This window comes from Micromonospora sp. NPDC002717 (genome assembly GCF_040295705.1).
Classification (GTDB): domain Bacteria; phylum Actinomycetota; class Actinomycetes; order Mycobacteriales; family Micromonosporaceae; genus Micromonospora.
The window spans coordinates 1-100,710 of sequence record NZ_JBEOVW010000024.1 but is presented as its reverse complement, the minus strand read 5'-3'; the positions used below and the strand labels follow the sequence as shown (position 1 = coordinate 100,710).

Annotated in this window: 95 protein-coding genes; 34 read left to right on the top strand and 61 right to left on the bottom strand. The window is 74.7% G+C overall.

The window, feature by feature from the left end; all coding sequences use genetic code 11:
- Positions 1-124: 124 nt before the first annotated feature.
- The 4 genes from ABT006_RS27680 to ABT006_RS27665 form a co-directional block, all read right to left on the bottom strand.
- Positions 125-943 carry an ABC transporter ATP-binding protein gene (locus ABT006_RS27680; protein WP_350711068.1) on the bottom strand — a complete coding sequence of 273 codons (819 nt, stop codon included), beginning with the start codon at positions 941-943 and terminating at the stop codon, positions 125-127.
- A 70-nt stretch (positions 944-1,013) separates the two neighbouring features.
- A complete protein-coding gene (locus ABT006_RS27675) occupies positions 1,014-2,012 on the bottom strand; it encodes an ABC transporter ATP-binding protein (protein WP_350711066.1) in 999 nt (332 codons plus the stop codon).
- 1 nt (position 2,013) lies between these two features.
- Entirely contained in the window at positions 2,014-4,764 is a 2,751-nt protein-coding gene (locus tag ABT006_RS27670; RefSeq protein WP_350711064.1) for an ABC transporter permease, read from the bottom strand.
- Positions 4,765-4,768: 4 nt separating this feature from the next.
- Positions 4,769-7,963 carry an FtsX-like permease family protein gene (locus ABT006_RS27665; protein WP_350711062.1) on the bottom strand — a complete coding sequence of 1,065 codons (3,195 nt, stop codon included), beginning with the start codon at positions 7,961-7,963 and terminating at the stop codon, positions 4,769-4,771.
- Between the two features lie 123 nt (positions 7,964-8,086).
- On the opposite strand from ABT006_RS27665, the gene ABT006_RS27660 reads away from it, so the two are divergent.
- Positions 8,087-8,218, top strand: coding sequence for a hypothetical protein (locus tag ABT006_RS27660; protein ID WP_350711060.1), 132 nt, complete (start codon positions 8,087-8,089; stop codon positions 8,216-8,218).
- 45 nt (positions 8,219-8,263) lie between these two features.
- Here the strand turns inward: ABT006_RS27660 and ligD are convergent, their stop codons facing one another.
- The gene (gene ligD / locus ABT006_RS27655) at positions 8,264-9,289 is read right to left on the bottom strand and encodes a non-homologous end-joining DNA ligase (protein WP_350711058.1); all 1,026 of its coding nucleotides are present in this window, start codon (positions 9,287-9,289) and stop codon (positions 8,264-8,266) included.
- A gap of 47 nt (positions 9,290-9,336) precedes the next feature.
- On the opposite strand from ligD, the gene msrB reads away from it, so the two are divergent.
- Positions 9,337-9,750 (top strand): peptide-methionine (R)-S-oxide reductase MsrB, encoded by a 414-nt coding sequence (msrB, locus tag ABT006_RS27650; RefSeq protein WP_350711057.1) that lies wholly within the window; start codon positions 9,337-9,339, stop codon positions 9,748-9,750.
- Positions 9,751-9,805: 55 nt separating this feature from the next.
- On the opposite strand, the gene ABT006_RS27645 is transcribed toward msrB, so the two are convergent.
- The 3 genes from ABT006_RS27645 to ABT006_RS27635 form a co-directional block, all read right to left on the bottom strand.
- Positions 9,806-10,369, bottom strand: a complete 564-nt coding sequence (locus tag ABT006_RS27645; RefSeq protein WP_350711055.1) for a DUF305 domain-containing protein — start codon at positions 10,367-10,369, stop codon at positions 9,806-9,808.
- A gap of 66 nt (positions 10,370-10,435) precedes the next feature.
- Positions 10,436-11,182 (bottom strand): lytic polysaccharide monooxygenase, encoded by a 747-nt coding sequence (locus ABT006_RS27640; protein WP_350711053.1) that lies wholly within the window; start codon positions 11,180-11,182, stop codon positions 10,436-10,438.
- Between the two features lie 102 nt (positions 11,183-11,284).
- Positions 11,285-11,461 (bottom strand): early set domain-containing protein, encoded by a 177-nt coding sequence (locus ABT006_RS27635; protein WP_350711051.1) that lies wholly within the window; start codon positions 11,459-11,461, stop codon positions 11,285-11,287.
- 109 nt (positions 11,462-11,570) lie between these two features.
- Here ABT006_RS27635 and ABT006_RS27630 point away from each other — a divergent pair, with 109 nt between their 5' ends.
- A complete protein-coding gene (locus ABT006_RS27630) occupies positions 11,571-11,831 on the top strand; it encodes a metallothionein (protein WP_350685194.1) in 261 nt (86 codons plus the stop codon).
- Between the two features lie 7 nt (positions 11,832-11,838).
- Here ABT006_RS27630 and ABT006_RS27625 read toward each other — a convergent pair whose 3' ends face one another.
- Positions 11,839-12,741 carry an EamA family transporter gene (locus tag ABT006_RS27625; RefSeq protein ID WP_350711050.1) on the bottom strand — a complete coding sequence of 301 codons (903 nt, stop codon included), beginning with the start codon at positions 12,739-12,741 and terminating at the stop codon, positions 11,839-11,841.
- Positions 12,742-12,830: 89 nt separating this feature from the next.
- On the opposite strand from ABT006_RS27625, the gene ABT006_RS27620 reads away from it, so the two are divergent.
- Together ABT006_RS27620 and ABT006_RS27615 are read left to right on the top strand one after the other, a co-directional pair.
- On the top strand, positions 12,831-13,331 hold the full coding sequence (locus ABT006_RS27620) for a MarR family winged helix-turn-helix transcriptional regulator (protein ID WP_350711048.1): 501 nt from the start codon (positions 12,831-12,833) through the stop codon (positions 13,329-13,331).
- Positions 13,332-13,350: 19 nt separating this feature from the next.
- Complete coding sequence (locus ABT006_RS27615) at positions 13,351-13,818, top strand: GNAT family N-acetyltransferase (RefSeq protein ID WP_350711046.1); 468 nt, start codon at positions 13,351-13,353, stop codon at positions 13,816-13,818.
- A 158-nt stretch (positions 13,819-13,976) separates the two neighbouring features.
- Here ABT006_RS27615 and hemQ read toward each other — a convergent pair whose 3' ends face one another.
- Genes hemQ through hemE form a run of 3 tightly spaced genes read right to left on the bottom strand, consistent with a single transcriptional unit; the run spans position 13,977 to position 17,187 of the window.
- Complete coding sequence (hemQ, locus tag ABT006_RS27610; protein ID WP_350711044.1) at positions 13,977-14,678, bottom strand: hydrogen peroxide-dependent heme synthase; 702 nt, start codon at positions 14,676-14,678, stop codon at positions 13,977-13,979.
- On the bottom strand, positions 14,675-16,084 hold the full coding sequence (gene hemG / locus ABT006_RS27605) for a protoporphyrinogen oxidase (protein WP_350711042.1): 1,410 nt from the start codon (positions 16,082-16,084) through the stop codon (positions 14,675-14,677). Before hemG ends, hemQ begins: the two co-directional genes overlap by 4 nt.
- 5 nt (positions 16,085-16,089) lie before the next feature.
- On the bottom strand, positions 16,090-17,187 hold the full coding sequence (gene hemE, locus ABT006_RS27600; RefSeq protein WP_350711040.1) for a uroporphyrinogen decarboxylase: 1,098 nt from the start codon (positions 17,185-17,187) through the stop codon (positions 16,090-16,092).
- A gap of 196 nt (positions 17,188-17,383) precedes the next feature.
- Here hemE and ABT006_RS27595 point away from each other — a divergent pair, with 196 nt between their 5' ends.
- The gene (locus ABT006_RS27595) at positions 17,384-17,956 is read left to right on the top strand and encodes a DUF3000 domain-containing protein (RefSeq protein WP_350711038.1); all 573 of its coding nucleotides are present in this window, start codon (positions 17,384-17,386) and stop codon (positions 17,954-17,956) included.
- Between the two features lie 17 nt (positions 17,957-17,973).
- On the opposite strand, the gene ABT006_RS27590 is transcribed toward ABT006_RS27595, so the two are convergent.
- Positions 17,974-18,858: a hypothetical protein gene (locus tag ABT006_RS27590; RefSeq protein WP_350711036.1), complete on the bottom strand. Its 885-nt coding sequence runs from the start codon at positions 18,856-18,858 to the stop codon at positions 17,974-17,976.
- Between the two features lie 78 nt (positions 18,859-18,936).
- Positions 18,937-20,139, bottom strand: coding sequence for a trypsin-like peptidase domain-containing protein (locus ABT006_RS27585; RefSeq protein ID WP_350711034.1), 1,203 nt, complete (start codon positions 20,137-20,139; stop codon positions 18,937-18,939).
- 208 nt (positions 20,140-20,347) lie between these two features.
- Between ABT006_RS27585 and ABT006_RS27580 the strand changes: the two genes are divergently transcribed.
- From ABT006_RS27580 to ABT006_RS27565, 4 genes are all read left to right on the top strand, one after another.
- A complete protein-coding gene (locus ABT006_RS27580; RefSeq protein WP_350711032.1) occupies positions 20,348-21,676 on the top strand; it encodes a ribonuclease D in 1,329 nt (442 codons plus the stop codon).
- 270 nt (positions 21,677-21,946) lie between these two features.
- Entirely contained in the window at positions 21,947-23,143 is a 1,197-nt protein-coding gene (locus ABT006_RS27575; protein WP_350711030.1) for a thiolase family protein, read from the top strand.
- Positions 23,140-25,206, top strand: coding sequence for a 3-hydroxyacyl-CoA dehydrogenase NAD-binding domain-containing protein (locus ABT006_RS27570; RefSeq protein ID WP_350711028.1), 2,067 nt, complete (start codon positions 23,140-23,142; stop codon positions 25,204-25,206). The genes ABT006_RS27575 and ABT006_RS27570 overlap by 4 nt, the downstream gene beginning before the upstream one ends.
- Positions 25,207-25,368: 162 nt before the next feature.
- Entirely contained in the window at positions 25,369-26,340 is a 972-nt protein-coding gene (locus ABT006_RS27565) for a RodZ family helix-turn-helix domain-containing protein (protein ID WP_350711026.1), read from the top strand.
- A gap of 62 nt (positions 26,341-26,402) precedes the next feature.
- Here the strand turns inward: ABT006_RS27565 and ABT006_RS27560 are convergent, their stop codons facing one another.
- The 4 genes from ABT006_RS27560 to ABT006_RS27545 all read right to left on the bottom strand — a co-directional run bounded on the left by ABT006_RS27560 (position 26,403) and on the right by ABT006_RS27545 (position 29,270).
- The gene (locus ABT006_RS27560; RefSeq protein ID WP_350711024.1) at positions 26,403-26,789 is read right to left on the bottom strand and encodes a VOC family protein; all 387 of its coding nucleotides are present in this window, start codon (positions 26,787-26,789) and stop codon (positions 26,403-26,405) included.
- On the bottom strand, positions 26,786-27,196 hold the full coding sequence (locus ABT006_RS27555) for a VOC family protein (protein ID WP_350711022.1): 411 nt from the start codon (positions 27,194-27,196) through the stop codon (positions 26,786-26,788). The genes ABT006_RS27560 and ABT006_RS27555 overlap by 4 nt, the downstream gene beginning before the upstream one ends.
- A 167-nt stretch (positions 27,197-27,363) precedes the next feature.
- Positions 27,364-28,545 (bottom strand): sensor histidine kinase, encoded by a 1,182-nt coding sequence (locus tag ABT006_RS27550; protein WP_350711021.1) that lies wholly within the window; start codon positions 28,543-28,545, stop codon positions 27,364-27,366.
- A gap of 56 nt (positions 28,546-28,601) precedes the next feature.
- The gene (locus ABT006_RS27545; RefSeq protein WP_350711019.1) at positions 28,602-29,270 is read right to left on the bottom strand and encodes a response regulator transcription factor; all 669 of its coding nucleotides are present in this window, start codon (positions 29,268-29,270) and stop codon (positions 28,602-28,604) included.
- A gap of 149 nt (positions 29,271-29,419) precedes the next feature.
- Here ABT006_RS27545 and ABT006_RS27540 point away from each other — a divergent pair, with 149 nt between their 5' ends.
- Positions 29,420-30,715, top strand: coding sequence for a C39 family peptidase (locus tag ABT006_RS27540; RefSeq protein ID WP_350711017.1), 1,296 nt, complete (start codon positions 29,420-29,422; stop codon positions 30,713-30,715).
- A gap of 70 nt (positions 30,716-30,785) precedes the next feature.
- On the opposite strand, the gene ABT006_RS27535 is transcribed toward ABT006_RS27540, so the two are convergent.
- A complete protein-coding gene (locus tag ABT006_RS27535; protein WP_350711015.1) occupies positions 30,786-32,063 on the bottom strand; it encodes an outer membrane protein assembly factor BamB family protein in 1,278 nt (425 codons plus the stop codon).
- A 19-nt stretch (positions 32,064-32,082) separates the two neighbouring features.
- Positions 32,083-33,369 (bottom strand): outer membrane protein assembly factor BamB family protein, encoded by a 1,287-nt coding sequence (locus tag ABT006_RS27530; protein WP_350711013.1) that lies wholly within the window; start codon positions 33,367-33,369, stop codon positions 32,083-32,085.
- 107 nt (positions 33,370-33,476) lie between these two features.
- Between ABT006_RS27530 and ABT006_RS27525 the strand changes: the two genes are divergently transcribed.
- On the top strand, positions 33,477-35,324 hold the full coding sequence (locus ABT006_RS27525; protein WP_502891030.1) for a DUF6311 domain-containing protein: 1,848 nt from the start codon (positions 33,477-33,479) through the stop codon (positions 35,322-35,324).
- Between the two features lie 4 nt (positions 35,325-35,328).
- Here ABT006_RS27525 and ABT006_RS27520 read toward each other — a convergent pair whose 3' ends face one another.
- Together ABT006_RS27520 and ABT006_RS27515 are read right to left on the bottom strand one after the other, a co-directional pair.
- Entirely contained in the window at positions 35,329-37,119 is a 1,791-nt protein-coding gene (locus tag ABT006_RS27520; RefSeq protein ID WP_350711011.1) for a DUF6311 domain-containing protein, read from the bottom strand.
- Positions 37,119-39,155 (bottom strand): DUF6311 domain-containing protein, encoded by a 2,037-nt coding sequence (locus ABT006_RS27515; RefSeq protein ID WP_350711009.1) that lies wholly within the window; start codon positions 39,153-39,155, stop codon positions 37,119-37,121. The genes ABT006_RS27520 and ABT006_RS27515 overlap by 1 nt, the downstream gene beginning before the upstream one ends.
- 187 nt (positions 39,156-39,342) lie before the next feature.
- Between ABT006_RS27515 and ABT006_RS27510 the strand changes: the two genes are divergently transcribed.
- Positions 39,343-40,536: a hypothetical protein gene (locus tag ABT006_RS27510; RefSeq protein ID WP_350711007.1), complete on the top strand. Its 1,194-nt coding sequence runs from the start codon at positions 39,343-39,345 to the stop codon at positions 40,534-40,536.
- Between the two features lie 99 nt (positions 40,537-40,635).
- Here the strand turns inward: ABT006_RS27510 and dxs are convergent, their stop codons facing one another.
- The 4 genes from dxs to ABT006_RS27490 all read right to left on the bottom strand — a co-directional run bounded on the left by dxs (position 40,636) and on the right by ABT006_RS27490 (position 47,239).
- Positions 40,636-42,588, bottom strand: coding sequence for a 1-deoxy-D-xylulose-5-phosphate synthase (dxs, locus tag ABT006_RS27505; protein WP_350711005.1), 1,953 nt, complete (start codon positions 42,586-42,588; stop codon positions 40,636-40,638).
- A gap of 146 nt (positions 42,589-42,734) precedes the next feature.
- Complete coding sequence (locus ABT006_RS27500) at positions 42,735-43,904, bottom strand: anhydro-N-acetylmuramic acid kinase (protein WP_350711003.1); 1,170 nt, start codon at positions 43,902-43,904, stop codon at positions 42,735-42,737.
- A gap of 21 nt (positions 43,905-43,925) precedes the next feature.
- Complete coding sequence (locus ABT006_RS27495) at positions 43,926-45,167, bottom strand: class I SAM-dependent RNA methyltransferase (RefSeq protein WP_350711001.1); 1,242 nt, start codon at positions 45,165-45,167, stop codon at positions 43,926-43,928.
- On the bottom strand, positions 45,164-47,239 hold the full coding sequence (locus ABT006_RS27490; RefSeq protein WP_350710999.1) for an APC family permease: 2,076 nt from the start codon (positions 47,237-47,239) through the stop codon (positions 45,164-45,166). Before ABT006_RS27490 ends, ABT006_RS27495 begins: the two co-directional genes overlap by 4 nt.
- 163 nt (positions 47,240-47,402) lie before the next feature.
- Here ABT006_RS27490 and ABT006_RS27485 point away from each other — a divergent pair, with 163 nt between their 5' ends.
- Both ABT006_RS27485 and ABT006_RS27480 read left to right on the top strand, forming a co-directional pair.
- Positions 47,403-48,068, top strand: a complete 666-nt coding sequence (locus ABT006_RS27485; RefSeq protein ID WP_350710997.1) for a potassium channel family protein — start codon at positions 47,403-47,405, stop codon at positions 48,066-48,068.
- 3 nt (positions 48,069-48,071) lie between these two features.
- Complete coding sequence (locus ABT006_RS27480; RefSeq protein WP_350681297.1) at positions 48,072-48,761, top strand: potassium channel family protein; 690 nt, start codon at positions 48,072-48,074, stop codon at positions 48,759-48,761.
- Positions 48,762-48,911: 150 nt separating this feature from the next.
- On the opposite strand, the gene ABT006_RS27475 is transcribed toward ABT006_RS27480, so the two are convergent.
- From ABT006_RS27475 to dut, 4 genes are all read right to left on the bottom strand, one after another.
- Entirely contained in the window at positions 48,912-49,634 is a 723-nt protein-coding gene (locus ABT006_RS27475) for a DUF3159 domain-containing protein (protein ID WP_350710995.1), read from the bottom strand.
- 31 nt (positions 49,635-49,665) lie between these two features.
- Positions 49,666-50,046: an OB-fold nucleic acid binding domain-containing protein gene (locus ABT006_RS27470; protein WP_350710993.1), complete on the bottom strand. Its 381-nt coding sequence runs from the start codon at positions 50,044-50,046 to the stop codon at positions 49,666-49,668.
- 126 nt (positions 50,047-50,172) lie between these two features.
- Positions 50,173-50,847 (bottom strand): DUF3710 domain-containing protein, encoded by a 675-nt coding sequence (locus ABT006_RS27465; RefSeq protein WP_350710991.1) that lies wholly within the window; start codon positions 50,845-50,847, stop codon positions 50,173-50,175.
- 25 nt (positions 50,848-50,872) lie between these two features.
- Positions 50,873-51,424: a dUTP diphosphatase gene (gene dut, locus ABT006_RS27460; RefSeq protein WP_350710989.1), complete on the bottom strand. Its 552-nt coding sequence runs from the start codon at positions 51,422-51,424 to the stop codon at positions 50,873-50,875.
- Positions 51,425-51,514: 90 nt separating this feature from the next.
- Between dut and ABT006_RS27455 the strand changes: the two genes are divergently transcribed.
- Positions 51,515-52,015, top strand: a complete 501-nt coding sequence (locus tag ABT006_RS27455) for a DUF3093 domain-containing protein (protein ID WP_350711075.1) — start codon at positions 51,515-51,517, stop codon at positions 52,013-52,015.
- A 97-nt stretch (positions 52,016-52,112) separates the two neighbouring features.
- Here the strand turns inward: ABT006_RS27455 and ABT006_RS27450 are convergent, their stop codons facing one another.
- Both ABT006_RS27450 and ABT006_RS27445 read right to left on the bottom strand, forming a co-directional pair.
- Positions 52,113-52,997, bottom strand: a complete 885-nt coding sequence (locus ABT006_RS27450; protein ID WP_350710987.1) for a hypothetical protein — start codon at positions 52,995-52,997, stop codon at positions 52,113-52,115.
- A gap of 137 nt (positions 52,998-53,134) precedes the next feature.
- The gene (locus ABT006_RS27445) at positions 53,135-53,431 is read right to left on the bottom strand and encodes a DUF4193 domain-containing protein (protein WP_007075406.1); all 297 of its coding nucleotides are present in this window, start codon (positions 53,429-53,431) and stop codon (positions 53,135-53,137) included.
- Between the two features lie 433 nt (positions 53,432-53,864).
- Here ABT006_RS27445 and ABT006_RS27440 point away from each other — a divergent pair, with 433 nt between their 5' ends.
- Positions 53,865-54,380, top strand: coding sequence for a LytR C-terminal domain-containing protein (locus tag ABT006_RS27440; protein ID WP_350711073.1), 516 nt, complete (start codon positions 53,865-53,867; stop codon positions 54,378-54,380).
- Between the two features lie 135 nt (positions 54,381-54,515).
- Here the strand turns inward: ABT006_RS27440 and ABT006_RS27435 are convergent, their stop codons facing one another.
- Positions 54,516-55,331, bottom strand: a complete 816-nt coding sequence (locus ABT006_RS27435; RefSeq protein WP_350710985.1) for an inositol monophosphatase family protein — start codon at positions 55,329-55,331, stop codon at positions 54,516-54,518.
- Positions 55,332-55,619: 288 nt separating this feature from the next.
- Between ABT006_RS27435 and ABT006_RS27430 the strand changes: the two genes are divergently transcribed.
- Together ABT006_RS27430 and ABT006_RS27425 are read left to right on the top strand one after the other, a co-directional pair.
- Positions 55,620-57,233 (top strand): RNA polymerase sigma factor, encoded by a 1,614-nt coding sequence (locus ABT006_RS27430; RefSeq protein WP_350710983.1) that lies wholly within the window; start codon positions 55,620-55,622, stop codon positions 57,231-57,233.
- A gap of 244 nt (positions 57,234-57,477) precedes the next feature.
- Positions 57,478-57,711 carry a DUF7455 domain-containing protein gene (locus ABT006_RS27425; RefSeq protein WP_036374862.1) on the top strand — a complete coding sequence of 78 codons (234 nt, stop codon included), beginning with the start codon at positions 57,478-57,480 and terminating at the stop codon, positions 57,709-57,711.
- 388 nt (positions 57,712-58,099) lie between these two features.
- On the opposite strand, the gene ABT006_RS27420 is transcribed toward ABT006_RS27425, so the two are convergent.
- The 3 genes from ABT006_RS27420 to ABT006_RS27410 all read right to left on the bottom strand — a co-directional run bounded on the left by ABT006_RS27420 (position 58,100) and on the right by ABT006_RS27410 (position 61,048).
- Entirely contained in the window at positions 58,100-59,830 is a 1,731-nt protein-coding gene (locus tag ABT006_RS27420; protein ID WP_350710981.1) for a DEAD/DEAH box helicase, read from the bottom strand.
- A gap of 308 nt (positions 59,831-60,138) precedes the next feature.
- Entirely contained in the window at positions 60,139-60,789 is a 651-nt protein-coding gene (locus ABT006_RS27415) for a trimeric intracellular cation channel family protein (RefSeq protein ID WP_350710979.1), read from the bottom strand.
- Positions 60,790-60,829: 40 nt separating this feature from the next.
- Entirely contained in the window at positions 60,830-61,048 is a 219-nt protein-coding gene (locus tag ABT006_RS27410; protein ID WP_091096469.1) for a DUF3039 domain-containing protein, read from the bottom strand.
- Positions 61,049-61,135: 87 nt separating this feature from the next.
- On the opposite strand from ABT006_RS27410, the gene ABT006_RS27405 reads away from it, so the two are divergent.
- Positions 61,136-62,065, top strand: a complete 930-nt coding sequence (locus ABT006_RS27405) for a pseudouridine-5'-phosphate glycosidase (protein ID WP_350710977.1) — start codon at positions 61,136-61,138, stop codon at positions 62,063-62,065.
- Positions 62,062-62,958, top strand: a complete 897-nt coding sequence (locus tag ABT006_RS27400; RefSeq protein WP_350710976.1) for a carbohydrate kinase family protein — start codon at positions 62,062-62,064, stop codon at positions 62,956-62,958. The genes ABT006_RS27405 and ABT006_RS27400 overlap by 4 nt, the downstream gene beginning before the upstream one ends.
- 46 nt (positions 62,959-63,004) lie before the next feature.
- Here ABT006_RS27400 and ABT006_RS27395 read toward each other — a convergent pair whose 3' ends face one another.
- Entirely contained in the window at positions 63,005-63,361 is a 357-nt protein-coding gene (locus tag ABT006_RS27395; RefSeq protein WP_350711071.1) for a DUF3099 domain-containing protein, read from the bottom strand.
- Positions 63,362-63,467: 106 nt separating this feature from the next.
- Between ABT006_RS27395 and ABT006_RS27390 the strand changes: the two genes are divergently transcribed.
- Positions 63,468-63,755 (top strand): hypothetical protein, encoded by a 288-nt coding sequence (locus ABT006_RS27390; RefSeq protein ID WP_350710974.1) that lies wholly within the window; start codon positions 63,468-63,470, stop codon positions 63,753-63,755.
- 13 nt (positions 63,756-63,768) lie between these two features.
- Positions 63,769-64,080 (top strand): YlcI/YnfO family protein, encoded by a 312-nt coding sequence (locus ABT006_RS27385; protein ID WP_350710973.1) that lies wholly within the window; start codon positions 63,769-63,771, stop codon positions 64,078-64,080.
- A 146-nt stretch (positions 64,081-64,226) separates the two neighbouring features.
- Here ABT006_RS27385 and ABT006_RS27380 read toward each other — a convergent pair whose 3' ends face one another.
- From ABT006_RS27380 to ABT006_RS27370, 3 genes are all read right to left on the bottom strand, one after another.
- Positions 64,227-64,808 (bottom strand): HhH-GPD-type base excision DNA repair protein, encoded by a 582-nt coding sequence (locus ABT006_RS27380; RefSeq protein ID WP_350710971.1) that lies wholly within the window; start codon positions 64,806-64,808, stop codon positions 64,227-64,229.
- Positions 64,809-64,939: 131 nt separating this feature from the next.
- A complete protein-coding gene (locus tag ABT006_RS27375) occupies positions 64,940-65,611 on the bottom strand; it encodes a response regulator (RefSeq protein WP_350710969.1) in 672 nt (223 codons plus the stop codon).
- Positions 65,608-67,983 (bottom strand): sensor histidine kinase, encoded by a 2,376-nt coding sequence (locus ABT006_RS27370; protein WP_350710967.1) that lies wholly within the window; start codon positions 67,981-67,983, stop codon positions 65,608-65,610. Before ABT006_RS27370 ends, ABT006_RS27375 begins: the two co-directional genes overlap by 4 nt.
- A 135-nt stretch (positions 67,984-68,118) precedes the next feature.
- Here ABT006_RS27370 and ABT006_RS27365 point away from each other — a divergent pair, with 135 nt between their 5' ends.
- From ABT006_RS27365 to dtd, 3 genes are read left to right on the top strand one after another with little or no spacing between them, the layout of a single operon-like run.
- Positions 68,119-69,138 (top strand): CPBP family intramembrane glutamic endopeptidase, encoded by a 1,020-nt coding sequence (locus ABT006_RS27365; protein ID WP_350710965.1) that lies wholly within the window; start codon positions 68,119-68,121, stop codon positions 69,136-69,138.
- Complete coding sequence (locus ABT006_RS27360) at positions 69,078-70,562, top strand: DUF7782 domain-containing protein (protein WP_350710963.1); 1,485 nt, start codon at positions 69,078-69,080, stop codon at positions 70,560-70,562. The genes ABT006_RS27365 and ABT006_RS27360 overlap by 61 nt, the downstream gene beginning before the upstream one ends.
- Complete coding sequence (gene dtd / locus ABT006_RS27355; RefSeq protein ID WP_350710962.1) at positions 70,562-70,984, top strand: D-aminoacyl-tRNA deacylase; 423 nt, start codon at positions 70,562-70,564, stop codon at positions 70,982-70,984. Before ABT006_RS27360 ends, dtd begins: the two co-directional genes overlap by 1 nt.
- A 158-nt stretch (positions 70,985-71,142) precedes the next feature.
- On the opposite strand, the gene ABT006_RS27350 is transcribed toward dtd, so the two are convergent.
- Positions 71,143-71,931, bottom strand: coding sequence for a sporulation protein (locus tag ABT006_RS27350; RefSeq protein WP_350710961.1), 789 nt, complete (start codon positions 71,929-71,931; stop codon positions 71,143-71,145).
- Between the two features lie 260 nt (positions 71,932-72,191).
- On the opposite strand from ABT006_RS27350, the gene sigB reads away from it, so the two are divergent.
- Both sigB and ABT006_RS27340 read left to right on the top strand, forming a co-directional pair.
- Positions 72,192-73,208, top strand: a complete 1,017-nt coding sequence (gene sigB / locus ABT006_RS27345) for an RNA polymerase sigma factor SigB (RefSeq protein WP_466021636.1) — start codon at positions 72,192-72,194, stop codon at positions 73,206-73,208.
- A 100-nt stretch (positions 73,209-73,308) separates the two neighbouring features.
- Positions 73,309-73,716 carry a VOC family protein gene (locus ABT006_RS27340; protein WP_350710959.1) on the top strand — a complete coding sequence of 136 codons (408 nt, stop codon included), beginning with the start codon at positions 73,309-73,311 and terminating at the stop codon, positions 73,714-73,716.
- Positions 73,717-73,720: 4 nt separating this feature from the next.
- On the opposite strand, the gene ABT006_RS27335 is transcribed toward ABT006_RS27340, so the two are convergent.
- The 3 genes from ABT006_RS27335 to ABT006_RS27325 form a co-directional block, all read right to left on the bottom strand.
- The gene (locus tag ABT006_RS27335) at positions 73,721-76,276 is read right to left on the bottom strand and encodes a bifunctional acetate--CoA ligase family protein/GNAT family N-acetyltransferase (RefSeq protein ID WP_350710957.1); all 2,556 of its coding nucleotides are present in this window, start codon (positions 76,274-76,276) and stop codon (positions 73,721-73,723) included.
- A 24-nt stretch (positions 76,277-76,300) separates the two neighbouring features.
- Positions 76,301-77,482 carry an acetoin utilization protein AcuC gene (locus ABT006_RS27330; RefSeq protein ID WP_350710956.1) on the bottom strand — a complete coding sequence of 394 codons (1,182 nt, stop codon included), beginning with the start codon at positions 77,480-77,482 and terminating at the stop codon, positions 76,301-76,303.
- Positions 77,483-77,675: 193 nt separating this feature from the next.
- Complete coding sequence (locus ABT006_RS27325; RefSeq protein WP_350710954.1) at positions 77,676-78,524, bottom strand: sulfurtransferase; 849 nt, start codon at positions 78,522-78,524, stop codon at positions 77,676-77,678.
- A 160-nt stretch (positions 78,525-78,684) separates the two neighbouring features.
- On the opposite strand from ABT006_RS27325, the gene ABT006_RS27320 reads away from it, so the two are divergent.
- Positions 78,685-79,374 (top strand): iron-dependent transcriptional repressor DtxR, encoded by a 690-nt coding sequence (locus tag ABT006_RS27320; RefSeq protein ID WP_350710953.1) that lies wholly within the window; start codon positions 78,685-78,687, stop codon positions 79,372-79,374.
- A 144-nt stretch (positions 79,375-79,518) separates the two neighbouring features.
- Here ABT006_RS27320 and ABT006_RS27315 read toward each other — a convergent pair whose 3' ends face one another.
- The 3 genes from ABT006_RS27315 to ABT006_RS27305 form a co-directional block, all read right to left on the bottom strand.
- A complete protein-coding gene (locus tag ABT006_RS27315) occupies positions 79,519-80,070 on the bottom strand; it encodes a hypothetical protein (protein WP_350710951.1) in 552 nt (183 codons plus the stop codon).
- 92 nt (positions 80,071-80,162) lie between these two features.
- Positions 80,163-80,405 (bottom strand): DUF5522 domain-containing protein, encoded by a 243-nt coding sequence (locus tag ABT006_RS27310; protein WP_350710949.1) that lies wholly within the window; start codon positions 80,403-80,405, stop codon positions 80,163-80,165.
- A 20-nt stretch (positions 80,406-80,425) separates the two neighbouring features.
- Entirely contained in the window at positions 80,426-81,415 is a 990-nt protein-coding gene (locus tag ABT006_RS27305; RefSeq protein ID WP_350710947.1) for an asparaginase, read from the bottom strand.
- Positions 81,416-81,927: 512 nt separating this feature from the next.
- Between ABT006_RS27305 and ABT006_RS27300 the strand changes: the two genes are divergently transcribed.
- Entirely contained in the window at positions 81,928-82,242 is a 315-nt protein-coding gene (locus tag ABT006_RS27300; protein ID WP_350710945.1) for a TraR/DksA family transcriptional regulator, read from the top strand.
- A gap of 104 nt (positions 82,243-82,346) precedes the next feature.
- Here the strand turns inward: ABT006_RS27300 and ABT006_RS27295 are convergent, their stop codons facing one another.
- From ABT006_RS27295 to ABT006_RS27270, 6 genes are all read right to left on the bottom strand, one after another.
- Positions 82,347-83,282: a DUF2332 domain-containing protein gene (locus tag ABT006_RS27295; RefSeq protein WP_350710944.1), complete on the bottom strand. Its 936-nt coding sequence runs from the start codon at positions 83,280-83,282 to the stop codon at positions 82,347-82,349.
- Positions 83,283-83,299: 17 nt separating this feature from the next.
- A complete protein-coding gene (locus ABT006_RS27290) occupies positions 83,300-84,880 on the bottom strand; it encodes a serine/threonine-protein kinase (RefSeq protein WP_350710942.1) in 1,581 nt (526 codons plus the stop codon).
- Between the two features lie 107 nt (positions 84,881-84,987).
- Entirely contained in the window at positions 84,988-85,179 is a 192-nt protein-coding gene (locus ABT006_RS27285) for a hypothetical protein (protein ID WP_502891028.1), read from the bottom strand.
- Positions 85,167-85,385 carry a hypothetical protein gene (locus ABT006_RS27280; RefSeq protein ID WP_350710938.1) on the bottom strand — a complete coding sequence of 73 codons (219 nt, stop codon included), beginning with the start codon at positions 85,383-85,385 and terminating at the stop codon, positions 85,167-85,169. Before ABT006_RS27280 ends, ABT006_RS27285 begins: the two co-directional genes overlap by 13 nt.
- Positions 85,382-85,558, bottom strand: coding sequence for a hypothetical protein (locus tag ABT006_RS27275; RefSeq protein ID WP_350710936.1), 177 nt, complete (start codon positions 85,556-85,558; stop codon positions 85,382-85,384). The genes ABT006_RS27280 and ABT006_RS27275 overlap by 4 nt, the downstream gene beginning before the upstream one ends.
- A complete protein-coding gene (locus tag ABT006_RS27270) occupies positions 85,555-85,743 on the bottom strand; it encodes a hypothetical protein (RefSeq protein ID WP_350710935.1) in 189 nt (62 codons plus the stop codon). The genes ABT006_RS27275 and ABT006_RS27270 overlap by 4 nt, the downstream gene beginning before the upstream one ends.
- 126 nt (positions 85,744-85,869) lie before the next feature.
- On the opposite strand from ABT006_RS27270, the gene ABT006_RS27265 reads away from it, so the two are divergent.
- Complete coding sequence (locus ABT006_RS27265; RefSeq protein WP_350710933.1) at positions 85,870-86,079, top strand: helix-turn-helix transcriptional regulator; 210 nt, start codon at positions 85,870-85,872, stop codon at positions 86,077-86,079.
- 159 nt (positions 86,080-86,238) lie between these two features.
- Here ABT006_RS27265 and ABT006_RS27260 read toward each other — a convergent pair whose 3' ends face one another.
- From ABT006_RS27260 to nrdR, 3 genes are all read right to left on the bottom strand, one after another.
- Positions 86,239-86,745: an NUDIX hydrolase gene (locus ABT006_RS27260; protein ID WP_350710931.1), complete on the bottom strand. Its 507-nt coding sequence runs from the start codon at positions 86,743-86,745 to the stop codon at positions 86,239-86,241.
- A 115-nt stretch (positions 86,746-86,860) separates the two neighbouring features.
- Positions 86,861-89,734: a vitamin B12-dependent ribonucleotide reductase gene (locus tag ABT006_RS27255; protein WP_350710929.1), complete on the bottom strand. Its 2,874-nt coding sequence runs from the start codon at positions 89,732-89,734 to the stop codon at positions 86,861-86,863.
- A gap of 68 nt (positions 89,735-89,802) precedes the next feature.
- Positions 89,803-90,303, bottom strand: a complete 501-nt coding sequence (gene nrdR / locus ABT006_RS27250; protein ID WP_121395973.1) for a transcriptional regulator NrdR — start codon at positions 90,301-90,303, stop codon at positions 89,803-89,805.
- A gap of 568 nt (positions 90,304-90,871) precedes the next feature.
- Here nrdR and lexA point away from each other — a divergent pair.
- Positions 90,872-91,654, top strand: a complete 783-nt coding sequence (gene lexA / locus ABT006_RS27245) for a transcriptional repressor LexA (protein ID WP_350710927.1) — start codon at positions 90,872-90,874, stop codon at positions 91,652-91,654.
- A 55-nt stretch (positions 91,655-91,709) separates the two neighbouring features.
- On the opposite strand, the gene ABT006_RS27240 is transcribed toward lexA, so the two are convergent.
- Positions 91,710-93,440, bottom strand: a complete 1,731-nt coding sequence (locus ABT006_RS27240) for a hypothetical protein (protein WP_350710925.1) — start codon at positions 93,438-93,440, stop codon at positions 91,710-91,712.
- A gap of 51 nt (positions 93,441-93,491) precedes the next feature.
- Positions 93,492-94,946, bottom strand: coding sequence for a GTPase HflX (gene hflX / locus ABT006_RS27235; RefSeq protein ID WP_350710923.1), 1,455 nt, complete (start codon positions 94,944-94,946; stop codon positions 93,492-93,494).
- A 174-nt stretch (positions 94,947-95,120) separates the two neighbouring features.
- Here hflX and ABT006_RS27230 point away from each other — a divergent pair, with 174 nt between their 5' ends.
- Positions 95,121-96,587, top strand: a complete 1,467-nt coding sequence (locus ABT006_RS27230) for an NAD-dependent malic enzyme (protein WP_350710922.1) — start codon at positions 95,121-95,123, stop codon at positions 96,585-96,587.
- 78 nt (positions 96,588-96,665) lie between these two features.
- On the opposite strand, the gene dapF is transcribed toward ABT006_RS27230, so the two are convergent.
- The 3 genes from dapF to ABT006_RS27215 are packed head-to-tail and all read right to left on the bottom strand — an operon-like array spanning position 96,666 to position 99,239.
- A complete protein-coding gene (gene dapF / locus ABT006_RS27225; protein ID WP_350710920.1) occupies positions 96,666-97,517 on the bottom strand; it encodes a diaminopimelate epimerase in 852 nt (283 codons plus the stop codon).
- 7 nt (positions 97,518-97,524) lie between these two features.
- On the bottom strand, positions 97,525-98,484 hold the full coding sequence (gene miaA / locus ABT006_RS27220) for a tRNA (adenosine(37)-N6)-dimethylallyltransferase MiaA (RefSeq protein WP_502891029.1): 960 nt from the start codon (positions 98,482-98,484) through the stop codon (positions 97,525-97,527).
- Complete coding sequence (locus ABT006_RS27215) at positions 98,469-99,239, bottom strand: class III extradiol dioxygenase subunit B-like domain-containing protein (protein WP_350710916.1); 771 nt, start codon at positions 99,237-99,239, stop codon at positions 98,469-98,471. Before ABT006_RS27215 ends, miaA begins: the two co-directional genes overlap by 16 nt.
- 150 nt (positions 99,240-99,389) lie before the next feature.
- Between ABT006_RS27215 and ABT006_RS27210 the strand changes: the two genes are divergently transcribed.
- Positions 99,390-100,598, top strand: coding sequence for a DUF349 domain-containing protein (locus tag ABT006_RS27210; protein WP_350710914.1), 1,209 nt, complete (start codon positions 99,390-99,392; stop codon positions 100,596-100,598).
- Positions 100,599-100,710: the final 112 nt, after the last annotated feature.

Below are 100,710 nucleotides of genomic sequence, written 5' to 3'. Positions count from 1 at the left end.
CGGGCGCCGGGGGCGCGCTCTGGGCGGGCCCCGCCCCCCCGCGGGGGGGGGGCCCCCCCGGCGGGGGGGGGGGGGCCCCGGGGGGGGGGGCCCCCCCCCGCCCGGGGGGGGCCCCCCGCCCCGGTCAGCCGTCGACCAGGCGGCCGTCGCGGAGGGTGAGGACGCGGTCGGCGAGGTCGATCAGGGCCGGGTCGTGGGTGGCGACCAGCGCGGTCATGCCCCGCGCGTGCACGACCGCCCGGATCAGGTCCATGATCGCGCGGCCGGTCTCCGAGTCGAGCTGGCCGGTGGGCTCGTCGGCGATCAGCAGGTCGGGCTCGTTGGCCAGTGCCCGGGCCACCGCCACCCGCTGCTGCTGCCCGCCCGACAGCTCGTACGGCCGCTGCGCGGCGTGCCCGCCCAGGCCGACCAGCTCCAGCAGCACCGCCACCCGCTCCTCCCGCTCGGCCGCCGGCACCCGCGCCAGCCGCAGCGGCACGCCGACGTTCTCGGCGGCGGAGAGGATCGGCACCAGCCCGAAGGTCTGGAACACGAAGCCGACGGTGCCCCGGCGCAGCTCCAGCAGCTCCCGCTCGCCGACCCCGGTCACGTCGTGCCCCGCCACCACCACCCGGCCCGAGTCGGGCCGGTCCAGCCCGCCGACCAGGTTCAGCAGGGTGGTCTTGCCCGCCCCGGAGCGGCCCCGTACGGCGACCAGCTCGCCCCGCCCGGCGGAGAAGGACACCTCCCGCACGGCGTGCACCGCGTGCTCGCCGCGGCCGAACGTGCGGCTGACCTCCGTCACCCGGACCACCTCGTCGGTGACCGCGACGCCCGCCACGCTTCCGCCGGGCCGCCCGTCCGCGACGTCCCCGGAGCGCCCGTCCGTCACCGTCCCGCCGGAGCGCCCGTCGACCGTCGCCCCGTCGTACCGGCCGTCCGCCATCACGTCCCGCTCGCTCATGATCCCGCCCCGCTGCGCTCGGCGCGGCCGACCGGCCCGGCCACGCGGTACCGACTGATTCCTGGCCCGCTCACTGCGTCGCCTCCCGCTCGTCCCGCGCCCGGTCGCCCGGCCGCACCTCCACGTGGTCCGGCTCCAGGTTGAGCCGCACCCGGTCCCGCAGCGACAGGGCGTCGACGAAGGACGCCGGCAGCTGCATCCGGCCGGTGCGGTCGAGCACGGCGTACTCCTCGCTGACCAGCTCGGTGCTGCCGTCCGCGCCGATCCGCGCCGTCCGGCGTACCTCGGAGGCGGTCCGGCCGTCGCGGATCGCGACGGTCCGGCGGACCTGGGTGGCCACGGCGTGGTCGTGGGTGACCACCACGATGGTGACGCCGAGTTCGGCGTTGATGGTGCGCAGCGCCCCGAACACCTCGGCGCCGGTCGCCTCGTCCAGCTCACCGGTCGGCTCGTCGGCGAAGAGCACCTCGGGGTCGTTGGCGACCGCCACCGCCACCGCGCAGCGCTGCTGCTCGCCGCCGCTGAGCTGCCCCGGCCGCCGGTCGGCGCAGTGGCCCACGCCGACCAGGTCGAGCAGTTCCCGCGCCCGCTCGCGGTTGGCCCGCCGGCCGCCCCGCCGACCGGCCAGCCGCATCGGCAGCTCGACGTTCTCCAGCGCGGTCAGGTACGGCAGCAGGTTGCGGCCGGTCTGCTGCCAGACGAACCCCACCATGTCACGCCGGTAGCTCAGTCTCCGCCGTGCGGAGAGGTTGAGCAGGTCGTAGTCGCCCACGCGGGCGATGCCGGCGGTGGGGGTGTCCAGCCCGGAGAGGATGTTCAGCAGGGTCGACTTGCCGGAACCGGAGGCGCCCACGATCGCCACCAGCTCGCCCCGGTCGATGACCAGGTCGAGCCCCTGCAGCGCGACCACCTCCACCCCCTCGGTCTTGAAGATCCGGACCAGCCCGTCGCAGACGATGTGCCCACGCAACAGGTCCCGGCCACCGGCCCGCTCCGCCGCACGCTCGGCGGCCCGCTGTTGCAGGGCGGCCAGGTCCGGCACGGCGGTGGTCTCCGCGGTAGCGGTCATGTCAGCTCTCCTCTCCGAGCCGGAGCACCTCGCCGAGGCGCATCCGGCGGTTGTTCAGGGCCTCGACGGCGACCGCGAAGCCGAGTGCGACCGCCCCCAACGCGACGACCCCCGCCGCCAGGCCGGGCTCGAACGCCACCCGGACCTCCACGCCGTCGGTGAAGGCGGACAGGCCGAGCACCGGCGTGAGCAGCAGCGGCAACACCGTGCCGACCAGCGCGCCGGTCACCACCGAGACGCCCACCAGCGGGGCCAGTTCCACCACCAGCAGCCCGCGCCACTGGCGCCGGGACAGGCCGAGGGTGCGCAGCCGGGACAGCACCTGGCCGCGCTCCCGGGCGCCGGCGAGCACCGTGAAGGCGATCGCGAGCAGGCCGAGCGCCGTCCCGCCGGCCGCGCCGGCGGCGAACCCGAAGGCGAGCACCCCGTTCGCACCGCCCTCGCCCACCTGCCGGCGGGTGTCCGCGAAGGTGAGCACCTCGACGCTGCGCAGGCGCTCCCGGCCGACGACCGTCCCGCCCGTCTGGAAGCGGGACTGCCCCGCGTCGCCGACCCGGCGCAGCGCCTCGACGTCCAGCCCGTCGCCGACGACCAGGAAGCCGGTCGGCACGGCGGCGTAGTCCCGGCGGGGCAACGACTGCCAGGGCAGGATGACGAACCGGCCGCCGCCCGCGCGCAGCAGCGGGAAGCTCTCCGTCCGCTCGGCGACCCGGAACTCGTACCGTTGGCCCTGGGCGCTGACGAAGGCGGAGTCGTCCAGGCCGGCGTCGGCCAGCTCGGCGGCGACCGCCGGGGAGACCACCGCGGGCAGCGGCCCGGCTCCCCCGGCGGGGGTGCGCAGCGCCGCGGGCACCGTCACGTCGACGCCGGCCTGGCTGACCATCCGGGCCAGGGCGGGGCCGTCGACCATGAGCACGGTGACGCTGCCGAGCCTCGTGTCGGTGCCGACCGCGTCCTTCGTCAGGCGCTGGCCCGCCTCGTGCAGCACGGGGCTCGCGGCGCGCACCCCCGGCAGCCGCTCCAACTCGGCGCCCGTGTCCGGGGCGATCCGCTCCCCCACGATCAGGGCGTCGGCGGGGACCGCCCGGCTGGCGGCCCGGTCCCGGCTCGCCTCGATCCCGGCGGCCGTCACCGCGCAGAACGCCGCCGTCGCGATGGCCAGCACGACGACCACCAGCGGTACGGCGACGACCGAACGGCCGGCCCGGGCGGTACCGAGGAAGGCGACGCTGCCCCGGGCTCGGGCCGCGAGCCGACTGACCAGCCGCAGCGGCCACGGGTACAACCGCATCGCGACCACCGCCGCGGCGACGGCCAGCAGCACCGGGACCGAGACCAGCAGCGGATCGACCTCGCCGGGAGTGAGGCCACGGCGGCGCAGCAGCACGACCGCGAGACCCGCGAGGACCAGCAGCGCCGCCTCCACCGTGAGCCGACGCACGGAGGGGCGCGCCCGGACCAGGTCACGCCGCCCGGTGCCGCCGGTGGAGACGGCGAGGGTGGCCACCGGCAGCGCCGACGCCACCAGGACGGTCGCGACGACGGCGAGCCACCAGGTCTCCCCGGGCGCCCCGGGAGCGAGGCCGCCGAGCAGCCAGCCGAGCGCGGCGGCGGGCGGCACCACCAGCAGCGCCTCGGCCAGGCTGCGGCCCGCGTTCGTGGTGGCCGCCCCGCCCCGGGCACGCAGCAGGACGAACTCCGCCCGACGCCGGCGCACCAGCAGCCCGGCGGCCAGCGCCACGAGGCCGGCCAGCGTGGCCAACACTCCCGCGGCGATCACCCCGAGCACCGTCCGGGCGCTGTCCACCTCGGCGGCGAACTCCCGCAGCGGGATGTCCAGCCCCTGGATGATGTCCCGGCCGGCCGACTGCCGGGTCGTCTGCTGGAGGCCGTCGATCACCTGGTCCAGCTCGCGGACGTCGATGCCGTCGGCGCCCAACCGGTAGCGCCAGCTGAACGACATCGGCCAGCCGGCGACGGCCTGGCGGTCCAGCGCCGCGCCGTCGACGACGCCGACGATGATGAAGGGTTCGCCGTCCCCCTCCGGCTCGACGATCCGCAACAGCGGCGGCAGGCCGTCCCAGAACCCGTCGGTGCCGGCGCGGGGCTGGAAGAGACCGACCACGGCGACCTGGACGGGGGGCATGGATTCGAAGGGTGAGCCGGCAGTCGGCGCGGCGAGGGTGAGCCGGCTGCCGAGCCGCAGGTTCAGCTTGCGGGCGACGTCCTCGGCCAGCGCCACCTGCACCGGCTGGCCCTTCGGCGCGTCGGCCGGCCAGCGCCCCTCGACCAGGGTGCCGGCCTCCTCGACCCCGGGCACCGCCCGCAGGCCGAGGTCGACCAGGAGGTTCTTCGCCGCCAGGTCCGGGCCTCGCACCCGGCTGGCCGCGGTCTCCGCGGTGAACCACCGCTGGTCGACCATCCGGCGTACGACCGGCGGCAGTCCGGCCTCCAGCTTCGCCAGGTCGCCCTGGTGCGTGCCCACCAGGGAGGCATCCCTGTTCGTGTCGACGAGCGGCCCGGTCGAGTACGTCACGTCGCGCTGCTGCGGTGGCACGGCGCCCAGGTGGGACCGCAGGCCCTGCTGGGCGTGATCGTTGACGATCCTCGGCACGCCGCTGATCACCAGCATGGCGACCAGCGTCAGCGCCGCGAGCAGCAGGAACTGTCCGCCGTACGCCCGTACCCGGCGGGTGACCGCCCCGATGCTCACCACGCCCCGTCTCCGCTCCTGGTCGTCCCTACGCTCCACCCGGTCACCGGTCTCCCCCGATCCGCAGCTGCGCCACGGCCACCCGCTGCCGGATGCCGAGGGCGATGAACGCGCTGAAGGCGAGTGCCGCCAGCAGCAGGCCGAGCGCGGTCAGGCCGATGGGCAGCCAGGGCACCACGAAGGCGGCCTCCGGCACCGGCCGACCGGCGGACGGCGTGAGGATGACCAGCGGGGCCATGGTCGCGCCGACCGCGGCGCCCAGTAGCAGGCCGACGCCGACGCCGATGCCGGCCAGGAAGGTCTGCTCGGCCAGCAGCGCCCGGGCCAGCAGCCGGGGGCTGGCGCCGAGCGTGTGCAGCACGGCGAACTCCCCCAGCCGGTGCCGGGCGGTCGCCCAGACGTCGACGACCAGGCCGACCAGCGCCAGCAGCACCGAGCCGAGCGCGGCGGCGAGCAGCCCGGTGCGGGCCCCCTGCCAGTACGGGTCGCCGGCGGCCCGCTCGGCCACCTCCCGCCGGTCGAGCAGCGTGGTGCCGGCCAGCTCGGCCGCCCCGCGGGCCGCCTCGGCGTGGCCGTCGCCGTCGGTGCCCAGCCACCACTCCGCGACCGGCCGGACGGCGCCCCGGTCCCGGATCAGCCAGTCCGTCGCCGCCGGCAGGTCCAGCAGCACACCCGCGCCGGCCGAGGAGGGCACCTCGTCCAGTTCGCCCACCAGCGTGACCGGCAGCGTCGCGCCGGACAGCACGAGGTTGACCGTGTCACCGGTGCGCAGACTCAGCGCGTCGCGCACCGCCGGGGTCATCAGCGCGGGTACCGGCCGGTTCTCGGCGGCCGGCACCAGGGCGAAGCGGCTCGGCGGCTGGAACGCGAACCGGCCCCCCGCCAGGTACTCGATCTTCCGCTCGGCGCTCAGGCCGGTGGCCGTGACGTTCGCGCTGACCGGTTTCCCCTGGCCGTCGGCGGCCACCCACCCGCCGGCCAGCGACGCCGGCTGGGCCGCGCCGTCCGCGCCGACCAGCCGCAGGTCCGACACCTCCAGGCGGTACGCCCGCCCGCGCGCGTCCCCGCCGTCGATCTCGAAGCCGGACAGCCGCACGGCGCCCGCCCCGTCGGGGACGGCGACGGTGAACGGCACCGGCCGGCCGTCGCTGCCACTGCTGCCCGCCGGAATCCGGAAGGCCAGCCCGTCCGCCCGGGTCAGCAGCACCCAGAGACCGATCTGGTGCGGCGTGACGGCGTCCCGCACGGGCGTACGCACGGTGCCGGTGAGGGAGCGGGTGCCCGCGGGCAGGTCCATGCCGGCGGGCGCGCCGCGCGCCCGGGTCAGCCGGTCCAGCAGCGCCGGCACCGGCTCGTCGGCCAGTCGCTCGTTGAGCCGCAGCACGCCGGCCGCGCCCGCGGCGTCCAGGCTCACCACCGTCGTCGGCAGGTCGTCGCGGCCGAGGCGGATCTCGTCCCGCCAGGCGGGCAGCACCCCGTCGACGCCGGGCAGCACGCCGAGCTGACCGGCCCGGTCGTCGGGCGCCGCGCCGGTGCGCTCGACGACCCGCAGGTCGGCGCCGACGGTGTGCTCGGCCTGGTCGCCCTGCGACCGCTCCCCCGTCGTCACCAGCGACCAGGCCAGGGTGCTGCCGCCGACGGCGAGGGCGAGCAGCAGCACCGGGCCGGCGTGCGGGCGCCGGCCGGCCTGCCACATGCCGAACATCGTCGCCGTCCACGGCCGGCGGTCGACGAACCGCTCGGCGAACCGGGTCGCGGGCGGCAGCAGCCGCAGCGCCACGACCGCGCCGGCGAGCACGCCCAGCGTCGGCGCGGCGACGAGCAGCGGGTCGACCCCGAGCCGCCCGCCGGCCCCGGTGACCGGCGAGGAGTACTGGCGCAGCTGCGTCCAGGCCAGCACCGCGAAGCCGACCAGCACCAGGTCGAGGCTGGCCCGCTGGACGGTCGCGGCACGGGTGGGACGGGACCGGGCCGCCATGTCGGCGACGTACGTGCCGGCCCCCCGCAGCGTCGGGACGACCATCGCGACCAGGCAGCCGGCGGCGGTGGCGGCCGCGGCGGCCCAGACCAGCGTGGTGTTCCCCGAGGAGAGCGCCAGCGGGGCGGCACCGTCGGTGCCCACGTGCCGCAGCGCCTCGCCGGCGATCAGGGGCCCCAGCACGCCGGCGGGCAGGACGACCAGCGCCGCCTCCCGGGCCGCCAGGCCGGCCAGTTGCCGCCGGGCGGCGCCGCGGGCCCGGAGCAGGGCGGTCTGGCCCCGCCGGTCCTCGTGCAGCAGTGCGGCGACCAGCACCAGCGCGTACCCGCCGAGGACCACGATCAGCAGCAGCGGGGTGGCCAGCGAGGAGCGCCCGACCAGGTCGGCCCGGGCGACGCGGTCGAGCAGCCGGTCGATCGCCGTGACGGTCTGGGCCGAGGAGCCCAGCCCGGCCGCCTCGGGCACCTCGGCGACGGCGGCGCTCAGCGCCGCCCGCACGTCGAGCAGCCGGCCGGCGCGGGCCACGGCCGCGAGGTCCGGCTCGACCACCCAGGACGCCGACACCGCGCCCGGGTAGGTCGCGACGAAGTCGGCCCGGTCCAGCACGAAGGGCCCGTACGAGGTGCCGGAGTCCGCCGCGCTGCCGGCGCCCACCCCGGGGGCCAGCAGCCAGTACGGGTCGGCCGCGTCGCGCGGGCGCCACGTCCCGACGAGCACCACCTCGCTGGTCTTCTCGGACCTGCGGTCCAGCATCGGCACCCGGTCGCCGGTGGCTATCCCGAGCGCGCCGGCGACCTTCTCCGGCAACGTCACCTGCATGGGGGACGCCCCGGGGGTGGGCCACGCGCCGCTGCTCAGCTCCGCGTGGCGGGGCAGGTCGTCGAGGGTCGCGAGGCTGGCGAAGACCGGGTCGTCGTCCTCCCGGACCACCGGGCCGAGGTCGCCGGTCAGCTCGCGGCCACCGCCGTAGCGGGCGGCGTCGACGGTGATCGGCGCACCGCCGAGACCGGCGGCGAAGCCGTCGCGGACCGCCCGGTCCCGGGTGGCGAACTCGGTCGCGTCCCGGCCGGCCGCACCGCTGACCAGGACGCTGCGCTCCTCGAAGGACGCCCCGGTGAGCAGGGCGCGTTGGCCGGCCTCGACGGCCCGGCGGTTGTAGTCGGAGAGGCCGGTGACCAACGCGACCGCCACCAGGGCCGCGACCACCGCGGCGAGCAACAGCCCGCGCGCCTCGTGGGCCCGCCTCCACACCAGCTTCATCCGATGCCCTCCCCTGGCCCGCTGTCGGGCCGACGATCAGGGAGAGGGGCGACGGTCCGGGAAAGGTTCGCGCCCGTTACTTGATCGTTACCAGATCGGCGGCGGTCCATCGTCGGGGCGCCCGTGCCGCCGGGGGTCCGGGAACACCTGGCCCGGGGCGACAAGATCAAGGCCATCGCCGCGTACCGGAAGGCGACCGGCGCGGACCTGCGCTCGGCCAAGGAGGCCGTGGAGGCGTACGCCGACCGGCGGTGACGGCCACGCCGCCGGGCGGCAGCACGAGAGCCCGGCGCGGGCCGGTCAGCGGGGGCGGTCGCGGTCCTTGGAGGGCTGCACCCGCTTCGGCTCGCCGGGCATCTTCGGGTGGTCCGGCGGGTACGGCATGTCGCCCTGGCCGGCGGCGGCGTCCCGGTCGGCCCACTCCAGCAGCGGGGTGATGTCCCACGCCGCGTCGTCGATGCCGGCGTGCGGGTCGCCGCGTTCGGCCAGCCGGGCCGGGACGCTGCGCAGGTCGAAGTCGTCCGGGTCGACGTCGGGCAGCTCGTCCCAGGTGACCGGGGTGGAGACGGTGGCCCGGGCGTTGGCCCGCAGCGAGTACGCGCAGGCGATCGTGCGGTCCCGGGCCATCTGGTTGTAGTCGACGAAGACGCGGGTGCCCCGCTGCTCCTTCCACCAGGCGGTGGTCACCAGCTCCGGCCGGCGCCGTTCCAGCTCGCGGGCGAGCGCGATGGTGGCCCGGCGCACCTCGGTGAACGTCCAACGTGGCGCGATCCGCAGGTAGACGTGCACGCCGCGACCCCCCGAGGTCTTCGGCCAGCCGGGGACGCCCAGCTCGTCGAGGAGCCCGCGCAGCTCGCCGGCGGCGGCGACCGCGTCGGCGAAGTCGGTGCCCGGCTGCGGGTCGAGGTCGATGCGCAGCTCGTCGGGGCGGTCGACGTCGGCGGCGCGCACCGGCCACGGGTGGAACACGATGGTGCCCATCTGGGCGGCCCACGCCACGTGGGCCAGGTCGGCCGGGCAGAGCTCGGCGGCGCTGCGACCGCTCGGGAAGCTGATGGTGGCCGTCTCCACCCACGGCGGCACGCCCCGCGCGGGCACCCGCTTCTGGAAGAACGCCTCCCCCTCGACGCCCTCGGGGAAGCGCTGCAACGTGGTGGGACGCCCGCGCAGCGCGCGCATGATGCCGTCGCCCACGGCGAGGTAGTAGTGGAAGACGTCGGCCTTGGTGAAGCCGCGCTGCGGGAAGATGACCCGCTCCGGACTGGTCAGCCGTACGGTGTGCCCGGCCACCTCGATCTCTTCGGCCGCGGCCTTCGTGCCACCCATTGCGCGACCATATGCCACACCCCCGACGTCCGACGTACCGTTGGCGGGTGAGTCTTGACGAGAGCGAACTGCCCCGCACCGAGGAAGAGTGGCGGGTCCGGCTCAGCCCCGAGGAGTTCCGGGTGCTGCGGGAGGCCGGCACCGAGCGCCCGTGGACCGGCGAGTACGTCGACACGAAGACGCCGGGGATCTACCGCTGCCGGGCCTGCGGCGCGGAACTCTTTCCGAGCGACACGAAGTTCGACTCGCACTGCGGGTGGCCCAGCTTCGACGACGCCATCCCGGGCGCGGTCAAGGAGATCGAGGACCGCAGCCTGGGGATGAGCCGCACCGAGATCCGCTGTGCCCGGTGCGACAGCCACCTCGGTCACGTGTTCCGGGGCGAGGGCTTCACCCCCAGGGACACCCGGCACTGCGTCAACTCGGTCTCCATCCGACTGGAGCCGCGCGCCGACGCCTGACGCGAGGGCGCCGCTGGGTCGGGCGGCCGGGCGACCCCGACCACGGGCCGCCGGGTCAGCGCCGGGCCGCCGCCAGCCCGGCCAGGAGCGAGACCTCGGCCGTACGCGAGCGCTCGACGCGTCCGGCGAGGTCACGCACCCTCGGGTCGCTGCCGACCGCCAGGTGCGCCCGGGCCAGGTCGGCCGCCGCGCCCTGGTGGGCGCCGAGCACGTCGAGCAGGACGCGGTCGACCTCGCCGTCCGGGGCGGCCCGCAGGCGGGCCAGGTCCCCGGCGGCGGTCCCGTGGTCGTGGTCGTGCCGCTGGGCTGCCCCGGCGGGCCCGGCGTCCCGCAGCCAGCCGTGCATCGTGGCAAGCTCGTCGGACTCGGTGACCTCGATGGCGGCGACCAGGGTACGCAGCTTCCGGTCGGTCACCCGGTCCCGGCCGAGCCGCACCATCTCCAGCGTCTGCTCGGTGTGCGCCGCCATGGTGGTCAGGAAGACCACGTCCAGCCCGCTCAGCGCGCCCCCGGTGGCCGTGGCGGGCGCGGGCGCGGGGGGCGCCGGGGGTGTCCCCGCGCCGCAGCCGGACGCCAGCAGCAGGGCGGCGAGCAGGGCGACCGTGCGCAGCCGTCGCATGACGTACTCCGATCCGGGGGTGGTGACGGGTGCGGCGGGCGCCGGGGGCGGGCCGCACCCGTACGGTCAGACCTGGGTCCAGAGCGCCGGCACGTAGGGCGGTTCCCAGCCGGGGATCGCGGTGTGCGCCTGCCGGCAGCGGTACGTCAGCCCGCCGTAGGTGACCTGGTCGCCGGCCTGGTACGCCCGGCCCGCCGTCCAGCTGCCGCCCGGGGCGGGAGGGGTGGTCGGGGAGGCGGTGGGGGTCGGGGTGGGCGACGGGGCCGGCGGCGTCGGGCTCGGCGTGGGCGACGGGCCGCCGCCCCCGCCGACCTCGAGGTCGACGCAGGAGTAGAACGCGTTGGCGGTGTCCGCGATGTTCCACACGGCGAGCACCTTCTGCCGTCCGGACCAGCCGCTCAGGTTGACGGTGTGCGAGACGGTGGCCCCGGGCTGCCGCCCACCGCCGTCGAAGACCGCCACCCGGGTGCCACCGACGAAGTACTCCCAGTTGCTGGTGGCGTGCCGGGCGGTGTTGGTCCAGGTGAAGGTCACCGAGGAGCCGACCGCGGTGGCGGGCCAGCCCCGGCTGTCGTCGTTCAGGACGGCGAAGTGGGCGATCCCGGCGTGGCAGTTGCGCAGCCCCTTCGGGCCCTCCACGCTCTGCGGCTCGTACTTGATCTGCCCGCAGTCCGGGACCCGGCCCTGGGCGCAGAGCGCCTGGCGGCTCGGCGGCCCCGACACGTAGCCGTGGGCCTGGGCGGGCGCCGCGACGGCCAGGGTGGAGACGACGGCGCCCGTCGCCACGAGCGGGATGGTGATTCTTCGGCGCATGGTGGCAGCTCCTTCGGAACTTCGGGCCGGTGAGGTGCCACCCAACATAAATTAAACCTTCTTAACAGTAAAGACTCCTGTCGATAAAAACATCGGCGACCCTCAGCGCGCCGCCCCACAGAGCAACAGCAGGCCGCCCCGCTCGTCGATCCGGTCGGCGGAGTCGTCGCCCAGCCACACGCCACCGCTGGCGAGGTAGCGGAAGCGGTACTCACCAGGGCCGAGCCGCACGGTGACCGTACGGGCGCCGTCGCGGCGCGGGAACACAACAGCCGACACGCCGGGGGCGACACGCCGCCGAATCCGACCGGCTCGACCGTTTCGACCGCCAGAGCCGCGCGCGTACCGCAGGCTTGGGAAAACGTGTCCTGTTTCGGGGGGTTATGTCGTGGCAACCTGCGAGGTCTGCGGAAACGACTACTGGATGGCGTTCGAGGTGCGAACCGTCAGCGGCGACGTGCACACCTTCGACTGCTTCGAGTGCGCCGTGCACAAGATGGCACCGATCTGCGAGCACTGCCAGATCAAGATCGTCGGGCACGGGGTAGAGGTGTCCGGCCGGTTCTTCTGCTGCGCGCACTGCGCCCGGTCGGAGGAGGGCGCCCAGGGCGCCGAGATCCGCGACGCGGTGGGCGCCCGCCCCGCCTGACGCGGGTTCACCGGGGGGCCGCCGTCGACGGGGTGATGCGGCGCGGCGATCGGGCCGGGCGGGACGCCCGGGACTGCACGACGATGGCGGCGAGGACGACCAGCCCGCCCGACAGCTGCGCCGGGGTGAGTTCCTGGGCGAGCACGAGCCAGCCCAACGCCGTCGCCACCAGCGGGCTGAGCAGGCCGAGGAAGGTGACGGTGGTGGGTGTGAGGGCGCGGATGCCACGGAACCAGAGGGCGTACGCGAGGGCGGAGCCGACGAGCGTGAGGTAGCCGTACCCGATCAGGTTCCCGGCTGTCAGCACCGCCGGCGGGGGACCCTCGACCAGCACGGCGACCGGAAGGAGCAGCAGGCCGCCGGCGGCGAGCTGCCAACCCGTGGTGGCCAGCAGCGGCGCGGGCGACGACCACCGCTTGCTGAGCACCACGCCGCCGGCCATCACCACCGCGCCGCCGAGCGCGGCGGCGACGCCGACGCCGTCGAGGCGGGCGTCCGCCCGCAGCACCAGCAGCCCGACCCCGGCCACCCCCGCCGCGCCGGCGAGGACGGTACGCGGGGTCAGCCGGTCGCCGAGCACGCCGGCGGAGAGCGCGGCGACCAGGAGCGGCTGCACCGCGCCGACGGTCGCGGCGACCCCGCCCGGAAGCCGGTACGCGGCGACGAACAACAGCGCGAAGAAGAAGCCGATGTTCAGGGCGCCGAGCACCGCCGCCCGCCACCACCACGCGCCCCTGGGCAGTTGCCGGGTGACCGCGACCAGGAGGAGGCCGGCGGGAAGGGCACGCACCACCGCGGCCAGCAGCGGGCGCTGCGGGGGCAGCAGCTCGGTGGTGACGAGATAGGTGGTGCCCCAGATCGCCGGGGCCAGCGCGGTCACGCCGAGGACGAGCGTTCGGTTCTTTAGCACTGAGATAATTTAGCTCAGCGCTAAGGTAAGTCCCGAGGTGTCCGCCGTGAACTACCTCACCACTAAGGCACCGCTGCTAGGGTGATCGGATGGCCGATCACGTCGACCGGGTGCTGGAGCAATGGGCCGCCCAACGACCGGATCTGGACGCCTCCCCGATGGGGGTGTTCGGTCGCCTGTCCCGGCTCTACCGGCTCACCGGGGCGGAACTGCACCGCACGTTCAGCGCGCACGGCCTCGACTCCGCGTCCTTCGACGTGCTCGCCACGCTGCGCCGCAGCGACCCGCCCCACCGGCTGACCCCGACCCAGCTGATGCACTCGTCGATGGTCACCTCCGGCGCCGTCACCCAGCGACTCGACCGGCTCGAGGCACGCAACCTGGTGACCCGCACCCGCAGCGACACCGACGGCCGCGCGGTGCAGGTCGGCCTCACCGACGAGGGACTGGCGCTCATCGACCGGGTCCTGCCCGACCACGTCGCCACCGAGAACCGGCTGCTCGCCGCGCTCACCCCGGCGCAGCGCGACACCCTCGCGGACACCCTGCGGACCCTGCTGGAGTCACTCGGCGACACGCGCAGCCCCTGAGTCGATCTACCATCGCCGCATGCCGCCGCAGAACCTTCCGGTCCGGGTCGCCTCGTTCGCCGACCTGGACGCCCGCACCTTCCACGACCTGCTCCGGCTCCGGATCGACGTGTTCGTGGTCGAGCAGGCGTGCCCGTACCCGGAACTCGACGGGCGGGACGTCGAGCCCGGCACCCGGCACCTGTGGCTCGACGACGGCGGCGCGCCGACGGCGTACCTGCGGATCCTCGCCGACCCGGGCGGCGTGGCGCGGATCGGGCGGGTGGTGGTCACGCCGCGGGCACGCGGCGGCGGGCACGCCGGTCGGCTGATGGCGGCGGCGCTGGAGGTGGTCGGCGACCGCCCGTGCGTGCTGGAGGCCCAGTCCCACCTGGTCGACTTCTACGCCCGGCACGGCTTCGCCGTCAGCGGCCCCGACTACGTCGAGGACGGCATCCCGCACACCCCGATGCGCCGGGAAGGCATCGCCCAACGCCAACAGACATGACTGCCTCCGGGCAGAGCGGAGCGCCGGGCCGCCCGGCGGGCCAGCCCTCCTCCGGGCGCTGTCGAGCTGCCCCACCGGTGAGACCAGCGCCGGAAGGGCCGCCGCCCCACCGGACGGGGCAGCTCGACAGCGCGGTGCGGGCCGGTCTCGGGCCTACGTCAGACGAGGCCGTTGACGATGTCGGCGACCGAGCGGCGGCGGCCGGTGTAGAACGGGATCTCCTCCCGGACGTGCCGGCGGGCGCCGGAGCCCCGCAGGTCGCGCATCAGGTCGACGATCCGGTGCAGCTCGTCGGCCTCGAACGCCAGCATCCACTCGTAGTCGCCGAGCGCGAACGAGGCGACCGTGTTGGCCCGCACGTCGGGGTAGCCGCGGGCCATCTTGCCGTGCTCCGCGAGCAGCTCGCGCCGCTCGGCGTCCGGCAGCAGGTACCACTCGTAGGAGCGGACGAACGGGTAGACACACAGGTACGGGCGCGCCTCCTCGCCGGCCAGGAACGCCGGGATGTGGCTCTTGTTGAACTCCGCCGGCCGGTGCAGCGCCATCTGGGACCAGACCGGGGTGAGCGCCCGCCCCAGGGTGGTGCGACGGAACCGCAGGTACGCGTCCTGGAGGTCGTCGCTGGAGGCGGCGTGCCACCAGATCAGCAGGTCCGCGTCGGCGCGCAGGCCCGAGACGTCGTACGTGCCGCGGACGACCACGTCCTTGCCGGCCAGTTCCTCGAAGAGGGTCTCGACCTCGCCGGTGACGTTCTCACGCAGCGACGGAAGTGGGCTGCTGGCCCGGTACACCGACCACATGGTGTAGCGGATGCTGGCGTTGAGCTCCCGCAGCCGGGCCGCGTTGGTCTGCTCGGTCATGTCCCCGATCCTCCCAGTGCTGTGATGATCTCTTCGGCCGCCGTCTCGCCGGAGCGGACGCAGACCGGGATGCCGACGCCGTCGTACCCGGCGCCGGCCAGGACGAGCGTCGGGTGGTGCGCCCGCAGGACCGCCCGCGCGGCGGCCACCCGGTCGGCGTGACCCGGGGTGTACTGCGGCAGCGACCCGCCCCAGCGCTGCACGTGCCCGGCGACCGGGGTGGGCAGCGGCACACCGAGCACCGCCGACAGTTCCCGGTGCACGGTGGCGACCAGGTCCTCGTCGGTGCGCTGCACCTGCCGCTCCTCGCCGTACCGGCCGACGGAGGCGCGGACCAGCGCCAGCCCGTCCGCCCGGCGCAGGTGCCCCCACTTCGTGGTGAAGAAGGTCGACGCCTTGATCAGCAGCCCCTCGGTGCCGGGCACCAGGAAGCCGGACAGCTCGGGCAGCTCCGGCGCGGGCAGCGCGAGGGTGACCAGCGCGACGCTGGCGTAGTCCAGTTCGCCGACGCGCTCGGCCGCCGCCGGCGCCGGACCGCCGAGCAGCCGCGCCGCCGGCCGGGCCGGCACGGCCAGCACCACGGCGTCGACGTCGACCAGCTCCGGGGCGCGGGTCGGGCCGACGGTCAGCCGCCACCCGGCCCCGGTCGGGGTCAGCTCGCGCACGGCCGCGTCCCGCCGGATCGTCGCCCCGCTCGCCGCCGCCGCGGCCTGGACCAGCGTGCTGAGCCCACCGGCCAGGGTGCCGAAGACCGGCGTACCCGGCGACCGGGGAGCGGCGGCCTGCGCGGCGCGCACCGCCCCCACCAGAGTGTGCTCCACCCGGGCGGCCCGGGCCAGCGCCGGCATGGTGGTCGCCAGGGACAGGTCGTCGGCCCGGCCCGCGTAGACGCCGCCGAGCATCGGGTCGACCAGCCGGTCGACCACCTCGTCGCCGAACCGGGCCCGGACCAGCGCGCCGACCGAGACGTCGTCGTCCGCGCCGAGCAGCGGCCGGCCGGCGTCGGTGTCGGCGTCCGCCGCCGGGCGCGCGACCGTGGTCACCCGCTCCAGATCCCCCGGTACGCCCACCAGCGTGCCGCCCGGGATCGGGCGCAGCGCGCCGTCGACCACCAGCGCGGCCTGCCCGACGGTGGGGTGCACGATGCGTTCGCCCAGGCCGAGCCGGCGGACCAGGGCCACGGCGGCGGACTCGCCCCCGGCCGGGTCGCGCATCAGGAACGACTCCGCCCCGAACTCCACCGCCGAGCCAGCCAGCTCGCCGGTGCGCAGCTTGCCGCCGAGCGCGCCGGACTGCTCGTACACGGTGATCTCGGTGTCGGCGGGGGCGCGGTCGCGCAACCGGACCGCGGCGGCCAGCCCGGCGATCCCGCCGCCGACCACCGCCACCCGCCACGGCGCCCGCATGCCGCTCAGCCCCTGCCCGCCGGCTCGGCGGACAGCTCGTGCACCAGGGCCACCACCCGGGTCAGCACGTCGGGGTCGGTCTCCGGCAGCACGCCGTGCCCCAGGTTGAACACGTGCCCGGGCGCGGCCCGGCCCTGCTCCAGGATCCGGCGCACCTCGCCCTCGACGACCGGCCACGGCGCGAGCAGCACGCACGGGTCGAGGTTGCCCTGCACGGCCTTGTCCGGGCCGATCCGGCGGGTCGCCACGTCCAGCGGCGTACGCCAGTCGACGCCGACCACGTCGGCGCCGGCCTCGCCCATCGCGCCGAGCAGCTCGCCGGTGCCCACCCCGAAGTGGATCCGGGGCACGCCCGCGTCGGCCAGCTCCGCGAGCACCGCGGCGGAGTGCGGCAGCACGAAGCGGCGGTAGTCGGCCTCGGACAGCGCGCCGGCCCACGAGTCGAAGAGCTGCACCGCGGAGACCCCGGCGGCCACCTGGACCCGCAGGAACTCCAGCGTCACCTCGGCCAGCCGGCGGCAGAGCGCGTGCCACAGCTCCGGCTGGCCGTACATGAGGGCCTTGGTCTTCGCGTGGGTGCGCGACGGGCCGCCCTCGACCAGGTAGCTGGCCAGGGTGAACGGCGCGCCGGCGAAGCCGATCAGCGGGGTGTCGCCCAGCTCGGCGACGAGCAGCCGGACCGCCTCGTCCACGTAGGAGACGTCGTCGCGGGTGATCGGCCGGATCCGTTCCACGTCGGGCAGGGTGCGCACCGGCTCGGCCACCACGGGGCCGGTGCCGGGCACGATGTCCAGGTCCACCCCGGCGGCGGCGACCGGCACGACGATGTCGCTGAACAGGATCGCGGCGTCCACCCCGTGCCGGCGTACCGGCTGGAGGGTGATCTCGGTAACCAGCTCGGGGCGGCGGCAGGACTCCAGCATCGCCACGTTGGCCCGGATCTCGCGGTACTCCGGCAGCGACCGGCCGGCCTGCCGCATGAACCAGACCGGGGTGTGCGGGACGGGCCGACGCCGGCAGGCCCGGACGAAGGGCGAGCCGGCCGGTCCGCCGGAGCGGAGGTCTTCGTCTCGGGCGTCGTCGCCCGTCGTGGTGGTGGTCATCGCGGCCATCGTGCCACGCGGCATGCGCGCGGCAGCGGGCAGCGCCGCCTTTTGTGACCCCCGTCAGCCCGCCGGGACGAAGGCGCCTCCGGCGGGGCTTCCCCGGCCGCCGGGCCGTCGCACGCGGGCCGCGGGAGGGCCGGCTCCCGGCGTGCCGTTTCCGGCGGCGGCGGGTCGCCGGGCATAGGCTGCCGGCATGGCCCCCCCGATCGCGCTCCCGGAGACCTTCGCCCGCGCGGTCGCCGGGCTGCGGTCCGCGGCACCCCGGTCGGAGATCGTGCTGGAGGAGATCGGCGCGCCGCAGCGCCTCGCCCCGTACGCCTTCGCGCTCTCCGCCACCGTCGTGCGCGACGACGACGAGGTGGCCTCCGGGCGACTGATCCTGCTGCACGACCCGGCCGGGCACGAGGCGTGGCGGGGCGACCTGCGGCTGGTCACCTACGTGACGGCGGAGCTGGAGGTCGACCTGGCCGCCGACCCGCTGCTGCCCGGAGTGGGCTGGACGTGGCTGACCGACGCCCTGGACGCGCAGGACGCCGGTCACACCGCGATCGGCGGCACGATCACCCAGACCATGTCGACCCGGTTCGGCGACCTGGCCGGGCCGCCCGCGGCCGGCGACATCGAGATCCGCGCCTCCTGGACACCGGTCGACGACGACCTCGCCCCGCATCTGCTCGCCTGGTGTGCGCTGCTGGCCTCGACCGCCGGGCTGCCCCCGCCCGGGGTGACCGCGCTGCCGGAGCGTCGCCCCGCCGGCGCGGCCTGACCCCGCGACGGGTCACCTCACAGATACTTCTCGGCCTCGTTGCAGACCTTGTCCATGCCCTGGACGGCCTTGTCGTAGGCCGCCTTGTTGCCGGCCGCCGCCGCGCCGAGCGCGGTGGTGAGCTTGTCGAGGCAGTTGGCGATGACCTTCTTCTGCCGGGCCTGCTCGTCCCGGTCGTTGCGGGTGCCGGTGAGGTCCTGCTCGGTGTCGCCGAGCTTGTCCTTCACCGTCTGGAGGTCGACCTTGAGCTTCTCGATCTCCTTGCCGTTGGCCGCGATGGTGCCGTCGCGCTGGCTGACCTCGCTGGCCATCTTCTTCTCGGTGCGGTCCAGCTCGCTGCTCGTGCTGACGAACAGGCCGGTCATCACCCCGCCGAGGACGAAGAGCAGCCCGGCCACCACGGCCAGGACCAGCACCTTGCGGCTCTTGCCGGCACCCGGCGCGGGGGCGCCGAAGGGCGGGGCGGAGCCGGGCGGGACGGACATCGGCTGCCCGTACGCCGGCCCGGACGCCGGGGGCACGGACATCGGCTGCCCGAAGGCGGGCGGTACGGAGACCTGGCCGGCCTGGGGCGCGGCGGCCGGCGTGCCGGCCGGGGCGTAGCCGGACCCGGCCGGCGGCGCGGACTGCGGATAACCGGCGGAGCCGGCGGGCGGCGCGGACTGCGGATAACCGGCGGACCCGGCGGGCGGCACGGACTGCGGGTAGCCGGCGGACCCGGCGGGCTGGGCGCCGTACTGCTGCGGTACGGCCGGCTCGGGGGTGTGCTGGCGGGGAGTGCCGTAGGTGGTGCCGTAGGTGGTGCCGTGCGGGGCGCCGCCCGACGGCGGCTGACCGGGCGCGGCCGGCGGCTGCGGCGGGTACGGCGGGTAGCCGCCCGGCCCGGTCGGTGGCTGGGACATGTCGTTCTTCCTCCACGTGAGCTGGTCCGGGTGGCATGGTCGCCGGACCGGGTGGGTACGGATCGGGTGCTGACCGGGTCAGCAGATCTTGAAACCGTCGCAGGCGACCTTGATCGGCACGGCGAGGCCGATCCCCTCGGCGTCGCGGGCCTTGGCGGTGGCGATGCCGACCACCTGCTTGCTGCCGTTGATCACCGGGCCGCCGGAGTTGCCGGGGTTGATCGGGGCGTCGAACTGGATGACGGGACCCTGGCCGCCGCCCGCCTCGCGGAAGGCGCTCACCACGCCGGTGGTGACGCTGTCCTCCAGGCCGAGCGGCGCGCCGACGACGACGATCTGCTGCCCGGACTTCACGGCGGCCGGCGCGGCGACCAGGCCGGTGAACTTGCCGGTGGTCCGCAGGTGGGCGACGTCGTTCGCCTCGTCGACCCTGACGATGGTCGCCGGGAAACGCTGGTCGGTGCGCTCCAGGAAGACCTCCCGCTCGCCGGCCTCCCAGACCGACTCCACCACGTGGTAGTTCGTGAACAGGTTGGTGCCCCCGCCGGCGGCCGGCTTGCCGATGGCGAACGCCGTGCCGGTGGAGTTGCCGGCCCGGACCCGGAACACGCTGGGCAGCACCGCGCTGGCGACGGCCTCCGGGTTGAACGCGGCGCCCGCCTGCTTCTCCAGCGCCTCGGCCCGGCTCTCCAGCCCGTCGAGCCGGGTCCCGTCGCCCGCCTGCGCCGCGTCCAGCCGGCGGTCGGTGTCGCCGAGCCGGTCCGAGAGCCGGTGGATCTGGTACGCCTGCACGCCCGTCACCACGGCCAGCAGGCCGGCGAGCACGAGCGCGGTGACGGTCAGCCAGCGGCCCCGGGAGGCCGGCGCGGCGCCCGCCTGGACGGGGCCGGCGGGGTACGGCTGGGCCGGCCCGGCGGCCGGCGGCTGGCCGGGCACGGGCGGCTGCCCGGGGGCGCCCGGGGACGCCTGCCCGGCGGCGGGAGGCCAGCCGGCGCCCGGGGCGACTCCGGCGGACGTCGGGCCGCCGGGGGCTGTCGGGGCGGCGGACGGCGCGCCACCCTGCCCCCAGCCGGCGGGGGCGACCGGGGCGGCGCCCCACTGGCCCTGTTGCTGCGGCGGTGACCAGGTCGTCCGCGGCGGCGCGGCGGGGGCCTGCCCCGGGACGTTCGGCGGGTACGCCGGCGCGGGCGGCTCGATCCGGGGCGGCAGCGGCCCCGGCCGGTAGCTCCCGTCGCCCGGCCCCGCCGGACCCGTGTCCGCCGACCCGTAGCCAGCAGTCATGATCGCCTTGCCCTCCCCGTAGCCGCCCCGCGGTGTCCCGGGGCCTGATGATGCCGTACCGGCGCAAACGGCTCGATGGACCGTACCTGCGCGAAAGGGGTTTGTCTTCCCCGATGTCCGGCTGGGGTAAGGACCCGGCCGACCGTCCGATCGACACGCACCGGACCGGCTGCACCCGCCGGATCGCGTCGCGCACTAGGGTTGTCAGGTGACCGACGAACCACCCCTGCGCCGTCGGGCCGCCGAAAGCCGCACGGGAAACGAAGCGCACCACCCGCCGTCGGCCCGGCCGGAGCCGGAGGACGCGGGGACCGAACCGCACGCCGACGGGCCCGTTCCGCTGACCGCCCCGCGCGAGGGCACACCCCAGCCGGCGGCCACGCCGGACGAGCTCGCCGAGGTCGTGGCCCGCTTCGCCGCCGGCACCGGCCCGGTCGCCCTGGACGCCGAGCGGGCCTCGGGCTACCGCTACAGCCAGCGGGCATACCTGGTGCAGCTGCGCCGGGCCGGCTCCGGCACGGCGTTGATCGACCCGCTGCCGCTGCCCGACCTGACCGCCCTCGACGAGGTGATCGGCGAGGCCGAGTGGGTGCTCCACGCGGCCAGCCAGGATCTGCCCTGCCTGGCCGAGGTGGGGCTGCGCCCGCGCCGGCTCTTCGACACCGAACTGGCCGCCCGGCTGGCCGGGTTCGAGCGGGTCGGCCTGGCCGCGCTGACCGAGCAGCTACTCGGCTACAGCCTGGAGAAGCACCACTCGGCCGCCGACTGGTCGAGTCGCCCACTCCCGGAGTCCTGGCTCACCTACGCGGCGCTGGACGTGGAGATGCTGGTCGACCTGCGCGACGCGCTCGACGAGGAGCTGACCCGGCAGGGCAAGTCCGCCTGGGCGGCGGAGGAGTTCGCCGCGCTGGTGCGCACCGGCGCCCGGCCGCCCCGGGTCCGCGCCGAGCCGTGGCGCCGCACCTCCGGCATCCACCGGGTGCGCGGGGCGCGCGCGCAGGCGCGCGTGCGCTCCCTCTGGTACGCCCGGGACCAGATCGCGGCCCGACGGGACGCCGCCCCGGGGCGGGTGCTGCCGGACTCGGCCATCGTCGCGGCGGCCGAGCTGGACCCGAAGGACGAGAAGACGCTGCTCACCCTGCCCGGATTCGGCGGCCGCTCGGTGCGGCGGCTGGCCCGCACCTGGCTGGCGGCGCTGGACGACGCCCGGCAACTGCCGGAGGACGCGCTGCCGGTCGCCCCGACGGTCGAGGGTCCCCCGCCGCCGCACCGCTGGGCCGAGCGGGACCCGGTGGCGGCAGCCCGGCTGGCCCGGTGCCGGGAGGTGGTGGTCCGGATCGCCGGGGCGCACCGCCTGCCCCCGGAGAACCTGATCACCCCCGACACGATCCGCCGCCTGGCCTGGGTCCCCCCGGAGGAGATCACCGAGGAGACCGTGACAGAGACGCTGCGCGGCTTCAACGCCCGCGAGTGGCAGATCGCCCTCCTCCTCCCCGACCTCACCGAGGCCCTCACCGACCCACCCCCATCCCCCTGACCCCCGCCCCTCCCTCCCCCGCCACCTCGCCGTTGATCATGAGGTTGTTGTCGCCCCGGTCGGGGCGACAACAACGCGCGCACCGGGTGGGGACGGGGCCAGGGGGGCGGAGGTGGGGTGGGTGTGGGGTTGGCCACATGGGAGTGGGTGCCGACGGTGGTTACTGGCGAGTAGCATCCGGAGGAACACGCCCGTGCCGGCGACCTTCATTCGGTCCGTCGTGCCGCCTGTCGGCGCGGAGGCCGAATCATGGTCGAAAAGGAGGCTCCAGTGCCCCGTGAAGTCCGGGATGTCGTCTTCGTCGACGGCGTCCGCACCCCCTTCGGCAAGGCGGGTGGCATGTACGCCAACACCCGCGCCGACGACCTGGTGATCCGCTGCATCCGCGAACTGCTGCGCCGCAACCCGCAGCTGCCGCCGGAGCGGGTCGAGGAGGTCGCCATCGCCGCCACCACCCAGATCGGCGACCAGGGCCTGACCATCGGCCGGACGGCCGCCCTGCTGGCCGGCCTGCCCAAGACCGTCCCCGGTTTCGCGATCGACCGGATGTGTGCCGGCGCGATGACCGCGGTGACCACCGTCGCCAGCGGCATCGCCATGGGCGCGTACGACGTCGCCATCGCCGGGGGCGTCGAGCACATGGGCCGCCACCCGATGGGCGAGGGCGTCGACCCCAACCCGCGGATCGTCGCCGAGAAGCTGGTCGACCCGTCCGCGCTGGTCATGGGTGCGACCGCGGAGAACCTGCACGACCGCGTCCCGCACGTCACCAAGGAGCGCACCGACGCCTTCGCGCTCGCCTCGCAACAGAAGACCGCGAAGGCGTACGCCAACGGCAAGCTCCAGGACGACCTGGTGCCGATGGCGATCCGCGACGCCGACGGCGGCTGGGGCCTGGCCACGGTGGACGAGGCGCCCCGGGACACCTCGCTGGAGAAGCTCGCCACCCTGAAGACCCCGTTCCGCCCGCACGGCAAGGTCACCGCGGGCAACGCGGCCGGCCTGAACGACGGCGCCACCGCCAGCCTGCTCGCCTCCGAGGACGTCGCCCGCGAGCTGGGCCTGCCGGTCGCCATGCGGCTGGTCTCGTTCGGCTTCGTCGGCGTCGAGCCCGAGGTGATGGGCGTCGGCCCGATCCCGTCGACCGAGAAGGCGCTGCGCCTCGCCGGCCTGACCATCGACGACATCGGCCTGTTCGAGCTGAACGAGGCGTTCGCCGTGCAGGTGCTCGCCTTCCTCGACCACTTCGGCATCGCCGACGACGACCCCCGGGTCAACCCGTGGGGCGGCGCGATCGCCATCGGTCACCCGCTCGCCTCCTCGGGCGTGCGGCTGATGACGCAGCTCGCCCGGCAGTTCGCCGAGCACCCGGAGGTCCGCTACGGCCTCACCGCCATGTGCATCGGCATCGGCATGGGCGGCACCGTGATCTGGGAGAACCCGCACTGGGAGGGTGGAGACAAGTGAGCCTCGCCGCACCGAACGAGGTTGTCACCAAGGCGCTGCTGCGCTCGGTGAACGTACCGGGGCTGGACCGGCCGGCCGCCCTGATCACCCTGGACAACGGCTTCGACCACACCAAGCCGAACAGCTTCGGCCCGGGCGGCCTGACCAGCCTGGACGAGGCGATCACCGCCGCCGTGGCGGCGAACCCGGCGTTCATCGCGGTCACCGGCAAGCCGTACGTCTTCTGCGTGGGCGCGGACCTCACCAGCCTCCCGCAGCTCGCCGACCGCGAGCAGGCCCTGGAGATCGGCCGGCTCGGCCACCGGGTCTTCGCCCGGCTCCGGGACAGCGAGATCCCGACCTTCGCCTTCGTCAACGGCGCGGCGATGGGCGGCGGCCTGGAGCTGGCCCTGCACTGCCACTACCGGACGCTCTCCGGCGGCGCCGCGGCGCTGGCCCTGCCCGAGGTCTCCCTCGGCCTGGTCCCCGGCTGGGGCGGCACCCAGTTGCTGCCGAACCTGATCGGCATCCCGGCGGCGACCCAGGTGGTCATCCAGAACCCGCTGATGCAGAACAGGATGCTCAAGCCGAAGCAGGCCGCCGAGATGGGCATCGCGGACGTGCTGCTGGAGCCGGCGGACTTCCTGGAGCGGTCCCTGGAGTGGGCCGCCGGCGTGGTCCGCGGCGAGGTCACCGTGACCCGCCCCGAGGTCGACAAGGACATGTGGGCGGGCGTGCTCTACTTCGCCCGGTCGACCCTGGACCAGCGGCTGCACGGCGCGGTCCCGGCCGCGTACAAGGCGCTGGACCTGCTGGAGACGGCGAAGGACGCCGACTTCGCGACCGGCACCGCCGCCGAGGACGAGGCCCTGGCGGACCTCGTCTTCTCGGAGGAGCTGCGCAGCGGCCTGTACGCCTTCGACCTGGTGCAGCGGCGGGCCAAGCGGCCGGCCGGCGCGCCGGACAAGGGCCTGGCCCGGCCGGTCACCAAGGTGGGCATCGTCGGCGCCGGCCTGATGGCCAGCCAGCTCGCCCTGCTCTTCGCCCGCCGCCTCCAGGTGCCGGTCGTGCTGACCGACCTGGACCAGGCCCGGGTCGACAAGGGCGTCGGCTACGTGCACACCCAGATCGAGAAGGCCGTGAGCAAGGGCCGGATGGACAAGGGCACCGCCGCCAAGCTGTACGGCCTGGTCAGCGGCTCGGTCGACAAGGGCGTCTTCGCGGACGCCGACTTCGTCATCGAGGCCGTGTTCGAGGACCTGAACGTCAAGAAGCAGGTCTGGGCCGAGCTGGAGAAGATCGTCAAGCCGGAGGCCGTGCTGGCGACGAACACCTCGTCGTTGTCGGTCACCGCGATGGCGGCCGAGCTGGAGCACCCGGAGCGGGTGGTCGGCTTCCACTTCTTCAACCCGGTCGCCATGATGCCGCTGCTGGAGATCGTCCGGGGCGAGCGGACGGACGACGCCACCCTCGCCACCGCCTTCGCCGTCGGCAAGCAGCTCAAGAAGTCCTCGGTGCTGGTGAAGGACGCGCCGGCGTTCGTGGTCAACCGGCTGCTCACCCGCTTCCTGGGCACCGTCTTCGCGGCCGTCGACGCCGGCACCCCGCTGGACGTGGCGAACAGCGCGCTGGACCCGCTGGGCCTGCCGATGCGCCCGCTCGCCCTGCTCCAGCTCGTCGGGCCCGCTGTCGCGTACCACGTGGGCGGCACCCTGCACGCCGCGTTCCCGGACCGGTTCGGGGTCAGCGAGAACCTCAAGCGGATCGCCGACTCCGGTCAGCCGATCGTCGTCGACGACCAGGTCAACGACGAGGTGGCGAAGCTGCTGGTGGTCGGCGACCAGCCGCTCACCGCCGAGCAGGTGCGCCAGAACGCGCTCGACGCGCTGGCCCAGGAGATCCGGCTCATGCTCGACGAGGGCGTCGTCGCCGAGGCGCAGGACATCGACCTGTGCATGATCCTCGGCGCCGGCTGGCCGTTCCACCTGGGCGGCGTCACGCCGTACCTGGACCGGACGGGCACCTCGGAGCAGGTGACGGGCCAGCGGTTCCTGCCGCGCGGAGTCGCCAGCCTGCCCGCCTGAGTCCACCCCGCTCCCCCGCGTTCGCGGTGGTTGCCCCGTCCAGCTTGGATGGTGGCGGCCACCGCGATCGTCGTTGCGGCCCGCCCGGCCGGGAAGCGGATAGCGGGACGCAGTTGTGGCTGGCTACCATCACGCGTTCGCAACGTCGCCTGGAGCTGATCCATGTCCTCACCGCCGGTCGATCCCTGGTCCGGGCAGCATGAGCACGACACCCACTACGACTTCCACCCGCCGCAGCCGGACAGCTATCCCGTGCCGCCAGCGGAGGGCTGGCCGCCGGCGGGCGGGCAGCCGCCGTACCACGGCGGCTGGTCCGCCGCGCCGGCCTCCGGCTCCCCCGCGGCCCCGTACCCCACCCAGCCGTACGGCGGATATCCCGTCACGCCGCAGGAGGGCTTCCCACCCGCCCCGCACGCCGGCTACCCGCCGCAGTACGCCGGCGCGCCCCAGCCGGGTGGCGGGCCCGCACGGTCGCACCTCAACCTGGTCCTGACCCTGGGCATCGTCGGGCTGCTGGTGCTCTGCCTCGGCGGGGGTGCCGTGGGCTACGTCGCCCTCTCCGACAACGACACCCCGGTCGTGAACCCGACGCCGACGGCGACCCCGGCGTCGAGCGCCACGCCGAGCGCCCCGCCGTCGTCGGAGGCCGCCCCGTCCCCGGAGACCAGTTCCACCCCCCGGATCCGGGTCGTCACGCCGGAGACCCTCGCGGGCCGCCCGCAGAGCACCGAGCCGACGCTGAAGAAGCTGGCCGACGACATGGTGCGGGAACTGAAGACCTCGGTGCCGCAGGCGACGGGCGTGGCCGGCGCCTTCTACGGCAGCGCCGACGAGCGCGACATGGTCATGGTGGTCGCCGCCTCCACCTTCGTGCTCAACCCCGAGCGTGAACTCGACGACGCGGTCAAGGGGATCTCCAGCGAGTTGAAGGTCAAGAGGCTGACCAGCATCGCCCCGGGCCCGAACGGCGGCGAGGCCAGGTGCGGCGACGGCGAGTCCGCCGACGTGCCGCTGGGCGTCTGCGCGTGGGCCGACCACGGCAGCGTCGGGATCATCGTGATGTTCTTCTCGTCCTCGGCCGCCGCGGCGGCGGAGTTCGTCGAGATCCGCGGCCAGATCGAGCAGAAGTACTGACCGCCTGGCACGGAGGGGCCCGTCACCACCGGTGACGGGCCCCTCCGTGCCAGCTTGCCGCGTCAGCCCGCCGCGGCCGCCCGCTCGGCGGCGCTGCGCAGCACGCAGAACTCGTTGCCCTCGGGGTCGGCGAGCACCACCCAGCCCGAACCGTCCGGGCGGATGTTGTCGGAGACGTGGGTGGCGCCGATGCCCAGCAGCCGCGCCACCTCCTCGTCCCGGGTCCGGTCCGCCGGCTCCAGGTCGAGGTGCAGGCGGTTCTTCACCTCCTTGCCCTCGGGCACGGCCAGGAAGAGCACCTCCGGGCCCCCCGGGGGCAGCAGCATGGCCTCCGGGTCACCGGGGAAGTCGTCCGGCTGCCGGGGGCAGTCGAAGACCTGCGCCCAGAAGCCGGCCAGGGCGTACGTGTCGCGGCAGTCGATGCCGATGTTGTGGATGGTCGCGCTCACTGGTGTTCCTCCTCTGTCGACGCACCCGCCCGCTCCGCCGCGCCGCGCAGGACGCAGAACTCGTTGCCCTCCGGGTCGGCGAGCACCACCCAGCCCGTGCCGTCGGCACGTCGCTGGTCGTCCACCAGGACCGCGCCGAGCCCGAGCACCCGCTCGACCTCCTGGTCGCGGGTCCGACCGGCCGGTTGCAGGCAGACGTGCACCCGGTTCTTGACCGTCTTGGCCTCGGGCACCTGCTGGAAGAACACGCTCGGGGTGGTGTCGCCACCCGGCGGCAGCAGGACCGCCTCCGGGTCGCCCGGTGCGTCGTCGGCGTGCCGGGCGTAGCCGAGCACCGCCGACCAGAAGCCGGACAGGGCGTAGGTGTCGTGACAATCGAAACTGATGTTGTGGATCCGTGGATACACGGGTTCCTCCGCTGGGGATGGAGGCGCCCCGGATGCGTGAGGGTCAGCCGGCGAGACGGGGCGCGGAGATCATGATGGTGAACATTCGACGCACCCCCCTCCGGATGTCGGGCTGACGGCATGATCCTTTCATCGGGCCGGCCCGCCCCGCAACCCCCGGTGCCGCGTCACCGCCCGGCGGCCGGTTCCTCGGCGGTCACCGCCGGGGCGGCCTCCGCCGCCGGCAGGGTCACCGTGACCTCCAGCCCGCCGCCGGGCTGGGCGATCACCCGGACCGTGCCGCCGTGCGCGTCGCAGACCGCCCGGACGATGGAGAGCCCGAGGCCCGAGCCGCGCGCGCCGGTGCGCTCCCGGCCGCCGCGCCGGAACGGCTCGAACAGGCCCGGCACGTCGGCCTGGTCCACCTCGAAGCCGGTGTTGCCCACCACCAGCCAGGACCGGCACCCGTCCGAGCCCGTACGCACCCAGAGCCGGCCGTGCAGGTGGTTGTAACGCACCGCGTTCTCGATCAGGTTGCCGGCCAGCCGGTCCAGCAGCCCGGGGTCGCCGACCACCGGCGCGGACTCCAGCGAGGTCTGCACCCGCAGCCCGATCCGCTCCACCTCCCGGCGTACGGCCGACAGGGCGTTGGCGGTGCCGGCGGCGAGGTCGCACTCAGTGCGGCGGCCGAGCCGGCGGCCCGCCTGGGCCTCGCTGCGGGCCAGCACCAGCAGGGCGTCGACGAGCCCGTTGGCCCGCTCGGAGGCGTCCCGCACGACGGTGGCCATCCGGCGGTACTCGGCGGCGTCCGCCTCGTCGTCGCTGAGCGTCACGTCGATCTCGGTACGCATCACGGCGAGGGGGGTGCGCAGCTCGTGCGAGGCGTTGGCGACGAAGCGCTTCTGCGCCTCGAACGCGGCGGCGATCCGGTCCAGCATCGCGTCGAACGTCTTCGCCAGCTCGGCCACCTCGTCGTCGGCGCCGGAATAGCCGATCCGCTGGTCCAGGGTGGTCTCGCCGAGCCGCCGGGCGGTGGCGGTGACCTGGTGCAGCGGGCGCAGCGCCCGCCCGGCCACCGCGTACGCCCCGGCCACCCCGACGACGCTGATCGCCAGCAGCGCCACCAGGCCCTTGACCAGCAGCTCCGTGCTGGCGGCGTCGACCAGTTGCCGCTGCCACTGCGCGGCGTCCAGCGACCGCCCGTCGGCCAGCACCACGGTCGTGCCGGGGAGCAACTCGTCGGTCGGGCGCAGCGCGTCGCGGACCAGCAGCCAGGCCAGCAGCACCAGGATCGCCCCGGCGCCGACCAGCAGCACGCCGTTGAGCAGGGTCAGCCGCAGCCGCAGGGTGGGCCGCAGGCGCCTCCGCACGGCCGGGTCCTTCGGTTTGGACCGCGGGGCCCGCGACCCCGGCTCACTCCTCGCGCTCACCGTGCCACCTCCGCCGTGCGGTAGCCGGCGCCGACCACCGTCTCGATCAGTGGGGGGTCGCCCAGCTTCTTGCGCAGCGTCATCACGGTGACCCGGACGATGGTGGTGAACGGGTCGGTGTTGGCGTCCCAGACCCGCTCCAGCAGTTCCTCGCTGGAGACCACCGCGCCGCGCGCCTTGAGCAGCTCGCAGAGCACGCCGAACTCCTTGTTGGTCAGGTCGACCGGCTGCCCGCCCCGGGTGGCGACCCGGCGGGCCGGGTCGAGCACCAGATCGGCGAGTTCCAGCACCGGCGGCGCGGCCGGGGTGGCCCGCCGGCCGAGCGCCTGCACCCGGGCGACCAGCTCGTCGAAGGCGAACGGCTTGGGCAGGTAGTCGTCGGCGCCGAGCTGCAACCCCTCGACGCGGTCGGCGACGGTGCCGCTGGCGGTCAGCATCAACACGCGGGTGAGCGCGCCGGAGGCCGCCAGGTCCGCGCAGATCTGGTCGCCGTGCACGCCGGGCAGGTCCCGGTCCAGCACCACCACGTCGTAGCGGGTGACGAACGCCATCTCGTGGCCGCTGTCACCGTCGTAGGCGACGTCCACCGCCATGCCCCGCTTGCGCAGCCCCCGCACGATCGCGTCGGCGAGGTTGCGCTCGTCCTCGACCACCAGTACCCGCATCCCGGCCTCCTCGCGCCCTGACCACCCGACAACCTAGTGCGGGCCGCCAACCCGGGCCGCACCCGCCGTCCGGGCCGACCACCGTTGCAGAAAACCTTCGTCGTACGCGATGCTTCCGGCATCAACCTTCGTGACGGACGGGGAGACGCATGACCGACGCGGCGCCGACGGCCGGGCGGGACGTCGCCTACCGGGGCTTCCGTCTGCCGGACGACGCGGACCGGGGCGTCCTGGCCGGGCTGCGCGCCGCCCCCGGGGGGCTCGAACTGGCCGACCCGGTCGACCGGCTCGACCACACCGACGCCGACGGCCGCACCCGCCGGTACGCCGCGGGCAGCTGGACCTCGCCGCCCGTGCCGGCCGGCTTCGCCGCCCGCGACGTGGTGCCCTCGTGGACCGGGCAGACCCCGGACGGCTGCTGGCTGCGGGTGGAGCTGCGGGGCTGGCACGACGACGCCCCGGCCACCGGCTGGTACGTCCTCGCCGACTGGGCCGCCGACGACGAGACGTTCCGCCGGACCTCCGTCCCGGGGCAGCGCGACGCCGACGCCCGGGTGGACACGGACACCCTGCTGGTCACGGGCGCGACGGTCACCGGCTGGCAGGCCCGGGTGACCCTGCTCCGGCCGGCGGACGGCGACACCGGCGGCACGCCGGTGCTGCGCACCGTCGGGGCCGTCGCCTCCGCACCGCGCACGGAGGCCGCGGCGACCCGGCCGGCGGCCGAGGGTCCACCGTCCGTGGCAACCCCGCCCGGCGTGGACGCCCGGCCCGCCGGAGTCGCCCCGGCCCCGGCCGCCGCACCCGGTGCCGCCCGGACGACGCCGGCCGCCTGGGGCACCGTGCTGGACGTGCCGCGCTACTCGCAGCGGCTGCACGCCGGCGCGCACCCGCAGTGGGGCGGCGGCGGGGACTCCTGGTGCAGCCCCACCTGCACGTCGATGGTGCTCGCCTTCTGGGACGCCGCCCCCGCCCCGGACCGGTACGCCTGGGTGACCCCGGCCGGCCCCCGCCCGGTGGTGGTGCACGCCGCCCGGCACTGCTACGACCACGCCTACGCCGGGGCCGGCAACTGGCCGTTCAACACCGCGTACGCCGGGCTGCACGGGGTGGACGCCTTCGTCACCCGGCTGCGCTCGCTGGCCGAGGCGGAGGCGTTCGTGGCGGCCGGCATCCCGCTGATCGTCTCCGCCGCGTTCACCGCCGGCCAGGTGCCCGGCCTGGACTACGACACCGCCGGGCACCTGTTGGTGCTGGTGGGCTTCACCGACACCGGCGCCCCGGTGCTCAACGACCCGTACGCCCCGGACGACGACGGGGTGCGCCGGACCGTCGACCGGGACCGGTTCGAGGCCGCCTGGCAGGCCGGCAGCGGCGGGGTGGCGTACGTGCTCCGGCCTCCCGGCGTGCCGCTGCCCCCGGCGCCGGAGCAGCCCAACTGGTGACCCGGCACCCGGGGCAGCCCGACGGGTGACCCGGCGGCGCGGGCCGGACGACCATCCGGCGTGCCCGGGCTCAGCCCTCGAACCGCCAGACGCCGTACTCGCCGGTGCGCAGCCGGCACAGCACGGCCTCCGTGCCGCCCCGGCAGTCCCCGGAGGCGTCCCTGAGCAGGTCGACCACCCGGGACCGGCCGGCCACGACGTCCAGCTCGCCGACCACCAGTCCGCCGCCGGATGCGGCCGGCCGCACGGCGAGGAGCCGGTCGCCGTCCTGCCACGGCATCAGCTGCCACGTGCCCAGGTCGGCGACCTGCCGACCGGTCGCCGCGTCGAGCACACTGAACCGCTCTCCGGTCGCCCCCGGCGCGAGCGCCAGGAGCCGCCCGTCCCGCCCGGACAGCACCCCCAGCCATCCCTCCGCGGTCCAGCGGAGCGCGCCGGTGGCCGGGTCGAGGGCACGGAACCCCCCGGTCTGCCCTGCGGCGCAGAGCAACTCGCCGCAGTCGATGACGTGCTCGACCAGCGGCACGCGGGCCGCCCACCGCGGTCGCAGCCCGTCCAGCCCGTACGCGGTCACCACGCCGGCCCGAGCGACCAGCAACAGGTCGTCGATGACCGTCGGCTGACCGAACGAGGGCTGCCCGTCGAGGCGCACGTCCGCCGCGTGCAGCAGGTCGCCCGAGCGGGGGTCGCGCACCTCCGCCCTCCCGTCGGCCGTGACCAGCACGATCCGCTCGACCAGCCCGTCGCGGAGGCCGAAGCGCACCCCCTCGGGCGGCGTCGGCACCGACCAGAGCGCCCGCCCGGAGGCCGGGTCCACCGACTTCAGGGCGTCGGCGTCCTGCATCAGCAGCGTCCCGGCGACGTCCGCCCAGTGGTAGCCGGCCTGTCGCCAGCGCTCCCGGCCGGTGGCGGGGTCGAGGGCGATCGTCTGGCCGAGGCTCTGGTCCCCGGTGACCGAGAACAGCACCACCCCGGGCCCGGTCTGCACCTGCCAGAACCGGCCCGGCGCGAGGAGGCGGGCGCGCCACAGGGGAGCCGGCGCCCGGCCGTCGGCGGGGGTCCGGGCGGGCAGGGCGTAGGCGCGCACCTCGACGGTCCCCCCGGGCTCCCCCTCGGCCGGTTCGACCACGTAGAACCGGTCGCCGTCGAGGAACGCCTCGGACCCGACGCGGGCCGGCACGACGACCGAGACCCGCTCCGGTGCCGGAGCGGCGCCCGCCAGGGTGGCCACGAGCAGCGCGAGCACCAGCGCGATCCGCAGCGGCCGCCCGACGGCGCGGGGCGGGCGGGGCAGCGGCGCCTCGCCGTCCGGCTCGTCGCGCAGCTCGCCGAGGTCGATCAGGGTCATGCCCGCCCCTCCCCGCCGGTCATCCGGGCAGCTCCCAGACTCCGTACGCGCCGCCCTCCCGGCGGCAGACGACGAGCGACCCGTACGCGCCGCACGCCCCGACCACGCCGTGCAGGGCCGCCAGCACCCGGATGCCGTCCCCCCGCTCGTCGAGCCGGCCGACCAGGACCCGCCCGTCCCGCTGCCGACGGTGCAGGACTGCGCGGTCCTCCCACGGCGCCAGGTCGCCCAACTGCCAGCGGCCCAGCTCCCGCACCGGGCGACCGGTCGCCGCGTCGAGCAGCACGTGTTCCGCCACACCGCCGCGCGGATAGCCAGCCGCCAGCAGCCGATCGCCCACGGGTGTCAGCAGCGGCCAGTCGTCGGCGCGCCAGCGGGCACTGCCGGTGGCGGGGTCGAGCAGCCGCAAGCCGCGCCCGCCGTCCTCGACGCAGATGACGACGCCGCACCCGAAGGCGTACGGCCGGTCGGACGGGCCGCGCGGCGCGCTCCACCGCCGGCGCAGGGCGGCGGTGTCGTAGGCGGAGAGCACACCGGGCCCTTCGGACACCAGGACCAGGTCGTCGGTGACCCCGAGCACCTCGGGCGGCCCGGCCGTGGCGGGCAGGGCCGCCGCGCGCCGGACGTCGCCCGAGTCCGGGTCGCGCAGTTCCAGCCGCCCGCCGTCGAGCACCGTCAGCAGCGTCACCCGGCCGTCCCGGGCCGACCAGTGCAGGGCCTCCGGGGACAGCCGCAGCGTCCGGCGGACCGCACCGGTGGCGGCGTCGACCGACCGCAGCACCGGCACCCCCGGCCGGGTGCCGGCGACCCCCCACACGAGCAGGTTGCCGGCCGGCGTGGCGCCGTACAACTGCCCGTCGACGCGCCAGCGCACCGCGCCGTCGGCGGCGGCGAGCCCGACGACCTGCGGCCCCGCCGGCTCCTCCGGCTTCTGAAGCACCACCACGTCGCCGACGCGCACGACGGGGAAGGGACCCACCGGCCCGGTCAGCGGCAGCTGCCACAGTGGACGGCCCGAGGGCAGTTGATGGGCGGCCACCCGGGGGCCCGGGCCGGGGCCGCTCGCCGCGTCGGGCCCGGTCCGGTCGACCACCAGCAGCAGGTCGCCCGCGACGACGACGTCGGCGTCCGGGCGGGCCGGGATGACGGCGCCGGGCGGCTGCGCGGCCCGGGGCGCGGCAGCGGTCAGCACGGCCGAGCAGAGCAGGGCGACCAGGGCGGGTACCCAGCGGCGGACCGTCCGAGCAGGCCCGGGGTCGACCGGCGGCGGGACGTCCCGCCGCTCGCCGAGGTCGATGACCGTCACGTGCTGTCCTCCCCGTCACACTCCCGCATGGACCGGCAAACCGGCCGGGGAGGCACCGGCCCGGCAAAAGCGACGCATCCGCGCCTGTACGATGGCGCGTCGTGGCTGTGCCGGTGATCGACCCCTCGCTGAACTCCGTCTCCGCGCCCGTCGCGGCCGAGCCGTCGCGGCGGCCCCGGCGGAGGCCGGCCCGCGCCGACGTACTGGCCATCGGAGCCTATGTCCTGCTCGGCGTTCTCGTGTGCCTGAACTACTGGGTGGACGTGCAGAACCGGGTGTCGTCGCACCTGCCCACCGACCACAGTTGGTTCGAGTGGCTCTTCTCGCACGGCGCGTACTCGGTGCGGCACCTGGAGAACCCGCTGTTCACCGACCGCCAGAACGCCCCGGACGGGGTGAACATGATGGCGAACACCTCGCTGCTCGGGGTGACGCTGCCGCTGGCGCCGCTGACCATGCTCCTCGGCCCGCAGGTCATGTACGCGCTCTACCTGGGCGCCGCGCTGGCCGCGACGGCCGGCACGTCGTACTGGGTGCTGTCGCGGCACCTGGTGCGCTCCCGGGCGGCGGCCTTCGTCGGCGGCGCGTTCCTCGGCTTCGCGCCCGGCATCGTGCACCACGCCAACGGTCAGCCCAACTTCGTCTCGAACTTCCTGCTGCCGCTGATCGTGCTGCGGGTGTTCCGGCTGGGCGAGCCCGGCCGGTGGCGGCGCAACGGCGTCGTGCTCGGGCTGCTGGTGGCGTACCAGATCTTCATCAACGAGGAGATGCTGCTGCTGACCGCGCTGGCCTGCCTGGTCGCCGTGGTCGCGTACGCCGTGATGCGGCCGGCGCGGACGCGGGCGGTGGCCGGCACCTTCGCCGCCGCGCTCGGCGTGGGCGGTGGGTTGGCCCTGCTGCTGACGGCCTACCCGATCTGGTTCCAGTTCAACGGCCCGCAGTCCTACCGGGGCCTGCAGGGCGGGGTGTTCCACAACTGGGGCGAGGACCTGGCGGCCTTCGTCACCTTCGCCCGGGACACCGTCGCCGGGGACGAGGCGGTGGAGAAGACCATCGGGCTGACCGAGCAGAACACCTGGTTCGGCTGGCCGCTGGTGCTGCTGTCGCTGGTGGCGCTGGTGCTGCTGGTCCGCCGCTCGCTCGCGGCCCGGATCGTGGCGGTGCTGGTGGTGGTCTTCACCGTGGCCTCGATCGGCCCGAAGGTGCGCCTGAACGGGGTGGAGACCGAGACGGACGGCCCGTGGTCGTACATCCCCGACGACCTGCCGCTGGTCGAGATGATGATGCCGACCCGGCTGGCACTGGTGGTGGGGGCGGCGGTCGGCGTGCTGCTCGCGCTGGCCTGGGACGCGGTGGCCCGCGACGGCCGCCCGCCGGTGCCGGCCCCCCGCGTCGGCGACGACACCACCGGTGGCGTCGGGCCGCGCCGCCGGTGGCTCCGGCCGGTCGGGTACGCGGCCGTCGCGCTCGCCGTCCTGCCGCTCGTCCCCCGCCCGCTGCCGGCGCAGCCCGTCGAGCCCCCGCCGCACTTCATCACCGCCGGCGGTTGGCGCCCGTACGTGCCGGCGGGCCGGACGCTGGTGCCGGTGCCGATCCCGAGCAACGTGCACGGCCTGCCCACACTGCGCTGGAGCGCCCTGACGCAGCACGCGTTCCCCATCCCCGGCGGCTACTTCATCGGGCCGAACGAGCTGGGCGAGGGCGTCTTCGGCGCGCCGAACCGGCCGACCAGCACCCTGGTCTACACCACGATGGACTCCGGCGAGGTGCCCCCGCTCACCGACGAGAACCGCCGCCAGGCGGTCGAGGACCTGCGCTTCTGGAAGGCGTCCGTGGTCGTCCTCGGCGCGCACCCGCGCGAGGCGGTCCTCCGGGAGCTGATGACCGCGCTGATCGGCCCGCCGCAGCGCGTCGACGACGTCTGGCTGTGGGACGTCCGCCCCCTGGTCGGCTGACCCGTCACCCCACCAGCGGGCGCACGTCCCAGACGTAGGCGCCCGCGACCTCGCGGCCGGGGCCGAGGAGCGCCTCGACCGTACGCCGGACCGGGTCGCCGTGGTGCAGTCCACCCTGGACCACCACGGCGGCGCGCCAGTGGCGCAGGTCCTCGACCGCGCGCCGGCGGTCGGCGTCGGTGACCGCCGGCACCTCGCCGGTCTCCGCCGCCCGGCGCAGTAGCACGGCCGTGGGACGATCCGGCGCGCCCCAGCGGGCGGCCGGGTCGTCGGCGGCGCGGGGGCCGATGAAGTAGCCGCCCGGCGCCGGGAAGGCCAGCCCGGTGCGGGCCGACCAGAGCATCGCCGGGCTGACCCCGGCGCCAGTCACCGGCGGCACCGGCACCACGGTCCGACCCGGCGGGACGTACGCGCGCCAGCCGCCCTCGGCCACGAAGGCCGGCACCGGCCAGGCCGGCACGGTCCGGATCGGGGTGGGGAACAGCGGCAGCAGCGCGGCGGCCACCGCCCCGCCCCAGAGCAGCCGCACCGGCACCCCGCCCGGCCGTGGTTCGGCCCCGGTGGCGGCGCGGAGGCGGTCCAGGGAGAGGGCGAGCAGGATGCCCAGCACCGGGATGCAGACCAGCGGGAAGCGCGCCGGCACCGCGAGGTCGAGCAGCGGCAGCTCCGCGACCAGCCGGTACGGGCCGGGGATGCCAGTGGCCGCGCCGTCCAGGCGCACCTGCGCGCCGAGGGAGAGCAGCGCGAAGAGCACCCCGCAGACGGCCAGCGCGCGGACCGACGGCCGGCGCCACAGCCAGATCACGACCACCACGGCGAGCACCAGCAGCCCCGGCCCGAAGAAGGAGTTCTCCTCGGTCGGGTTCGGCGCGAGCAGGCCCGGCAGGTGGTCGTCGCCGAACACGGTCTGCCGGGCGGAGGCGGTGAACGACGCGGCGTCGAGCTGGTAGCCGTACGTGTGGAAGGGCATCCCCCGGTAGTGGCCCGGGCCGAAGAACTGGAACCACAGCGGGTACGCCAGCAGCGGCAGCGAGACCGCCACGCCGATCCCCAGCCGCACGAGCAGCGCGGGCGCCGACCGGCGGGCCGCCGACCGCTCGGCCACCGCGTACGCGAGCGCGAACGTCCCGGCCGCCAGCACCAGGAAGACCAGCACCTCCTCGCCGAGGAAGACCTGGTACGCCACCAGCAGCCCCAGCAGCGCCCCGTGCCGCACCGCCCGGCGCGGGTCGGGGTGGAACACCAGCGCCAGGATCGCCGGCACCAGGAACTGCGCGGCCATGTGCAGGTGCGCCCCGGCCTGCGCGACCATGCCCGGGGCGAAGCCGCAGAACAGGCCGCCGACGGCCGCGGCCACCCGGGAGTCGACCAGCCGGCGGCGCAGCAGGACGTACCAGGCGGTCGCGGTGCCGGCGAGGCAGCCGACCACCGCCACCAGGAACGCCGCCTGCGAGCCGAACAGCAGGGTGACCGGGGTCAGCGGCACACCCAGGCCGAGCACCGACGTGTTGGCCATCAGGTTCACGCCGTCCGGCGCGTTCAGCGCCGAGCTGTACAGCGGGTTCTCCAGGCCCGTCACGGCCCGGGCCGCGCGGGCCAGCATCCACTCGAAGAGGATCTGGTCCCCCGCCTGGTGGAACAGCCGCCCCGGCCGCCCCCACTGGCCGACGGTCAGCAGCACCGCCAGGGCGAGATAACCGGCGACGACCAGCGCGTCGGCGGCGCGGGCCGGCAGCCGGCGCGGGCGCCGGGCTGGTGCCGCGTCGACGGTGCCGGTCGCCGCCGGGGCGGCCATCAGGCCGGCTGGTCGGTCAGCGCCCGGACGTCCCACACCCAGACGTCCAGCTCCCGGCGGCCGGGGCCGACCAGTTGCTCGACGGTGCGCCGCAGCGGCTCGGCGTGGTGCTGGTCGACCGGGAGCACCAGGATGGCCGCCCGCCAGTGCCGCAGCTCGTCGAGCGACCGGCGGCGCTGCCGGTCGTCCAGTTCGGGGGTACGGCCGGTCGACGCGACCTCCTCCAGCAACTGCCCCACCCCGCTGGGCCGGCCACCGAAGCGGCCGGGGTCGCCGGTGTTGCCGTTGCGCGGGGCCAGGAAGTAGCCGCCGGGGATCTTGAAGTCGAGGTTGGTGGACGCGGCCCAGCGCATCCCGTGGGTGTGGCCCATGTTCGGCACCGGGATCGGCACCAGGGTCTGGTCCGGCCCGACGTAGCCGCGCCACCGGTCGGCGGTGATGAAGTCCGGCACCGGCGGGCGCGAGGTGACCTTCAGCGGCATCGGCGCGATCGGCAGCAGCGCGAGGACGAGCCCGGCGACGGTGAGCGTACGCAGCGTCCGCGGCTCGACCGGCAGCGCCCGGGAGCGCTCGACGGCCAGCGCCAGCAGGATGCCGACCACCACGCCGGTGATGAGGCCGAACCGGGTCGGCACCACCGCGTCGAGCAGCGGCAGCCGGACCAGCCACTCCCACGGCCCGGTGACCAGCTCGCGGTCCCACCAGGACACCCGCTCGCCGAGCGAGAGCACGGCGAAGAAGACCCCGGTCACGGCGAGCGCCCGGACCAGCAGCTCCCGCCGCAGCCAGGCCACGATGCCGACGGCGATCAGGGAGAGGCTCCAGCCGAAGAAGGCGTTCTCCTCGGAGTAGTTCGGGGCGAGGTTGATGTTCGCGCGCTCGTTGCCGCCGAGCGTCGGCGAGCCGGGGGCGAAGAACGCGGCGATGTCGTTGCCGTAGTCGCGGACCGCGTCACTCAGCCCGTGGTACGCCATCGGCCCGGCGAACTGGATGTAGAGCGGGTACGCCAGCAGCGCCCCGGCGACGACGGTGCAGGTCGCCAGGGCCTTCGCCAGCGGCCGCCACGCCGCCGACCAGAGCGCCGGACGCTGGGCGAGCACGGCGAGCAGGAACACCCCGCAGGCCAACGCCGTGAAGAGCAGGATCTCCTCGTTGATGAACGCCTGGACGGTGACCAGCAGGGCGAGCACCAGACCGTCGCGCCACGGCCGCCGGGACCGGGTGATGACCAGCACCCGCCAGACGATGAACGGCAGCAGGAACTGGGAGATGATGTTGGGGTGCCAGTTGGCGTGCGACAGCATCGCCGGCGAGAACCCGCAGAACCAGCCGCCGACCGCCGCCGCCAGCGGGCTGCGCACGACGTGCCGGGAGAGCACGAAGTACCAGGCCGAGGCGGTGCCGGCGAGGGCGAGGGTGACCAGCACCACGAACGTCACGGCCGGGCCGAAGAGCAGGGTCACCGGCACCATCGGGATGCCCAGCGCGAGGATGGCCGTGTTGGCCATCAGGTTGACCCCGTCGGGATAGTTGAACTGCTCGGTGAAGAACGGGAACTCGCCGTGCAGCACCACGCGTACCGAGTGGGCGAGGAAGAACTGCACCTGGGCCGGGTCGCTGCTGTAGAGCGAGGCCACCCGGCCGGCCGGGTCCACCCAGATCTGGCTGGTCACCCAGACCGCGGCGAGCAGGAACAGGCCGAAGACCACGAGGTCCTGCCGGCGTCGGGCCCAGCGCCGCGGCCGGGCGGGGGCCGCCCCGTCGTCCGCCGCCGGCGCCCCGGCCCCGCCGTCCGCCGCCGGCGAGGTGCCGGCGACGGTCTTCGACGGCGTTCCGGCGGCGGCGTCGACCTCGGCAGCGGCGACCGACGGCCCGGTGGCCTCGGCCGGGGCCCGGGTGGCGGGGACGGGTGCGCCGCCGTTCGACGTACGGTCACCGGCGTCGCCGCCGTCGGGCCGGGCGGCGGGGTCGGACGCGGAGGCCGCGGCGGCGTCGGATTCCGGCGAGGATTCGGCGCGGGTCTCGGCAGGCGTCACAGTCGGCGGAGTCTACCCGAGCGGGACATTCGCCCTGAAACCACGTCAGCGTCCACTGTGGCGCGTGTCGGCCGGCCGTGCGACCTGCGGCCGGTCGGCGGACGAGGCGCCGCGTCCGGGTGATCGGACATCTCGTACTATGGCGCTTTCCGTAGACCACGGCTGAGGCGATCGAGGGGGCGTACAGGTGGCTCCAGTCCGCCGGCGCGGCATCACGGCCACCGCACTGCTGACTCTGCTGCTCACCGCGACAGCCTGCGGTCCGGTCGCCGACCGGCAGCCGGGCGACCTGCGGGTCGGGTACGACAGCCTCGACGGCGACCTGGCGGTGTGGCCGCCGCGCGGCGCGCTCGCGGGCGACGCCACCGTGACCGCGGCGGTGACCGGGGCGGTCCGCGACTGGCGGTCGCCGGCCGAGGACCGGGTGCACCTGCCCACCTCCGGGATCCTCTGGTCCGGCGAGGTGGACGGCGCGCCGCTGGTGCTGGTGGCCGCCGACGTGCCCGGCGAGAGCGCGTCCTGGCTGCTCCAGGTCACCGCCGACGGCGGCCGGTACGCGGTCACCCGCGCCGCCGAGTACACCGACCCCGGCTACCTCGTCTACTCCGACGTGCTTCCCGTGCACACCGGCGCCGGCCGGCGCTACCTGACGTCGAGCCGGGTCGAGCGGCTGCTCGGGCCGGACGGCCGCGCGCTGCGCAACGTCGACGGCCTCACCGAGCCGGTGGACGTGCCGGCCTGCCGGGCCGTCGGGGTGACCGCCACGCTGAAGGCTACCGAGTCGCTGCCCCGGGGCCGCTCCGCCGACCGGCTGCTCGACCTGGGCACCGGCACCACCGACCCGCGCTATCCGCTCGTGCGGGACGAGAGCGGCTCCGGCAAGCGGGCCCTCAAGGGCCTCGACACCTGCGTGCTCGCCGGCGAGGAGGGGCCGTTCGGCAGCGTCCCCCGCCGCATCGGCGACCGGGACGCCCCGCGCTCCACGCCGTCGTCCTGGCCGATGTCCAAGCTGACGGTCCGCACCCTGGGCGAGGTCGCCCTCGGCGGCGGCGAGCCGGCGGAGCTGGAGCAGCTCAGCTGGGAGACCGCGGACGGGACGATGACCGCCGTGGTCTACCGCCCGTCCGACGGGGGCCCGCCGGTGCTCTCCCCCGCCGACCGGTCCAGCCCGTTGCAGGCGTACGCGCTGCCGGTGCCGGGGCAGCCATTGGCGGTGCTGAGCTGGCGGTCCACCCGGGACAGCTCGCTGTCGACGCCGCCGGAGACCCCGCGCCTGGTGGACCGGCCCGGCCTGGTCGTCGTGCCGATGCCGGCCCGCTCGGAGACGTTCAGCCTGGCCGGCGCCGAGAAGACCCACTACCGCTCCCTCGGCGGGCGCTGACCCACCCTGCCCCTGCCCTGCTGGCACCCCCCGGGGGGGGTGACGACACGGCGGCGGCGGGTGGCCCGGGAGGGCCGCCCGCCGCCTGCGTTCGGTGCGTCAGTTCTGCGCGGTCGCGTCGTCGGCGGTGATGACCGGCTCGACCGGCTCGACGTCCAGCCGGGAGATCCAGCCGGTGACGTCGCGGGCCACGTCCTGGGCGGTCAGGCCGAGGTCGGCGAGGATCTGCGCGCGGGTGCCGTGCGGGTGCCAGTCCGCCGGCACGCCGAGGTCGCGCAGCGGCACCCGGATGTCGGCGTCCCGCATCGCCTGGGCGAGGGCGTCGCCGACGCCGCCGACCCGCACGCCGTCCTCGACGGTGACCACGAGGCGGTGCCCGGCGGCCAGCTCGACCAGCTCGGCCGGGACCGGCCGGACCCAGCGCGGATCGACCACGGTGACGCCGTAGCCCTGCTCGGCGACGCGGGCGGCCACCTCCATGCCGAGGTGCCCGAAGGAGCCGACCGCGACCAGCAGCACGTCCGTACGCGCCGACTCGGCCAGCACGTCGACGGTGCCGATTCGGCGCACAGCCGGCAGGTCGGCGGCGACGGTGCCGGTCGGGAACCGGACGATGGTGGGGCCGTCGTCGACGGCCACCGCCTCGCGCAGCTCCTCGCGGAGGGTGGCGGCGTCGCGGGGCGCGGCGATCCGCAGGCCCGGCACGACCCCGAAGACGGACATGTCCCACATGCCGTAGTGGCTCGGCCCGTCGGGGCCGGTGATCCCGGCCCGGTCCAGCACGAAGGTCACCGGCAGCTTGTGCATCGCCACGTCCAGCAGGACCTGGTCGAAGGCGCGGTTGAGGAAGGTCGCGTAGACCGCCACCACCGGGTGCAGCCCGCCGAGCGCCAGGCCGGCGGCCGAGGTGGCCGCGTGCTGCTCGGCGATGCCCACGTCGTACACCCGGTTCGGGTGCTTGCGGGCCAGCTTGGCGATGCCGGTCGGCTCGGCCATCGCGGCGGTGATGCCCACCACGTCGGGCCGCTCGTCGGCGATCGCGACCAGCTCGTCGGCGAAGACGTGGGTCCACTTCACCGAGGGGGCGGCCACCAGCTTGCCGGTCTCGATGTCGAAGGCGCTACCCGGGCCGTGCAGGCAGTCCGCCTCGTCCTCCTCGGCCGGGCGGTAGCCGTAGCCCTTGCGGGTGACGGCGTGCACGATCACCGGGCCGCCGAAGTGCTTCGCCGCGCGCAGCGCCGACTCGACCGCCACCACGTCGTGGCCGTCGACCGGGCCGACGTACTTGATGCCGAGGTCCTCGAACATCGCCTGCGGGGCGACCGCGTCCTTGATGCCCTTCTTGACCGCGTGCAGCACCTCGTACATCGGCTTGCCGACCAGCGGCGTCGAGCCGAGCGCGTCCTTGACGGTGTCGAGGACCTTCTCGTAGCCGGGGTTGAGCCGCAGCGAGGAGAGGTGGTCGGCGAGCCCGCCGATGGTCGGCGCGTACGACCGGCCGTTGTCGTTGACCACGATGACGAGCGGGTTGCCGGCGGTCGCGATGTTGTTCAGCGCCTCCCAGCACATGCCGCCGGTGAGCGCGCCGTCGCCGACCACCGCGACGACGCTGCGCTGCTCGCCCCGCAGGGCGTACGCCTTGGCCAGCCCGTCGGCGTAGGACAGGGCGGTGGAGGCGTGCGAGTTCTCGACCAGGTCGTGCTCGCTCTCGGCCTGGCTCGGGTAGCCGGAGAGGCCGCCGCGCTGGCGCAGCTTGTCGAAGCCGACCTGCCGCCCGGTGAGGATCTTGTGCACGTACGCCTGGTGGCCGGTGTCGAACAGGAGCCGGTCGCGCGGCGAGTCGAAGACGCGGTGCATGGCCAGCGTCAGCTCGACCACGCCCAGGTTGGGGCCGACGTGCCCGCCGGTGCGGGAGACCTTGGCGATCAGGAAGTCACGGATCTCCGCGGCGAGGATGTCCAGCTCCTCGGCGGACATCCGCTTGACGTCCTGCGGACCCCGGACGGTGGCCAGCAGCCCGGCGTGGTGGACCGTGCCCTCTTCAACACTCATGACGGAAGAGTCTATCGGCCGCCGCACAGTCCGCAGCCTGGCCGGGATCATCGCCGCCCGGTCGGGGTGCTGAGCGCCCGGTCAGCCGCGGATCCGCCCGGCCCGCTCCACCCGGCCGGGCGAGGCCCCCGGCCCGCCCGCCGTCGTCAGGGGCGGATCCGCAGCCGGCGGGGCGCGGCGGCGGCCGGCGCGTGCCGGCCCGCCGGCCCGGACGGGGTCCAGGAGCCGAGCACGGCTGCCCGGGTGGCGCCGGTCACCGAGGGCAGCGCCCCGGGCAGCCCGTGCCAGGAGAGCCAGCCCAGCAGCGCGAAGGCGTACGCCTCCTTGGCCTGCGCCGGGACGCCCAGCTCGTCGGTGGTGCGCAGCCGCCACCGCCCGGCCCCGAGCGCGGCCAGCCGGGCCATCAGGGTGGGGTTGCGCACCCCGCCGCCGGCCGCCACCACCTCCGCGACGCCGTGCCGGTCGCACTCGGCGGCCACCACCCGGGCGGTCAGCTCGGTCAGGGTGGCCAGCACGTCGTCGGCGGGCACCGGCTCGCCGAGGGCGGCCAGCCGCGCGTCCAGGTAGCCGGCGTGGAACAGCTCCTTGCCGGTCGACTTGGGTGGCGGCGCCGCGTAGTACGGCTCGGCGAGCAGCGCGTCGAGCAGGCCGGGGTGCACCCGGCCGGCCGCCGCCCGGGCGCCGTCGAGGTCGCAGGGCCGGCCCAGGAGGCGCCGGGCCGCCGCGTCGAGCAGCGCGTTGGCGGGCCCGACGTCGTACCCGAGCACCGGCGCGCCCGGCGCGACCACGGTGAGGTTGGCGATGCCGCCCAGGTTGAGCGCGGCGCGCGGGGCCGCGCCGTCGGCCGGGTCGAGCAGCAGCGCGTCGAACGCCGGGACCAGCGGCGCGCCCTGCCCGCCGGCCGCGACGTCCGCCGAGCGCAGGTCACTCAGCACGGGTACGCCGACCCGGGCGGCCACCCGCGCCACCGTGCCCAGTTGCAGGGTGCCCCGGGCCCGCCCGCCGTCGACCCAGTGGAAGACCGTCTGCCCGGGCGAGACCACGGCGTCGACCGCGCCGCCGGCCAGCTCGACGCCGACCGCCGCCGCCTCGGCGAAGACCTCGCCGAGGCGGTTGTCCAGCCGGCAGACCGCCTCGATCGTGGTGGCCTGCGGCGGCAGCAGCGCCCCGATCTCGGCGCGCAGCGCGTCGTCGTAGTCGAGGCCGCGATGCCCGAGGGGGCGCAGCCACAGCGTGTCGCCCTCGACGGTGAACTCGGCGGCGGCCACGTCCACCCCGTCGTACGAGGTACCCGACATCAACCCGACGATCTTCATCGGGTCAGGCTAGCGGGCGGCTCAGCCGGGCGGCAGGAGCAGACCCACCAGCTCGACGTGCTGGGTCATCGGGAACAGGTCGAAGCCGCGCAGCGCGGCCAGCCGCCACCCCGCCCCGGCGAAGGTGCGCACGTCCCGGGCGAAGGCGGCCGGGTCGCAGGCCACGTACGCGACCGCGCGCGGGCCCGCGGCGACGACGTCCCGCACCACCCGGGCACCCGCGCCGGAACGCGGCGGGTCCAGCACCACCACGTCGACCGGGCCGGTGATCCGGCGGCGCGCGAGCGCGGCCTCCACCCGGGCCGGCACGATCTCGACCCTGGGCAGGTCGCGCAGGTTCTCCCTCGCCGCGGCGACGCCCTGCTCGGCCGACTCCACGAGGGTGACCCGGCCGGCGTCGCCGACCCGGCCGGCCAGCGCGGCGGCGAAGAGGCCCGCCCCGCCGTAGAGGTCCCAGGCGGTCTCCCCCGGCCGGGGGTCGAGCAGGTCGAGGACCGCGTCGACCAGGGTGTCGGCGGCGGCCGGATGGACCTGCCAGAACGACGACGCGGGCAGGACCCACTCCCGGCCGGCGGCGACCTCGCGGACCCGCTCCGGGCCGCGCACCGGGCGCGGCACCCCCTCGGCGACGGCCGTCACCGCCACGTCCCCGCCGGTGGAGGCCACCGTCTCGACCCCGTCCGCCGCCGGCCAGCGCGCTCCGCTCGGGGCCAGCACGAACAGCTCCTGGATCGCCGGGTGGGCGATCAGGCAGCGGTCGATCGGCACCACCTCGTGCGAGCGGTGCTTGAGCAGCCCGGCCCGGCCCGCGGCGTCGACGGCGTACCGGACCCGGGAGCGCCAGCCGAGCGGCCCGCCGGGCAGCGCCTCCACCCGGACGCCCAGGGCGTCCACCTCCGCGTCGGTCAGCCCGCCCAGGCGGGTGAGCTGCTCGCGCACCACCGTGGCCTTCCAGCCGAGCTGGGCGGCCGGGGCGACGTGCTGCAGGTCGCAGCCGCCGCACCGACCCGGCTTCGCGTACGGGCAGGGCGGCTCGACCCGGTCCGGGGCGGCCTCGAGCACGGTCACCGCGTCGGCCCGGACGAACCCCTTGTGCACCTCGGTGACCTCGGCGACCACCCGCTCGCCGGGCAGCGCGTGCCGGACGAAGACCACCTGGCCGTCCACCCGCGCGACGCAGTGCCCGCCCGGGGCGACCGCGCCGACGGTCAACTCGACCCGCTCGGCCTCCTCCAGCCCCCGGCCGTCCCGCGCCCCGGTCACCGCTCACCCCCACCGCTCGGGCCGCCCTCGCCGGGCGGCGCGGACACGACCGGCGGGACGCTCGGCGGCAGGGTGCCGCGTGGCGCCACCCGGGGCCCGCGGGCCGGTCCCCGGCTCAGCGTGGCGTCCAGCCGGTCCAGGTCCTTGCTCGCCGTCGAGGCGAGCTGCCACGGCACGCTGGTCACCATCACGCCCGGCTCGAACAGCAGCCGGCCCTTGAGGCGCAGCGCGCTCTGGTTGTGCAGCAGGTTCTCCCACCAGCGCCCGACCACGTACTCCGGGATGAAGACCGTGACCACGTCGCGGGGCGACTCGCGGCGGACGCCGGCCACGAAGTCCAGGATCGGGCGGGTGATCTCCCGGTACGGCGAGTCGACCACGGTCAGCGGGACGGGCAGGTCCCGCCGCTCCCACTCCGCCTGCAGTTCCCGGGTGTCCTTGTCGTCGACGTTGACGGTCACCGCCGTCAGCGTGTCCGGCCGGGTGGCCCGGGCGTACGCGATCGCCCGCAGCGTCGGCTTGTGCAGCTTGCTGACCAGCACGACGGCGTGGTTGCGGGCGGGCAGCACGGCGCGGCCCTCGTCCGGCGGGGTCAGCTCCGTGGCGACCCGGTCGTAGTGCCGGCGGATGGCCAGCATCAGCACGTAGATCATCGCCATGGCGGCGATGGCGATCCACGCGCCGAGCAGGAACTTCGTGACCAGCACGATGACCAGCACGGTGCCGGTCATCGCCATGCCGAAGGCGTTGATCGCCCGGGACCGGAGCATCCGCCGGCGCGCCTGCGGGTCCCGCACGGTCCGCAGGTGCCGGTTCCAGTGCCGGATCATGCCGGCCTGGGAGAGGGTGAAGGAGACGAACACGCCGACGATGTAGAGCTGGATGAGCCGGGTCACCTCGGCCTGGAAGCCGACGATCAGCACGATCGCGGCGACGGCCAGGAAGAGGATGCCGTTGGAGAAGGCCAGCCGGTCGCCGCGGGTGTGCAGCTGCCGGGGCAGGTAGCGGTCCTGGGCGAGGATCGAGCCGAGCACCGGGAAGCCGTTGAACGCGGTGTTCGCGGCCAGGAAGAGGATCAGCGCGGTGACCCCGGCGACCACGAAGAGCAGCACCGAGCCGGAGCCGAAGACCGTCTCCCCGAGCTGGGCGGTGACGGTCTTCTGCACGTACCCCTCGGGGCCCGAGACGATCTGCAGCTCCGGATCCTCGACGAACTGCAGGCCGGTGAGCTTGGACAGCCAGATGATGCCGACCAGCATGGCCACCGAGATGGTGCCGAGCAGCAGCAGCGTGGTGGCCGCGTTGCGACTCTTGGGCGCCTTGAACGCCGGCACCCCGTTGGAGATCGCCTCCACGCCGGTCAGCGCCGCGCAGCCCGAGGAGAAGGTGCGCAGCAGCAGGAATACCAGGGCGAAGCCGGTGACGCTGTGCTCGGCCTGGATCTCCAGGCCGGCGCTGGGCGCCCGCAGGTCGTCACCGAGCACGAAGACCCGGACCAGCCCGGTGAGCAGCATCCCGACCATCACGATGATGAAGCCGTAGGTGGGGATCGCGAAGGCCGTGCCGGACTCCCGCAGGCCGCGCAGGTTGACCGCGGTGAGCAGCACCACCGCGGTGACCGCGATGAGCACCTTGTGGGTGGCCACGAACGGCACCACCGAGCCCAGGTTGGCCACCCCGGAGGAGACCGAGACGGCGACCGTGAGCACGTAGTCGACCAGCAGCGCGCTGGCCACCGCGACGCCCGCCCGGGGGCCGAGGTTCACCGTGGCCACCTCGTAGTCGCCGCCGCCGGAGGGGTAGGCGTGCACGTTCTGCCGGTAACTGGCCACGACGGTGAGCATCACCACCACGACGGCCAGGGCGATCCACGGCGAGAAGAGGTACGCCGAGGCACCGGCGATGGAGAGGGTCAGCAGGATCTCGTCCGGCGCGTACGCGACGCTGGAGAGCGCGTCGGACGCGAAGACGGGTAGCGCGATGCGCTTGGGCAGCAGCGTGTGCTTGAGCCGGTCGGACCGGAACGGTCGACCGAGGAGCAACCGCTTCAGCAGCGAGGTGGGTCTGGCCACAACCGCCAAGAGTACGACGACCCGGGCGGTCGGCGCGGGGTGGCCGAGCACGGGGCGGTGAACCGGCGGAGTACCGTCGGTCCCCGCCCCCGCCGGGAACGTGGCAGGCTCGCAGACGACACGCTCACCGGTCGGGCGGTTGCGCACCTTGAGGAGGGACGCGGTGCATGTCGTGATCATGGGTTGTGGCCGGGTCGGCTCGACCCTCGCCCACAGCCTGGAGTCCCGGGGCCACTCGGTCGCGGTCATCGACCAGGACTCCGACGCCTTCCGCCGGCTCGGCCCCGAGTTCGCCGGGATCACCGTCACCGGCGCCGGTTTCGACGGCGAGGTGCTCCGGCAGGCCGGCATCGAGCGCGCGGACGCCTTCGCGGCGGTCTCCAGCGGCGACAACTCCAACATCATCTCGGCCCGGCTGGCCCGCGAGACGTTCGGCGTCTCCCGGGTGGCGGCCCGGATCTACGACCAGCGCCGGGCGCAGGTCTACGAACGGCTCGGCATCCCCACCGTGGCCACGGTCCGGTGGACCGCCGACCGGATGCTGCGGCACCTGGTGCCCGAGGGGAACGTGGAGATCTTCCGCGACCCGACGAGCACGGTGTCGATCGTCGAGGTGCCCGTGCACAAGGACTGGATCGGCCGGTCGGTGCTCGCCCTGGAGGAGGCGACGGGGGCCCGGGTGGCGTACCTGATCCGCTTCGGCATCGGCACGCTGCCGACCGTGTCCACCGTCGTCCAGGAGGGTGACCAGCTCTTCATGCTGGTCACCGACGACATCGCCGGGACGGTCACGTCGGTGGCGGCGGCGCCGCCGGAAGGAGGGCTCTGAGCCATGCGCATCGCCATCGCCGGCGCCGGCAACGTGGGCCGCTCGATCGCCCAGGAGCTGATCGACAACGGCCACCAGGTGATGTTGATCGAGCGCCAGCCCAAGATGCTCCGGCCCGACCGGGTGCCCGCCGCCGAGTGGGTGCTGGCCGACGCGTGCGAGCTGACCAGCCTGGAGGAGGCCAACGTCGCCGGCTGCGACGTGGTGGTCGCGGCCACCGGGGACGACAAGGTCAACCTGGTGGTCTCGCTGCTGGCCAAGACCGAGTTCGCGGTGCCCCGGGTGGTGGCCCGGGTGAACCGGGCCGAGAACGAGTGGCTCTTCACCGAGCAGTGGGGTGTCGACGTCGCGGTGAGCAAGCCGCGGGTGATGGCCGCCCTGGTCGAGGAGGCGGTCACCGTCGGCGACCTGGTCCGGCTGATGACCTTCCGGCAGGGCGAGGCGAACCTCGTCGAGATCACCCTGCCGCCGACCGCGCCGTACGTCGGGCAGCCGCTGCACGCGGTGCCGCTGCCGCGCGACTCCGCGCTGGTGGCGATCCTGCGCGGCAAGCGGGTGCTGGTGCCCAGCCCGGACGACCCGCTGGAGGCCGGCGACGAGCTGATCTTCGTCTGCACCGCCGAGGTCGAGGACGCGGTCCGCGCGGTGGTGCTCGGGCCGGACAGCGTGGAGCGGACCCGCGAGCAGCGCTGACGACGCGGCGGCGAGCATCCGCCCGCGGGGCCCCTCCACCCGGGCCGACGTGCCGCACCGGGCCGTCGGCCGCCGCACTCGGCCACTCGGCCGCGGCACCGCCGTGCCGGCCTGGCCGGGGTGCGGGCGCGGACCGAGTGGGCGCGCCCGTCAGCCGGGCAGCGGGGCGGACCGGGGCTCCCGGGTCACCCGGCGGACCGTCCAGACCGTGATCAGCAGCAGCAACGCGTACGGCGGGTAGCCGAGCGCCAGCCGGGCGACGCCGAGCGCCGTCTCCATGTTGGCCGCGGCGGCCTCGTTGCCGGCGTCGTCGAAGTGGCGGGCGGCGAGGTAGAGCGCCGCCTGCACGCCGACCTTGGCCAGCCAGACGACGCCCCAGAGCACGGTCAGCCCGGTGAACGTCCGCACCAGGCGCGGGTCGTCGCGCCACTCGGAGCGCCCCTTGGCCACCAGCACCGACCAGATCCACCCCACCAGGGGCTGCCGGACGGCCGCCGAGACCAGCAGGGCCAGCCCGTAGCCGATGCCGTAGAGGATGCCGGGGAGGTAGAAGTCGCGTTCGTCGCCGGTACGCCAGGCGATCGCGGCGCCGATGGCGACGCCGAACAAGCCGTTGACCGCGTGCCGGACGGGCCGCCGCTGGGCCAGCCGGAGCCCGGCGATCACCAGCGCCACCGCCACCGAGGCGATCACGGCGGGCCGCAGCTCACCGACGACGTTGGCCACCACGAAGACGACCACCGGGATGCTGGACTCGACCAGGCCCCGCCAGCCGCCGAGTTGGTCGGCCATCTGCTCGGCGAGGGTCGGCAGCTGCTCCTCGTCCTCCGGACCGCTCTCCGGCTGCGCCGCCCGGTGCTGTCCCGTCGTCATCGCACGCCTTCCGTCCGCCGCGCCCACCGGGTCACTTCGGCGGTTCCAGCTCGTAGTACGGGTTGTAGATCACCTTGCGGTCGTCACGCACCGCCACCCGCCCACGGGCGGTCAGGTGCCGGCCCGGCTCGATGCCGGCGATGTGTCGCCGGCCCAGCCACACCAGGGTCACCACGTCGCTGCCGTCGTAGAGGTCCGCCTCCAGGGTGGGCAGGTTGGTCCGCGGGGTGTAGACCACCGTGCGGAGCCGGCCGGCGACCGACACCACCTGCCCGCGCAGGCACTCCCCGACCGGCACACCGCCGTGCTCGGCGCACTCCCGGCGCAGCTCCTGCGCCTCGATCTCCGCCTCGCTCGCGGTGAGTCGTCGCAGCATGCGGCGCAGCGAGCCCCGGTCCTCGTCGGTCGACATGACCTCCGCGTCACCCTCTCCACGCTGGCCGGCGCTGCCGGCACGGGCCCGGCACCCGGCGGCGCCGGGACCGTGCCGCCAGCGTACGCCGACGGGACCGGTCCCGGCGTCGCCGGTGACGGGCGGTCAGGCCTCGCGCGGCCCGGGAGCGGGGTTGCCGCCGGCCGGCGCCCCGGCACCGGCCTGGTCGGCGACGTCGCGGGGCAGCCGCAGCGGCAGTGGCTCGCGCACCGGCTTCGCCTCCTGCCCCCGGTCGACCACCAGGCCGTCGAGGCACTCGGCGAGCGGGCCGGCGGCGGCCGGGTTGGTCGCCGCCTCGCCCTGGTAGACGCCGCGGACCATCCAGCGCGGCCCGTCGATGCCGACGAACCGCAGGTCGGTGATCCCGTCCTGGGTGCGCACCCGGGCGTGCAGCTCGGTGCCGTACTCGCCCTCGACCTCCTGGGCCGCCGCGCCGTCGTTGAACAGCGACTGGCGGATCTCCTCGCGCACCTCGTCCCAGATGCCCTCGGAGCGCGGCGCGGCGAAGACGCCGAGCTGGAGCGCGTTCTGGCCGTGCACCAGCACGACCTGCTGGATCACGCCCTCCGGGTCCGCCTGCACCCGCACCTCGACGTCGCGCACCGCGGGGATCTGCAGGCTGCCCAGGTCGAGCCGCTGCACCCCGGCGGGCGCCTCCGAGACGTCGTACGGGCCGCGTGCCAGGGCCGCCGGGGCCGACTCGGTGGAGTCGAGGACCTCGGTCGTCCGCTCGTCACGGGCGTTCCGTCGGGCATCGTCCCGCTTACGGGAGAAGATCACTGCGCCAACCCTCCGCTGTTCGCACTCACCCTGCCACCTCTTCCGTCCGTCCGCCTGCCCGGTCCCGCTCGTCCGGCCGCCCGGTCGGCGCGTCCGGCGCCCGGAGGGCCGCCGGGGACGGCACCAGGCCGGCGTGTCCGCCGGTGGAGCCGTGCCCGCCGGTCCCACGCCGGGACGTGGGCAGCTCGGCCACCGGCTGGAAATCGGCCCGCGCCACCCGCTGGACAACGAGCTGAGCGATCCGATCGCCACGGGAGATCTTCGCCGGCGCCTCCCGATCATGATTGATCAGGTTGACCAGGATCTCACCCCGATAGCCGGCGTCGACCGTACCGGGCGCGTTGAGCACCGTCACGCCGAGTCTGGCCGCGAGCCCCGATCGGGGGTGGACCAGGCCCACGTACCCCTCGGGCAACGCGATCGCCACCCCGGTCGGGACCAGGGCCCGACCGCCGGGTGGCAGCTCGACGTCCGCGGCCGCCACCAGGTCGGCCCCGGCGTCACCGGGATGGGCGTACGCCGGCAGCGGCAGCTCCGGGTCGAGCTGCCGTACGGGCACGGGTACGACGTCGGTCACGGTTCCCCTCCTCCGTCCGGTTCGTGGGGTGACCCTGACATCCTGCCGGTTCCGCCGGCTGCCGTGCGCCGTACCCTGGCAGGAGTGAGCCTGTCGCCATCCTCGCCGTCCCCGGCGTCGCCCGCTGCGGCGCCCCCGGAGCACACCGAGCGGCTCGGCCTGCCCTGGTGGCTGTGGCTGGGCGGGCTGGCCGCGGCCACGCTGCTGGCCGTGGAGCTGTGGATGGGCGCCCCCGGCGTGCGAGCCTGGCTGCCGTTCGTGGTGCTGCTGCCGGCGACCGCCGCCGGCCTGGCCTGGCTGGGCCGGATCCGGATCGCGGTACGCGACGGCGAGCTGCGGGTGGACGACGCCCGGCTGCCCGTCCGGTTCGTCGCCGACGTCGTCCCGCTGGACGCCGCCGGCCGGCGTGAGGTGCTCGGGGTCGGGGCCGACCCGCTGGCGTTCGTGGTGCAGCGGCCGTGGGTCCCGGGCGCCGTCCAGGTGGTCCTCGACGACCCGGCCGACCCCACCCCGTTCTGGGTGGTCAGCACCCGCCACCCGGTCGAGCTGGCCGAGGCGGTCCTCGCCGCCCGCGACGCCGCTCGTTCCTGAGCCGCCTCCGCGCCCGTCCCGCCGCCCGGCTGTCCGGCGCTCGCCCCCGGCCCCCGGGCCTGGCCCTCCCGCATCCTTCCCCGGCCCTGGCAGGGCGTCAGGCGGGGCCGGGCAGGGCCGGCGGGCCGCCGGGTAGGGCGGGGCTCCTGCGGCGCAGGTCCCTGCGGAGCTCGTCGGCCATCGTCCGGGTGGCCCGGCGGTTGAGGTAGCTCGCCACCGCCGCCCCGGTGAGGAAGGGGCCGAGCGTGGTCAGGTTGCGGCCGAAGCGCTTGAGCAGCATGTCCCGCAACTCCTTGCGGGCGGCGGTGCCGAGCACCGCGCCCACCCCGACGCCGGGCATCATCGGGTTGATCCCGCGCTGGCCGGCCCAGGACTGCACCAGCGTGACCGCCCGCTGGGTGCCGCCGGGCGCCAGCGGCACCCCGTAGACCTCGTGCAGCTCGCCGATCAGCTTGAGCTCGACGGCCACCACGGCGACCGTCTCGGCGGCGAGCAGCACCGGCGCGGAGAGCAGGGTCGGGGCGACGGCCCACTCGACCGCGGCGACTCCCCCGCCGGCGGCGCCGATCCCCGCCGTCGTCCGCGCGGCGTTGCGCACCAGCCGTTCGGCCAGCGCCTCGCCGTCCAGGCCGTCGAAGTGGCGACGCAGGGTGGCCAGGTCCCGCACGGGCACGTGCGGGGCGATCTCGGCGACCGTGTCGACCATCCACCGGACGGCGGTCTTCGGCTTGAACAGGTCGCCCAGCCCGCGCGCCCGCGCCTGCCCGACGAGCCGGCCGAGCAGTTGCCGCCGGCGGGCCGGTGCGACGTCGTCGGCGGTCAGGGCCGCGACGGTCGCGCCCAGCTCGTCGTCCGAGCCGGGCACGGTGTCCGCGCCGGGCACGGCGTCGCCCCGGCTCCCGTCCGGGTCGCCGTCGCGTGCGCCCTCGGCGCGGGTCCGGTCCGCGCCGCGCGTGCCGCGGGGCTCGCTCCGCTCGCTCATGGGTCCGACCTCCCGAATGAACTGTCGCCGGCGTGGCGGCACCCGTCACGAGTGAAGCAGGTCCCCCGCCGCGTCGCACGGCAACTCGGGCAGCGGCGGCCCCACGAGGGAGCCGCCGCTGGTGGAGGCGCGCCGTGTCAGACGCACTCGCGGCAGATCAGCTCGCCGTTGCGCTCGACCGCCAACTGGCTGCGGTGGTGCACGAGGAAGCAGCGGGCGCAGCGGAACTCGTCCTGCTGCATCGGAAGCACCTTGACCGTGAGTTCCTCGTCGGCCAGGTCGGCGCCGGGCAGCTCGAAGCTCTCGGCCACCTCGGCCTCGTCGACGTCCACGGCGCCCGACTGTGAGTCGACGCGTCGGGCCTTGAGCTCTTCCAGGCTGTCCTCGCCGAGGTCGACCTCGTCGCGACGCGGGGCGTCGTAGTCGGTGGCCATCGGTTTCACTCTCCCATATCGATGTTGTCGCTTCCGGTTGTAACGCCGGACGACGCTGTTTCGGTTCCGCTGGCCGGCCACCACTTGTGTCGGTCACCCGACCCGAAGACAGCACGGACGGAGACCTCCGGAGGAACCCCCAGCGAGCGCGGAACCTTACCCCCCCTTTGGGCGAGGCATGTATACCGCCCTCGTGGCTGAGATGTACGCCCCCGCACGCGAAGTTGTTCCCAATGTGACTCAGGCGACACGAAGATAGGGGTAGTAGTACCCGGTTCCCGGATGGCGCGCCGGCATGTCGGACTGTTTCCACGCGACGGCCGGACAACCGTTAACCTCAGCGGCGTACTCGACGGCCGGCGGGGCGGCCCGACCGCCGGCGGCCGCCGCCACCCACCTCTGTCCGGGGAGCACCCTGATGAGCTTTGCGCGAGTGCGAGCACTCGTTGTCGTCGGCCTGCTGGCGGTGCTGGCCCTGGTCTTCGTGGTGGTCGCCATGGTCCGCGACACCCAGGGCGACAGCGGCCTCGCCGGCGGCTGCCCGGAGGGCTGGCCGATGGCCGACGTGACCCTGCGCGAGCCCAAGGACGTCAAGATCAACGTGCTGAACGGCACGGACCGGATCGGCCTGGCCGGCGCCATCGCCGACGACTTCCGCAACCGGAAGTTCCAGGTCAAGAAGACCGGCGACGAGAAGAAGCAGATCGACGACATCGCGGTGCTGCGCTACGGCCCGAAGGGCGTCGGCTCGGCGCACCTGCTGCGGGCGTACTTCCTCGACAACGCCGAGTACGAGTACGACGCCAAGCGCACCGACGACGTCGTCGACGTGGTGCTGGGCAGCGGCTTCCAGCAGCTCGCCACCACCACCGAGGTCAACCAGTCCCTGGGCGACCTCGGCGCGCCGGTCGCCCCGGCGGGCTCCTGCCCGACGCGCGAGGACGACTGACGCACGGTGCCACGCCCCGGCCCGGCCGGGGCGCTCACCACGCCCGTACGACGCGGGAGCCGTACCAGCCACGTCGAGGGCCGTACCCGGTCACGTGAGGGCCACACCGGCCGACGTGGCCGCCGGAGATCTCCGTCACGGGCCGCCGGAGGCGTCCAGGTCGGCGAGACGGTCGTGCAGGGGCTTGAACAGGGCCGACGGGGCGGCGATCACCAGGTCCGGGCCGGCCGGCAGCCCGCCCAGCCCGGCCACCAGCAGCCCCGCCTCGGTGGCCACGAGGGCCCCGGCGGCCTGGTCCCAGGCGGCCAACCCCTTCTCGTAGTAGGCGTCCACCCGCCCCTCCGCCGCCAGGCAGAGGTCCAGCGCGGCGGCGCCGAGCCGGCGGATGTCGCGGACGTGCGGGATCAGCTCGGCGACCACCCGGGCCTGGTGCGCCCGGCGCGCCGGGTCGTAGCCGAACCCCGTGGCGACCAGCGCCTGGCCGAGGTCGGTCTCGGTGGAGCAGCGCAGCCGCTCACCGTCGCGCCAGGCGCCCCCGCCGGCGGTGGCGGTCCACTCCTCGCCGGTGTTGACGTTGCGCACCACCCCGGCCACCACCTCGCCGTCGACCTCGGCGGCGAGCGAGACCGCGCAGTGCGGGATCCCGTACAGGTAGTTGACCGTGCCGTCGATCGGGTCGATGATCCAGCGCACCCCGCCGGGGCCGGTCGGGCCGGTCTCCCCCGCCCCGTACTCCTCGCCGAGCACGGCGTCACCCGGGCGCAGCCGGCGCAGCGCGTCGACCACCTGCCGCTCGACCGCCCGGTCGGCGGCGGTCACCACGTCGGTGACCGTGCTCTTGGTCGCGGCCACCGAGACGCCCTCGACCCGCATCCGGTACGCGGTCGCCGCCGCCTCGCGGGCCACCTCGACCGCGATCTCCAGCAGCTCCGCCGGCGCCGAGCGGTCCATCGTTCGTCCCCTTCCCGCACGGCCGGGGTGTTCCGGGTCACGCGCGGTACCATCCTTACAAAGTCCACATCTACGTCGAATCGGCGGTCCCCGCCGCCGGTCCACCGTGCGGCGACGGATGATCGCCGCAGACGGCGTTACAATTCACCCCTGCCCACGCTGCGACGGACCGCCAACGACCGGCCGGCCCGGGACACGGGGGTCCTTCAACCACATCGCCCGGCAAGGTGCACCGCTCTGCGTCGGACGACCCGGCCGTGCTCGCTCTTCGCCTCCGGAAGGTCATTCGTGACAGAACCCCGCCAGACCGGCGCCGACGTTCGCTCGCTCACCGACACCCTGATCGCCCACGCGCAGAGCGCCGGCGGCCAGCTCACGTCGGCCCAGCTCGCGCGCACCGTCGAGTCCGCCGAGGTGACTCCGGCCCAGGCCAAGAAGATCCTCCGGGCGCTCTCCGAGGCGGGAGTGACCGTGGTGGTGGACGGCTCGGCGAGCACCCGCCGCCGCGTCGCCGCCGCCCGCTCGGCCACCCCGGCGTCCCGGGCCACCACCGCCAAGACGACCAAGAAGGCCGCCGCGCCCGCCCCCAAGCAGGCGCCGGCCGCCGACGAGGCCCCCGCGCCCGCCCCGCGCAAGGTCGCCGCCCGCAAGGCCGCCGGCACCACCGCCGAGGTGGCCGCCAAGGCCGCGGCGCCCGCGAAGGCGACCAGGTCCACCCGGGCCACCAAGGCCACCGTCGCCGCGGCGGCCGGCGCCAAGCCGGCCAAGGCCGGCGGCAAGGCCAAGGGCGAGGGCGCCGAGGGCGACATCGACCCGGAGGAGCTGGCCGCCGAGATCGAGGACGTGGTGGTCGACGAGCCGGCCGAGCTGGCCCAGGCCGCCGAGACCGACGCCGCCAACTCGGCCAGCGACAACGACTTCGAGTGGGACGACGAGGAGTCGGAGGCGCTCAAGCAGGCGCGCCGCGACGCCGAGCTGACCGCCTCGGCCGACTCGGTCCGGGCCTACCTGAAGCAGATCGGCAAGGTCCCGCTGCTCAACGCCGAGCAGGAGGTGGAGCTGGCCAAGCGGATCGAGGCCGGGCTCTACGCCGCCGAGCGGCTGCGCGCGGCCGAGGAGGGCGAGGAGAAGCTCACCCGCGACATGCAGCGGGACCTGCTCTGGATCTCCCGCGACGGCGAGCGCGCCAAGAACCACCTGCTGGAGGCCAACCTCCGGCTGGTCGTCTCGCTGGCCAAGCGCTACACGGGTCGCGGCATGGCGTTCCTCGACCTCATCCAGGAGGGCAACCTCGGCCTGATCCGCGCGGTCGAGAAGTTCGACTACACCAAGGGCTACAAGTTCTCCACCTACGCCACCTGGTGGATCCGGCAGGCGATCACCCGCGCGATGGCCGACCAGGCCCGCACCATCCGCATCCCGGTGCACATGGTCGAGGTGATCAACAAGCTCGGCCGCATCCAGCGCGAGCTGCTCCAGGACCTGGGCCGCGAGCCCACCCCGGAGGAGCTGGCCAAGGAGATGGACATCACACCGGAGAAGGTGCTGGAGATCCAGCAGTACGCCCGGGAGCCCATCTCGCTGGACCAGACGATCGGCGACGAGGGCGACAGCCAGCTCGGCGACTTCATCGAGGACTCCGAGGCCGTGGTCGCGGTCGACGCGGTGTCGTTCTCGCTGCTGCAGGATCAGCTCCAGCAGGTGCTGCAGACGTTGTCCGAGCGTGAGGCGGGTGTGGTACGCCTGCGCTTCGGCCTGACCGACGGCCAGCCGCGCACGCTCGACGAGATCGGCCAGGTCTACGGCGTGACCCGGGAGCGCATCCGGCAGATCGAGTCCAAGACCATGTCCAAGCTGCGTCACCCGTCGCGTTCGCAGGTGCTGCGGGATTACCTGGACTGATCGCGATCGTCAACCGAACGTGTCGTTTTGATCACCTGACGTGCAACGTCGGAAGGTGATCGTTCGGTTGCACGATTGTGATCGTTGACGTGGCACCCTTGGTGCACGGCACACTGTCCCTGCCATGTGTGACCTCGGTCCCCCGCGGGCACACAGGGAAGGCAGCGCCGGGACAGGGTGTTGCACGATAGGTGAGCAACGACCGAAGAGATTGTTCATCGGTGACGACCAGAGGAGGAAGGCGATGACCCCGACCCTCACGCCGCCGCCCGAGACGGTGGCTCCCCCAGCCGCCGATGAACGGTGCGACCGCTGCAATGCTGCCGGCAAGCTCCGGATCACTCTGGCGGGTGGGAGCGAGCTGGTGTTCTGTGGGCACCACGCGAACAAGTACGCGGAGGATCTCGTGAAGATCACCGTGCGGTACGCGACGGACCCGGAGTTCAGCTGGCGTGGCGCCGATCTGATGGCGAACTGAATCCGCAAACCCACGACATAGCCGGCCGGAGGCCCCCCAACGGGGAGCCTCCGGCCGGCTTTTGCGTACCCCCGCCCCTGCCCCACAGCCCCGGCGCGGGCGGAACGGATCGCGCGGCTTGTCCACGGGCCGCCCGACGGGCGCAGCGGGCACGGGCGGCGCGGAGCCCGCGGCCGGGCTCACGAGCGGCCGACGGGCCCAGGGGGACGGGCGGGGCGGATCCCGCAGCCGGCCCCACGGGCGGCCTGACGGGCGCAACGGGCACGGGCCGGGCACCGGCGGAGCCGACCGCGCACCGCCGGCCACGGGCGGCCTGACGGGGCAGGGGGCGCGGACCGCGCGCCGGGTCCACGGGCCACCGCACGGGGCGTGCGGGGGCCGTCCGCCGTCAGAGGGTCTGGACGGTGGCGATGCGCTCCTCGAGCTGCTCGATCGTGGCCTGGGCGCTCGGCGGGCCGCCGCAGAGGCGGCGCAGCTCGGCGTGGATCTTTCCGTGCGGCTGCCCCGTCCGGTGGTGCCGGGCGGCCACCAGAGCGTTGAGCTGCCGACGCAGGGCGACCCGGCGCTGGGCGGCACTCATCGGTGCCGCCGGCGCCGCGGACGGCTCAGCGGCCGACTCAGCGGGCCGCGCGGCCCTCCGGCGCTGGGCGGCGAGCTGCTCCTGCTGCCGCTTGGTCAGCAGCATGGCGACCTGGTCGGCGGTCAGCAGCCCGGGCAGGCCCAGGTACTCCTCCTCCTCGGGGGTGCCGGCCTGGGCGGCGGTGCCGAACGAGGCGCCGTCGAAGATCACCTGGTCCAGCTCGGCGGTCGCGGAGAGTGCGGCGAAGCGCTTCTCCAGCTCGCCGCTGGCCTGGTCGTCACGCTGGGCGCGTTCCAGCAGGTCGTCGTCGAAACCCTCGCGGTCCTTCGGCTTGCCGAGCACGTGGTCCCGCTCGGCCTCCATCTCGCTGGCCAGCCCGAGCAGGTGCGGCACGCTGGGCAGGAAGACCGAGGCGGTCTCCCCCTCGCGGCGGGCGCGGACGAACCGGCCGATCGCCTGCGCGAAGTAGAGCGGGGTGCTGGCGCTGGTCGCGTACACCCCGACCGCCAGGCGGGGGATGTCGACGCCCTCGGAGACCATCCGGACCGCCACCAGCCACCGCTGCTCGGACGCCGCGAACGTCGCGATCCGCGCGGAGGCCCCCACGTCGTCGGAGAGCACCACCGCCGCCCGTTCGCCGGTCAACTGCTCGATGAGCTTGGCGTACGAGCGGGCGGTCTGCTGGTCGCTGGCGATCACCAGCCCGCCGGCGTCGGGCATCCCCGCGTTGCGCAGCACGGTCAGCCGGGCGTCGGCGGCCCGCAGCACCTGCGGCATCCAGTCGCCCGCCGGATCCAGGGCGGTACGCCACGCCTGCGCGACGAGGTCCTGGGTCATCGGCTCGCCGAGCCGCGCCGCCAGCTCCTCCCCGGCGTTGGTGCGCCACCGGGTCTCCCCCGAGTACGCCAGGAAGAGCACCGGGCGGACCACGCCGTCGCGCAGCGCGTCGGAGTAGCCGTACACCGAGTCGGCGCGGGAGCGGAGCAGGCCGTCCCCGCCCCGCTCGTACGTGACGAACGGGATCGGGTTGTCGTCGGAGCGGAACGGGGTGCCGGTGAGCATCAGCCGCCGCTCGGCGCCCTCGAAGGCCGCCTTCACCCCGTCGCCCCAGGAGCGGCTGTCCCCCGCGTGGTGGATCTCGTCGAGGATGACCAGCGTGCGCCGGGTCAGGGTGCGCCGCTTGTGCACCTGGGGTGCAATCCCCACCTGCGCGTACGTCACGACGGCGCCGTGGAAGTCGGCGGAGGAGTGCAGGTCGGCGTTGCGGAAGGCGGCGTCGAGCTGGATGCCGACCCGGGCCGCCGACTGCGCCCACTGGGTCTTCAGGTGCTCGGTCGGGGCCACCACGGTGACCGCCTCGACGGTGCCGTCGGCGAGCAGCTCGGCCGCGATCCGCAGGGCGAAGGTGGTCTTGCCGGCGCCCGGGGTGGCGACCGCGGTGAAGTCGGGGTCGCGCCGGCGCAGGTACTCCACCAGTGCCTTGCGCTGCCACGCGCGCAGTGCCGGAAACGTCTCGATCGCCGGCAACCGGGCCGCCACGCGAAGCTCCTCTCCGACCGCCTGATGGCGGACCCCGGCCGAGGGCCACGGGTGCCGCCGCCCATGAAAACGCCTCCGCGCCGATGGTGCCGCGAAGGCCGACTCAGCATAACCAGCGGGGCCCGCCCGACCCAGCCGACACCACGCGGCTCACATCCGCCGCACCCGCGACCCGACGGCATCGCCTCGGTGGACGACCCCGCGATCTTGCACCTTCGGCCCCCGCTTCGCACCTTGAGCGGCATGTGACCGGGCAGAAATTGCGGGATCGCGGGCGCAGGCGTGGTGGCGTGGCCGTGGGGTCGGGGTCAGGGGTGGGGGCCGGGGCTGTGGGTACGTGGGGGGCGGAGGGTGGCGATCGGAGCCGACCAGCGCCTGCGCAGGGCGACCAGGCGGAACAGGAAGACGAACGCCGCCGCCGCGGTCAGCCAGGCGGCGTTGGCGTGCCCGAACGCGTCCAGCAGCGCCACGGCGATCGAGCCGGCGAGCGCGGCGACCGCGTAGATCTCGCGCCGCAGCACCACCGGGATCTCGGCGGTGAGCAGGTCCCGCCCGAGGCCGCCGCCGATCGCGGTGAGCATGCCGATCACGCACGCCCCCACCGCCGGCACCTGGGCGTCGAGGGCCTTGACCGTGCCGGTGACGGTGAACAGCCCCAGCCCGGCCGCGTCCAGCACGAGCACGGTGGTGCGCAGCCTGGCGAGCTGGGGGTGCAGCCAGAAGACGGCGGCGGCGGTGACGGCGGCCGTGGCGGCGTACCGCCAGTCGGCGAAGGCCAGCGGCGGCACCTCGTCGATCGCCAGGTCCCGGAAGATCCCGCCGCCGAGCGCGGCGACGAAGCCGACGAAGACGACGCCGAAGAGGTCGAGCCGCTTGGCCACCGCCGCGGAGGCCCCGGAGGCGGCGAAGACCGCCACCCCGGTGAGGTCGGCGAGGAGCAGGGCGGTGGAGGTGGTCACCGCCGCAGGTTACGTGGGCGGCCGTCCCGGCCGCCCTGGTTCACTCGGCGTACGAGTCGTAGATCTCCTTGCACTTCGGGCAGACCGGCGAGCCGGGCTTGGCGGCCTTGGTCACCGGGAAGGTCTCCCCGCAGAGCGCGACGACGAAGGTGCCCATGACGGCACTTTCGGCGATCTTCTCCTTGCGCACGTAGTGGAACATCTCGGGACCGGTGTCGGCGTCCTTCAGCTCCGGACGCTCGAGAACCTGTGTGCTCACTTCTACACCTCCGACCGTCAAGTCTGGCAGGTCACCGCGGCCCGGTCCACTTCAGGCCACCCCCGGCGGAGGCCGTACGGTGGTGACGTGACCGACTTTCACATCCACTACGGCGCCGAGGTGGCCGAGGCACTGCGCGCCGGACGCCCCGTCGTCGCCCTGGAGAGCACCATCGTCTCGCACGGCCTGCCCCGGCCGGACAACCTGCGGGTGGCCCGGGAGATCGAGCAGGCGGTCCGGGACGCGGGCGCGGTCCCGGCGACCATCGGCATGGTCGGCGGCCGGCTCGTGGCGGGCCTGGACGACGCGGAGCTGACCCGGCTCGCCACCGCCGACGGGGTCGCCAAGCTCTCCGTACGCGATCTCGCCGTGGCGGCGGCCACCGGCGCGGACGGCGCCACGACCGTGGCCGCGACCAGCGCGGTGGCCGCCGCCGCCGGCATCGGGGTGTTCGCCACCGGCGGCCTCGGCGGGGTGCACCGGGAGGCCGCGCAGACCTTCGACGAGTCCGCCGACCTGGTCACCCTGGCCCGGACCCCGATCGCGGTGGTCTGCGCCGGCGTCAAGTCGATCCTCGACGTGGGCGCCACCCTGGAGCGGCTGGAGACCCTCGGCGTCGGCGTGGTGGGCTACCGGACCCGGCGGTTCCCCGGCTTCTTCATCACCGACGGCGGCTTCGACCTGGACTGGTCGCTGGACTCCGCCGAGCAGGTCGCCGACGCGCTGGCCGCCCGGGAGCAGCACGGCGTGCACCACGGCGGCCTGATCGTGGCCAACCCGCTGCCGGCCGACGAGCAGCTCGACCCGGAGCTGCACGACCGGACGCTCGCCGACGGGCTGGCGCTGCTCGAGCGCGACGGGGTGACCGGCAAGGCGGTGACGCCCTACCTGCTCGCCCACTTCCACTCGGCGACCGAGGGGGCGAGCCTGGCGGTGAACGTCCGGATCATCCTGCGCAACGCCGACCTCGCCGCCCGGATCGCGGTCGCCGCAGCCGCCCGTCGCGCCGACGCATGACCGCAGGCCGCGTCCTCGTCGTCGGTGACCTGATCACCGACGTGGTGGCGGTGCTGGACGGGCCACCGGCCACCGGGTCCGACACACCGGCGGCCATCCGGTTCAGCGGCGGCGGACAGGCCGCCAACACCGCGGCCTGGCTCGCCGCCCAGGGCGTGCCGGTGACGTTGGTGGGCGCGGTCGGCGACGACGGGCAGGGACGGGAGCGGGTGGCCGAGCTGGAGCGTGCCGGGGTCGACTGCGCGGTGACGCGGCACCCGGAGCACGCCACCGGCACGGTCATCGTGCTGGCCACCGCCGGGGAACGGACGATGATCACCGAGCGGGGCGCCAACCTGCGGCTGGCCCCGGCGGACGTCGACGCGGCGCTGGCCGCCGCGCCGGACGCGCGGCACCTGCACCTGTCCGCGTACACCCTGCTGGACGCCGAGTCCCGCCCGGCCGGGCTGCGCGCGCTGGCCGCCGCCCGCGAGCGCGGGCTCACCACCAGCGTCGACGCGGCCTCCGCGGCGCCGCTGCGGCGGGTCGGCGCGGCGGCCTTCCTGTCCTGGGTACGCGGGGTCGACCTGCTCCTGGTCAACGCCGACGAGGCGACCGTGCTGGCCGGCGGGCTCGACCCGGCGGCGCAGGGGCGGGCGCTGTCGGCCTCCGCCCGGCGGATCGTCGTCAAGCAGGGCGCGGCGGGGGCGGTATGGGTGGACCGGGACGCCACGGTCGCCGTGGCGCCGGCCCGCCGGGTGGCGGTGGTGGACGTCACCGGGGCCGGGGACGCCTTCGCGGCCGGGCTGCTGGCCGCCTGGCTCGCCGGCGCGGACCCGACGGTGGCGCTGCGCCGCGCGGGCGACCTCGGTGCCATGGCGGTCTCCCAGGTGGGCGCGCGCCCCACTCCCTGACCCGAAACCCGCGCCCCGCCCCGCTCGCCGGGCGGGAGCGGGTCGGTCAGGGCTCGGCGTCGATCACCTTGTGCGGCCGCTCCTCGGCGGTCAGGCTCATCGGCGGGGTCTCGTCGCGGTGCCGCGGCTGGAACCGGGACGCCAGCCGGTGCTGCTCCTTCGGCGGGCGGTCGTTCGCCAGCAGCACCGCCAGCCAGGGGATGAGCACCATGCCGAGGGCCACCAACGGCAGCCAGAGCCAGAGCAGCGGGGCCTGTACGCCGACCAGGACGGCACCGACGATCACGCACGCCACCCGGATCCCCATCATCAGCACGTAGCGCCGCTGACGGCTGGTGAGCTGGTCGTCCTGGCTGCGCGAGGCGTCGGTGATCAGGATCGGCTGGTACGCCTGACGCTTCACCACGGACCTCCTCGAGGGGGTTACGCCTCATCCTGTCACCTCGAACGCGTGATCAGCGAAAATCGGCGCAGCCGGGTTCGTGTTACATCCGTGGTACGCTCGCGCCGTGGGCAGCAGGTTCAGCTTCACCGACGAGGCGTTGGCCAACCTGAGGGTCTACGACGTCACGCCCGGGGAAGTCTGGGAGGCGCTGCACAGCACCCGCCGGGTGATCCGTCACCTGTGCGACGACGTGATGGTCGTCTACGCCGCCGCCCGCCGGGGGCGCCGACTGGCCGTGCTGCTCGCCGAGGCCGACGGCACCGACAACGACTGGGACATCCTCTCCGCCCGCGAGCTCAGCGACGCCGAGGCGAAGCGCTACGACGAGGCCGTGCGGAGATCTCGCCGATGAGGAGGCGGTGACGATGAACCGTAACGACGCGACCAAGCAGTTCCACAGCGGCGGTGACCGGCTCGCGGAGCTGATCGACGAGACTCAGCCGGTGGAGCTGCCCACCCCCGACACCGAGACCCCCATGGTCAGCCGCTCGGTGCGCCTGCCCCTGGAGACGTACGAGCGGGTCCGCGCGGCCGCCGACGCCCGCGGCATCGGGGTCACCACTCTGATGCGGCAGTGGATCGAGGCCGGCCTGGCCGACCTGGACGACTCGGCGACGGTCTCCCTCGCCGACGTCCGGCGGGCGCTGGCCGCCCTGTCCCGCCCGACCGCCGCCTGACGGCGCGGCGCACCGAGGCAAACCCACGACCGCCTGACGTCACCGCACCGAGGCACGAGGCACACTCACGACCGCCGCCTGACCTCGGCCCGCACGGGGTCGCCCGGGGACTCCCGTCCACCGGCCTCGCCACGCGGGCAGCGGCGTCAGCCCTGGGCGGCCTTCGCCTTCGCCGCCGCCTTCACCTGCTGCTTGTAGTCACGCACCCGGCGCAGCGATTCCGCGTCGACGACGTCCGCCACCGACCGGTGGGCGTCCAGGTCGCCGTACCCGCCGGCCGCCTCCCGCCAGCCCTCCGGCGTGACCCCGAACCGCTTGCCGAGCAGGGCAAGGAAGATCTGCGCCTTCTGCCTGCCGAAGCCGGGCAGCTCGGCGATGCGGCGGAACAGTTCCCGGCCGTCGGCGACGTCGGACCAGAGCCGGGCGGCGTCGCCGTCGTACCGGTCGACGAGGACCCGGCACACCTCCTGCACCCGGGCCGCCATCGCCTTCGGGAACCGGTGCAGCGCCGGTGGCTGGGCGAACAGGGCCACCAGGGCCTCGGGATCGTGGTCGGCGATCTCCCGGGCGTCCAGGTCCCGTCCGAGGCGCTGGGTCAGCACGTACGGCGAGGAGAAGGCCTTCTCCATCGTCACCTGTTGGTCGAGGACCATCCCCAGCAGCAGGGCCAGCGGGCTGCGGTCCAGCAGCCGGTTGGCCTCGGGGTCGATGGGCAGCGCGAGCGTCATGGGACCATCCTGCCCAATGGCGGAGGCCGGGCGAAGGGGCCGCGCCGATCCGCCCGCGCCTTCCGTGCCGGCGGCCACCGGCACCGGGCAGGGCGTCGCCGCCCGCCCCGGAGTGTGCCCGGCCGGCGCCCCTACGCGGGTGACCGCCGGGTGCCGGGCCGGACGAGCCCGAGGTCGTAGGCACGGATCGTCGCCTGCACCCGGTCCCGCGCACCCAGCTTGCCCAGCAGGGCGTTGACGTGCGCCTTCACCGTGCCGGTCGCGACGCCCAACTGCGCGCCGATCTCCGCGTTGGTCAGCCCGGCCGCCAGCCGGACGAAGACCTCGCGCTCCCGTGCGGTGAGCGCGGCCAGCTCGGCGGGCTCCGCCGGCGGGGTGAGTGCCCCGGTGGCGAAGGCGTCGATCAGCCGGCGGGTGACGGTGGGGGCGAGCAGCCCGTCGCCGGCGGCCACCACCCGGATCGCGTGCAGCAGGTCGACCGGTTGGGCGTCCTTGAGCAGGAAGCCCGAGGCGCCCACCCGCAGCGCCTCGAACACGTGGGCGTCCAGGTCGAAGGTGGTCAGCACCAGCACCCGGGGGCCGGCCGGGTCGGCGGTCAGCCGGGCGGTGGCGGTGAGGCCGTCCATCCCCGGCATCCGGATGTCCATCAACACCACGTCCGGTCGGCTCCGGGCGGCCTGGTCGAGCGCGTCGGCGCCGTCGGCGGCCTCCCCGACCACCGTCAGGTCCGGTTCGGCGTCGACGATCGCCGCGAACCCGGCCCGGACCACCGGCTGGTCGTCCACCACCAGCACCCTGATCATCGCGCCCCCTCCGGCACTCGTTCGCCCCGCTGCCCGGGCCGGGCGGCGACCACGGGGACCGGCGGCAGCGGCAGCCGCGCCCGCAGCTCGCCGCGGCGCAGCGCGAGCCGGCCACCGAGCGCGTCGACCCGGGCCCGCAACCCGGCGACGACCAGCGGGTCCGACACGGTGGGCAGGCCCGTGACCGACACCCGCAGCTCACCGCCGGTCAGCCGCAGCACCACCCGGGCCGGCCCGACGCCCGCGTCCAACGCGGCCTCCACCAGCCGGTACGCCGACACGTCCACGTCGGTCGGCAGGGCCGGCACGGTCGCCGGCGCGTCCAGCAGGACGTCGCGACCGTGCGCCTGCCGCGACGCGCAGAGCCCGCCCACGTCGGCGAGGGTCGGTTGCGGACCGTGCGGCACCGGCCGGTCGTCGGCGCGCAGGTCGTCCAGCAGGCCGCGCATCGCGGCCAACGTGGCCCGTGCCTCGACCAGGATCTCGGCGAGCCGGCCCTGGTCGGCGACGACCACCAGGCGGCCGGCCCGGTCCAGCACCGCCGAGCGCAGTCCGGCACCGATCCGCTCCCGCTCGGCCCGGGCCGCCGCCACGGCCCGGGCGGTCGCCGCGGCCAGCGCGTCGCCCTCCCGGCTGAGCACCCGCCGCCGCCGGCCCCGGACCAGCACGCCGCCGCCCCAGGTCAGCAGCATCGGCGCCAGCAGCAGCCCGGCGACGAACACGGTCATGAAGACGGTCACGGGCACGTGCACGGGCTCCCCGGCGATCGAGCCGTCCGCCGCCGCCGTACCGACCAGGCCCACGGCGAGCACCGTGGCCGCCGACGGCGCGGCCAGCCACGTGGGGCCGGCCCGCCGGGCGTACGCGGCCACGGCCCAGACGGCGGCCAGGTCGGCGAAGCCGGCGGTCAGCAGCACGAACTCCGCACCCCGGGGCAGCCCGACCAGCAGCGCGGTGACCGGCCAGAGCAGCGCGGTCCCGGCGACGCCCGCGAACGCGGCCCACGGTCGGCGGCACCGCCACGCCAGCGGCGCGGCGTGCGCCACGGAGAGCAGCAGGAGCTGGAGCAGGACGATCGGGTCACCCAGCCCCGCCAGTTCGGCGTCGGTCTCCACCGAGACGAGGGCCGCGGCCACCGGAAGCACCAGCGCGTTGCCGACCAGCGCGGCGGTCACCAGGGACCGGCCGTTCTCCGACCGGACCGGCGACGGCCGGCTGCCGGGATCCGCCCCGACCGGCGGGCTGCCGGGATCCGCCCCGACGGGCAGCCGTGCCTCGACCCGCCAGCCGTCGCCGTCCGGGCCGGCGCGCAGGGTGCCGCCCAGGGCGGCGACGCGCTCCCGCAGGCCGCTGATGCCCCGCCCGGCGCCCAGCGTGAAGGCGGCCGTCGGCCCCGGTACGCCGGTGTCGGCGACCGTGACCGTGACGGTCCCGGCGTCGACCGCGACCCGAACCGAGACGTCGGCTCCGGCGGCGTGCCGCACCACGTTGGTCAGGGACTCGCGGACGACGGCGTGGACGACCCCGGCCAGAGCGGCCGGCGGTTCCGGACCGGTGCGGTCGAGGCGCACCGGCTGGCCGAGCCGGTGAAAGCCGGCGACCAGGTCGTCGAGCCGCTGCCGCAACGGCCGGTGCGCCTCTGTGTCGTCGCTCATCACCGCGACCAGGCGGCGCAGCGCGACCAGGGTCTCCCGCCCCGTACGCGCCGCGAACTCCACCGCCTCCGCGGCCAACTCCGGACGCCGGGCCGCCAGGCGCTCGGCCGCTCCCACCGTCACCACGATGGAGGTGAGGTGGTGGGCGCTGACGTCGTGCAGCTCCCGGGCGAGCCGATGGCGTTCGGTCTCGGCCGCCTGACGGGCCTCCGCCTCGGCGGCGACGAGCCGGCCGGCCACCGCCGCCCGCCCGGTCATCCAGTGCCGGCGGCTGCGCCCGAGACCCGCGGCCAGCAGGTAGCCGAGCACGGCGACGACGACCTCTCCCAGGTAGGCCGCGGCGGTGTCGAAGCGGGGGAGGTTGACCGACGCCACCCACAGGGCGCTCACAGCCAGCGCCACGCGCACCACCCGGCCGGGCGCCCGGACAGCCACGGACCAGATGGCGACCAGCTCGGCGAGGCTGAGCACCAGCAGGTCGTCGGGAGAGGCGCCCAGCCGGCCGAGGGTCTGCGCGGCCAGGACCACGGCCAGCGCCGGGAGCGGCCGATGCTGCCGCCAGCCCAGCGCCAGGAGGGTGACCACGGCGGCGACCAGACCCGCCGAGGTCGCCGTGATGTCCGGTGCGTCGCCCCGCAGCAGCGGCAGGCCGGGCCAGAGCAGGAGCTGGGCGCCGACCAGCGCCGACGGCAGCAACCAGGTCCGCAGGAGAGTCATGATGAGGCAACCCTACGGAGGCCCGCCGACCGGTCACGTCGCCCGCGGGCACGAGGTGGCCTATACCCCAGGGTGGTGCCGAGTTCGGTCCGCACGTCGACCCGCCGGCCCGTCGGCGGCGGCAGGCTTGCTCCCATGATCAGTAGTACTCCCCCGGGCACCCCGTACCACCGGCTGGCCCGGACCGGCCGGCAGCGATGGTGGCGGTCGCTCGTCGGCGTCCTCGCCCTGCTCGGCGGCGCGCTGCTCGTCGGCTGCGCACTCTTCGGCGTCGCCACCGTCGTGGCCGAGATCACCGGTACGCCGACGGACGCCGACGGGCTGCCCGTCTTCGGTCCCGTCGTGGACACCGCCCTGCTGGTGCTGTCGGTGGCGGTGGCCCTGCCGCTGACGATGGCCGTCACCCGCTGGGTGGAACGCCGGCCGGCCGGCAGCCTCTCCTCCGTGCTCGGCCGGGTCCGGTGGCGCTGGCTGGCCACCTGCCTGCTGACGGCCGCCCCGGCGATCACGGTCATGCTGGTCGGCAGCCACCTGCTCCTGCGGGCCACCGGGGACGAGATGGTCCTCCTCGGCCCGCTCGACGCCTGGGTCGGCTGGCCCACCTTCGTCGCCGCCCTGCTGATGGTCGTCGCGCTGGTCCCGTTCCAGGCCGCCGCCGAGGAGTACCTGTTCCGTGGCTGGCTGCTCCAGGCCTTCGGGACGTGGCTGCGCTCGCCCTGGCCGGGGTTGGTGGTGCAGGCGGTGCTCTTCGCCGCGGCGCACGGCTGGGGCACCGTCTGGGGCTTCGCCGACCTGGTCGTGATGGGCCTGCTCTGCGGTTGGCTCACGGTGCGCACCGGCGGCCTGGAGGCGGCCGTCGCGTTGCACGTGGTCAACAACGTGAGCGCGTTCGGGCTGGCCGCGGCGTTCGGCGGGCTGGCCGTGGACGAGACGATGGCCGACGCGCCGTGGCAGCTGGTGCTGGTCGACGTGCTCGTGCTGCTGGCGTACACCTGGCTGGTGGCACGGGCGGCCGACCGGCGCGCGCTGGCGACGGTGGCGCCGATCTCCCGGGTGGTCGAACGCCGGCACGCGGCGCCAGGCAGGATGACGGCGTGGACGGACACGACATGTTGCTCTCCCCCGCCGGCGTCGAGGCGCTGCGGACCGCGCTGACCCGGGCCGGGTTCACCTCGAACGGCATCGCCACCCGGCTCGGCCCGCAGGCCACCGGCGGGGTGGCCCGCAACGACTTCCGGGCCGCGCTGCGCGCCACCGAGGACCGCGACCCGCTCGGCACGCTGATCCGGGTGTTCGTCTGCGAGCAGACCGAGCCGGAGGCCGCCGTGGCCGCCGCGCTCGCGCCGTTGTCGCTGGACGAGGCGCTCGCCGGGGGCCTGGTCGAGCGGCACGGCGACGGGCTGCGGATGGGCCTGGACCTGGAGCCGTACGGGGACGACTGGTGGGTGCTGGCCGACGTGCCCGCCAGCGCCCGCCCGGGCCGCCCGTTGCACGCCCACCACGTCCTCGGCATCGGCGGGGCGACCCAGACGCTGATCGGCGCGACCGTCCGCCGGCCGGTGGAGACCGCGCTGGACCTGGGCACCGGCTCCGGCGTGCAGGCGCTGCACCTGGCCACCCACGCCCGGCGGGTGACCGCCACCGACGTCTCCGAGCGGGCGCTGCGCTTCGCCGCCACCACCGCCGCGCTCAACGGCCAGGACTGGGAGCTGCTCCGCGGCGACATGGTCGCCCCCGTCGCCGGGCGCCGCTTCGACCTGGTGGTGAGCAACCCGCCGTTCGTGGTCGGGCCCGGCACCACCACGCACGTCTACCGCGACTCCGGCCGGGTCGGCGACGCGATCGGCGCGGAGCTGGCCGCCGCCGCGCCCGGTCTGCTCACCGAGGGCGGCACCATGCAGTACCTGGCCAACTGGGTGCACGTCGCGGGCGAGGACTGGGCCGAGCGGGTGACCGGCTGGTTCGCCGGCACCGGGCTGGACGCCTGGGTCGTCCAGCGCGAGGTGGCGGACCCGATGGCGTACGTCAACCTGTGGCTCACCGACGTCGGCGAGGCCGCCGACCCGCAGCGGATGGCGGACTGGCTGGACTGGTTCGACGCGCACAAGGTGGAGGCGGTGGGCTTCGGCATCGTCTCGCTGCGCCGCTCCGGCCACGACGACCCGGTGATCCGGGTGGAGGACCTGCGGCAGCGGGTGGAGGCGCCGCTGGGCGACCGGATCGGCGCCTGGTTCGACCGCCAGGACTGGCTGCGCGCCCACGACGCCGACGGGCTGCTCGCTGCGCGCTACCGGGCGGCTGACGGCCTCCAGCTCCGGCAGGAGGCCACGATGGGCGACGAGGGCTGGGCGGTGGACCGGCAGGTGCTGGCCATGCCGCACGGGCTGCGCTGGACGGAGGAGATCGACCCCCTGGTGCTCGCCCTGGTGGGCGGGGCCGACGGGCGGCTGCCGCTGCGCGACCAGCTCACCCTGCTCGCGGCCGCGCACGACGTCGCCCCCGAGGAGCTGGCCGAGGCTGCCGGCCCGATCGTCGCGCACCTCGTCGAGCGCGGCTTCATCGAGCCGGTGACCGGCTGATGCGGGCCGTGGTGCAGACCGTCGGCCGGGCGGGCGTGACGGTCGACGGCGAGGTGGTCGGCGCGATCGACGACGGGCTGCTGGTGCTGCTCGGGGTGACCCACACCGACACCGTCGAGACCGCCCGCACGATGTCCCGCAAGGTGCACGAGCTGCGCATCCTCGACGACGAGCGGTCCGCCGCCGACACCGGCGCGCCGATCCTGGTGGTCAGCCAGTTCACCCTCTACGGCGACGCCCGCAAGGGGCGCCGTCCGAGCTGGACGGCGGCGGCCCCGGCCGAGGTGGCGGAGCCGCTGGTGACGGCGGTCGTGGAGGCGCTGCGCGCCCGGGGCGCGAAGGTCGAGACCGGCCGCTTCCGCGCCCACATGCTGGTCGAGAGCGTCAACATCGGTCCACGCACGATCCTCCTCGACCTCTAACCACCACCTCCCCTCCCCTTTCCTTTCCTCCCCTCCCACCCACCCCAACCCCGGATCCCACCCCGTTGATCATGAAGTTATTGCCATGACACGCCGAGCGGCGAATGACAACAACTTCATGATCAACTCGCCGGTGGGGGCGGGGTGGGGTGGGCGGGTCAGGAGAAGAGGCCGCGGCGCTGGAGAGACTGGCGGATCCAGGCGTCGAGCTGGGCCGTCCAGTCGGTGCGCTCGGCGGTGGCGTGGTCGATGGTGAAGCGGCCGAAGGCGTCCCGCCCCTCGGTGAACAGGCCGCCGCGCTTGTCGAGCTCCAGCACCACCTGGATCTGCTGCGGGTCGGTGACGAAGGTGACCTCGAGCTGGTTGATCGCGCCGGCGTACTGCGGGGCGGGGTGGAACTCGATCTCCTGGTAGAAGGGCAGGCTCTGCCGCACGCCGTAGATGTGGCCGCGCTCCACGTCGGCCCGGGCGAACCGGAAACCCAGCCGCAGGAACGCCTCCAGGATCCGCTGCTGGGACGGCAGCGGGTGCACCGCCACCGCGTCCAGGTCGCCCTTGTCGACCGCGCGGGCCACCTCCAGCTCCGTACGCAGCCCCATCGTCATCCCGTGCAGGTGCTGCCCGTACAGCTCGGTGAGCGGCGTCTCCCACGGCACGGCGAAGCGGAACGGGATGTCGTGTCGCTGGCCGGGCTCCAGCCGGAACGCGCCGGTCGCCGCCTGCCGGTGGAACTCCTGCGTGGTCTCGTAGTCGTTGTCGCCGCTCTCCACCTCGACCCGGGTGACCAGGCCCAGGGACACGTAGGAGATGTCGACGGGGTGCTCGCCGCCGGCCACGTGGACGACGCCCTCCAACTGGCCGCCGGGGCGGCAGTTCGGGTTCGCCAGGACCGTTTCCACCGACGGGCCACCCACGCCCATCGCCTGCATGAGCCGCTTGAAGACCACGACACCCTCCAAAACCTGTTCCGGTGCGCCGACGTCGCCGGCGGCGCCGGCCCCACTGGCCGACCGCTGGCACGGTAACCGCAGGCGACAAGGAACCCTCGGCGACGACACGCGCACGGTGTGCAGGACCCGGACCGGATTCGTGTCGGGTCCCCGATCGCCTCACTCCCGTTTCACGCCCCGCCCGCCAAGCTGTGTGTCACACCGGCACCACTGAGCCGGAACGAGCGGCACAGACGTGGACACGGGGAGAAGACGAGATGGCCCTGCAGATGATGGAGCACCGGATGCGCCCGGCCGGCACCACCGAGGCCGACCACGCCACCGACACCCTGACCGACCTCGACGCCACGGACGAGCGCGGCGTCTCCACGGATCTGGTCCGGGCATACCTGAACGGGATCGGGCGGACGAAGCTGCTGACCGCCGCGCAGGAGGTCGACCTGGCCAAGCGGATCGAGGCCGGGCTGTTCGCCGAGGAGAAGCTGGCGACCTGCACCCCGGTCTCCGCCGAGCTGCGGGCCGACCTGGAGCTGATCGTCACGCAGGGCCGGGCGGCGAAGGACCACCTGCTGGAGGCGAATCTCCGCCTGGTGGTCAGCATCGCCAAGCGCTACACCGGTCGCGGCATGGCGTTCCTCGACCTCATCCAGGAGGGCAACCTCGGCCTGATCCGCGCGGTCGAGAAGTTCGACTACGCCAAGGGCTACAAGTTCTCCACCTACGCCACCTGGTGGATCCGGCAGGCGATCACCCGCGCGATGGCCGACCAGGCCCGCACCATCCGCATCCCGGTGCACATGGTCGAGCAGGTCAACCGCATGGTCCGGGCCCGCCGCGAGCTGTCCGTCTCGCTGGGCCGCGAGCCCACGGTCGCCGAGGTCGCCCGGGCCATGGACATCCCGGAGTTCCAGGTGATCGAGCTGATCTCGTACGACCGGGAGCCGGTGAGCCTGGACCAGGCGGTCGGCGAGGACGGCGAGAGCGCGCTCGGTGACTTCGTGGCCGCGGTGGACCCGAGCGCCGAGCCGGGCGACGCCGCCGCGCAGGGCGAGCTGCGCAACGAGGTGAGCATCGTGCTGGCCACCCTCTCCCAGCGGGAGCAGGCGGTGATCCGGCTGCGGTTCGGTCTCGACGACGGCCGGCAGCGCACGCTCGACGAGGTCGGCCGGGAGTTCGGCCTGTCCCGGGAGCGGATCCGGCAGATCGAGAAGGTGACCCTGCTGAAGCTGCGCGACCCGGAGCGGGCGCAGCGCCTGGAGGCGTACGCCTGCTGACGTTCCCGGAGCCACGTGAGGCCCCGGCGGTGCGCCGGGGCCTCACGTACGTCCCGGCCGTGGTCCTTGACGCGGCCCGCCGGACGGGCTACCAACGGGTGTGAACTGGACTTTGGAAGTGGTGGTCGTACCGGTCTCCGACGTGGACCGGGCCAAGGCGTTCTACGCCGACCAGCTCGGCTTCGTCGTGGACCACGACACGGTGGTCAGCGCCGACGCCCGGATCGTGCAGCTCACCCCGCCCGGCTCGGGCTGCTCGATCGTCATCGGCAAGGGGGCGTTGCCGGACATGCCGCCGGGCTCGCTGAAGGGCCTCCAACTGGTCGTGCCGGACCTGCGCCGGGCCCGGGCCGAGCTGGTCGAGCGCGGCGTGGCGGTGAGCGAGATCCAGGTGGTGGGCGAGAACCCACGCCCCGTGCCGGACCCGCTGGACAACGTCGGCTTCGTCTTCTTCACCGACCCGGACGGCAACGCCTGGGCGGTGCAGCAGATCTCCAGCCGAGGCTGACGCCCTACAGCCGGCGGGGGCCGGTGTCGGGGCGGGCGACGGCGGAGCCGATGCGTACGGTGGCGTGCAGCACCGAGATGCCGTCGGGGCGGGCGAGCACCGGGTTGAGGGTGAGCGCGCGCACCCGGGGCTGCTCGTCGGCGAGCCGGCCGACGCGCAGCAGCAGGTCGGCCAGGGCCGCCCGGTCCACCGGCGCCGCGCCCCGGTGCCCGCGCAGCAGCGGCGCCGCCCGTGGCTCGTCGACCAGCTCGGCCGCGTCCAGGTCGGTCAGCGGCACCGCGCGCCAGGCCCGGTCGCCGAGCAGCTCGGTGGCGACGCCGCCCAGCCCGAAGCCGACCACCGGGCCGAACGCCGGGTCCTCGACCAGCTCGACCACGCAGGCCACGCCGGGCGGCACCATCGGCTGCACCAGGACCTCCGCGCCGAAGACCGCCGACATCTCCGCGTACGCGCGGTGGACCGTGGCGGCGTCGGGCAGGTCGAGCCGGACCGCACCGAGGTCGAGCCGGTGCCGCAGGCCCGGGGCGGCGGCCTTGAGGGCCACCGGGAACCCGAGCCGGATCGCCGCGTCGACGGCCTCCCCGGCGGAACGCACCGGCGCCGACTCGACCACGTCGATCCCGTACGCGGCGAGCAGCCCCACCGGGTCGAGGGCCTCGGGTCGCAGGGCCGCGTGCACCGCCGCCCGGTCGACCCGGGGCAGCTCCGGCAGCAGGCCGGCCGGTCGGCGCAGCCAGTCGGCGTACGTGGCGACCCGGGCGAGGGCGCGGACGGCCTCCTCCACGCTCGGGTACGCGGGCACCCCGGCCGGCGCCCGGCCGACCAGGAACGTCGCCACGGTCGGCTTGCCGGCGGCGAGCGCGGCCGGCAGGGCGGCGGTGAAGTCCGCCTCGGTGTCGGTGAGCTGGCCGGGCAGCGGCGGGGCGAAGACCACCACCAGCGCGTCCACGCCCTCGTCGGCGGCGGTGTCGGCGAGCGCGGCGGCGAACTCGGCCGCGCCGGCCCGGGGCCCGACGTCGCGAGGGTAGCCGCGGGCGACGGTGAGCCCCTGCGCGGCGCAGGCGGTGGCCGCGAGCCCGGTCAGCGCCGAGGAGTTGCCGACCACCCCGACCCGCGGCCCGGCGGGCAGCGGCTGGTTGGCCAGCAGCACCCCGACGTCGAGCAGCTCGGCGACGGTGTCCACCCGGATCACCCCGGAGTGCGCGAACAGTGCGCCGACGGCGACCTCGTCCGGCCCCACGGAGTCGCCCACGCCTGGTGGACGGGCCGGGGAGGCGAGCGCCACGACCGGCTTGTCCCGGCCGATCCGGCGGGCCAGCCGGGCGAACTTGCGCGGATTGCCGAAGGTCTCCAGGTACAACATGATCACGTCGGTGCCGGGGTCGTCCTGCCAGTACTGGAGCAGGTCGTTGCCCGAGACGTCGGCCCGGTTGCCGGCCGAGACGAAGCTGGACAGGCCCAGCCCGCGCCGGTCCGCCTCGGCCAGCAGCGCCACCCCGAACGCGCCGGACTGGCTGAAGATGCCCACCCGGCCGGGCACCGGCAGCCGCGGGGCGAGGGTGGCGTTGAGGCGTACGGTCGGGTCGGTGTTGGCCACCCCCAGGCAGTTCGGGCCGACGACGCGCATGCCCGCCGTGTGGGCCGCGCGGACCAGCGCGCGCTGCGCGGCCGCGCCGTCCGGGCCGGCCTCGGCGAAGCCCGCGGAGATCACCACCAGGGCGTGCGCGCCCGCGGCGGCGGCGTCGTCGACCGCCTCCCGCGCCGTCTCCGGCGGCACCGCCACCACGGCCAGGTCGACCGGCACGCCCGCGTCGGCCGCCGACGGGTACGCGGGCAGCCCGGCGACCGTCGCCGCGCTCGGGTGCACCGGCACCACCGGGCCGGTGTAGCCGCCGTCCCGCAGGTGCCCGAGCACCGCCGCGCCGACGCCCTGCCCGGTGGCGCTGGCGCCGTAGACGGCGACGCCGCGCGGGGCGAGCAGCCGGGCGATCGAGCGGGCCTCGGTGCGGTGCTCCCGGCCGCGCTGCACCTCCAGCGTGGCGTCGGTGGGCGCGATCGGGAAGGTCAGGTGCACCACGCCGTCGGCGAACTGGCGCTGGAGCTGGTAGCCGAAGTCGGCGAAGACCCGCAGCATCGCGCCGTTGGCCGGGAGCACCTCGGCCACGAAGTTCGCGATGCCGGTCCGGCCGGCCGCGTCGGCCAGGTGCTCCAGCAGCACCGAGCCGATGCCCCGACCCTGGTAGGCGTCCTCGACCACGAACGCCACCTCGGCCTCGGGCGCGTCGGGGCCGAGCCGCTCGTAGCGGCCGACGGCGACGATCCGGTCGCCGGCCAGCACCACGAACGCCTCCCGGTCGCGGTGGTCGACGTTGACGAAGCGGTGCAGGTCCCGCTCGGGGATGCGCGGGTACGGCGAGAAGTACCGCAGGTAGCGGGTGCGCTCGGAGAAGCGCGAGTGCATCGCCACGATCCCCGGCCCGTCCGACGGGCGGATCGGTCGCAACTGGACGGTGGTGCCGTCGCTGAGCAGCACGTCCACCGGTTGTTCCACCGTGGTCACCTGTGCGGTTCCTTCCGGCCCGGCTCAGTCGCGCGGGTCGTGCGGGTCGAGCCCGAACAGCGGGAAGGCCGTCTTGCGGGCCGCCGCGATCGCCCGGTCCACCGCGTTCGGCTCGCCGGTCGGCTGCCACGGCTCGTACGACGGGTCGACGTCGTCGGTCATCCGCAGCGGGATCTCCCGGCCCGGCCGGCGCGCGGCGGCCAGCTCCCGCCAGGCCGGCGGGGTCAGCGTGGCCGGCGCGATCGGCTCGCCCGTGGCCACGGCGAGCAGGTGCGTCCAGGCCCGTGGCACCACCTCGACCAGCGCGTACCCGCCGCCGCCGGTGGCCACCCAGCGGCCCTCGCACAGCTCGTCGGCGAGCGCCCGCAGGGCCAGGTAGGTGGCGCGCTGACCGTCGACGGAGAGGCGCAGGTCGGCGAGCGGATCGAGCCGGTGCCCGTCGGCCCCGCACTGGGTCACCAGCACCTGCGGCCGGAACGCGCGCAGCACCGACGGCACGACCGCGTGGAAGGCGCGCTGCCAGTCGGCGTCGTCCACACCGGGCGGCAGCGGGACGTTGACGGCGCTGCCCACGGCGCCCGGCCCGCCGGTCTCGTCGGGGAAGCCGGTGCCCGGGAAGAGCGCCAGCGGCGTCTCGTGCAGGCTGACCGTCAGCACCCGCGGATCGTTCCAGAAGATCTGCTGCACCCCGTCGCCGTGGTGCACGTCCACGTCCACGTACGCGACCCGCTCGGCGCCGAGGTCGAGCAGGCGGGCGATGGCCACCGCCGGGTCGTTGTAGACGCAGAAGCCGGCGGCCCGGGCGGGCATCGCGTGGTGCAGCCCGCCCGCCACGTTGACCGCCCGCCGGGCCTCGCCCCGCCAGACCGCCTCGGCCGCGGCCACACTCGCCCCGGCGACCAGCGCGCTCGACTCGTGCATCCCCGCGAAGACCGGGTTGTCCGAGGTGCCCAGCCCGAAGCCGGCGAAGAGCGGGTCGTTCGAGGCGTTCCGCACCGCGTCGAGGTAGCGCGGGTCGTGCACCCGGGTCAGCAGCGCGTCGTCGGCCGGCTCGGGCTTGACCAGCCGCACCCCGGGACGCTCCAGCACGCCGAGTTCGCGGGCCAGCGCGACGGTCAGCTCCACCCGGACCGGGTCGAGGGGGTGATCCCCCATGTCGTAGGCGAGCAGGGACTCGTCCCACACCACCACCGTGTCCTCGGACATGGCCTCATCGTCGCACGCGCGCCCGCACGCCCCGAGCGCAGGCGCTGGGGGCGTGCCCCGGTCTCGGCCTGCTCACGCGCCCTCGTGTCGCCCGGCGCGCGTGCCGCTCAGCCGGCCGGCACCGGCTGGGTGTCGTCGACCGGGCCGTCGGCGGGCGTCGCCGGGGCGGGCGTCGCCGGGGCGGGCGTCCCCCTCAGCCCTCCGCGGTGGCGACCGGTCGGGACGGGTCGGCGACCCAGTTGCTCCACGACCCGACGTAGAGCGCCGCGTCGGGCCGACCCGCCAGGTGCAGGGCGAGCACGGCCTGCGCGGCGGTCACCCCCGACCCGCAGTACGCCCCGACGGGGGCGCCCCCGGCCACCCCGGCGGCGGCGAACCGCGCGCGCAGCGCGTCGGCGGCCGGGAACCGGCCCTCGGCGACGTACTCACCGGCGGGCAGGTTCACCGCGCCCGGGACGTGCCCGGCGACCGGGTCGATCGGCTCGGTCTCGCCCCGGTAGCGGGGCGCGGCGCGCACGTCCAGCAGGACGCCCTCGTCGGCGGCGGCCAGCCGGGCGGCCTCCCCCGCGTCGAGCACCGGCAGCGCGCCGGGGCGCACCTCGACGTCGCCCGGCGCCGGGGTCGGCTCCGCCGTGCTGGTGGGCAGTCCGGCGGCCCGCCACGCCGGGAAGCCGCCGTGCAGCAGGCGTACCGGCCGGTGGCCCGCCCAGCGCAGCGTCCACCAGGCGCGGGCGGCGGCCATGCCGTCGCCGCCGTCGTACACCACCACGGGGTGACCGGCGCGGACGCCGGCGGCCCGCAGCGCGGCCTGGAGCGCGGCCGGGTCGGGCAGCGGGTGGCGGCCGGCCGGGCCGGGCGGGCCGCAGAGCGCGGTGTCGAGGTCGACGAAGACCGCGCCGGGCAGGTGACCGGCGGCATAGTCGTCCCGGCCGGGCGGGCCCGTCAGGCGCCAGCGGACGTCGAGCAGGGTGGGCGGGTCGGCGTGGTCGAGCTCGGTCGCGAGCCGGTCGGCCTCGACCAGCAGCTCCTCGGTTCCGGACATGAGGTCAAGTCAACACCATCCGGGCCCGTGCCTCGCGGTTCGTCAAGGGTCGTTCGGCCTGCGTCGAGGTACCATCGTGGGCCGGAGGGCCGCTGACGTGAGGCATGATCTGGTCGGCACGACCGAGCCTGAGTTACCTCCGCGGCAGGGAGGGATGAAGGTGTCTAAAACGGATCTGGTCGACACGACCGAGATGTACCTCAAGACCATCCTCGAACTGGAGGAGGAGGGCGTGCCGCCCCTGCGTGCCCGGATCGCCGAGCGGCTGGGGCAGAGCGGGCCCACCGTCAGTCAGACCGTCGCCCGGATGGAGCGCGACGGCCTGCTCACCGTGGAGGGCGACCGGCACCTGGCGCTCACCACGCACGGCCGCAGCACCGCCGTGTCGGTGATGCGCAAGCACCGGCTCGCCGAACTGCTGCTGGTCAACGTGATCGGGATGCCCTACGAGGAGGCCCACGAGGAGGCCTGCCGGTGGGAGCACGTGATGAGCGACGCCGTCGAGAAGCGGGTCTACGACCTGCTCAACCGGCCGACCCGCTCGCCCTACGGCAACCCGATCCCGGGGCTGGAGGCGCTGGGCACCCCGGGGCCGGAGACCACCGACGCCGTCGAGGGTGAGCGCAACCTGGCGTTCCCCGGCCTCTCCGGGCCGGTCGTGGTCCGGCGGATCTGCGAGAGCGTGCAGACCGACGCGGACGTGCTGCGGCAGTTGCACGCGGCCGGCGTCGACCCGGGCGCGACGGTGATGGTGGCGCAGGAGCGCGACGGGGTGTCGATCGACCGCTCGGGCGACCGCGTCCGCCTCCCCCGCGAGGTCGCCTCCCGCGTCTTCGTCGCCGCCCACTGACCCGTCCCACCCCGCCCACCCCCGCGCTCCCTGCCCCGGCTCGGCTCGGCGATCTTGCACTTGTGCCCGGGCATGTCCGACACAAGGGGACAGATCGGGAGCCGAAAGTGCAAGATCGCGGAGTGGGCGGAGTGGCGGCGCGGATCAGATGGCGCGGATGTCCACCTGCTTGGCCAAGGCGATGAGCGCGTCCGCGAGCTTGTCGGCGTCTGCCTTGGCCGTGTCGGCCGGGGTGGTGTAGCGGAGGGTGGCGAGGCGGCCCTCGGTGGCCAGCCAGCCCACCTCCGCGACCGGGCCGAAGGCGCCCTTGGCCGAAAGGGTCCGCCGGTACGCCTTCTGGCCCAGCCCGGTGACCTTGGCCGCCTTCTCCGGCACCACGTCCGCGGTGAAGGTGGCCGCGTCGATCGACGCCTCGGTGACGATCAGCGTCAACTCCGGCAGGGTGGCCTGCTCGGCGCGGACCACGCAGGTGTGGCTGTCGCCGGTCTCGCTGGCGGCGGCGATGTCGAAGCGGACCCCCGCGTGCTGCTCGATCACGCCGAAGTCCAGCAGCCGGCACGCCCCGCCGGACGAGGCGGCCGCCACGTCGACCGCGATCGGCGCGGGAGGCGGCACCGCCACCGGTTCGGCCGCCTCCGCGCCGCAGCCCGTCGCCAGCAGTACGGCCACCCCGGCGCCCACGATCCGCCCGCGCACGATCACTCCTCCACTTGTCCACCCCGACGTGCCCGCCGGACACCGTACGGCCTGCCCCGCCCTCGCGGTAGCCCTCGATCAGCCGTTCGCCGTCAGTCGTCGACGTACGGGCAGTGCCGGCAGCCGCGACCGCAGCAGGTGCCGCGCCGGGCCAGGAACCCCGCGCTCAGCACGAACAGGCCGGTGGCCGGGTCGAGGTAGCCGGCCTCACCGGCGGCCAGGGCGGCGGCGTGTGCGGCCAGGATCCGCTCCCGGTCCGGGTGCTCCGGCGACAGCCGGGAGAGGTGCGGCTCGGTCAGCGGCCGGTCCGCCAGCGGTCGTCGCTCTCCGGTCACCGGCGCAGTCTAGAGAGCGGTCAGCCGTGCCAAGCCAGGGCGGCGGCGATCTCCTCGCGGCCCGCGCCGGCCGCGAGCAGCAGCCGCAGCAGCACCTTCGCCTTGTACGGGTCGAGCAGCCCACCGTCCAGCAGGCCCCGGCGGCGCAGGTCCGTCTCGGAACCGACCGCCCCGTAGGTGTGCCGCAGCACCGAGCCGGCACCGGTGCGGGAGGTGAGCACCACCGGGATCCGTTCGGCCAGCGCGCCGAGCACCGGGGCCAGGACGGCCGGGACGTGCCCGACACCGAAGGCGGCGACGACGAGCCCGTGGTGGGTGTCGGCGACCCGGTCGAGCAGCCCGCCGTCGTCGTCGAGCGTCACGGTGTGCAGCGCGACCCGGGTGGCGTCGAGCCGCGCCGGGTCGACCGGCGGCAGCGGCTCCCGCCAGGGCGGGCGGGCCAGCACGCGTACGCGCCCCTCGATCACGTGCCCGACCGGGCCGGCGTTCGGCGAGGCGAACGTGCCGGTGCTGGTGCTGTGCGTCTTGCGTACCCAGCGGGCGGCGTGGATCTCGTCGGCGAACGCGACCAGCGCGCCCAGGTCGCGGGCGGCGGGGGCCGCCGCCACGCGGGCCGCCGCGAGCAGGTTCGCCGGGCCGTCCGGGCCGGCCAGGGTCGGGTTGCGCATCGCGCCGGTGAAGACCAGTGGCGCGGCGTGCGGCCAGACCAGGTCGGCCAGGAACGCCGACTCCTCCAGCGTGTCCGTGCCCTGGGTGACCACCACGCCGGTCGCCCCGTCGGCCACCGCCCGCGAGGCGGCGTCGACCACGTCGAGCAGTTGGCGGTACGTCAGGTGCGCGCTCGGCACCGCGTGGGTGTCGCGGACCTCCAGCGGCAGGCCCAGCTCGTCGAGGCCCGGCACGGCGGCGGTGAGGTCGGCGCCGGTCAGTCGGGTGACCACCCCGGCCCGGCCGGGGTCCACCCCGCCCATCGCGATCGTGCCGCCGAGGGTGAACAGGGCGATGGACACGCCGGGGCCTCCCGTCCGCCGCCCTGGAAGGCGACCCGCAAGACCGTACCCTCCGGGTCGGATAACCGGTGGCGCCGGTCTGCGGGCGGCCCGCCCGCGCTGGTGGTTCCGACGGCGACGGGGTCGCCCTGCTCCGCCACCAGCGCGTCCACGACCGACGAGCGGCCCGGTCGGGTGAGGCTGGTTTCCGGGCGGACGGAAGCACGTTGGTTTTCCGTTCCGCCCGGCCTATGGTGGCTCCATGTGTTCGTTCGGTCAGCAGAGGAGCACCGCCGTCGTGGTGACGGCGGCGTCCGCTGCTGCCCGTCGGCGTGCCCTGTCGGTGACCGTCGAGACCCGGGTGGTGCGATCCGCGGTCGCGCCGTCGCCTGCCGGCGCGGTGGCCTCCGGACTGCCGAGCCCCGTCCCCGCCGGACGTAGCCCTCCGTGAACCGCTTGCAACTCTGCGAACGGCCACCAGGGCGAAGCTTCTCAAGCTTCGGCCCTTTCTTTTTTTCAGAGGGAGCTACGCCATGACCACGCACACCCAGCCGGACCAGCAGTGGCTCGATGAGCTGCGGGCGACACTGACGACCGACTTCGAGGCGCAGACCGTCCGGCTCACGCAGCTGACGGCCGACACCGGCGACCCGGGCGAGGCGCACACCCAGAGCGCGATGATCGCCGCGACCCGGCAGAGCCTGGACCAGATCACCGGAGCGCTGCGGCGCATCGCCGACGGCCGCTACGGCATCTGCGAGAAGTGCGAGGCGCCGATCCCGCGGGAGCGCCTGGAGGTGCTGCCGCACGCCCGCTTCTGCGTGCCCTGCCAGCAGAAGCAGTACTGACTGAACCGGGTCGAGGGCTGCCTCGTACGGCGGAGGCAGCCCGCGACCCGTACGGACGCGATCTGGCCGTCGCGCCGCGACCGCGCCCGGTGTCGGACACCGGGTCAGCCCCACCAGGTCATCGCCTGGCCGTGCGTGCGGGTCCAGGCGAGGGGCACTCCGTCGAGCGACAGCACGTTGTGCAGCGCCTCGCCCGGTGGCTCCGGCAGCGCGTCGTGGGGCAGCACGCCCGGCGTCTCGTTCGCGATCCAGTGGCCGGGCAGTCCGCGTACCACCTCCGCGAACGCCGCCCGGCGCGGCGGCGGCACCTGGTAGAGCACGGAGGTGTGGAACACCACCAGCGTCGCGCCGCGCGGCGCCTGCGCGGCGAGTGCGGGCAGGTCGTCCACCAGGTCGCCGCGCGCGAGCAGCGGCGGATCGGTCGCGGCGACGGCCGCGGCGGCCCGCAGCCGGGCGCGGCGGTGCGAGTGCTCCGGCCAGATGAGGGCGTCGAGCCAGGCGACGTCCGCCGGGTCGGTGACCCGCAGCGGGTTCAGGTCCAGGCCGGCCCGCCACACCACCTCGGGTAGCCGGTCGGGCGGCGCGGTGCCGGTGAGCGCGCAGTCGAGGACCGGCTCGCCCGTGCCGATCAGGTGGTCGCCGTAGCGGTAGGCGTACCGGTCGGGGTAGAGGCAGAGACCGGCGGACGCGCCGACCTCCAGCAGCGCCAGCGGCTGCGGCAGCGCGGCGAGTACCGGCAGCAGTACGGCGCACCGCCCGGGCTCGTTCGTCTGGACGGCCCGGGTGCGCAGTTCCGCCTCGATCGCCGGCCAGTTCGCCAGCGTGAAGTCGTGGAACGCGGCCGGGTCGTCGACGGGCCCGCCGAGCAGCCGTACGACACCGAACAGCAGGTTCGGCTGCCGCTTGGCCGGCGGGAGCGTTCCGACCAGCGCGAGAAGTTCCTCGTCACGGGAGGCCGCGAGGGCGAGGCGCTCGTAGGTCGGCGACACGCCCCGCGCCTCACGGGTGCCGAACTCGACGTAGCTCTCAACGATCGTCATGTCCCGATGATCGCCAACTAGGTCACCGGCTCCCGCTTGACCCACTGATCCAGGGCCCGCGTGAATTCGATCACCGCAGCCTTGGCGGAGGGCGGCATCGACGTCCGGGACGCTTGGCGGTACTTCAGGCACACCGCGAGGTTGTTGACGCGAAAGTAGACACGCACGTCGCGGTCGTGCCAGCCGTGCTCGTCGAGGTCCCCCTTTTCAGAGATGTACGCCTCCTCGCCAATGCCGGGAAGCCGCTCGCCCTCGGTAGGACAGCCACCCAGGTTGGCGGGGAGTAGGGGGGCCTCCACGTCGAGCTGGGTGAGTTCCCCGTCGTCGGGATCTTGGCCGGGCTCCCATTTGCAGCTGTTCGTGGCCTGGTGTGCGGACCAGAGCTTGGCCTTGGGTATCAACGGCGCAATGACCTCGGGGTGGTCGGCCAGGTACAGGCACACGCTCGGTGGAGTCGCGAACCGCCTGCCCGACGGCGATGCGGACGAGGCTGCGGGCGCGGTGGCCGACGGGCTGCCGGACCGTTGGTCCCCGCCCCGGCCGGTCTCCCGATTCGGCGCCCCGTCCGGCGCGAGCGCGTAGCCGGTCGCCAGGGCGCCAGCCGTCAGGGCCATAGCGAAGATGATCGCGGCGATGCGCGTGGGCGCGACACGTCGGGCCCGCGGGCCGCTCCCCTCGGACAGCAGCGGCTCGGTCAGCCTTTTGGTCGCCCCTGCGGCCTGCTCCTTGGCTGGCATGGTGACGCGAACCGTCGGGTGGTCGCCGGCCGTGACGCCGGCGGCGACCTCCCGCAGACGCTCCGCGGCCACATCGGCGGACAGCCGTTCGTCCGGGCGACGCGCCATCAGGCCGAGCAGCGTCGGACTCAGCAGACCAGCACGTTCAGCCGGCCCGGGGTCGCGGCTCAACACGGCAGCGACCAGTTCCGCCGGATCGTCCGAATCGAACGCGGGCCGACCTTCGACGGCGAAGTACAGCGTCGCACCGAGCGACCACAGATCGGATGCCGGATCGGCACCCTGCCCGGTCAGCCGCTCGGGCGCCACGTAGCCCAGCGTGCCCATGACCGAGCCAGTCCCGGTGAGACCCCGGGTGGCGCCGATGACCGCGGCGATCCCGAAGTCCGTGAGTACGGCGCGCCCGTCCCGGCCCAACAGGACGTTCTGCGGCTTGACGTCGCGATGCAGGATGCCGGCAGCGTGAGCGACCCGCAGTGCCGCAAGCAGTCCCTCGCCGATCTCCGCGGTCCGCCGCGGACTCAGCGGCCCGTCCTCGCGCACCACCGAGTAGAGAGACGACCCCTCGACCACGCCCATCACGATCCACGGGTGGCCATCCTCGATCAGAACATCGTGAATGGTCACGATGCCGGGGTGATTCAACCGCCCGGCCGCCCGCGCCTCGGTTATCGCGCGCTCTCGGAGCGCCTCATGTTCGGATTCGCTCAGGCCCTCGGGTAGTCGTAGCTCCTTCACTGCCACGTCGCGGTCCAGCAGGGTGTCCACAGCTCGCCAAACCACCCCCATGCCCCCGCTGCCGATCGGCTTGGCCTGCAAGACATACCGGCCCCCGGCCAGGGTCCGCCGCTCCTCCGCCATGGTCGGAAGGATAGCCAGCGTCAGCCGCCGAGAAAGCCATCGAAGGATGTTGCTCCCGCAGCCCCGACTCGACACCTACCTGCTGCCCGATGATCGCGATCGACGCCTCACGTTGTCCGCTTCTGGTGACGCGGCTCCCTGCGCCGCGAGATCTCCTCCAGGTGCTGGCGCTGGTGCTGCCGCACCATCTCGTCCCAGACCTCCTGGTCGTAGTCCGGGTCGGGCGGGATCCACCTGTGGGAGCCGTCGCTGTAGTGGAAGCGCTCGTCGCCGCGCCGGATCACGCTCACCGCACCCATCCCAGGAACCGCCGGTGCAGCAGCCCGGCGGGCGCCCAGGTCAGGTCCTCGGCCGCCCAGACCAGGTAGGACCCCATATAGAGGGCCAACGACCCCGGCGCGCCCTCGAACTCGGCGTGCAGCTCCCTGCGCCGGGTCTGACACGGCCAGGGCGCGTCGCAACCGCCGCAGATCCACAACGGAAGGACCGGGCCATGGGTGGTCACCGCAGGCCGTCCAGGAAGCGCCGGGTGGCGACGCGAGCATGCCAGCGGGACGCCCATTCCGCCTGATAGCAGGGGTACGGCGGCAGCCGCGCCCACCGCCAACGGCACCCGGCGCACAGGCCGTCGACGGGCAGATGCACCGACAGGATCCGCCCGACCTGATCCTCCGTCACTGCTGCTCCTCTCCCGGCCAGTGACCTCGGCGTATTGGCGTGCGGTGGCGGGCCCGGCAGGGCAACTCCGACCCGCACCGGCAGACCCGACGCCACCGCCGCCAGGACCAGACCGGCCGGTGCCGACGAGCCAGAGTGAGCGCCACCGCCAGCAGGTAGTCGTCGTACGACACACGCTTGGGCATCTGACCTCCCGGCGATCTACCCGCCAGTCCCCCGGGCAGGCCCTCCTCCACCACACACCACTCACCGCCGGGTTGTCAATCTGTAAGTGGCGATCGTAAAGTACAAGTCACGCCTACCTTCAGGCCGTGAAGCGACCGCGCTTGTACGGGCCTGGCGAGTTGGCCGCCCTGTTCGGCGTGTCACGGCAGCGGGTTCTACAGATCACCCGCAGACCCGGCTTTCCTGAGCCTGTCGCCCGCCTGATCGGGACGACCATCTGGGACGCGGACGAGGTGGACGAGTGGGCCCGGCACAATCGCCCGCCCCGCCCGACCGAGGGTGACGAGGACCGCTGACGAGGCATCCCGATCACGGACCGGAGAGGTAGTGAGTCCCCCGCCCTACGGTCGCACCCGACGGGGCAGGAAGCCGCCACAGTTGCAGCGGGGTCGACTTCGGCAGGCCGGTTCGTTATTCGGCTTGCTGTCGATGCATTGTCGGCGCTGCCGCTGGTGTCAGTGGTGCCACGGAAGCTGAACCGGCTGTTGCGGGATGCGGCCGGCCAGGATGTCGGCCAGCAGTCGAGCGAGCCCGAACGGGTAGACGGTGTCGGTGGTCGAGGCCAGTTCGTCGAGGAGCCACCACCGGTGTCCGGCGTGGTATGTGCGTTCGAGTGTCTCCATGCGCGTGGTGTCGACGTCGTGCGTGTCGATGCGGTGGTAGAAGAAATCGTCGCGGAAAACGCCACTGGCCCAGCCGAGGTCCGCATAGCCGGCGCAGTAGGCGACCGGTTGACCGAGGTGATGAGGAGCGACCGCCAGGCCGATCTCCTCGTGGAGTTCGCGGGCCGCGGCGTGCGGTAACGGCTCGCCGTCGTTGACTCCGCCACCAGGGGTAGCCCAACCGTGGCCGCGGTCGGGGTCCGTGGAGTCGACCAGGAACCGTAGGAGCAAGATCCGGCTGGCGCTGTCGAGCAGCAGGACCCGCGCGGAGCGGCGCCGGTACGGCAATGGCTCTGACACGTAGCTGAGCGTACGAGATCCACCACGCGAGCCGAGGCAACGAGTGGCCCGGCCGGTGGCGGAAAAGGAATGAGCCCCGGGCGCGGGAACGCCCGGGGCTCATCGCGGTCGTACGTCAGCTGCAGCCGCTGGTGGAGCCGCAGCCCTCGCAGACGTAGCAGCTACCGGCGGGACGCATCTTCGTACCGCAGGTGAAGCAGAGCGGCGCGTCGGCGGCCTTGCCGATCACGGCCTCCAGCAGCTCCGTGCTGGAACCCACGGACGGCGCCGGCTTGGCGGCGGCGACGTCGGCGACCTCCTGCGCCGGCTGCGCGACCGGCCCGGTCTTGGGCTCGGTCGGCGCTACGACCGGGGCGGAGGCGGCCATCGCGGTGAGGTCCGCACCGTTCGCCTCCGCCTCCGCCTCGGCCGCGAGCTGGGCGGCCCGCTCCTTGGCGGTGAAGATGCCCAGCTCCGCGCGGCGCTCGTACGGCAGGAAGTCCAGCGCCAGGCGACGGAAGATGTAGTCCATCACCGAGGCGGCCATCCGCACGTCCGGGTCGTCGGTCATGCCGGCCGGCTCGAAGCGCATGTTGGTGAACTTGCTGACGTACGTCTCCAGCGGGACGCCGTACTGGAGACCGATGGAGATGGCCACCGAGAAGGCGTCCATCACGCCGGCCAGGGTCGAGCCCTGCTTCGACATCTTGAGGAAGACCTCGCCGAGGCCATCGTCCGGGTAGGACGACGCGGTGAGGTAGCCCTCGGCGCCGCCGACCGAGAAGGAGATCGTCTCCGACGGGCGCTTCTTCGGCAGCCGCTTGCGCACCGGGCGGTACTCGACGACCTTCTCGACGACCTTCTCCACCTCGGCGGGGGCGGCCTCGGTGGCCTTGTTGGACTTCGCCACCGAGAGCGGCTGGCCGACCTTGCAGTTGTCCCGGTAGATCGCCAGCGCCTTGAGGCCGAGCTTCCAGCCCTCGAAGTAGATCTTCTCGACGTCCTCGACGGTGGCTGCCTCCGGCATGTTGACCGTCTTGGAGATCGCGCCGGAGACGAACGGCTGGATGGCCGCCATCATCCGCACGTGACCCATCGGGGCGATGGAGCGCTCGCCCATCGCGCAGTCGAAGACCGGGTAGTGCTCCGGCTTGAGACCGGGGGCGTCCACCACGTGGCCGTGGTCGGCGATGTGCTCGACGATCGCCTCGACCTGCTCCTCGGGGTAGCCGAGGCTGCGCAGGGCGCGCGGCACGGTCTGGTTGACGATCTGCATCGAGCCGCCGCCGACCAGCTTCTTGAACTTGACCAGCGCCAGGTCCGGCTCCACGCCGGTCGTGTCGCAGTCCATCATGAAGCCGATGGTGCCGGTCGGCGCGAGGACGCTCGCCTGCGAGTTGCGCCAGCCGTTCTTGTCGCCGATCTTGTTGCCCTGGGTCCACTGCTTCGTGGCCTCCCGCTGGATCGCGGTGGCAACGGTGCCGGCCGGCTTGATCGCGTCGTTGGCGGCGGCGTGCTTGCGCATGACCCGCTTGTGCGGCTCGGCGTTGCGGGCGTAGCCGTCGTACGGGCCGACGACGCCGGCCAGCTCGGCGGAGCGGCGGTAGGCCGTGCCGGTCATCAGCGAGGTGATCGCCGCGGCGACCGAGCGGCCCTGCTCCGAGTCGTACGGCAGGCCCGACGCCATCAGCAGTGCGCCGAGGTTGGCGTAGCCGATGCCGAGCTGCCGGTAGGCGCGGGACGTCTCGCCGATCTTCTCGGTCGGGAAGTCGGCGAAGCAGATCGAGATGTCCATCGCGGTGATGACGAACTCGACGCTCTTGACGAACTTCTCCACCTCGAAGCCGCCGTCGGCGCGGAGGAACTTCATCAGGTTCAGCGAGGCCAGGTTGCACGAGGAGTTGTCCAGGTGCAGGTATTCCGAGCACGGGTTCGACGCGGTGATCCGCCCGGTCTCCGGGCAGGTGTGCCAGTCGTTGATCGTGTCGTCGTACTGGAGGCCGGGGTCGGCGCACTCCCAGGCGGCCTGGGAGATGGAGCGGAACAGGTTCTTGGCGTCGATGGTCTCGATCACCGCGCCGTCGAGCCGGCCGCGCAGGTCGAAGCCGCCGCCGTTCTCGACGGCGGTCATGAACTCGTCGGAGACGCGGACGGAGTTGTTGGCGTTCTGGTACTGCACGCTGACGATGTCGGCGCCGCCCAGGTCCATGTCGAACCCGGCGTCGCGCAGCGCGCGGATCTTGTCCTCCTCGCGCGCCTTGGTGACCACGAACTCCTGGATGTCCGGGTGGTCCACGTCGAGGATGACCATCTTCGCCGCACGCCGCGTGGCGCCGCCGGACTTGATGGTGCCGGCGGAGGCGTCCGCGCCGCGCATGAAGCTGACCGGGCCGGAGGCGTTGCCGCCGGAGGAGAGCAGCTCGCGGGAGGAGCGGATCCGGGACAGGTTGACGCCGGAGCCGGAGCCGCCCTTGAAGATCAGCCCCTCCTCCTTGTACCAGTCGAGGATGGAGTCCATCGAGTCGTCGACCGCCAGGATGAAGCAGGCGCTGACCTGCTGCGGCGAGGGCGTGCCGACGTTGAACCAGACCGGCGAGTTGAAGCTGAACACCTGGTGCAGCAGCATCCAGGTCAGCTCGTGGGCGAAGACCTCGGCGTCGGCCGGGCTGGCGAAGTAGCCGTACTCCTCACCGGCGGTGCGGTAGGTGGTGACCACCCGGTCGATCAGCTGCTTGAGCGACCACTCCCGCTCCGGGGTGCCCACCGCGCCCCGGAAGTACTTGGTGGTCACGATGTTCGCCGCGTTGACGCTCCACGACTCCGGGAACTCGACCCCGCGCTGCTCGAAGTTGACCGAGCCGTCGCGCCAGTTCGTCATCACGACGTCGCGGCGCTCCCAGGCGACCTCGTCGTAGGGGTGCACCCCCTCGGTCGTCCAGACCCGCTCGACCTTGAGCCCCGCGCCGGCCTTGCTCCGTGCCCTGCTCGTCGTCACACCATCCCCCGACATCTCATCCGCCCCCTCGTCCGCGCGGCCACCTCGCCCCGCGATCCGACTGTCATCAACTGCGAAAAACTTCAACTGGTACGGCCGGCGGCCTCGGCCGCGTCGGCCCCGGCGCCCTCCCGGGCGCGTGCGGCGGCCCGCAGCGTCTCGATCTCCCGCTCGAAGTCGGCGAGCGAGTCGAACGACCGGTAGACGCTGGCGAACCGCATGTAGGCGACCTCGTCCAGGTCCCGCAGCGGGCCCAGGATGGCCAGCCCCACCTCGTGGCTGGGGATCTCGGCGGCCCCCTTGGCCCGGACGGTCTCCTCGACCTTCTGCGCGAGCAGCGCGATCGAGTCGTCGTCCACCGGCCGGCCCTGGCACGCCTTGCGCACCCCGCCGATGATCTTCGTACGGCTGAACGGCTCGGTGACCCCGCTGCGCTTGACGACCGCGAGGACCGCCTCCTCCACCGTGGTGAACCGCTTCCCGCACTCCGGGCAGGACCGCCGCCGGCGGATCAACTGGCCGTCGTCGGCCTCCCGCGAGTCGACCACCCGGGAGTCCGCGTGCCGGCAGTACGGACACCGCATCGGCCCGACCTCCTTCATCGACTGCGGGCACGCCGACCGCTCTCCGGGCACGCGTCAGCGCGGCGGAGCCATCTGTCGATGGTCTTCGCCGTGTCGACGGTACGGGAGTGCGGTCGGTAGTCGAACCCAACCTGTAGGCGACTTACGCCCGTGTGACTACTACATCTAGGGGTCGACCGTATGCCGCCGACGATCCCCGGTCAAGTTGAGCGGCGTGTCCGGCGCGTCACCGCCATCCGGAGTCGACCCGGCCGGCGCCGCCCCACCGCAGAACCAACCGTCCGGCACCTCCCGGGGTTATTCGTCCGGTCGCGGCGAAACCGCCGCCGATCGGGCAGGCGTCGAACACCCGTTCGACCCGACGTACCATTTACCAGAACGTGAGTACGAGCAGGGCCGCTTTTCGCCCCGACACGCCGAGGTGATGTCGTACAGACGTTTGAAAATGACCGATCTCACCTATACGGTCATGAACAACCGGGCGCGGATCTTCCGCCACCGGTCACCACGCACCGCCGCACGCACCACGAGCCGCCAAGGCACCCAGCGCCGACCAGGGAGGACGGACGTGACCGAGGACCGGGCCAGCCGGCCGAAGAGCCCGCAGCAGATCACCGAGGCGGGCCCGCCGGCCACCCGACGCCGGGGCGCCGCGCGCAGCCGGGCCGGGCAGCCCGCCGTGCGCCCGGTCACCCCGGTGGTGAGCGCCTTCCCCGACCCGGCGACGGTGGATCTCACCGCCCGGCAGCGGCGGATCCTGGAGTTCATCCGCACCTGGGTGGACCGGCACGGCTATCCGCCGAGCGTGCGCGAGATCGGCGAGGCGGTCGGCCTGGTGTCGCCGTCCAGCGTCGCCTACCAGCTCAAGGAGCTGGAGAAGAAGGGCTTCCTGCGCCGCGACCCCAACCGGCCGCGTGCCGTGGACGTCCGGGCCCCCAACGACGTCGACGACGAGCTGACCCGCTCGCAGCGCCCCGCCCCGGCGTACGTGCCGATGCTGGGCCGGATCGCGGCCGGCGGCCCGATCCTGGCCGAGCAGGCCGTGGAGGACATCTTCCCCCTTCCCCGCGAGCTGGTGGGTGAGGGCGAGGTCTTCATGCTCCAGGTCAAGGGCGACTCGATGCTCGACGCGGCGATCTGCGACGGCGACTGGGTCGTGGTCCGGCAGCAGCCGACCGCCGAGTCCGGCGACATCGTCGCCGCGATGCTCGACGGCGAGGCGACGGTCAAGACCTACCGCCGCCGTGACGGGCACGTCTGGCTGATGCCGCAAAACCCGGCCTTCGACCCGATCCCCGGCGACGACGCGACCATCATGGGCCGGGTCGTCGCGGTGCTGCGCCGCATCTGACCCCGTGGCGCCTCCGGAGCGGTCGCCGACGGCGGCCCCCGGAGGCCCGGGGACGTCAGTAGCGGTCGCCCCGGTAGCCTCGGCCGCCACCCGGCGCGTGGCCGTTGGGGCCGCCGCGGCCGTCGTCGTAGCCCTGGTCGCGCCGGCGGGCCGGCCGCTGACCGCGAGGATCCTGCTCGCCGCCGCGACGGGGCGGCTCCGCCCGGCCCCCGCCGCCGTAGACGCCGGGGCCCGGTTGACCCCCGCCGCCGTAGACGCCACCACCGGGACGGCCGCCGCCACCCTGCCGGCCACCGCCGCCACCGCCTGCGGGACCACCGGCGCCCGGCGGCCGGCCGCCACCGTAGGCGCCACCACCGCCACCGGCCGGGCGACCGCCACCACCGCCGGCCGGGCGACCGCCACCGTAGACCGGGCCGCCGGCCTGGCGGCCACCGCCGTAGACCCCGCCGCCGGCCGGCGCGGCCCCGCCGCGACCACCGCCGGCCGGGACCGCCCCGCCCCGCCCGCCACCGGGCGCACCGCCGTAGACGCCACCGGAGGGCGCGCCACCGTAGACGCCGCCCCGCGCCCGGTCGCCCGGCGGCAGGAAGTCGTCGTCCGCCGGGCCCCGCGGGTCGTCGGCGAGGTCGTCGCGGTCCGGCTCGTCGGCGTCCCGGTGCGGGGCGGCCGGCCTGCGCCGGGCCCGCAGGATGCCGAAGACGCCGGCGGCCACCATCAGCGCGCCGATCACGCCGACCGCAGCGATGATGTACGTGATGTCGCTCAGGCTCAGGCCGTCGAGCCACGACTGCCCGGCCGCCTTCTTCGGCCCGTCGCCCTCGCCGGCGATCGGCTTCGCGCCCTCGGCGGACGGGGTGTAGCTGAGGATCTCCACCGGCTCGGCCTCGTCGAGCTGGCCGCCGTCGGAGACGGTGAGGAAGGTCTTGCCGTCCGGGGTGTAGGCGATCGCCTCACCGAACGGGTCGGCCAGCGCCGTCACCCGGGGTTTGGTGGAGGTCAGGGCCGCCACGATGTCGCCGCCGGTCACGTCGTACTCGAAGGCGTCGGCGTAGGTGCGCACCACCACCCGGGACCCGTCGGGGGAACGGGCGGCTCCGGTGATCGCCACGCGGCCCGGAGCGCCGAGCCGGTTGTCCGTGTCCGTCCTCGGCAGGGCGATCTCGCCGACCTTCTTCATCGGCACCGCCTCGGTGTCCCCGCTCTTCATCTTCGCGGCGGGGGTGAAGATCTGCGCCTTGCCCGACATCACCTTGGTGATGATCAGCGGGTTGCCGTCGTCGCCGATGAGCAACGCCTCGGCGTCGTGCGGCTTGCCCTCCGGGTAGGAGAGCCGGTGCAGCACCGGCCGCTTGGACCCGCTGACCGGCATGCTCCACAGCGCCACCCGCTCGCGGCGCTCGCGGCTGGTGACGTTGTCACCGGTGTCGGCGATCCACAGCGTCTGGCCGTTCGGCGAGAGCGCCAGGTCCTCCGTGTCGAACGGCCCCTGCCCCGAATAGCGGACCGGCTCCTTCGAGATCTCGCACTTGGCGTCGAGGAAGAAGACCCGCTTGCGGCTCTCCACCTCGGTGCCGTCGTTGATCACGATGTAGCCGCTCTTGGTGGCCACCAGACCGGACAGCTCACGCAGCCGCTCGTCGGTCACCGTGCACCGCTTCTTGCCGGCGGCGGCCGTGAGCGGGGACGAGGCCGAGGCGGGCGCCGCCAGGGCGACCCCCGCACACGCCACGGTCGCCCCCAGCAAGCCGAGGGCGACCGTGACCGAAGAAACAGTGCGGCGCATTGAATCAGTGTCGCATGCCGCAGGTTTCCGCCGGGTGACGCCGGAACGCCGTTACCGTGCGGACGCGACCGCCTGGCTCTCCGCCGCCGCCCGGAACGGGGCCAGCTCGGCGGCGAGCGCGTCGCCCACCCGGACGTGCACCAGCGTCCCCTCGGGCAGGTGGGAGGTGCTCAGCACCTCACCCTGCCGGTGCACCCGCGCCACCAGGTCGCCCCGGTCGTACGGGAGCACCGCGCGGACCTCCACCGCCGGGCGGGGCAGCCGCTCCTCGACAGCCTCGCGCAGCCCGTCGAGCCCGCGCCCGGTGTGCGCGGAGACGAAGACCGCCTCCGGCCAGAGCCGCTTGAGCCGCAGCAGCGTCTCCTCGTCGGCCGCGTCGGTCTTGTTGACCACCAGCAGCTCGGGCAGCCGGTCGGCGCCCACCTCGGCGAGCACCTCACGGACCGCGCGGACCTGCTCCTCCGGATCCGGGTGGGTGCCGTCGACGACGTGCACCACCAGGTCGGCCTCGGCCACCTCCTCCAGCGTCGAGCGGAACGCCTCGACGATCTGGTGCGGCAGGTGCCGGACGAAGCCGACGGTGTCGGAGAGGGTGTAGAGCCGCCCGTCGGAGGTGGTGGCCTTGCGGGTGGTCGGGTCGAGGGTGGCGAAGAGCGCGTTCTCGACCAGCACACCCGCGCCGGTCAACCGGTTGAGCAGGCTGGACTTGCCGGCGTTGGTGTAGCCGGCGATGGCGACGGCGGGGACGGCGTTGCGGGACCGCCGGGCGCGCTTGGTCTGGCGTACCGTCCGCATGCCCTTGATCTCCCGGCGCAGCCGGGCGATGCGGTGGCGGATCCGACGCCGGTCGGTCTCCAGCTTGGTCTCACCGGGACCACGCAGGCCCACGCCGCCGCCGGCGCCCCCGCCGCGACCGCTACCACCGGTCTGCCGGGAGAGCGTCTCACCCCAACCGCGCAGGCGGGGCAGCAGGTATTCGAGCTGGGCCAGCTCGACCTGCGCCTTGCCCTCCTTGCTCTTGGCGTGCTGGGCGAAGATGTCGAGGATCAGCGCGGTGCGGTCCACCACCTTGACCTTGATGCGCTGCTCCAGGTTGCGGAGCTGGGACGGCGACAGCTCGCCGTCGCAGATCACCGTGTCGGCGCCGCTGGAGAGCACGACCGAGCCGAGGTCGTCGACCTTTCCCCGGCCGATGTAGGTGGCCGGGTCGGGGCGGTTGCGCCGCTGGATCAGCCCTTCGAGCACCTGCGAGCCGGCGGTCTCCGCCAGCGCGGCCAGCTCGGTGAGGCTGTTCTCGGCGTCGCTCTGGGTGCCCTCGGTCCAGACGCCCACCAGGACCACGCGCTCCAGGCGCAGCTGGCGGTATTCGACCTCGGTGATGTCGGCGAGCTCGGTGGAGAGGCCAGGGACCCGCCGCAGCGCCTGCCGCTCGGACAGCTCGAACTCGCCGGTGGTGGCATCGAGCTCGTCGTCGGTGTAGGGGAGGTAGGTCTCCTGGTTGGTCAAGCCGGTCTCCTGTCCGTTCTGTCACGTACCGAGCAATCCTGACATGTGTCAACGCCGGACGCACCCGCTATATGCCCGCGTGAAATGCCACAAAAGCGGGGGCGGCCGGTGGGCCGGCCCGGGTGGGCGAGTAGAAATGCGGTGCGAGCCGCTCAGCGTCGACGGAGGGATCCTGTGTCAATCACCCGACTTCCGAGTGCCGGATTCTCGATCACCATCCGGATCGCCGTGCCTGCGGACGCGTCCTCCATCGGCCGGCTGACCACCTCCGTCGGCGAGGCCGGCGCGATCGTCACCGCGCTCGACGTGGTCGACTCCGACCCGACCCACGTGATCGTCGACCTGACCTGCGACACCGCCGACGCCGCCCACGCCGACCAGGTGGTCGACGCGCTGACCGCGCTCGACGGCGTGGACGTGCGCAAGGTCTCCGACCGGACGTTCCTGCTGCACCTCGGCGGCAAGATCGAGGTCAGCTCGAAGGTGGCGCTGCGCACCCGCGACGAGCTGTCCCGCGCGTACACCCCGGGGGTGGCGCGGGTCTGCCAGGCGATCGCGGAGAACCCGGCCGACGCCCGGCGGCTCACCATCAAGCGCAACACCGTGGCCGTGGTCAGCGACGGCTCGGCCGTGCTGGGCCTGGGCAACCTCGGGCCGGCGGCGTCCCTGCCGGTGATGGAGGGCAAGGCGGCGCTGTTCAAGCGCTTCGGCGGGGTGGACGCCTGGCCGGTGGTCCTGGACACCCAGGACACCGACGAGATCGTGCAGATCGTCAAGGCCATCGCGCCCGCGTACGGCGGGATCAACCTGGAGGACATCGCCGCGCCGCGCTGCTTCGAGATCGAGGCCCGGCTGCGCGAGGCGCTGGACATCCCGGTCTTCCACGACGACCAGCACGGCACCGCGATCTGCGTGCTGGCCGCGCTGACCAACGCGCTGCGCGTCGTGGGCAAGCAGCTCGCGGACGTCCGGGTCGTGGTCTCCGGCGCCGGGGCGGCCGGCACCGCGATCATGAAGCTGCTGCTGCGTCAGGGCGTGGGCGACATCATCGCGTACGACCGGCAGGGCGCCCTGCACCGCGGCCTGACCGGGCTCAACCCGGCCTGGCAGTGGCTGGCCGACCACACCAACAAGGACAACTACGCCGGTGACCTGCCCGGGGCGGTACGCGACGCGGACGTCTTCATCGGCGTCAGCGCGCCGAACCTGCTCACCGGCGACGACATCGCCATGATGGCCAAGGACGCCATCGTCTTCGCGCTGGCGAACCCCGACCCGGAGGTCGACCCGCGTGAGGCGCGCAAGCACGCCGCCGTGGTCGCCACCGGTCGTTCCGACCAGCCGAACCAGATCAACAACGTGCTCGCCTTCCCGGGTGTCTTCCGCGGCATGCTGGACGCGCACGCCGAGGAGTTCACCGAGGAGATGGCGATCGCCGCCGCCCGGGCCATCGCGGACGTGGTCGGCGAGGACAAGATCAACCCGACGGTGATCGTACCCAGCGTCTTCGACTCGCGGGTGGCCCCGGCGGTCGCCGCGGCGGTGCGCGCCGCCGCCCAGAACCCGCCCCCGCCCCCGGCCGCGGACCCCGGCCCGGCCGACCTCCCCGAGATCGCCGCCGAAGCCAGCGCCACCCCCTGACGCCCCGCCCCGCCCCGCCCCGCCCCGCCCCGGCGATCTTGCACCGGCGTGGGGCGGGAGGGCAGGGGGAGGCCGGGGTCAGGCAGGCGTGGTCAGGGCGGCGGGGTCGACCTCGCCGCCCGCGACCAGGACGGCGGGGCCGGCCAGCCAGCAGGAGTCCTCGGTGACCGTGACCGTGAGGCGGCCGCCGGGGACGTCCACGGCGATCACCCCGGTGTCCCGGCCGGCGTCGCGCAGGGCCACGGCGGCCACCGCGCACGCGCCCGTGCCGCAGGAGAGCGTCTCGGCGGAGCCGCGCTCGTACACCCGCATCAGCACGTGCCCGTCGGCGCCGTCGACCGCCTCGCCGGGCGCGGTGAACTCGACGTTCACTCCGGCCGGGAAGGCAGCCGGGTCGAACTCCGGCGCGCGGGTGAGGTCGAGGCCGGTCAGGTCCAGCCCGGTCGGGAGCGCGCAGACCAGATGCGGGTTGCCGACGTCCACCGCCGCACCCGGCAGGGTCAAGCCGCCCAGGGTGGCGGTCGAGGCGTCGTACACCCGGGGGCGGCGCATCTCGACGGCGACGGCGTCCCCCTCGACGCGCGCGCGCACGAGGCCGGCCCGGGTGGCCACCGGCAGCGCCGCGCCGACCGGCGTGGCCAGCCCGGACGCCAGCAGGTAGCGGACGAAGACGCGAGCGCCGTTGCCGCACATCTCGGCGAACGAGCCGTCGGAGTTCCAGTAGTCCATGAACCACTCGGCCTCGCCGGCCAGGGCGACGCCCTCGGGGTGTTTCGCCGCCCGCACCACCCGCAGCACGCCGTCGCCGCCGAGGCCGCGCCGCCGGTCACAGATCGCGGCGACCAGCCCGGGCGTCAGGTCGAGCGCCCCGTCCGGGTCGGGCAGGATGACGAAGTCGTTGCCGGTGCCGTGGCCCTTGGTGAACTCCACGCCCCCATCATCGCGCAGCGGTCGGCAGCAGGCGCAGGGCGGCCGGGATCAGGTCCGGCGCGGCCGAGTCCAGCCAGTGGATCCGCTGGTCACGGCGGAACCAGGAGCGCTGCCGGCGGACGAACCGCCGGGTGGCCCGGACGGTCTCGTCGTGCGCCTCGCCCTCGGTGATCTCCCCGGCCAGGAAGCGCAGCACCTGCTGGTACCCGAGCGCCCGACTGGCCGTCCGCCCCTGCGGCAGGCCGTGGCCGACCAGCTCGCGGGTCTCGGCGACCAGGCCGTCGGCCCACATCCGGTCCACCCGCAGCGCGATCCGCTCGTCCAGCAGCGCCGTGTCCAGGTCCACCCCGAGCTGCACGGACGGGTAGTAGGGCGTCGGGCCGGGCAGCGACGCGGTGAACGGCGCCCCGGTCAGCTCGATGACCTCCAGCGCCCGGACGATCCGCCGGCCGTTGGTGGGCAGGATCCCCGCCGCGGCGGCCGGGTCGGCCTCCCGCAGCCGGGCGTACAGCGGGGCCGGGCCGGTCTCGGCCAGCTCCCGTTCGAGCCGCTCGCGGGCCGCCGGGTCGGTGCCGGGGAACTCGAACCGCTCCAGCACCGCCCGCACGTAGAGGCCGGAGCCGCCGACCAGCAGCGGCACCCGGCCCCGGGCCAGGATGTCGTCGACCGCCGCGCGGGCCAGCCGCTGGTATTCCGCCACGCTCGCCGGCTCGGTGACGTTCCAGATGTCCAGCAGGTGGTGCGGCACCCCCTCGCGCTCGGCCGGGGTGAGCTTCGCGGTGCCGATGTCCATGCCCCGGTAGAGCTGCATCGAGTCGGCGTTGACCACCTCGCCGTCGAGGGCGTGCGCGAGCGCGATGCTCAGTGCGGACTTCCCGGCCGCCGTCGGCCCGACCACCGCGACCACCGTCCCGACCGGCGGGTGGCCGCCGCCGGCGTCGGCCGGCCCGGTCACGCCGGCTCCCAGGTGGCCACGAAGTAGGCCACGCCGTAGGGCGCGGCGTCGTAGGTCAGGTCACCGTGCCAGCGTCCGCCCGCCGCGCCCGCCGCGCCGGCGAGCACCTGCCAGGCCGCCCGACCGGCGACCTTCAGCTCGGCCGACAGCACCGGGTCCAGGCCGTGCAGGGCGGCGGCGTCCGCGTCGGCCAGGGCCCGGGCGACCCCCTCGTCGTACGCCTGCGCGCGCGGGTCGTCGTAGCCGGGCGCCTTCTCGCCCCGGCAGGCGGACCCGTCCCCCGTCACCAGCAGCGCGACCCGGCCCTCGGCGCGGTGTACCAGCTCCGCCCCGAGCGCGGCGCACTCGCCCGGGGTGGCGTCGGCGGCGACCGACGAGGCGAACCGGGGCAGCTCGGTCCCCGCCCTGCCGAGCAGCCACGCGCCGACGGTCAGGCTCAGCGGCAGCCGCTCCCCGCCGCCGCAGTTGGTCTTCCACAGCCGGACGTGGCGGTCGACACCGTAGGCGCGCAGGGAGCCGTAGTCGGCGGCCCGGAAGCGGACGGTCTCCGGCCCGGCGCCGACCAGCACGATCTGGTCGGGCGAGGCGGCGAGCAGCCGGCCGACGGCCGCGTCGCAGGCCGTGCGGAGTTCGTCCAGCTCAGCGGCGGCGGCACCGGCCACCTCGGGCACGAGCAGGGGCGGATGCGGGCAGACGGCGGCGGCGACCAGGGGCACCCGTTCACCGTAGCGGGACCCCCCGGTGCGTCCCCGCGCCGATCCGGTCATTCGGGGGCTAGGACACCGTATGGTCACGGTCGGCGATAGGCGCTCGACGCGGACGGGGTCGGACCTGTGACAATGCCGGGAGTAACTTTGCTGCGCCGTGGCGGCGATCGTGGGACCGGTCCCCGACGCCGGGAGAACGAGGATGGGCACATGAGCGACTGGACGGCCTTCGGACGGGTGGACGCGGACGGCACCGTGTACGTCAAGACCGCCGACGGCGAGCGGGTGGTCGGATCCTGGCAGGCGGGAGCGCCCGAGGAGGGGCTTGCCCACTTCGCCCGCCGCTTCGACGACCTGGTGACCGAGGTCAACCTGACGGAGGCGCGGCTCAACTCGGGTGCGGCGGACGCCGGCCACTCGCTGACGACGATCCGCCGGATCCGCGCCTCGCTCGCCGAGGCGCACGTCGTCGGCGACATCGACGCGTTGGCCGCACGGCTGGACCGACTCGCCGCCGTCGCCGAGGAGAAGGCCGGCGAGGCCAAGGCCGCCCGGGACGCCGCCCGGGGCGAGGCACTCGCCCGCAAGCAGGCGCTGGTGGAGGAGGCGGAGAAGCTGGCCGCCGAGTCGACCGGCTGGAAGACCGCCGGCGACCGGCTCAAGGAGATCCTCGAGGAGTGGAAGACCATCCGCGGGGTCGACAAGAAGACCGACGGTGAGCTGTGGAAGCGGTTCGCCGCGGCCCGGGACGGCTTCACCCGCCGCCGGGGCGCCCACTTCGCCTCACTGGACTCGCAGCGCAAGCAGGCGCAGTCGGTCAAGGAGGAGCTGGTCGCCGAGGCCGAGAAGCTGAAGGACTCCACGGACTGGGCGGCGACCGCCAACCAGCTCAAGGACCTGATGAACCAGTGGAAGGCCGCCCCGCGCGCCTCCAAGGAGGCGGAGCAGAAGCTCTGGGAGAGGTTCCGGGCCGCGCAGGACGAGTTCTTCACCCGGCGCAGCGAGGTCTTCTCGGCCCGCGACAACGAGCAGCGGGCCAACCTGGAGCGCAAGCAGGCGCTGCTCGCCGAGGCCGAGGCGCTGGACGTCGACGGCGACCCGAAGGGCGCGCAGGCCAAGCTGCGGGAGATCCAGGCGCAGTGGCACGAGGCCGGCCGGGTGCCCCGCGAGGCGGCGGCCGGGCTGGAGCGCCGGCTGCGGACGGTCGACGACAAGGTCCGCGAGGTGATGGACTCCGCGTGGCGACGCACCACCAAGGAGGACAACCCGCTGCTGGCCCAGATGCGGACGCAGGTCGCCGAGGCCGAGGAGCGGCTGGCCCGGGCCCAGGCGGCCGGCGACGCCCGGCGGATCAAGGAGGCCGAGCAGGCGCTCGCCTCGAAGCGGCAGTTCCTCCAGCTCGCCGAGCAGGCCGGCTGAGCTGAGCCACGCGAAAGCCCCCGGTCCGCGCGGACCGGGGGGGGTGGGGGGTGGGGGGCGCCCCCGGAGGGGAGAGCACACCGGTGAACACCCGTCACCACACGCTTTATGT

What these genes read in the sequence shown, in the direction of transcription:
- ABT006_RS27680 (WP_350711068.1), bottom strand. Translation starts at nt 943, where the DNA reads ATGAGCGAGCGGGACGTGATGGCGGACGGCCGGTACGACGGGGCGACG.
- ABT006_RS27325 (WP_350710954.1), bottom strand. Translation starts at nt 78,524, where the DNA reads ATGTCCGGAACCGAGGAGCTGCTGGTCGAGGCCGACCGGCTCGCGACC.
- ABT006_RS27480 (WP_350681297.1), top strand. Translation starts at nt 48,072, where the DNA reads ATGCGCATCGCCATCGCCGGCGCCGGCAACGTGGGCCGCTCGATCGCC.
- ABT006_RS27375 (WP_350710969.1), bottom strand. Translation starts at nt 65,611, where the DNA reads ATGATCAGGGTGCTGGTGGTGGACGACCAGCCGGTGGTCCGGGCCGGG.
- ABT006_RS27365 (WP_350710965.1), top strand. Translation starts at nt 68,119, where the DNA reads ATGATCAGTAGTACTCCCCCGGGCACCCCGTACCACCGGCTGGCCCGG.
- ABT006_RS27535 (WP_350711015.1), bottom strand. Translation starts at nt 32,063, where the DNA reads ATGACCCTGATCGACCTCGGCGAGCTGCGCGACGAGCCGGACGGCGAG.
- ABT006_RS27400 (WP_350710976.1), top strand. Translation starts at nt 62,062, where the DNA reads ATGACCGCAGGCCGCGTCCTCGTCGTCGGTGACCTGATCACCGACGTG.
- ABT006_RS27520 (WP_350711011.1), bottom strand. Translation starts at nt 37,119, where the DNA reads ATGGCCGCCCCGGCGGCGACCGGCACCGTCGACGCGGCACCAGCCCGG.
- ABT006_RS27435 (WP_350710985.1), bottom strand. Translation starts at nt 55,331, where the DNA reads ATGGACCGCTCGGCGCCGGCGGAGCTGCTGGAGATCGCGGTCGAGGTG.
- ABT006_RS27290 (WP_350710942.1), bottom strand. Translation starts at nt 84,880, where the DNA reads ATGGCGGAGGAGCGGCGGACCCTGGCCGGGGGCCGGTATGTCTTGCAG.
- ABT006_RS27620 (WP_350711048.1), top strand. Translation starts at nt 12,831, where the DNA reads ATGGCCGATCACGTCGACCGGGTGCTGGAGCAATGGGCCGCCCAACGA.
- ABT006_RS27545 (WP_350711019.1), bottom strand. Translation starts at nt 29,270, where the DNA reads ATGCGGGTACTGGTGGTCGAGGACGAGCGCAACCTCGCCGACGCGATC.
- ABT006_RS27540 (WP_350711017.1), top strand. Translation starts at nt 29,420, where the DNA reads ATGACCGACGCGGCGCCGACGGCCGGGCGGGACGTCGCCTACCGGGGC.
- ABT006_RS27330 (WP_350710956.1), bottom strand. Translation starts at nt 77,482, where the DNA reads ATGTCCGAGGACACGGTGGTGGTGTGGGACGAGTCCCTGCTCGCCTAC.
- hemG (WP_350711042.1), bottom strand. Translation starts at nt 16,084, where the DNA reads ATGCGGGCGCCGTGGCGGGTGGCGGTGGTCGGCGGCGGGATCGCCGGG.
- ABT006_RS27590 (WP_350711036.1), bottom strand. Translation starts at nt 18,858, where the DNA reads ATGTCCCAGCCACCGACCGGGCCGGGCGGCTACCCGCCGTACCCGCCG.
- ABT006_RS27470 (WP_350710993.1), bottom strand. Translation starts at nt 50,046, where the DNA reads ATGTCGACCGACGAGGACCGGGGCTCGCTGCGCCGCATGCTGCGACGA.
- ABT006_RS27565 (WP_350711026.1), top strand. Translation starts at nt 25,369, where the DNA reads ATGTCCTCACCGCCGGTCGATCCCTGGTCCGGGCAGCATGAGCACGAC.
- ABT006_RS27285 (WP_502891028.1), bottom strand. Translation starts at nt 85,179, where the DNA reads ATGGGTGCGGTGAGCGTGATCCGGCGCGGCGACGAGCGCTTCCACTAC.
- sigB (WP_466021636.1), top strand. Translation starts at nt 72,192, where the DNA reads ATGGCCCTGCAGATGATGGAGCACCGGATGCGCCCGGCCGGCACCACC.
- ABT006_RS27645 (WP_350711055.1), bottom strand. Translation starts at nt 10,369, where the DNA reads ATGCGACGGCTGCGCACGGTCGCCCTGCTCGCCGCCCTGCTGCTGGCG.
- ABT006_RS27380 (WP_350710971.1), bottom strand. Translation starts at nt 64,808, where the DNA reads ATGACGCTCGCGCTGCCCATCGACCCCGAGGCCAACCGGCTGCTGGAC.
- ABT006_RS27500 (WP_350711003.1), bottom strand. Translation starts at nt 43,904, where the DNA reads ATGAAGATCGTCGGGTTGATGTCGGGTACCTCGTACGACGGGGTGGAC.
- ABT006_RS27270 (WP_350710935.1), bottom strand. Translation starts at nt 85,743, where the DNA reads ATGCCCAAGCGTGTGTCGTACGACGACTACCTGCTGGCGGTGGCGCTC.
- ABT006_RS27450 (WP_350710987.1), bottom strand. Translation starts at nt 52,997, where the DNA reads ATGAGCGAGCGGAGCGAGCCCCGCGGCACGCGCGGCGCGGACCGGACC.
- ABT006_RS27615 (WP_350711046.1), top strand. Translation starts at nt 13,351, where the DNA reads ATGCCGCCGCAGAACCTTCCGGTCCGGGTCGCCTCGTTCGCCGACCTG.
- nrdR (WP_121395973.1), bottom strand. Translation starts at nt 90,303, where the DNA reads ATGCGGTGTCCGTACTGCCGGCACGCGGACTCCCGGGTGGTCGACTCG.
- ABT006_RS27215 (WP_350710916.1), bottom strand. Translation starts at nt 99,239, where the DNA reads ATGACCGGATCGGCGCGGGGACGCACCGGGGGGTCCCGCTACGGTGAA.
- ABT006_RS27295 (WP_350710944.1), bottom strand. Translation starts at nt 83,282, where the DNA reads ATGACGATCGTTGAGAGCTACGTCGAGTTCGGCACCCGTGAGGCGCGG.
- ABT006_RS27640 (WP_350711053.1), bottom strand. Translation starts at nt 11,182, where the DNA reads ATGCGCCGAAGAATCACCATCCCGCTCGTGGCGACGGGCGCCGTCGTC.
- ABT006_RS27665 (WP_350711062.1), bottom strand. Translation starts at nt 7,963, where the DNA reads ATGAAGCTGGTGTGGAGGCGGGCCCACGAGGCGCGCGGGCTGTTGCTC.
- ligD (WP_350711058.1), bottom strand. Translation starts at nt 9,289, where the DNA reads ATGGGTGGCACGAAGGCCGCGGCCGAAGAGATCGAGGTGGCCGGGCAC.
- ABT006_RS27210 (WP_350710914.1), top strand. Translation starts at nt 99,390, where the DNA reads ATGAGCGACTGGACGGCCTTCGGACGGGTGGACGCGGACGGCACCGTG.
- ABT006_RS27585 (WP_350711034.1), bottom strand. Translation starts at nt 20,139, where the DNA reads ATGACTGCTGGCTACGGGTCGGCGGACACGGGTCCGGCGGGGCCGGGC.
- ABT006_RS27255 (WP_350710929.1), bottom strand. Translation starts at nt 89,734, where the DNA reads ATGTCGGGGGATGGTGTGACGACGAGCAGGGCACGGAGCAAGGCCGGC.
- ABT006_RS27595 (WP_350711038.1), top strand. Translation starts at nt 17,384, where the DNA reads ATGGCCCCCCCGATCGCGCTCCCGGAGACCTTCGCCCGCGCGGTCGCC.
- dtd (WP_350710962.1), top strand. Translation starts at nt 70,562, where the DNA reads ATGCGGGCCGTGGTGCAGACCGTCGGCCGGGCGGGCGTGACGGTCGAC.
- ABT006_RS27240 (WP_350710925.1), bottom strand. Translation starts at nt 93,440, where the DNA reads ATGCGCCGCACTGTTTCTTCGGTCACGGTCGCCCTCGGCTTGCTGGGG.
- ABT006_RS27370 (WP_350710967.1), bottom strand. Translation starts at nt 67,983, where the DNA reads ATGACTCTCCTGCGGACCTGGTTGCTGCCGTCGGCGCTGGTCGGCGCC.
- hemE (WP_350711040.1), bottom strand. Translation starts at nt 17,187, where the DNA reads ATGACCACCACCACGACGGGCGACGACGCCCGAGACGAAGACCTCCGC.
- ABT006_RS27300 (WP_350710945.1), top strand. Translation starts at nt 81,928, where the DNA reads ATGACCACGCACACCCAGCCGGACCAGCAGTGGCTCGATGAGCTGCGG.
- dxs (WP_350711005.1), bottom strand. Translation starts at nt 42,588, where the DNA reads ATGAGTGTTGAAGAGGGCACGGTCCACCACGCCGGGCTGCTGGCCACC.
- ABT006_RS27475 (WP_350710995.1), bottom strand. Translation starts at nt 49,634, where the DNA reads ATGACGACGGGACAGCACCGGGCGGCGCAGCCGGAGAGCGGTCCGGAG.
- ABT006_RS27445 (WP_007075406.1), bottom strand. Translation starts at nt 53,431, where the DNA reads ATGGCCACCGACTACGACGCCCCGCGTCGCGACGAGGTCGACCTCGGC.
- ABT006_RS27425 (WP_036374862.1), top strand. Translation starts at nt 57,478, where the DNA reads ATGACCCCGACCCTCACGCCGCCGCCCGAGACGGTGGCTCCCCCAGCC.
- hemQ (WP_350711044.1), bottom strand. Translation starts at nt 14,678, where the DNA reads ATGACCGAGCAGACCAACGCGGCCCGGCTGCGGGAGCTCAACGCCAGC.
- ABT006_RS27385 (WP_350710973.1), top strand. Translation starts at nt 63,769, where the DNA reads ATGAACCGTAACGACGCGACCAAGCAGTTCCACAGCGGCGGTGACCGG.
- ABT006_RS27675 (WP_350711066.1), bottom strand. Translation starts at nt 2,012, where the DNA reads ATGACCGCTACCGCGGAGACCACCGCCGTGCCGGACCTGGCCGCCCTG.